Source organism: Massilia sp. Se16.2.3, assembly GCF_014171595.1.
Taxonomy (GTDB): domain Bacteria; phylum Pseudomonadota; class Gammaproteobacteria; order Burkholderiales; family Burkholderiaceae_D; genus Telluria.
On the sequence record NZ_CP050451.1, the window covers coordinates 675,941 to 789,442 of the forward strand.

The following is a 113,502-nucleotide window of genomic DNA, read 5'->3' on the forward strand; positions in this document are numbered from 1 at the left end:
CCATTCGGACACCGAGACCATCGTCCACGCATGGGAACAGTGGGGAGAAGACTGCGTCCAGCACCTGCGCGGCATGTTCGCCTTCGCCATCTGGGACCGCAACCAGAAGATCTTCTTCGTCGCGCGCGACCACATCGGCATCAAGCCGCTGCACTACGCCTTCCTGCCGGACGGCACCTTCGTGTTCGGCTCGGAACTCAAATCCCTGCTGTCCTTCCCCGAACTGCCGCGCGTGATCGAACCGCGCGCCGTCGAGGAATACTTCGCCTACGGCTACGTGCCCGAGCCGCGTACCATCTTCAAGGATGCCTTCAAGCTGGCGCCCGGCTACTCGCTGACGCTCAAAGTGGGTGCGAACGCGGCCAATGCGAAACCGCGCCGCTGGTGGGACGTGCCGTTCAAGCCGCATGGCGCGATGACGGAAAAACAGATGGAAGAAGAGCTGGTGGTGCGCCTGCGCGAAGCGGTCGAGAGCCAGATGGAAGCCGAAGTGCCGCTGGGCGCCTTCCTCTCGGGCGGCGTTGACTCCAGCGCCATCGTCGCCATGATGGCCGGCCTGTCGAAGGAGCCGGTGAATACCTGCTCGATCGCCTTCAACGATGCCGCGTTCGACGAGTCGCAGTGGGCGCGCCAGGTGGCCGAACAGTACAAGACGAATCACCAGTGCGAAACCGTCGACAAGGACGATTACGGCCTGGTCGACCTGCTGGCCGGCCTGTACGACGAGCCCTATGCCGACAGCTCGGCCATCCCGACCTACCGCGTCTGCGAGCTGGCTCGCAAACGCGTTACCGTTGCCCTGTCCGGCGATGGCGGCGACGAGAATTTTGCCGGCTACCGCCGCCACCGCATGGCGATGGGCGAGCAGCAGGTGCGTTCGATGCTGCCGCTGGCGCTGCGCAAGCCCGTGTTCGGCTTCCTGGGTAAAGCCTATCCGAAGGCCGACTGGGCGCCGCGCATCTTCCGCGCCAAGACGACTTTCGAGGCGCTGGCGCGCGACCTGACCGAGGGTTACTTCCACGGCGTGTCGATCCTGGTCGACCGCGTGCGCGACCAGCTGTTCTCGGATGGCTTCCGCAGCCAGCTGCAGGGTTACCGCGCGGTCGAGGTGATGCGCGGCCACGCCGCCAAGGCGCCGACCGAGGATCCGCTGTCGATCATCCAGTACATCGACATGAAGACTTACCTGCCGGGCGACATTCTTACCAAGGTCGACCGCGCCAGCATGGCGCACGCGCTGGAAGTGCGCGTGCCGCTGCTGGACCACAAGTTCGTCGAGTGGGTCTCGGGCCTGCCGTCGAATTCGAAACTGCGCAACGGCGAGGGCAAGCACATCTTCAAGAAGGCGCTGCAGCCCTACCTGTCCGACGACATCCTGTACCGCAAAAAAATGGGCTTCTCGATTCCGCTGGCGTCCTGGCTGCGCGGCCCGCTGCGCGAATCGATGAAGGCGGCGGTGCTGAACCCGATGTTGCTGGACACCGGCATCTTCAACCGCAACTACCTGCAGCGGATGGTCGACGAACACCTGGCCGGCACCAAGGACCACAGCACTGCGCTGTGGGCCGTGCTGATGTTCGAAGCTTTCCTGCGCAAGAACGGCGCCGACAGCGCCGGCGCCGCCGTCCAGATGGACAGCCCGCTGATCGCCACCGCCGCATAACGACATACTGAAGTTTGGAGCAAGACCCATGCGTGTCCTTCACGTCCTCGACCATTCGATCCCGCTGCACAGCGGCTATACCTTCCGCACCGCTTCGATCCTGCGCGAACAGCGCGCGCTCGGCTGGGAGACCTTCCACGTCACCGGGTCCAAGCACCAGGGCGGCAACAACCTGCTCGAGGAGACCGCCGACGGCCTGCACTTCTACCGCACCCCGAAGTCGCAGGGCGCAATGGCGAAGCTGCCGATCCTGAACCAGCTGGAAGTCATCCAGGGCCTGGAAAAGCGCCTTGTTGAGATCATCCCGACGATCAAACCCGACGTGCTGCACGCCCACTCGCCCTGCCTGAACGCGATCGCCGCCCTGCGCGCCGGCCGCAGGTTCGGCATTCCCGTGGTCTATGAAGTGCGCGCCTTCTGGGAAGACGCCGCCGTCGACCATGGCACCAGCACCGAGAACGGCCTGCGCTACAAACTCACGCGCGGCCTGGAAACCTATGCCTTGAGGCGCGCCGACGCGGTCACCACGATCTGCGAAGGCCTGCGCGGCGACATCGTTGCGCGCGGCATCCCGGCCTCGAAAGTCACGGTGATCCCGAACGCGGTCGACATCGACAAGTTCGCCGTCGGCGGCGTTGCCGACATGGACCTGAAACGTAAACTCGGCTTCGAGCACAACCGCCTGATCGGCTTCATCGGCTCGTTCTACGCCTACGAGGGCCTGGACATCCTGCTGCGCGCGGTGCCGGCGCTGGCCGCGCGCCACCCGGACCTGCGCGTGCTGCTGGTCGGTGGCGGCCCGCAGGATGGCCGCCTGCGCCAGATGGCGCAGGAATTGAACATCGCCGACAAAGTCGTGTTCACCGGCCGCGTGCCGCACGACCCGGTGCAGAAATACTACGACCTGCTCGACGTGCTGGTGTACCCGCGCCTGTCGATGCGCCTGACCGACCTGGTCACCCCCTTGAAACCGCTGGAAGCGATGGCGCAGGGCCGCATCCTGGCCGCGTCCAGCGTGGGCGGGCACCGCGAGCTGATCGTCGACGGCAAGACCGGCGTGCTGTTCGCCCCGGACGATCCGGCAGCGCTGGCTGAGAAGGTCGGCGACCTGCTGGAAGCACAAGCCAAGTGGCCGGCGCTGCGCGTGGCGGGCCGTGAATACGTCGAGACCGAGCGCAACTGGCCGGTCAGCGTGGCACGCTACAAGAACATCTATGGCCGCTTGACGGGACTGCAGGCCGCATGAAGATCCTGACTTTCAGTACCCTGTTCCCGAACGCCGAAAAACCGGGACACGGCATTTTCGTGGAAACGCGGCTGCGCCACCTGGTCGCCAGCGGCCAGGTCGAGGCGCGCGTGGTCGCGCCGATTCCGTGGTTCCCGTCGACCAATCCGCGCTTCGGCAACTATGCGCGCTTCGCCAAGGCGCCGCGCCACGAAACCCGCCACGGCATATCGGTGGCGCACCCGCGCTTTCCGGTGATCCCGAAAGTCGGCATGAGCATCTCGCCATTGCTGCTGGCGCAGGCCGTGAAACCGGCGATCGGGCGCATGATCGACGAGGGCTACGACTTCGACCTGATCGACGCCCATTATTTTTATCCCGACGGCGTCGCCGCCGCCATGCTGGCGCGTGCCTTCAACAAGCCTCTGGTGATCACCGCGCGCGGCTCCGACATCACGCTGTTCCCGCAGTACGCGCTGCCGCGCCGCCAGATCCTGTGGGCCGCGCAGCGCGCCGACGGCATCATCACGGTGTGTAACGCGCTGCGCGACGAGATCGTCGCGATGGGCATCGACGCCGACCGCGTGGTGTCGCTGCGTAACGGCGTCGACCTGCAGCTGTTCCACGAGCCGGCCGCACGCCGTCCGGATGCCATGTTCACGCTGCTGGCGGTCGGCCACCCGGTGCCGGTCAAGGCGCAGGACCTGATCATCGGCGCGCTGCCATTGCTGCCGGGCGTGCGCCACGGTGCTGGCGGGCGACGGCCCCGACCGCGCCAAGCTGGAAAACCTCGCGCGCGAACTGAAGGTGACGGACCGGGTGACTTTCACGGGCGCGGTGCCGCAAGCGCAGCTGCCGGCCCATTATGGCGCCGCCGACGCGCTGGTGCTGTCCTCGAGCCGCGAGGGCTGGGCGAATGTCCTGCTCGAGTCGATGGCCTGTGGCACCCCGGTCGTGGCCAGTCGCGTGTACGGCACCCCGGAAGTGGTGGCGGCACCGGAAGCGGGCGTCCTGATGCGCGAACGCAGCTACCGGGGCGTGGCCGACGCGGTCAACGCCCTGCGCGCGAACTACCCCGACCGTGGCGCGACGCGCCGCTACGCCGAACGATTCAGCTGGGACGACACGACCGAAGGCCAGCTGCGCCTGTTCGACGAAGTCCTCGCGCGCCGTGCCGGCGAGCTGGCGCTGGCGCAAACCTGACTTGGATGGACTGAACGATGGAATCTATTCTGTGGGCGCTGGACCTGTGCGTCGTGGTGTATTTCTGCCTGTGGGCTTTGAAGACCGACAAGCGCCTGACAAAAGAGGCGGAGCAGGCGCAGAAAGAGGCTGCCCAGACGGCGGCCGCGGCACCGGAGGAGGGCAAGCATGCGTGACCTGTTCCTGCTGGCGATCCTGCCGATCATGCTGTACGCGATGGTGCAGCGCCCCTTCATCGCCGTCGGCATGTGGGTCTGGACCGCGCTGTTCTTCCCCAACGGCTGGGTCTACGGCATGGCCTCGCACATCCGCTACAACCTGCTGTTTACCGCGGTGGCGATCCTCGGCTACCTCGCCTGGAAACACAAGCCGAGGGTCCAGCTGGGCATGATCGGCAGCTTCGTGCTGCTGTTTTTCCTGTGGACGGTGGGCAGTACCTTCACCTCGCTGTCGCCTCAGGAAGTCTCCATCGAATACCTGATCCGCTTCTTCAAGGTGGTGATGCTGTTCGTGTTCGTCGCGCTCACCATCAAGGACAAGCTGCACGTCGACTTCGTGCTGTGGTGTATCGTCCTCTCGGTGGGCTTCTATGCCGACCTCGAGGCCCTGAAATTCCTGGCCAGCGGCGGCCACCACAACATCGCCGGCATGCCCGGCCACGTGCTGGGCGACCGCAACGAGCTCTCGCTGGCCTTCGTGATGACGCTGCCGGTGTGCTACTACCTGCTGGGCGAATACGGCAAGCAGTCCCGCCTGCTGCGCCTCGGCCTGCTCGGCACGATGGCCTTGCTGGTGATCGGCGTGATCGGCACCATGTCGCGCGGCGGCTTCGTGGCGATGGCCGCACTGGGCGCCTACATGTACATCAAGAGCGACCGCAAGGTGCTGCTCACGGTGCTGATCGTCGTCCTCGTGATCGCCGTCATGCCTTTCATCACGGCCGACTACACGAACCGCATCGACACGATTCAAGCGGCCGACGAGGATGCCTCCTTCATGGGCCGCGTCGTGGCCTGGAAGCTGTCGTTCATCATGGCGACCAAGCACCCGTTCTTCGGCGGCGGTTTCAAGTCGCTGGAATACTTCCCGGTCTGGAGCAGCCTGTCGCGCGAGTTCTTCTCCTTCCCCTGGTTCTATACCGGCAGCGCGCTGCCCAACACCACGGTCGGCCGCGCCGCGCACAGTGTGTATTTCCAGGTGCTGGGCGAACAGGGCTTCGTCGGCCTGGGCCTGTATCTGGGCGGCCTGGCGAGCGCCTTCTTCACGGCCGGCAACGTCGCGCGCCAGGCCAAGCGCGCCGGCGCGCCCCACTGGCTGCGTACCCTGGCGACCATGCTGCAATTGAGCGTCTTCTCCTTTGCCCTCGGCGGCGCCGCGCTCAGCTTCGCCTACGTCGACCTGATCTTCTGCATGTTCGGGCTGGTGCTGGTGGTGCAGAAGCGCCTGTTGCCGGCGACGCTGCGCGAGATGGCTGCCGGCCGGACCGGCGCCGCCGCGCCGGCGATGCCGCCCGCACCTGGCGCCAGCCTGCCCGCCCGGCCGCTGCCGGGTGCGCCTCTGCTTGCGAAGACCACGTTTTCCGCACCTTTTGCCACCGGCGAGCGGCCGCGCCGGGGCTGATACACGAATAACAAACGCGGATTCTTCACCCTTGATGAACGACCACCTGATCCGATCCACCGGCAATGCCATCGCCCGCCTCACGCGCGGCAATGGCCGCGTCGCGATCGTCAATTACCACCGGGTGCTGGCCGCGCCCAGCCCCCTACCTGGCGTCCGAGCCCAGCATCGACGTCTTCACCGGCAGATGGAATTGCTGGCGCGCTGCTTCAATGTCCTGCCGCTGCGCGATGCGCTGGCGGCGATCGACGCCGGCACCGTACCGCCGCGCGCGGTCTGCATCACCTTCGACGACGGCTACCGTTCGGTGCACGACCTGGCGCTGCCGGTGCTGCGCCGCCTGAAGCTGCCGGCCACGGTGTTCGTCAGCAGCGGCTACGTCAACGGCCACACGATGTGGAACGACAGCATCGTCGAAGCCGTCGAGACCCTGCCGGAGCAGGAGCTCGACCTGGCCGAATTCGGCCTTGGCGTGTACTCGCTGCGCAGCATGCCCGAGCGCGCGGCCACGCTGGGCCGCCTGACCGAGGCCTCGAAATACCTGCCGCCGCAGGAACGCAGCCGCCTCGTCGGGCGTTTGCAGACCCCGGTGGGCGAGCGCGCTGCCGAGGGACTGATGCTGACCCCGGAAATGGTCGTCAATCTCGACCGCCACGGCATCGAGATCGGCGCCCACACGGTGACCCATCCGATCCTGACCAGCCTCGACGAAGCGGCCGCGCAGCAGGAAATCAGCGACAGCAAGCGCGAGCTCGAAGCGATCGTCGGCAAGGAGGTAGCGCTGTTCGCCTACCCGAACGGCAAGGTCGGCAAGGACTTCGACGCGCGCCATGTGGCGATGGTGCGCGCGGCCGGTTTCCAGGCCGCTTTCACCACGGCAGTCGGCGCCATCACGCGCCGCCACGACCGCTACCAGCTGCCGCGCAGCCGGCCTTGGGACGACACCCCGTTCCGCTTCGCACTGCGCCTCCTGCAATGGCTGGCGCGCGGCTAGCCGATGAAACAACACGTACCCATGAACAAACGCGCATTACTCATTGCTTTCCATTTCCCGCCGCAGGCGGGCAGCAGCGGCATCCAGCGGACGCTGAGCTTTTCGAAACTCCTCGGCCGCCATGGCTGGGAACCGATGGTGCTGTCGGCCCACCCGCGCGCTTATGATGTGCAGAACCCCACGCAGCTGGCCGCGATCTCGCCCGACCTGGTCGTGCGCCGCCCGTTCGCGCTCGATACCAAACGCCACCTTGGCTTCAAGGGGCGCTACCTGCAGGCGATGGCGATGCCCGACCGTTTCGTCTCGTGGTGGTTTGGCGCCATGCCGACCGGGCTGTCGATGATCCGCCGCTACAAGCCGCAGGTGATCTGGTCGACCTTCCCGGTCGCCACCGCGCACCTGATCGCGCTCGGCCTGCACCGCCTGACCGGGCTGCCCGGATCGCCGACTTCCGCGACCCGATGCTGCAGCCCTCGCACCCGACCTCGAAGCACCAGCGCGCCATCTATGGCTGGATCGAGCGCCAGACCATCATGCGCTGCCGCTTCGCCGTGTTCACCACGCAAAGCGCCCTGCGTTCCTACCGCGAGCGTTTTCCCGACATCGAGCCGGGCAAATTCCTCGTGATCGAGAACGGCTATGACGAGGAGGAGTTCGGACGGCTGCTGGAAGCGGCAGCGGCCACTCCGGCGGTGGCCGCCAGTGGCCCCGCGGCCGCGCCGCGCCGCATCACCCTGCTGCACAGCGGCGTCCTGTACGATGCCGGCCGCAACCCGGAATCCTTCCCGGCGGCGCTGGCCGCACTGAAGAGCGCGGGGAAGGTCGACGCCGCCGGCTTGCGGGTGATACTGCGCGCACCGGGCAGTGTCGGTGGAACCCAGGCCAAGGTCGACCGCCACGGCGTCGGCGACATCGTCGAGGTGCTGCCGCCGGTGCCCTACCGCGACGCACTCAACGAAATGCTGGCGGCCGATGGCCTGCTGCTGTTCCAGGGCACGCCCTTCAACAGCCAGATTCCGGCCAAGATCTACGAATACTTCCGCACCCGCAAACCGATCCTCGGCCTGGTCGATCCGGCCGGCGAAACCGCGGGGGTGCTGCGCGATGCCGGCTTCACCCTCAGCGCGCAGGTGACCGACGCCGCTGAAATAGCTGCGGCGCTGGAGCGCTTCCTGCCTGGCCTGCGCGACGGCAGCGCCTACATCGCCAGCGACACCGTGATCGCGCAGGCGTCGCGTACCCACAAGGCGGCGCAGCTGGCGCAACTGTTCGACAAGGCCGTGTCATGAGCTTGAAACCCGTTTCCGAGATCGACGCGAAGATCGCCAAGGGCGCGGTCTGGATGGTCGCCTTCAAATTCCTCGACCGCGGCATTGGCCTGATCAGCACCCTGATCCTGGCGCGCATGCTGGTGCCGGCCGACTTCGGCCTGGTGGCGATGTCGATGATCCTGATCGCGGCCATGCAGCTGCTGGTGTCGTTCAGCTTCGATGTGCAGCTGGTGCAGAACCCGAAGGCCGGCCCCGAGCACTTCAACACGGCCTGGACCTTCAACGTCATCTTCGCCACCGTCTGCGGCATCGCGCTGGCGGGGCTCGCCATCCCGGCGGCGCAGTACTACAACGAAGCACGCCTGGAAAACATCCTGTACGTGCTGGCGCTGAGCTTTGCGATCCAGGGCTTTTCGAACATCGGCACCGTCAAGTTCCAGCGCGAGATGCGCTTCGACAAGGAGTTCCGCTTCCTGCTCAGCAAACGCCTGGCGACGCTGGTGGTGACGATTCCGCTGGCCTTCATCATGCGCAATTACTGGGCGCTGGTGCTGGGCCAGCTGGCAGGCACCGTGCTGTCGGTGGTCCAGTCGTATGTGGTGTCGACCTACCGCCCGCGCCTGTCGTTCGCCGCGCGCGCCGAGATGTTCCATGCGTCGAAGTGGCTGGTGGTGAACAATGTGATCCAGTTCGTCAACAACCGCGCGGCCCAGTTCATCATCGCCCACCACACCACGCCGGCCGCACTCGGCACGCACTCGATCGCGACCGAGATCGCGACCTTGCCGACTACCGAACTGGTGGCACCGATCAACCGCGCCGCCTTCCCCGGCTACGCCAAGGCGGCGCACGATCTCGACCTGCTGCGCGACAGCTTCCTGAAGGTGATCTCGTCGATCGCCCTGTTCTCGATTCCCGCGGGGGTCGGCATCTTCGCCGTGGCCGATCTGCTGGTGCCGGCGGCGCTGGGCTGGCAGTGGCTGACGGCGATCCCGCTGATCCAGATCCTGGCGATCCACGGCGTGATCAAGGCGGTGCAGACCAACATCACCTATGTCTACCTGGCCCTGAACCGTCCGCGCCTGATCACCATCGTGTGGGCGGTGCAGGCCGTATTCATGGTGGCGGTGCTGATTCCGGCGGTGGCGAATTATGGCGTGATCGGCGCCTCCTGGTCCTATCTGGCGACTGGCATCGTGATGATCCCGGTGAACCAGGGCATGGTGGCGCGCTGCCTGAACCTGGGCTGGAGCACCTTCTGCCGGCAGCTGGTGCGGCCGTTCATCGCTTCGCTGGTGATGGCGGCCGTGGTGCTGCTGGTGAAGAGCCAGCTGGTGCTGCACCACGGCGCCACCTTCGAGTACGTGCTGGCGCTGCTGCTGTGCGGTGCAATCGGCGCGCTGACCTACGCGGCCACCCTGTACCTGCTGTGGCGCCTGGCGAAGATGCCGCACGGGCTGGAGCGCTACGGTTTCGGCCGCGTCGAAACGGTGCTGGGCAAGGCGGGGATCCGGGTCAAGCTGGTGGGGTAAGGCCTTCGCCACTACCTGAGCTGGGGTCAGGTCTGACATTCGGACACGGCCTCGGCCATACGACTGTCGCCAACATCTTGACGGCTCAGTTCGTGTCCATTTGTCAGACCTGACCCCAGGTGTGCTGGTTAGCATGTCTCCGGTTCACGCCTGATAAAAAAAACGCGCCTCGGCGCGTTTTTTTCGGTCGCGGTCGTCGGGCGCCGTCAATGCGTCGCGCGGCCCGTCAACCTGCGCAGCAGTTCCAGCACCCCGCTCATCTCCGCCTCGAATTCGATCATCGACACGTCGCCGCCGTCGAGAAAGCGCGGCAGCAGGTAGCGCGTGTCGGGCTTGTCCAGGCGGACCAGGCCAGGCAGGCAGGTAGTGGCGGTGGCCACGCCGGCCGCGCGCATCACTTGCGGCGCCTGGGCGTCGAAGGCGCCGCTGGGGTAGCAGTAATGGGTGGGACGCGGCAGGCCGGCGGCCTCGATCTTCTCGCGGCACTTCTCGATGTTGGCGCGGTTGCGTTCCGGTTCTCCCGGTACGTATTCGTGCAGGTGGCCGTGCAGTTCGATCGCGCAGCCGCCGGCGGCGGCGGCCCGCAATTCGTCGGCCGTCATATAGCTGAAGCGGCGCGAAGCCAGATCCGGGCGGAAGCCGGCACGCCGAGCGCCGCGGCGAAGCGCTCCAGGCTCGGTGCCACCTCCTGCGCTGCCTGCGCCAGCAGCCAGCTTTCGGCCAGCGCGCACAGGCGGTGGTGCTGTTGTTCGCGCTCGGCCAGGCGCCACTGGCCATCCATGCCGGCGCCGAAGCCGGCCAGCGTGGCCTCGACCGGACCGGCCTTCCACAGGATGTAGCGCACGCTCACCGGGATGATGGGCGCGCCCGCCTCATACGCTTCCGTATGCAGGTAGAGTACCGGGCGGTAGCCGTATTCGGCCATCGCCGGCAGCAGGTCGTGCCAGGACGAGTACCAGCCGTCGTCGAGCGTGATCGCGACCGGGATGCCGTTCTTTGGCGCGGCACCGGGCGTGACGACTTCGTCGAGCGTGGCCGGGACAAAACCGGTGCGGCGCAGCCAGTCGAGGCGTTCGGTCAGCTGCTCGCGGGTGCAGAACAGCTTCGGGTTGTAGCGGCGCTCGTCGCCCAGGTTGCCCCCGTGGTAACACAGGATGCGCGGCTGCCTCCGGGTGGCGGCGCGCACCGGGCGAAGATGCCGGCGAATTTCGCGGCACGCAGTACGGCTTGTTTGATCGTCATATCAGTCTTGATGGTCCTTGCCGTGGCGGCGCGCCCGGGCGATCTGCGCGGCGCGCGGCCAGACCAGCGCCCAGGACGCTGGACGGTATTGGCCGGCTGCGTGCAGCGCGCGCCGCTTTTCCGAGGTGGCGGTGGCATTCCTGGCCGCCTGCTCGTCGTGCGAGACGAATAGTGCGCGCGCCCCGCCCTCTTCGGGCACGGTGCGCAGGTAGGCCAGGTGCGGACTGATGATCTCGACCACGGGATCGTAGAACCAGCTGCCGGCGATCATGCCCAGGGCTTCGGGGTGCAGTTCGTAGAGGTCGGCGCAGCAGCGGTAGCACTCGTTGCGGCCCTCTTCGTTGAATTCGTCCTGATACAGGCGGTTCACGTGGATCTCGAAATACGGCTTGAAGCCGCCGGCACGGGCGAACAGCAAGGCGCGTCCGGGCAGTCCCAGCCAGCCGCCCTTCCACAGCATCGAGCGCCCCATGCCGGAGCGCGGGTCGATCACGCTCGAGGCGCCGGCATACAGGCGCAGCGTGGCCAGCCCGAACTCCTTCAGAAAGACGTCGCCGTCGAGCCGGCAGAACGGGAGAAAAGCTTCGTCATGGCTGGCGATGCGGCCCAGCTGGCGCAGCTGGTGCGCGCGTACCCGTGGCGGCAACTGCGCCAAGCGCGGGCCGGCCAGGGTGTCGCGTACGGCCAGCAGCATGGCGGCCAGCAGCAGGCGCGCGGCGGCCTGCTCGCCATGCTCGGCCAGCACCGCCCCGTACAGGGCGCGCGCCGCGGCCGGAATCGCCTTGAAGCCGCCCGTGGCCGGTGGGTCGGCGAAGGGCGTGAGAAAAGCACGCACGCGCTGAGGCGCGTCAGGCAGGTGCACGGCGCACAGCGCGAGCGCGCGTTGCAGCTGGTCCGACAGGCGGGAGGCGAAAGAAGGATGTTGTTGCGCTAGCATGGTGTTTACATTGGGTGGCCGCAGCCGGTTGCGTTCCGGAGGGCGCAGGCGGGGCGCAAAATGCATCATCGCGCCGGCAACCGCCACGGGTGCAGTGTGTTCCTTTGTTTATTTTCCTGCAACATTTAATTTAACGCAAATTTCGCCGGCTCCCTCGCACGATTGGCGAGGATGCGCACACGCGCCTGCTCAGACGAGTACTTCGGGCGCGTCCGGGTGACTGAGAAAACCCTGCGGGCTGGCCGAACGGCCATAGGCACCGGATTGGAACACGACCACCAGGTCGCCCACCTGCGCCGGCGGCAAGTCCATGCGCTCGGCCAGCAGGTCGAGCGGGGTGCACAGGGGTCCCACCACCGACACCGTTTCCCGGTCGACGGGCGCGCGCATGCGGTTGCCGATCGCGACCGGGTAATTCTTGCGGATCACCTGGCCGAAGTTGCCGGAAGCGGCCAGGTGGTGGTGCAGGCCGCCGTCGGTGACGAGGAAGACCTGGCCGCGCGAGACCTTGCGGTCGACCACGCGCGCGACATACACGCCGGCTTCGCCGACCAGGTAGCGACCGAGTTCGATCGACACCTGCGCCTGCGGCAGCGCGGCATGCACGCGCGGCAGCGCTTGCGCGAGCGCGTCGCCGATCGGCGCCAGGTCGAGCGCGCTCTCGCCCGGAAAATAGGGAATGCCGAAGCCGCCGCCGATGTTCAGGATGCGCACCGGATCGCGCGCCTCCCCCGCCAGGCGTTCGGCCAGCAGGAAGGTCTGGGCTTGCGCCTCGACGATGGCTTCGGCCTTTAAACTTTGCGAACCGCTGAAGATGTGGAAACCCAGCACGGTCAGTCCCGGGCTGGCGGCCAGCGCCAGCATGCGCGGGACTTCTTCGGCATCGATGCCGAACTGCTTGGCGCCGCCCCCCATGCGCATGCCCGACCCCTTCAGTTCAAAGTCGGGATTGATGCGCAGGACCAGCAGCGGCGCGATGCCCAGTTGCTCGCCGATGGCGGCCAGCGCGCGGATCTCGCGTTCCGATTCGGCGTGCACGACGGCGCCGGCGGCGACCGCGCGCGTGAGCTCCGCATCCGACTTGCCGGGGCCGGCAAAGCTGATGCGCACGGGGTCGATACCGGTGTCGAGCGCCACTTTCAGTTCGCCGCTTGATGCGACATCGATGCCGTCGACCAGGCCGGCCATGTGCTGCACCAGCGCCGGCATCGGATTGGCCTTCATCGAAAAATGCAGTTCGACGGCCGGCGGCAGGTGCGCGCGCACGTGGGCCACGCGCTCGCTCAGCAGGCGGCGATCATAGGCATAGAAGGGCGTGCTGCCGACGCGCTGCGCCAGCCGGGTCAAGGGCATGCCGCCCACCTGCAGGCAGTCGTCGACGACCGGGAACAGGGTCTGGGCGGCGTGGACCGGTTTGGCGTTCATGGCTTACTTTCCAACTTGTTCGAACAGGGTGATAAAGGGCTGGCGCAGCAGCTTGCGGTCGATCTTGCCGTTCGGGTTGCGCGGCAGGACGCCATCCTCTACGGCAATGTGGGCCGGCACCATCCAGGCCGGCAAGCGGCGCTGGCATTCCTTCAGCAGGGCCGGCGTGCCCAGGCCCGCTTCCTTCGGCACGGCCAGCAGCACGATGGCCTGGCCCAGCTGCGGATGCGGCACGCCAAAGGCCACCGCTTCGCTCACCAGCCCGGTCGCATGCACGACCTCTTCGACTTCGAGCGGGCTGACGCGATAGCCGGAAACCTTGATCATGTCGTCGTTGCGGCCGATGAAATACAGGTAGCCCTCTTCGTCCATGCGCACCGTGTCGCCGGACCAGACGGCCATCTCGGTCAGCGGCAGCGCCGGATCCTGGCCGGGGGCTGGCTTGAAGCGCTCGGCCGTCTTGGCCGGGTCGTTCCAGTAGCCGAGGGCGACCAGCGCGCCGCGGTGCACGAGTTCTCCCGGTTCGTTCGGCGCGCAGGGCGTGCCGTCGGGACGCACGACCATCACTTGCGCGTTCGGGATGGCGCGGACCCATCGAATCCGGACGGCGGTCCAGTTCGGACGGCGGCAGGTAAGTGGAGCGGAAGGCCTCCGTTAAACCATACATCAGGAACAGCTCGGCGCGCGGCAACACAGCGCGCAGGGCGGCTACCGTACTGGTGGGCATCGCACCGCCGGAATTGGTCAGATAGCGCAGCGAGCAGTCGGCCGGCCAGGGCAGGCTTGCCAGCTGCAGCCACAGGGGCGGTACCGCGGCCAGGCCGGTGATGCGCTCGTCGGCCACCGCTTTGACGATGTCCTTCGCGAACAGGTGGTTGATCAGCACCGCGGTGGCGCCCGCCAGGAAGGCGCAGGTGAGCTGGCTCAGGCCGTAATCGAAACTGAGCGGCAGCACCGCCAGGATGCGCTCCCGCGCCGTGATGCCGAGGTAACTGGACACGCTGTTCGCGCCCGCCACCATGTTCCGGTGCGACAGCACCACGCCTTTCGGCTTGCCGGTGCTGCCCGAGGTGTACAAGATCGCGGCCATGTCGGCGTCGATCGGGCGCCGCGCGCGCAGCTCGCCATCCATCAGCGTGCGCTGGGCCGCTTCCCGGCGCGCGCCCCGTTGATGTCCGCGCCGCCGGTGACGAATACGCTGCGCAGGTCCGGGCAGGCGTCCAGGGCGGCGCCCAGCTGCGCCAGGCGCTCCGGGGAAGTGAGCAGCACGCGCACATTGCAGTCGGCCAGGATATGGGCGACCTGCTCGGGTTTCAGCTGCGGATTGACGGGCACGAACACGGCGCCGGCGGCGGCCGCGCCGAACATGGCGGCGACATTCTCGACGCGCTTTTTCGGGGAACACGGCAACGCTCGCGCGCGCGGCTGCACACCGGCGTCGACCAGGGCCCCGGCGGCCTGCATCACCGCGCCGGCGAGCGCCGCATAGTCGAGGCGCTGGGCGCCATGCACCAGCGCCTCGGCGGCTGGCGTGCGGCGTGCGGAATCGAAGAGGAAGTCGTGGATCAGGTCAGCCATAGTCAAGTCGTTCACGGTAGCGGCGGAGCGTAGCCAGAATCGGCGCCACGCAGCCCGCAATCTTAACAGCTTGCAGCATCCTGGCGCGCTGCAGCACGGTCACGAACATTTGGTTTTCGACATGTCTCGTGGCAAATTATTCAACGCCGGGTTTATACTGGTTCCATGCTTGCGAATCCGCTTCCCGTACGGCCCGTCATTCCCCTGGCACCCATCCTCTCCGCGTCCTCGTTCCGGCGCGCTGGCGGTGCGCGGGCAGCGACCGTGCTCGATGCGGGAGAATACCGCCTGGTGACGAGCGGGCGGGTGGCGATCGGCCTGGCCCTGCGCGAAATCGGCGTCAAGGAAGGCGAGACCGTGCTGGTGCCCGCCTACCACAGCCCCTCGATGATCCCGCCCGTGCTCTGGCGCGGCGCCCAGCCCGTGTTCTACCGGGTGGGCGCGGACGGCGCAGCCGACCTGGCCGACCTGGCGGCGAAGATCACGGCGAATACGCGCGCGCTGATGGTCACCCATTACTTCGGGTTCCCCCGGAGATGGCGCCGATCCGCGCGCTCTGCGACGCGCGCGGCATCGCCCTGATCGAGGACTGCGCCCACTGCTTCATCGGCGAAGCGGGCGGCCGTCCGGTCGGCGCCTGGGGCGATTATGCGATTGCCAGCAGCATGAAATTCCTGCCGATCTATGAGGGCGGCGCCCCGGTATCGGCGCACCATCGCCTCGACGGCGTCGCGCTGCGCTCGGCCGGTGCCGGCTTTGAAGCGAAAGTCGCGCTCACCTCGCTCGAAAAAGGGTTTTGCGTATGGCCGCCTGCCGGCCGTGCGCGCGCGGTCCTGTGGCTGCCGCTGCGCGCCAAAGGCGCTCTCTGGAGCCTCGTGAAACGCCGCCGCGGGACGGCAGCTGCGCCCGCGCTGGCGCCCGACTCGTCGGATAGCAGCTTCAATTTCGACCCGCGCTGGCTCGACAAGCGCTCCTCGCTGTTTGCGCGCGCCATGCTGCGGCTGGCGTCCCCCACGCGCATCCGCGCACTGCGCCGCCGCCATTACGCACAGCTCGACGACGCGGTGCGCGGCCTGCCTGGCGTGCGGCCCCTGCACCCGCGCCTGCCCGAGGGTGCCTGCCCTTGGGTGTTCCCGCTGCTGGTTGACGACCCGGAAGCCCTGTTCGCGCGCCTGAAGGCGCTGGGCGTGCCGCTGACCCGCTTTGGCCAGCCGCAGTGGGCCGGCGTGGACGCCACTACCTGCGCCAACAGCGCGATGCTGGCGCGCCGGTGCTGGCGCTGCCCTGCCACCGGGAGCTGCGCCCCGGTGAAATCGACTGGCTGGCGGCGCGCCTGCGCGAGGCGGTCCTCGCATGAGCTGGACCCTGTACCCGGCGCGCGACTTCCCACGCCATATCGAGACCTGGACGGGTCTGCACGCCACCCTCGGCCCGCGCCACGCGACGGTGCTGCTGTCGGCGCCATTCGTCGCGCCCTTGGTCGCCCAGTTCGGGCGCGAAGGCGACCTGCTGGCCTGCTGGCGCCAGGGCGGCACGGTTCGGGCGATGGCGATCGTGCGCCCTGGCCGGCGCGGCGCCTGGGCCACCTTCCAGCCGGCGCAGGCGCCCATCGGCCTGTGGCTGCAACAGGAGGGGCTCGATACCGAACGGCTGGCGCGCGCCCTGCTTGGCGCCCTGCCCGGCTTTCCGCTGATCCCGGCGCTGACGCAAATGGACCCGTATCTCGCGCCGCGGCCCGCCGATGGCCCCTGCACCCGCACGCTCGACTACATCGACACCGCGCGCGTGACTGTACGGGGCAGCTTCGACGATTACTGGAATGCGCGTGGCAAGAACCTGCGCGGCAACCTGAAGAAGCAGCGCGCACGGCTGGAACGCGAAGGCGTCGCCACCCGCATGGAGGTCGAGCGCCAGCCGGGCGCCATGGCGCAGATGGTAGCGGACTACGCGCGCCTGGAAAGCGCCGGCTGGAAAGGCGCCGAAGGCACGGCGGTGCGGGCCGACAATGCGCAGGGGCGCTACTATCACGCCATGCTGGAAAACCTGGCCGCCCAGGGCAAGGCCGGCGTCTACCGCTATTATTTCGACGAGCAGCTGGTGGCCATGGATTTGTGCGTCGAGGATGGCGAAAGCATCGTCGTGCTCAAGACGGCCTACGACGAGAGCGTGCCCTCGAACCTGTCGCCGACCCTGCTCATGCGCGAGGAAGCGACGCGCGCCCTGTTTAACGAAGGGCGCCTCGAGCGCATCGAGTTCTACGGCCGCGTGATGGAATGGCATACGCGCTGGACGGAGGAGGTACGTACTATGTACCATGTCAATTATTACCGCTGGCCGGGGCTGGGCCGTCTGCACACCCTGCTCGATGCGCGCAACCGCCCGGCCCAACAACCGACGACGAGCCTATGAAGTACCTTGAAGAAGTCAAGAATATCCTGATCGACGTGCTGAACCTGGGCGAATCAAGCCAGGCGCTCGACGCCGATTCGCCGCTGCTGGGCAGCCTGCCCGAACTCGATTCGATGGCCGTGGTCACCCTGATCGGCGCACTGGAAGAGCATTTCGGCATCGCCGTCGACGACGACGACATCAGCGCCAGCACCTTCGCCACCCTCGGCAGCCTGGCCGCGTTCGTTGCCGAGCGCGCCGACTAGGTGAACCAGCCCGTGAACGAGCCCGCCCGCGCGCCTGCCGACGCTTTTTTCCTCGACACGCAGGGCGGCCGGCGCTTCTGCCTGTACCACGCGCCCATCGGCGAATGCCGCGGCGCGCTGGTGTACGTGCATCCGTTCGCCGAGGAGATGAACCGGTCGCGGCGCATGGCGGCATTGCAGGCGCGCGCCCTGGCCGCACGCGGCATCGGCGTCCTGCAGCTCGACCTGCACGGCTGCGGCGACAGCGTTGGTGACTTCGGCGACGCCACCGGGATGGCTGGCTGCGCGACATCGCATTCGCGCGCGCCTGGATCGAAGAAAAGCTGGGCCGCACGGCTGGCCTGTGGGGACTGCGCCTGGGCGCTCTGCTGGCGGTTTGCCACGCCCAGCGCGCGGCCGTTCCGCCGGAACGTTTGCTGCTGTGGCAACCGGTGACGAACGGCTCGGGCTACCTGAACCAGTTCCTGCGCCTGCGCCTGGCGGGCGAACTGCTGCAGGGCGGCAGCGACAGCGGCGGCACCGAAGCCCTGCGCGAAGCGCTGGCCGCCGGCGAGTCGATCGAGATCGCCGGCTACCTGCTCCATCCCGACCTGGCACGCGGCATCGACGCGGCCGATGCGCGCGCGCTCGGCCCACGCTGCCCCATCCAGTGGTTCGAAGTCGTGGCAAGCGAAGGCCGTGCGCTGCCGCCGGCGGTGCAGCGCGTGGCCGACACCGGCGCCTGCAAGGCAGCCGGGTCGAGGTCGGCCAGGTGGCGGGGCCGCAGTTCTGGGCCGCGCCGGAAACCGTCGACTGCCCCGCCCTGCTGGCAGCGACCAGCCTCTGTTTCGAAAGCCGTGCCGATGCCTGACGAACGTGCCCTCGTTTTCCCCTGCCGCGGCGCCTGGTTGTACGGCGTCCTGAGCCTGCCCGCGCAGCCGGCGGCCGCGCCCGCGCGCGCGGCGTGCTGGTCGTCGTCGGCGGCCCGCAGTACCGCGCCGGCAGCCATCGCCAGTTCACCCTGCTCGCGCGCGACCTGGCCGATGCCGGCATTCCGGCGCTGCGCTTCGACTACCGCGGCATGGGCGACAGCGAGGGCGACTTGCAAACCTTCGAGCACGTCGAAGACGACCTGCGCGCGGCGATCGACCGCTTCTTCCTCGAAGTGCCCGGGATGCGCGAAGTGGTGCTGTGGGGCCTGTGCGATGGCGCCTCGGCGGCGGCCATGTACGCACCACAGGATGCGCGCGTGTCGGGCCTCGTGCTGCTGAACCCCGGGTACGCACCGAGGCGGGCGCCGCGCGCGCCACCATCAAGCATTACTACCGGGCGCGCCTGTTCGACGCGCGGCTGTGGAAAAAGATCGCCAGCGGCGGCTTCGATGCGAAAGCCTCGCTGCGCGGGCTGTGGCAGGACGCGCGCAAGGCCTTGACGGCAAAGCCTGCCACCGATGCTGCGGCCCCGGGGCCGACGCACCGCTGCCGGCGCGCATGGAAGCGGCACTGACCCGCTTCGGCGGACGGGTACTCGTCGTGCTGAGCGGCGCCGACCTGACAGCGCAGGAATTCGCCGACCTCTCGAACCGTTTCGGGTCCTGGCAGCGCCTGATGGCGGCGCCGCGCATCACGCGCCAGAAGATCGACAAGGCCGACCACACCTTCTCGCGCCGGCCCTGGCAGGACCAGGTGTCTGGCTGGACGCGCGACTGGCTGCGCTCCTGGTAAGCCAGCTTCGTACGCCACCACATGATGTCCGACTGCCACGAAGAAGACGAGAGCGACTACCTGGACGACAAATTCGGCTACGTCTGCACCCAGGCTTGCGGCCGGGCCGGCGTGCCGCGCCGCCTCGATGCGTTCTACCCGTGCTGGCGGGCCGCCATTCACTGCACACCAACGGACTGGAGCACCACATGAAACGCGTCACCGGCATCGGCGGTATCTTCTTCCACGCGCAAGACCCGGCTGCCCTGCGCGCCGGGTATGCGCGCCACCTCGGCATCGAGGTCCTGGCCTGGGGCGGCGCCGCCCTTCCACCCAGCGCCGGCCATACGATCTGGTCGATCAATGCCGCCGAGGATGGCGGCTTCGCACCAGGCCGCGCGTCCTTCATGATCAACTACCGCGTCGACGACCTCGACGCGCTGCTGGCGGCGCTGCGCAGCGAAGGCTGCCAGGTGCTCGACGAGACCAGCGACTCGGAATACGGCAAGTTCGGCTGGGTCATCGATCCCGAAGGCAACAAGGTCGAACTCTGGGAGCCGCCGGCGGGGCAGTAAGCAGCGAAGGCCCCTTCACCGCGCTCGAATGAACCCGGTTCCTGCCAGTTGGCGGCCGCACGCCGCCAACTGGCGCAGACCACGCCAACCAGAACATCCGCCCCTTGGGGTGAGCCTTATTCGGCGCGCAGGCAGGCGCGGAAATCGTCGAAGGCGCCATGGCTTGCCTCTGCGCCGCGCAGGCCGCCGCACAGGTCGGTGCTGCCTGGCGCCGCCGCACGGCGCGGCGCACCGGCGTGCCAGCGCAGGTCGAGCCGGCCTGGCGCGAAGAACAGATCGCGCTGCGGGTGGCGCCCGACGTACAGCCAGGCGATCGCGCTAGCGAGGTTGTCGCCAGGGTGGACGCTGCCGCCGTCGTCGCTGCGGATCGGACCGTCGACCAGGTTGCCATCGACGGTGGCGCTGCTGGTCGGGAAGCGCACCTGCACCCCGGCCGTGTCGAGCAGGGTGTTGTCCACTATCCGCGTGTTCGCTGCGCTGTTGAGGTAGATGCCGACATCGGAACAGCCGGCCACCAGGTTGGCGCGCAGGGTGCCGCCGTCATGCTCGGTGATGCAGCGCCCGTCGCGGCAATAGCGCTTGCCGGTGCCGCCGCCGCCAAACGAGATGCCGACCCGCTGCCCCGGCTGGCCGGCCAGGCGCGCTTCGCACAGCACCACGTTGCGCTCGATGAGGGTGCGTTCGGCGCCGCCCTTGGCGAACACGCCATAGCTGATGCGGTCGCCGCCGGCCTTGACAAAGTCCCTGGACCAGGTTGGCGCGGATGACCCAGTCGCTGGCCGCGACCAGGTCGATCGGCGTGACGGGACCACCGGTGCGCCGCGGTGCCGCATTGGTCAGCGTGTTCGCTTCGATCAGGCCGAAGTCGGGGAACTGGCCGCGCAGGCCGTTGATTTTAATGTGGGCGTGGAAGTCGCGCAGCGTGTTGTTGCGGGCGACAAAATGCTGGGCGGCGCCGACCACGTGGAAGGCATGCTGGCAGCTGTCGCGGCGGCAGGCGCCGCGGATGTCCAGGTTTTCGAATTGCCAGTGCGGTGCCGTGACGACAAACCCTTCGGCGGCATCGAACGCGATGCGTACCGTGCCCGGACTCTCCGCGCGCACCACGATCGGAGCGGCAGCGCTGCCGGCACGGCTGGCGTACAGGTTGCCGCGCACAGCATAGTCGCCGGGCAGGAAGGTGATGACGTCGCCCGGTGCGGCTGTGGCGAAAGCGCGCCGCGCTTCTTCGCTGGAAGCCACCTCGCGTATGGCACCTGCGGGAGCGGGGCTGCTTGCCGGCTGCGCGCCCAGCACCAGCGGCGGCGGCGTGAACGGCGCAATGTTGCCGCGGTCGAGCCGCAGCAGGGTTGCGGCGGCGGCGCGGCCCGCGCCTTCGATGAAAGGGTTGTGGCCACCAGTGCGCTTGAGAAGATAAGGGGCCAGCGCGCGCGGCGTGGCCCCTTCGGACTGCAGGTAGACCAGGGCACCACCGCCAGCCGCCGCCAGCAGCAGCGGCAGGGCCAGCAGGCGCGCCAGCTTCATGCAGCGGTCTTGATGTTGTGACGGCTCATCAGGTCGTACATGGTCGGGCGGCTGATGCCGAGGATTTCGGAGGCCTTGACGATGTTGCCGTCGACGCGAGCCAGCGCTTTCACGATGGCCTTGTACTCGGCCTCGTCGCGCACCTGCCGCAGGTTGATCGGCTCTTCTTCCAGGCCCTCGCCCGGCAGGCCGAGGTCGTCGGCGACGATGGTGTTCCCGTCGGCCATGATCACCGCGCGCTTGATGTAGTTTTCCATCTCGCGCACATTGCCCGGCCAGTTGTAGGCTTCGATGGCGGCGATCGCGTCCGGCGCGAAGTGCAGCGAACCGCGCGACTCCTGGGCGCAGAATTTATTCTTGAAGTGATGCGCCAGCAGGGCGGCGTCGCCTTCGCGCTCGCGCAGCGGCGGAATGGTCACCACGATTTCGGACAGGCGGTAATACAAGTCTTCGCGGAAGCGCCCTTGGGCGCACAGCTCCTTGAGTTTCTGGTGGGTCGCGCAGACGATGCGCACGTCCACCGGAATCTCTTCGTGGCCGCCGATGCGCTCAATCACGCGCTCCTGCAGGAAGCGCAGCAACTTGGCTTGCAGCGGCATCGGCAAATCTCCTACTTCGTCGAGGAAGAAGGTGCCGCCATGGGCCAGTTCGACCTTGCCCTTGGTCTGCTTGGCCGCGCCGGTAAAGGCGCCCTTCTCGTAGCCGAACAATTCGCTCTCGAGCAGGTTTTCCGGAATGGCCGCGCAGTTGATCGCCATGAAGCGCTCTTTCGCCCGCGGCGAGAGGGCGTGGACGGCGCGCGCCAGCACTTCTTTACCCGTACCCGATTCGCCCAGCAGCATGACGGAAGCGGAGGTCGGCGCGACCTTTTCCACGTTGCGGCAGATCTTCAGCATCGAGGGCGCGCGCGAGATCACGCCCGACATCGGCGAGTCGGCCTGCTGCTGTTGCATGCGGCGGTTTTCCTGCTGCAGTTCGTGCAGGAAGAAGGCGCGCTGGATCACCAGGTTCAGCACTTCCGGGTCGCAGGGCTTCTGGTGGAAGTCGTAGGCACCGAGGCCGATCGCCTTGACGGCGTTGGCATGGTCCTGGTTGCCGGTCAGGACGATCACGCGCGTGTCCGGCGCCAGGGCCAGGATCTGCTGCAGGGTCGCCAGGCCCTCGGTCGAGCCGTCCGGGTCGGGCGGCAGGCCCAGGTCCATCGTCACCACCGCCGGCTCATGGCGGCGGATCTGCGCCAGCGCCGCTTCGCGATCGCCGGCGACGACGACTTCATAGGCGTCCAGGCTCCACTTCAGCTGCTTTTGCAGGCCGGGGTCGTCTTCGATGATCAGGAGTTTCTGCTTGTTCTGTGTCACGGTAATCCTCGGGTCAAGCTGCCCGTTCGGCGAGCAGCGCATCCTGCTGGTACAGCGGCAGGATGACTTTGAAAGTGGTGCCGAGCGTCGGCTGGCTGGATACTTCCAGGCGGCCGCCCAGCTCATGAATGTATTCGCGGCTCTCGAAGACGCCGATGCCCATGCCGGCCGACTTGGTCGACTCGAAGGGCTTGAAGAGGCGCTCGCGGATGAATTCCTCGCTCATGCCTTCGCCGGTGTCGGTGATCTCGATCTGCACGGCTTCGCCCACGCGCGTGAGCGCAATGCGCACGCTGCCTTCCTTCGGCGTGGCCTCGATCGCGTTCTGGATCAGGTGGCCGACGACGCGCTCCAAACGCTCGCGGTCGGCCAGCACGCGCAGGCCCGTGTCGAGGACGTCGAGCGTCGGGCGCGGCTCGAAGGCCGCCTTTTGCGCCATCGCCTGGCGCACCACCTGGTCGACGTTCAGCGGCACGGGCTTTTCCTGGATATCGATGCGGGAGAGTTTCTGCAGCATCAGCCGCATCTTCTGCACCGACAGCGACACCGTTTCCAGCATGTCGGCCTGGAACTCGGGATTGTGCTTGTGCTTCTCGGCGTTGGCGTTCATCAGCGACAGCTGCGAGACCAGGTTCTTCAGGTCGTGGACGACGAAGGTCGACATGCGGTTGAAGGACTCGAACTGGCGTGCCACCATCAGTTCGTTGGCGGCATCCTGCTGCGCCAGGTAGCTGGCCGCCTGGCTGCCGGCGATGTCGAGCAGGTCGATCACTTCCCAGTTCAGTTTCACGGGGCTGCGCGCGGTCTGCAGCACGACAAAGCCGAACAGCCGGGTGCCCAGCATCAGCGGCACCACCAGCCAGCCGCGCGGATAGCTGCGCAGCCAGTCGGGCAAGGTCAGGCCCTCGTATTTTTCCGGCTCCTCGGCATACTCGTTCAGGTCGATCACCCACTGGGTCGATTCGAGGAAGCGGCACAGCGAGGAATCAAAAGGTTCGATGGCGTCGATGGCCGGCACCTGCCAGTGCGCCAGCGGCTCGCAGGCGCCCGACTCGCGCCGCTGCCACAGGCCGCCGCCCGGGCTTTCGACGAGCGCCGCCACGGCCTGCACGGCGCGCTCGCCCAGGTTCGGCCCCGCTTCCGACAGGGTGCGCGTAAAACGCATCCATTCTTCGCGGTAGTCGTAGCCGTAGCTGTAGAAATGCTTGGAAATGAAGACCTTCAGCCAGGCGCGGAAGGTACCCGAAAACAGGATCCCCGCCAGCAGCAGCAGCGCGCCGAACAGGAAAGTCACCTGCATGACGGTCCCCCAGCTGCCGCCGAAATAGCGCAGGTAGTAGCCGGCCGAACCCATCGCCAGCAGATAGATCGCGGAGCCGAACAGCGCCGCCGAGTGGAACATCACGCGGCGCGACACCGCCAGCGGCGAGCGCCAGGATTTGGCACGGCCCATCGAGATGGCCAGCAGCGGCACGGTGAGCGCGTTGATGACGCCACGCGCGGCCCAGATATCGGGATCGACCTCGCGGAACAGCATCGCGTGGCTGTACAAATAAAAATCGTAGGCGAACATGCCGCCGATGCCGAGACAGGCGAACTTGATGGCCCAGCGTTCCTGGACATTCTTGTTGCGGTAGGTCTGCTCCACCAGCAGCATGCCGCCGACCGCCTCCATCACGCGCGCCATCACCGGCAGCACGCTGTTGACCAGGGCCAGGTTCCAGTAGCCGAACACCGCCGCGACCAGCGCCAGCAGGTAGCACACCGCCGCCACGAACAGGGTCGGCCGCATCCCCAGCGGCAAGCGGCTCCCCGGCTTGCGCCAGTCTCCCAGCAGCACCACGAGGAACAGCGACCAGGCGGCATTCCTCGCCACCTCGAAGCCATCGGACAAGGCCGTCCACATCATGAGGTCCGTCGCCGCCCAGGCCAGCGACCCCGCCCAGAACGCCGACGCCAGCACCGCCGCCACCAGCACCGGCCCATACGCCCGCCCGCGCCACCCCGTCAGGAGCGGCACGCCCAGGCCAACGAAGCCAATGGCGGCAAGGCCATAGCTGTAGGCGGCGATACTGGTGAGGGAGACACTATCCATGGTACGGGCGGAAGGCGATTCGGTTTAAAGCGGTTTTCCGAGCGACCTGCGACGCCACGTAAGGCTTGAGAAACCGTAGCGAGCGGAAGCCGTGTTGGCCGAGAAGCGCAGCTGTACAAGCGTACAGCGAGCATCGCAGGCCGACACGGCGACGCGCAGTAGGTTTATCAAGCCTTACTTCAGCGGCCGCTGCGGAAGAGGACTACTTTCAGGGTGTTGATCAGGACCAGGAAGTCCAGGAACAGGCTGTTGTTCTTCACATAATACAGGTCGTACTGCAGCTTTTGCAGCGCGTCCTCGGCCGAGGAACCGTAGCCGTAACGCACCTGCGCCCAGCCGGTGATGCCTGGCTTGATGCTGTGACGCACGTTGTAGTATGGCACGACTTCGATCAGCTGTTCAACGAAGTAAGGACGCTCCGGGCGCGGGCCGACGAAGGACATCTCGCCCTTGAACACGTTCAAGATCTGCGGCAGTTCGTCGATGCGGGTCTTGCGCATGAAGTTGCCGACGCGGGTCACGCGCGGATCGTTCTTGGCCGCCCACTGCGGCGTGCCGCCGCGCTCGGCATCGGCGCGCATGCTGCGGAATTTATGGACGAAGAAGCTCTTGCCGTCGCGGCCGACGCGCTCCTGCGAATAGAACACCGGACCGCGGTCTTCCAGCCAGACGGCAAACGCCGCCGCCAGCATCAAGGGGAAGGTCAGGACCAGGATCAGGGTGCTGCAGACCAGGTCGAAGGTGCGCTTCATGAACAGGCGTACGAAGCTCTGGTCGAAGCCGCCGCCGAACACGAGCCAGCTCGGCTGGATCGAATCGACCCGGATCTGGCAGGTTTCGCGCTCAAAAAAGGTGGCGGCGTCGGTGACTTTCAGGCCAGCCAGTTTGCAGTCGAGCAGTTCCTTGATCGGGAAGCCGCCGCGGCGGTTCTGCACCGACACCACGATTTCCGACACGTTGTATTGGCGCGCCAGCTTCACCAGCGAATCGCCGTCGCGCACTTTCAGCAGGTTATTTTGCGGCACGCACAGTTCTTCCCCGGCGCCCGGGATGAAACCGGCGATGTCGTAGCGGTGGTAGCGGTTGGCGCGCTGGGCCAGGTCGCTGCATTCCCTGGCCAGCGGACCGCCACCCAGGAACATGATGCGCGACTGCAGGAAGCGTGCTTCCGAGGTCTTGAGGAAGATCATGCGCGCGGTGAAAATGCCGATGGCCGAGAGCGCGAATACCAGCAGCATGACGCTGCGGCCGAACGACAGCTCCGGCGCCACGTAAAACACCAGGGTCAGGATCAGGAAACCCATCGCGAACGAGGGCATCAGCTTCATCAGGAACGGGTGGCGCAAGCCTTCCTCGAAATCGAGCTGGTACATGCCCATGGCGCTCATGCTGAACACGACGGCCAGCGCGAAAGCGACGGCGGAGGTAAAGAAATGGTCGAGTGAGGGCACGCTCATCGGGCCGCCAATGTCCATGTAGCGCAATGCGGCACCCGCATAGGCGGCGCCAAGCAGCACCATCACTTCCACGACCAGCAGCACCGAAACGATCTTCGATACGTAGTGGTTTGAAATCCTGAACACGTGAGCCTCCTTCTTTCTTACTTCTTCTTACTTACTCGATAGTGCGGGCGAATCCTGCTTCTGCAGGTCGCGGACGTACCAATCCATGGCCTGTTGCAGGCCTTCGCCGATCCGGTGCGTGGGCGCATAGCCCAGCAGCGTCGCGGCCTTGCCGATATCGGCCTGCGAATGACGCACGTCGCCGCGGCGGAAATCGACATACTGCGGCTGGTGCGCGTCCACGTGCGGGAAGCGCGGGCGCAGCAGGTCGCGCATCATCGCGTACAGCTGGTTCAGGCTGGTGCGCTCGTTGAGCGCGACGTTGTAGACCTGGTTGACCGCCTCGGTGCCGGCAGTCGCCGCCAGCAGGTTCGCCTGGACGACGTTGTCGATGTAGCAAAAGTCACGACTGGTCTCGCCATCGCCGTTGATGCGCAGCGGCGTGTTGCGGATCAGCGCGGCCACCCATTGAGGAATCACGGCGGCGTAAGCGCCATGTGGGTCCTGGCGCGGGCCAAAAACGTTGAAATATCGCAAACCAATCGTTTCCATGCCGTAAGTTCGGCCGAACACGTTCGCATACAGTTCGTTCACATACTTTGTCACAGCGTAAGGCGAGAGCGGATTTCCGATCACGTCTTCCACTTTCGGCAGCCCCGGATGGTCGCCATAGGTCGAGCTCGAGGCGGCGTACACGAAACGGCGCACTTTCGCATCGCGGGCGGCGATCAGCATGTTCAGGAAACCGGTGACATTCGTCTCGTTCGTTGCCGCCGGATCGTCGATCGAGCGCGATACGGAGCCGAGCGCCGCCTGGTGCAGCACGAAGTCGACGCCGGTACAGGCACGGGCACAGTCGGCCGGTACGCGGATATCGCCTTCGATGAAATTAAATTTCTTCCACGCATCCTCTGTGACAGATTCTTTCACCTGCTCCAGGTTGTGGCGGTGCCCGGTGGCGAAATTGTCGAGTCCGACTACTTGCTGGCCGAGCTTGAGCAGCGCTTCCACCAGGTTCGAGCCGATGAAGCCGGCGGCGCCGGTCACCAGCCAGCGGTGGCTTTGCTGGCCCAGCTGCTGCCTAACGTCTTGAATCTTATTCACAGTATTCCGAACACTTTCTCGATAACGCGGGGTAAATCGTTCGCGCCCGGACAAGCCGGGGGCAGGCGGCAGGCACATGCGCCGCCGCCCGGAGGACTACCTGTTACAGGCGCCAGACGCAGAAACCTGCTTCGCGCAGCGCTTGCTCGTCGAATTGCGACTTGACGTCGATGAAGCAGCCGCCGGTATTGAGCTTGGCTTCGAAGTCGGTCAGCGACAGGGCCAGCACTTCCTTGTGCGGCACGGCGGCGATCAGGGCGTCGGCCTTCGGCAGGGCGTCCCAGCTCTTTTCGAGCGTGATGCCATACTCGTGATGGGCTTCGTCGGCTTCGGCCAGCGGATCCCAGACGTGGACGTCGACGCCGTAGCTTTCCAGTTCGTGGACGATGTCGGCCACTTTCGAGTTGCGCAGGTCAGGGCAGTTTTCCTTGAAAGTCAGGCCCATGACATTGACTTTCGCACCCTTGACCTGGAAGCCCGACGAGATCATCGATTTGACGGTCTTTTCGGCCACGAACTTGGCCATGCCGTCGTTGATGCGGCGGCCTGCCAGGATCACCTGCGGGTGGTAGCCGACCATCTCGGCCTTGTGGGTCAGGTAGTAGGGATCGACGCCGATGCAGTGGCCGCCGACCAGGCCCGGGCGGAACGGCAGGAAGTTCCACTTGGTACCGGCCGCCTTCAGCACTTCCAGCGTATCGATACCGATCTTGTCGAAAATGATCGCCAGTTCGTTCATCAGGGCGATGTTCAGGTCGCGCTGGGTGTTCTCGATGACTTTCGCCGCTTCGGCCACCTTGATGCTGGAAGCGCGGTGCACGCCGGCGGTAATCACCGATTCATACAGCTGGGCGATGCTTTCCAGCGATTCGGCGTCGTCGCCGGAAACGACCTTCAGGATCGTCGTCAGCGTGTGTTCCTTGTCGCCCGGATTGATGCGCTCCGGCGAGAAGCCGACGTGGAAATCCTGCATCCACTTCATGCCCGAATGCTTTTCCAGCAGCGGGATGCAGACTTCCTCGGTGGCACCCGGGTAGACGGTCGACTCGAAGATGACGATGGCGTCCTTCTTCATGTGCTTGCCGACGGTGGTGCTGGCGCCGATCAGCGGCGTGAAGTCGGGGTTGTGGGCGATGTCGACCGGGGTCGGCACGGCCACGATGACGTAATCGGCCTGGGCCAGCATGGCCGGGTCGGTCGTCACTTCCAGGAGGCGGGAAGCCTGCAGTTGTTCGGTCGAGACTTCGCCGGTGGGGTCAATGTGCTTCTTGTAGTTCTCGATTTTTGCGGTCGACAGGTCGAAACCAATCGTCCGTACTTTCTTGCCGAATTCCACTGCCAGCGGCAGCCCGACGTAACCGAGACCTACTACCGCGACGACCTGATCTGCTTTCATTATCAGCTTCCGTTATCGAATAAAGTTTTGCTATTATGCTAATTTAATATAGCATGGGAACAGGACGCGCCTCAACCTCGTCACCCGCTTTGTACAACGCCCGCAACAGCCTACGATCTGCTGCGTTGTATTTACAGCTTCTGCTTCCGTTGTGTCCGGTTTCATGCATGGTAACTAGGTTGCCCAGGGCGACCATCGTGTCTGACGTGCCATCTCCTGCGATCCGCCGAGAAATATCGGTGTCTCATCAGTAGCACCATGCAATATTAGCATTTTCTGTCTGACAAGTTCCGCAAGAAAATGAATCGTGCGCGGCCTACACATTTGCCAACCGGTGCGCGAACCGGTGTTGTCAATCATTTACAATACGGCGCAAATATTATTGCATTGGTGAAAACACCGATGTTGACCGCTGGAGCCGCGTGTGAACCACCTCGAATTTGCTTACCTGAGTAACGATGCCCCCGACAACACGGCGCTGGACGCCTTCGTCCGCGCCCGGCCGGACGGCAGCGCCTATCACCGGCGGCATGGCGCCGCGCCGTCACCGGCGCCTATCGTTATCCCTCGCAAGTACTGGTGGCGCGGCGCGGCGGCGAGATCGTCGGCATGCTGCCGCTGTGTTCGATAGCGCGGCCGTTCGGCAAGGCGCGCTGGGTGTCGCTCCCCTTCTGCGACCTCGGCGGTCCGCTGGCAGTCGACGCCGAGGTCGCCGAGGCCCTGGCGGCGCGCGCGCGGCTCGGCCTGAAGGAAGCCGGTGCGGCCGGGCTTGCCCTGCGCTGTTCGCTGCCGGCGGGGAGCGACGAAGCCGGGCTGGAAGGCCGCAAGGTGCGCATGCTGCTGGGCCTGCCCGACAGCGCGGCGGCCCTGATGCAGTCGTATCCGCCGAAACTGCGCAGCCAGGTGCGCAAGGCGGAAAAGAATGGCCTGACGTCGGAAGTGGCGGACGGCGCGGCGGCGGTCGCCGATTTTTACGATGTGTATAGCCGCAACATGCGGCGCCTTGGCAGCCCGCCGCACAGCCGCGCCTGGTTCGACGCGATCTACCGCCACTACAGCGCCGCCGGCGACATGTTCATCGTGATCGTGCGCCATGAAGGCAAGGCCGTCGGTGCCGGCTGGGTATTGACCTGCGGCGACAAGGCCGTCATCCCCTGGGCCTCGACCCTGGCCGACTACAACCCGCTGGCGCCGAACATGCTGCTGTACTGGGCAATTCAATCGCGCCTGTGCGAGATTGGTGTACGCCAGTTCGACTTCGGCCGCTCGACCTTCGGCGAGGGGACCTATAAATTCAAGAAGCAATGGGGTGCAGTGCCGGCCGCGCTCGACTGGCGCGAATGGGATGCACAGGGCGTGGCGCACCCTGCGCCTCCGATTACGGCGCCTGGTGCCAAGGGTGGCGCGGTGTCGAACCTGCGTCCGCTGGTGGAAAGTACCTGGCAGAAGTTGCCGCTGGCGGTGACGAACAGCCTGGGGCCGAGGTTGCGGCGCTATATCACGCTGTGATGCGAACGCTGTAGTGCGCACGCTGTGCTGCGCACTTTATCGTGCCAGCTTGTCATGGCGACAAACGGCGTGACGCAATGCCAGGCCGGGTAGCACGCCGGCAGCATCTTGCATTACAAAGGGAAGGTGAAGCAGGAGGGGTGTCAGGTGGTGCGGCTGGCTGGGATCGAACCAGCGACCCTTGGCTTCGGAGGCCAATACTCTATCCACTGAGCTACAGCCGCACGGGAAACTCCTGAGCGATGCGAAGGATACGCGAGAGCAGTCTGAGAGCAGTGAGAGCAGTGAGAGCACCCGGTTTAACGACGGCGACTTAGGAGAAGTCGCATGGCTGGTATCTGGCAGTACAGGGGCAAATGGAAGTGCCAAGTTCGCAAAGAAGGCTTTCCTTCGCAAAGCAAGACCTTCGAGACCAAGGCCGAAGCCGTTGCATGGGGTATCGAGGTCGAGTCCAAGATGAACCGAGGTACTTTCGTCGGGAAGACCACGAAGCAATCGACATCCATCGGTCAGATGCTTGCCCGGTATCTTGCAGAAGAGTCACCAAACAAGGCGTACTCAGCTGCGGACCTTTCCCGGTCGAAGCCGTTGATTGCGGCACTCGGGGCGTATCACGTCCACAACCTCACGCATACGGACCTCGCAAAGTACAAGCGTGAACGGCTTGCCCTGAGGTCGCCACAGACAGTAACGCATGAGTTAAACCTCTTGCATCGCGCCTACGTGGTCGCCAGTACCGAATGGGGAATCATTCTTCCCAATGGCGTTCCGAAGACCTCACGGCCTACACTGCCCCGTGGTCGCGGCGCTCGCATTCGACCTAACCAGATTGATCTGATTGTGCAAGCTACGGAGTCCGAACAGTTGAAACACATTGTCCCGTTGGCGGTCGAGACAGCAATGCGCCGATCCGAGCTACTGAGCATCCAATGGGAACACATCGATTTTGACCGTTGTTCGATCTATCTGGAGAAGACCAAGAACGGATTATCGCGTACTGTGCCGCTGTCCCCTCGTGCCCTCCAGGTGCTTCAGTGCATGCAGCAGGGCAAAACAGGGCCAGTGTTCACGCTTGCCGCCTCATCTGTCAGCCAAGCGTTCCAGAGGGCCGTAGAACGCGCAGGATTGGACCATGTACGTTTCCATGATCTTAGACATGAGGCTACGTCCAGACTGTTTGAACGCGGTCTGAACGTGATCGAGGTTGCACGGATAACAGGCCATATAACTTTGGCCATGCTGGATCGCTACACCCATCTTGATGTGCAGGGATTGGTACAGAAGCTCAGTTAGACGCAACAAATCCGCTTCAATAGCCTTGAGTTACCTTGTAAAGGATTCAAGGCATACCGATCAGCAAGACCGTATACGCAGCCGTAGTAAGGTCAGTGAATGGGGATGGCTTATCAGTCCCCCTAAGGATACCCATAGATATCTTAGCTCACTAGCTTACCTGTATCGCATACTAAACAGAAAAGATAAGGGTACCTAGCATTCCTTAGGTCGATGTGAGCAAGGCTGTCCCGCTGGCTTTGTGTAATGTGATTCATACTCAACCTGAGACCTCCTCTAGCTTAACAACTCCGTCGATCCCCGTATTCTCCTTGAAGACCTCAAGCATTACCGCTGTAGCTTGCTCTTGGTGGTCCCTAGCTACGATAACAGCGTCATGAACCGGCAGCGCAATGATGCCTTGCTTTAATAGGCGGGTAAGCACTTCCACTAGAATCTTACTTTCATCGTACAGCAACCGCATACCGATCCCCTGATAAAAAAGATCAGCAATCGGCATATGACGGATTGTAATACTGGAGGTAATTTCCCTGATACTTAAGTGCATAGGAAACAACTCTGCCGCTCCCCTCGGCTTTTTCTTCATCGGTTTGGTTCTGTGCAGCATTGAATTGAACACGACCTTTACACCATCACGGTATTGCTCAAGCCTAGGGATTGTATAGGCGTCTTCTCCATCGTAGTCTTTGCCAGCGAGTCCATAAAGTATCCGCGGGTTCATTTGTCCGAAGTCTAATGTTACTGTTGAGTCGCCCTCGATAACGATGCCTCGGCGCTCACGCTTGGACATGCTCTGCCAAAACCCTCCGAACAAACGTCCTCCCTGTTCAAACGACCCGTTATTGAAATACCGACGCAAGCGACGATCAGTCGCGTCTACCATCTGCTCGTATTTGGCGCACGGCATGTAATTCATATCGGCATCTGCAAGAGACTCATTGATGAAGCCCATATCAGCCCTATATGTGTTCGTCTGGGCAGTATCAGTGTATTGAAGCCATGCGCCGGAATCATTGTGGTCTTCCTTGGCACCCTTAAGGATGATTGTTTCCTGAATCTTGTCTAACTTGAAATCGTCGCAAGTCAGGCGGTACTCGATGATGCGATCCCTAAGCCGTTCGCCTGCGCGGATCGTCGATAACATACAATGGCTACGGTCAGAAGGCATCCATATCCCTTTGCGTTGTTCTGCGTATCCCATTTCAGGAGCGGTCATGTAGTCCAGCACGTTCTTGATAGTCTTGCTGATTGCTTTTGATTTGTATCGGTCATGTGACCCTAAAGCGGTGTTCGCCAACGAGATGGCAAGCCAGCCGCCAGGACACGTTAATTCCCTGTGGATCAAGTCGCAGATTAACGCTTGCACTTGATTGGTAAAGGTCTCGGAATCATCCGCCTTGCGCTTACGCTTGCGTGGGGCACGGTAATCTTCGTATGAAAGCAGCAGATGCGCCGCTTCGGAAACAACTAATGCAGCCTTTTCGGTTGCTGTGATTCTGAACCCGTTAAATGGACGATCAATTGGCTCAACCGGCTCTACATAGAGGGGTATTGCGAGGAAAGAGGATGCGAGGTTAGGTGTGGCATTCATTTTGAAATGCTTATTCGGAATTGGAGCGTCGCGACCCACCTGTGGCAACAGGCAGGTCTCAAGCCGCTCAGAAAGAAGTTGTGGCGTCAGCCGCATTGGCAGTATCAACAGCAGTCTTCGTGATCGCATCGAGTCGGGCGCAGACGTCTTGCACGCTCTTGTACGTCCAGTAGTGCCTCCTCGGCGTCCGATAGCCCCTCTCGTTGAGTTCGTGTGCCATTTGATGCGGCGTGAGTTCGGAAGCCTTAAGTTCCTCGATCTGCGCTTGCAAGGACAGCGCAAACTTGTCAGCCCTAGCGATCTTGATTGCGTTCATCGCTGCAAAGTGTGCGAGTTTTGGTGTAATTTCTTTGGTCATTTGTGGGTCTTGTCGTTTGAAAGTGGGGTTGGTTCACAGCGAGTTCGCCAAGCGCCCTCAGGACGGCTTGGTATAGCTTAGGTGTGGGTTTTAGGAATTCCCCTCAGAGCCACCCTAATCCCTTCTCAAAACGAATCGAACAAGACCCTGTATGGGGAGTCAGACAAGACGAAAAAAGGCCCCTATGAGGCTATACGTCAGCCGTAGGGGCATTGTAATTCTGTCAATGATCGTAGTTCCAGTTGTGTTCGGGCGCTCCCCTTCTCTTAAAGAAAGAGCGTTTTTGTCCACCCTATATTTGCATATTTTTTAAGCAGGGAAATGTAGGGGCATAGGGCTAGGTGCGCTGGAGCGCCTGAATCATGCCTTTAACATCCGGTACACACTCGCTACACCGATACCCAGCTTATCCGCTACAGCATCCTTGGTAAGCCCCTGAGCGACCAGCGACAACACCTCCGCCTTCTTAGCCTGTGCAGTAGGTTTCCGACCCTTGTACTTTCCCTCGGCCTTTGCTTTGGCTACGCCTTCCTTTTGACGTTCCAGCATGATTTCCCGTTCAAACTGACCAACGGCACCGAGCATGGTGAGCATAAGTTTCCCTGTGGGCGTAGAGGTATCCAGTCCGAGGTTCAAGACCTTGAGAGAGACACCCTTGGCTTCCAGACGCTGAACAATCTCCAACAGGTGCTGGGTATTACGAGCAAGGCGATCGAGCTTGGTGACAACGAACACATCACCTGACCGAGCAAAGCCAATGGCTTCCTCAAGCTCCCTCCGTTCGGCCACCGAAGAAACCTGTTCCTGGAAGACCCGTTCACACCCCTCAGCTTTCAGCGCCGACAACTGAGCATCGAACCCTGCTACCTGTTCCACAGTGGAAGTACGCGCATAGCCAATCAACATGGTGTTTCCCTATCAATGAACCCTTAGATGCAGTGATAATACCCTATCGAAAGCAAAAACACAATCCTATTGATAGACTTTTGGGATAGGTTCTCAGACTCTCACTAGGGCAGGGTTCATTGGTAGATCAACATGACGGCTAATGCCATTGAAGGATGCCCAGGATTTCCCATGGCGAAAGCGGGTAGATGGATAGGGCAGGGAACACCACCAAATAGAACAGCATCAGCAACGATGACCCTTGGTCGCCCCTTTGAAAAAACAGATCAGGCCAGAACAACGCCCCCCAGGGTCACCTTTTCGGGCAACTTCAAAAAGTCGGGTTTAGGCGAACATTGGTTGTTGATGTTGAGAAATCAACGAGTGAGGGGGTTTTTCCATACCCAAATACGGCCCCCCGGCCCTATGTCTCTTAGGTAGCTACAGGACCGCCCCGGCCTTGTGTCCCAGGAAAGCCCCTTAGTATGGGCTGGCGCTAAAACATATCTTATGAACCCTCAGGAAACATTCTATGGCACGTATAACTGGCCGGAACCTAAGATATAACGACTGTCACAGATACCTAGCCTTGCTTCGTCCATCGTGCGACGGCGAGCAATCGACAACCTCAATTGATAGTTTACTAACAGGTTACCGTTGATACATACTATGCTGATTGCTGCGCTAAAATTAATAGGAAACTCATGAATGACCGAACTGTAGAGACTGATTCATCCGAAGATGCTTGGGGTAACAGAACGAAGGCCGGGATGAAGCGAATCAAAAAGGCTTGGAAGCGCCTACAGCCGCAGACCCGCAGGCTTTTCATTGAAGATGGTTTTGACGATCATGGGGGCCGTCTAGTCCCCCCGGAAAGCTGGGATGAGACAGGCCATCTTGTCTATGCAATCGGTTTGTTTGAGGAAGCTGCAAGGGCAACCATACCAGCGAAGAGTGGCGACCCCATCCCCGGATGTTACAACGGGGACGAACTTCTCCATGAAGCTGCAAACTTGGTCTTGAATCGACAATACTGCGATCCAGAATTTACCGGCGTTGCACTACATGCATGCATGAAACAACAAGCTAGTAGTGCCGTCGTTAGCTTCTATTACAACGGCGGTGATCGCACGAAGACGAAGAGTGTTCTAGGCAAAGCGATAGCAGGTATAACCCTAAGTGTTGTGGTCGCGGCTTCCATTGGCAATGGGCTAGTAGAAGCCTTCAACCATGACGTAGGGTCCGCATCTATATGGGCATTCATTGCCATGTTCTGCTATGGAACCCTTAAGAACATGAACAAGGCGGACGAAGCGTCAAAGTGGGAAGTATCGTACACAAATTGGTCAGCGTTGATCTTTAGAGACTTCCATATCGGTACGGGCCAAGGTGTCGAACAGCAGCTACAACAATTTTTACGGCAAGGAATCCATGTGCATTCGGTACTGTTCGACCTTTGCGCTACACTTCAACAGGGTACAGACTTGAGCCGACGAGTTCACATAACGACTACAAGGGATCGACTTGAAGATCACTGACTATCTTGCAATCTACGCAGCAGCTTTGTCAACACTCGTCTTTCTTTGGAATTTGCGTCAAGCTCGACCGCGAATCAAGGTCACTATTCTTCCCGGACTAACGGACAAAGGGGAGACGCCACGCTTTGGCGCGTTTATCATCGTTAAAAACATGTCTCCCCTTGAGGTCCATCTTTCGGCGTCCCGCTTGCTTTACAGGCACAAGAAGCCAAGCCTTAAGGAAAAGCTAATGCACATATTGAAGTATCGGCAGATACCTAGGAACATCGGATGGGTCCAGTCTAGGTTTTCATACTACGATGTTGATGATGAATTTCCATTAAGCCTCGGGGCACGAAAGGCGCATAGGATTTTCATTCCCGAGTCAGCATTAGAAAAAATAGCCATTGAAAGCGGTGACCGAACAATAAGATGTAATATTCAAGACGAACTAGGGAACAATGTTCTGTCCAAAAAATTCACTTGGAACAAGCCGCGTTGAATTTTGTTTTTGCTGCCCCAAGCATAGGTACAACGGCAAGAAACGGCATACCCTCGTTTTTAGTGTCAGGGACATACCAGCAGCGCATTCAGGGGGGGGCAAAAGTCGATTCCTGATGGTGTTGCTAGACTTTCAACGGGTGCGTGCGTTCTTCTTTCAACAATGCACATATACCCTATGGTAGGGTAGATTTAGCATGTGCTGCTGGGAGACATACCCTAGATTTGGGGTATGTTTTGACTGCTGAGGGGGCGACTTATACCCTATATCTGGGGTAGTTCCTGAGCTAGGTGCTAGGCAACACAAGTAAGACAGGAGCGACGAAGAAACGAAAGTGTCCCTTCGCTGAGACAGTTCAGGCTTAGATACGGACCCGAGAGCAGCTTGAGAGCAGTGATCCGATATAATTACAAGTCGTCAAGGTGCAAGCCGTCCACCGACGACCCGGTAACTCATTGATTTCTCTAAGAAGGTGGTGCGGCTGGCTGGGATCGAACCAGCGACCCTTGGCTTCGGAGGCCAATACTCTATCCACTGAGCTACAGCCGCACGGGAAACTCCTGAGCGATGCGAAGGATACAGTCTTTCACGGCTGCCGTCCATGGAAAGTCTCCGGGAACGCCGCACGCCACCGCGGCCGTCCCCTCTCCCACCCTGCCGCACGCATCGAAGACGCACCCCGCCGCGACAGTTTTGTCGGCACCGCCACGTTCGCTCGCACGGCATGTGCCATAGGCAATCTTTTGAGACTATAATCGCCTGTTGGCGGCCTTTGCAAAAAGTCATGCAGGAAGCACAAGCCGGGTAGCAGGTTTTTTTAATCGTATTAAGGAAATCATGAGCGACGCACACAATGAACAATCGTTTATCCGGACGCCAAAGCAGCTGATCGCCGTCGTCGCAGGATTTTTCCTGGTAATCGTCATCGGCATCATTCTGCTCGTTGCGTTCGTCACGAACGACAAGCTCGAAGGCGCAGGCACGAACAGCCTGGGCCCGGAAGCCGTCGCTGCACGCCTGCGTCCGGTGGCCGAACAGGGTTTCACACTGGTCGACGCCAATGCACCGAAAGTCCTGCAATCGGGTAATGCCGTGTACACCGCCGTCTGCGCGGCCTGCCACGGCACCGGTGCCGCCGGCGCGCCGAAGATCGGCGTGGCCGCCGACTGGGGCCCGCGCCTGGCGCAGGGCTACGACACGCTGATCAAGCACGCCATCGAAGGCATCCGCACGATGCCGGCCAAGGGCGGTAACCCGGACCTGGACAATGTCGAAGTAGAACGCGCAGTGGTCTACATGGCCAACCAGAGCGGCGCCAAGTTCAAGGAACCGGCCGCTCCTGCCGTCCAGGCTGCCGCACCGGCTGCGACCCGGGACGGAAGTGGCCGCCGCGCCAGCCGCGCAGAATGCAGCGACCGCCTCGCCGATCGCCGGTACCCCGGCCACGGCCCAGGTCGCCGCCGCGGCTGCCGCACCAGCGGCCGCACCAGCCGCCGCACCCGCCGTCGCCAGCGCCAACGGCAAAACCCTTTATAACAGCGCCTGCGTCGCCTGCCATGGCGCCGGCATTGCCGGCGCACCGAAGGTTGCCGACAAGGCCGCCTGGGCGCCGCGTATCCAGCAAGGCACTGCCGTGCTGTATGAACACGCACTAAAAGGTTTTCAGGGCAAGGCCGGCGTGATGCCAGCAAAAGGCGGCTCGAGCGCGCCGGATGCCGATGTCAAGGCTGCCGTAGACTTCATGGTGGCTTCTTCGCGTTGAGCGATATCAGGAATAAAGGCAATCGTTGCTGAAAGACCGCCTGAGGGCGGTCTTTTTTTATTGCGTCTCTTTCGAAAAAGACACGATAAATACAGCAAAATTCGCTTTCAAAGCGAATAATATTCGTAAAATAATCGACAACGTTATGTTGTATTTGGGCGAAATACGGAACAGAGGTAGTGATTTTACTGTTCCTTAGTTTTGCTTTGGCGTAATCTTTGGAAATTCCTTGGAGCAATAATTTATGCTCCTCAGTAACTCCTCGATGACGTCATGACACTCCCACTCCAACACTTTGCAATACGAATTGCCGCAATCGCGGTATTCGGAACCACGCTCGTGGCCTGCGGCGGCGGCGGCGGCGGTTCGACTTCCACCCCGGCGGCGACGGCTTCCTCGCCTACGGTCCCAGCGACCGTGACGACCTCCAACCCGGTTACCCTGCCGACCGGCGCGATCATCGCACCCGGCGCCTCCGGTACGCCTGGCGCAACCGCCGGCGACCCGCTCGCAGCCGGAGCACCGAACGGTACGGCCGCCACGGCGGTGGTAGCGCCCTCAAACACGACCGCGGCACTGACGACCTACAGCATCCTTGGCACCGTCACCGACGTGCGCTTCCAGAATACCGCTGGCGTGGCCCAGGAAAACGTACCGGTGACCTTCGGCCAGGTGTTTGCCGTCGGCCATATGCAGCCGACCGACTCGCTCGTCGGCCAGTTCGAGAACGGCCAGAGCGTCGCGTTGCAGCTCGACGTCAAGGCGACGCACCCGGATGGTTCGGTGCGTCACGCGGTTGTCTCGGGCATCGTCCCGAGCCTGGCCACCGGCGAAACCCGCACCATGTCGCTGATGCGATCGAACGCCCCGCAAGCGGCCGGCCTCGGCCCGAAGACCCTCCTGCTGAACGGCTTCAGCGCCTCCGTGCACGCCAGCATCGGCGGTACGGCCTACAGCGTCTCGGCCGACGACCTGATCAAGAGCGGCGCGGCTGTCCAGACCTGGCTGTCCGGCACCGTCGCCAACGAATGGCAAGTCTCGGCGCCCTTGAAGACCGCCGACGGCGTCGCGCATCCGCACCTGTCGGCACGCTTCGCCATCCGCTGGTACGACGCAATCAAGAAGGCGCGCGTCGACGTCACCATCGAGAACGACTGGGCCTACGAGCCGAGCCCGCAGAATTTTACCTATGATGCCGAGATCATGGTGCGCGGCGCCGTCGTGTATTCGAAGCCGGCGCTCACCCACCTGCACCACAGCCGCTGGCGCAAGGTGTTCTGGTGGGGCGGCGACGCTTCGCAGGTGCATGTCAAGCACAACACGGCCTACCTGATCGACAGCCGCGCGCTGCCGAACTTCGACCGCAGCGTCGTCACCCCGGAATCGACCTATACCGCCCTGATGGCGAAATGGACCGGCACCGCCATCGAACCGATGGGCGTGGGCCTGGCCAATCCCTACATGCCGAGCACCGGCGGACGCAACGACATCGGCCTGCTGCCGGGTTGGGCTGCGACCTACCTGCTGAGCATGGATGCACGCGCCAAGCAGGTCACCCTCGGCACCGCCGACCTGGCCGGCAGCTGGTCGGCGCACTACCGCGACAAGAACACGGGTCGTCCGGTCAGCCTGATGGATTATCCGTACATGACGATCCTGGGTACCCCGACCGACACCAAGAATCCGGCGACCAAGCTGCAGGAAGCGTTCCCGAAATGCGTGACCAGCGCGGCCTGCGAGACGCCGAACAAGCATGACGCCTCGCACCAGCCGGCGTTTGCCTACCTGCCTTACCTGGTGACGGGCGACTACTATTACCTGGAAGAGCTGCAGTTCTGGACGATGTACAACGTGTTCCAGTCGAACCCGGGCTACCGCAAGAACATCCAGGGCCTGCTGTTCAACGACCAGGTGCGCGGACAGGCATGGAGCCTGCGTTCGCTGGCCGAAGCGGCCTACATCACGCCGGACGACGACCGCCTGAAATCGCATTTCGCCCGCATCCTGCAGAGCAACCTGGACTGGTATAACAATCAGTACACGAACAACGCGTATGCCAACATCTTCGGTGTCATCGATACCGCCAGCGCCGTGATCTACGAGAGCAAGCGTGGCATTGCGCCGTGGCAGGACGACTTCTTTACCTCGGCCGTCGGCCACGCGGCGGAACTCGGCTTCGACGGCGCCCGCACCCTGCTGGGCTGGAAAGCCAAGGCACCGGTGCTGCGCATGACCGAGCTGTGCTGGATCGACGCCTCGCTGTATTCGATGAACATCCGCGATACGGCCACCAGCCCGTACTACAAGACGGTGGCCGAGGCGGCAGCGGCGACGCAGACGCCGGAGTTCCTGGCACTGGCCTGCAACAGCCCGGCAATGGCGGCCTACCTGAAGCTGAAGGTCGGCGAGATGACCGGCTATGCATCGTCGGTGCAGGGCTACCCGGCCAACATGCAGCCGGCCCTGGCTTATGCCACCGATGCCCGCCTGCCGAACAGTGCCCAGGCCTGGACCACCTTTGCGGCCCGCCCCGTCAAGCCGAACTACGGCAGCAGCCCGCAGTTCGCGATCGTGCCGCGTTAAACCGTCGACGTCGACGTAAAAAAGCCCCGGCCGCCGCAAGGTGGCCGGGGCTTTTCTTTGCTGCCAGCCCTTTACTCGGCCTTGGCCAGCACCGCGCCAGGCGGCACGCGGGCCGCGGTGGGCGGCGCCTTGGCACCGATCACGAAGCTGAAGAGACGCGGCATCAATCGCATCGCCAGCAGGTACACCAGCACCAGCGATGCCGTCGTCAGCACCGGCGCCAGCACCCAGTAGACCGGATACGGCACGTGGGCCGCGAACGGTTTATAGACGATCGTCGTCGCCAGCAGCACCGGGGCGTGGGCGACGAAAATGAAGAAGCTGTACTTGCTCATGCGTCCCAGCCAGCGGCCGAAGGCGGTCGGCTGCAGCAGCGCGGCGGCGGGCCAGATCAAGAGCGGCGCCACCAGCCGCAGGTTGTTGGTGTTGGCGACGCGGAACCAGATCACGTAAGCGCACAGCCCCAGGAACAAGGCCAGGCACAGGGGCGCGTAGCGGTCGAGCGCACGCAGGTTCCAGCCGCGCACGGCCACGAGGCCGCCGACATAAAACACGGGCCACATCACGTTGCGCAGCACGAACGGGCCGTCCAGGTTGAACTGGTAGACCAGGGCGACGATCGCCAGGCCGACCCAGGGCAGCTTGCGCAGGAACCAGCCCAGCAGCGGCGCCACGATCATCAGCGCCACCAGGTCGCGCAGGAAGTTCAAGGGGTAATTGATGGGCGAGCCCGTCAGGCCGAAGGCGGCGTTCAGCCAGCCCTTCCCGTCCTTTGGAATCATGTCGTTCGACAGCGTGATGCCCAGGCCATGGTAGAGCCCGAGGGCCGCGGCCAGCAAGCCGAGGTTGAAGACGAGGAAAGGCAGGACGATGGTGCGGAATTTTTTGCTGGCCAGCTTGCCCGGTGTCTGGTCGAGCCCTGACTTGAACAGCAAATAGCCGGAGATGCAGGTCAGCACCGGCACCGTCGTGCGGAACACGGCGTGCTGGAAGAAAGCCTTGAACAGGTCGAACGGGTTGTTCGCCACTTCCGCGATCGGCACATACGGCGGCGCGTGCAGCAGCACGATACCGAAAATCATCAGGAAGCGCAGCAGGGCAATGCGCTGGCTTACGGAAGCGTCGTCATTCATGAACATCCTTAAATTATGCACAGCGGGCACGGCTGTATTTCCAGAATGATAACGCATCGACGCCTGCCGGACGCTTGCATGCATGCTGGGCTGTCTTGTCGCCACCACAAGGCAGCCATCGCTGGCATAAAAAAACACCGCCGGGCACGGGGCCGGGCGGTGTTCTCGCGAAGTCCGGGCGGACTTCAGCGGGTACTTACCAGATGATCACGCGATCCTTCGGCGCCAGGTACATCTTGTCGCCTTGCTTGACCTTAAAGGCTTCATAGAAGCCTGGCTGGTTCTTCAGGGTGCCGTTGGCGCGGAACTGGCCCGGCGAGTGCGGGTCGGTTTTCACCTGGGCGATCTGCGCCGGCTCGCGCATCTTGCTGCGCCAGACTTGCGCCCAGCCCATGTACAGGCGCTGTTCGCCGGTCAGGCCGTTGATCACCGGTGCCTTCTTGCCTTTCAGCGAGATCTTGTAGGCTTTCGCCGCGATCGCCAGGCCCGAGTTGTCGGCGATGTTCTCGCCCAGGGTCAGTTCGCCGTTGACGTTGTAGCCAGGCAGCGGGCTGTAGCCGTTGTACTGCTCGACCAGCATCTTGGTCTTGGCCTTGAAGTTCTTGTGGTCCGACGGGGACCACCAGTCGCGCAGGTTGCCGTCGCCGTCGTACTGGGCGCCCTGGTCGTCGAAGCCGTGGCTGATCTCGTGGCCGATCACGGCGCCGATGCCGCCGTAGTTCACGGCATCGTCCGCATTCGCGTCGAAGAACGGCGGCTGCAGGATCGAGGCCGGGAACACGATCTCGTTCAGCTCCGGGTTGTAGTAGGCGTTCACGGTCTGCGGCGACATGCCCCACTCTTCGCGGTCGATCGGTTTGCCCAGCTTGTTGATCTCGCGGTCCGCTTCGACGATGCGCGAACGCATCACGTTGCCGACCAGGTCGTCACGCTTGACGACCAGCGCCGAGTAATCCTTCCACTTGTTCGGGTAGCCGATCTTCGGGGTGAACTTGGCCAGCTTGGCTTGCGCTTCCTTCTTGGTTGCCGGGCTCATCCACGTGAGGGTGTTGATCGATTCCTTGTAGGCGGCCAGCAGGTTCTTCACCAGTGCTTCCATGCGCGCCTTGCGCTCGGCCGGGAAGTACTCGGCAACATACAGCTTGCCCAGTGCTTCGCCCTGCGAACGCTCGACCGCGCCGACGCCACGCTTCCAGCGCGGTTCGTTTTCCTTGGCGCCCGACAGGGTCTTGCCGTAGAAGTCGAAACGCTCGTCGACGAAATTCTTCGACAGCATGCTGCCGTAGGATTCGATCAGGTGCAGCGACAGGTAGGCCTTCCAGGTGTCGAGCGAGGTCTTGTTCGACACGTCCATGAACGACTTCAGGTAAGTCGGCTGGCTGACGATGACGTAGCTGGCCTTGCCGGACAGGCCGGTGGCATCGAGCCAGGCTTTCCAGTCGAAGCCCGGTGCGACCTTGTCCAGGTCGGCCAGGTTGACCTTGTTGTAGGCCTTGATCGGATCGCGCAGTTCGACCTTGGTCCACTGCACCCTGGCGATCTCGGTCTCGAAATCGACGATGGCTTTCGCGTTGGCGGCGGCGTTCTTGTCGCCCGCCATGGCCAGCATCTTCTCGACGTGCTGCTGGTACTTGGCGCGGGTCTCCGCCAGTTTGGCGTCGTCCATTTTCAGGTAGTAGTCGCGGTCAGGCATGCCCAGGCCACCCTGGTAGATGTCGGCGACGTACTTGGTCGAATCCTTGTTGTCCTGGTGGATGCCGAAGTCGAACGGCACGCCGACGCCGATCTTGCCCAGGCGCGCCAGCAGCGCCGGCAGCTCGGACTTGTCCTTCAGGGCGGCGATCTTCGCCAGTTCGCCCTGCAGAGGCGTGATGCCCAGGGTTTCCAGGCGGGCTTCGTCCATGAAGCTGGCGTAGAAGTCGCCGATGCGCTGGGCGTCGGTGCCGGCGGCCGGGTTGCTCGCGGCAGCCTTCTCGATGATGCCGCGCAGCTGCGGCAGGGTGTCGTCGCGCAACGGCGAACGAGCCCCAGCTCGATTTGTCGGCCGGGATCTCGGTGTTCTTCAGCCACTTGCCGTTCAGGTATTCGAAGAAGTCGTCCTGCGGGCGCACGCTCTCTTCGATGTATTCGGTGGCGATGCCGGCCGACAGGACCGGTGCCTTGGCGCTCTTGGCGGTGGCGCCGGCGCCGGCGGCGGCCGGTGCCGATGCGTTTTCAGCGTTGACCACGCTGGCGACCAGCGCCAGGGTCAAGGCGCTCAGAAGATGTTTTTTCATGTGTCTCTCTTTTTTATCTCGGTGATGGATGGATACCAGATCAGGTGAACCGGCGCTCGTGACGGCGGTCCCGGTACTGCACTGGCCGGGCATATGCATGGCATGCATATATACCAGTGCATGCGCTGCACAACCCGGCCAACAGGTGACTTTACCAGATCGACACGCGATCCTTCGGTGCCAGGTACATCTTGTCGCCTTCCTTGACACCGAAAGCTTCATAGAAGGCGGGGTGGTTCATCACGGTGCCGTTGGCGCGGAACTGGCCGGGCGAGTGCGGGTCGGTCTTCACTTGCACGATCTGCTGCGCTTCGCGCATCTTCGCGCGCCATACCTGGCCGAAGCCCATGAAGAAGCGCTGGTCGCCGGTGAGGCCGTCGATGACCGGCGCCGGTTTGCCGCCCAGCGAAATCTTGTAGGCTTTATAGGCAATCGCGAGACCGGAGTTGTCGCCGATGTTTTCGCCCAGGGTCAGTTCGCCGTTGACGTTGTAGCCGGGGATCGGGCTGTAGCCGTTGTACTGTTTCACGAGCATGTCGGCGCGTGCCTGGAAGGCGGCGCGGTCTTCCCTGGTCCACCAGTCGCGCAGGTTGCCGTCGCCGTCGGACTGGCTGCCCTTGTCGTCGAAGCCGTGGCCGATCTCGTGGCCGATCACGGCGCCGATGGCACCGTAGTTGACGGCGTCGTCGGCGCGCATGTCGAAGAACGGCGGCTGCAGGATCGCGGCCGGGAACACGATCTCGTTCATCGAGCTGCTGTAGTAGGCGTTCACCGTCTGCGGCGTCATGCCCCACTCTTCGCGGTCGATCGGCTGGCCGAGTTTACTGATGTTGCGGTTATAGGCGAATTCGGAAGCGCGCTTGACGTTGCCCACCAGGTCATCCTTGCGGATGCTGAGCTTGGCGTAGTCGCGCCACTTGTTCGGGTAGCCGATCTTCGGGACGAACTTGGCCAGTTTCGCCTGCGCTTCGACCTTGGTGGCGGGGGTCATCCAGTCGAGGCCGTCGATGCTGTCCTTGTAGGCGGCCAGCAGGTTCTTCACCAGCTCTTCCATGCGCGCCTTGCGCTCGGCCGGGAAGTACCTGGCCACATACTGGCGGCCGGCCGCTTCGCCCAGCGCGCCTTCGACGACCGACACGCCGATCTTCCAGCGCGGACGGTTTTCGCTCACGCCGGTCAGCGTGGTGCCGTAGAAGGCGAAGTTGGCGTCAACAAAAGCTTTCGACAGGAAAGGCGAATATTCGCGCAGCAGCTGCCATTCGAAATAGGACTTCAGCGTGGCCAGGTCGGTCTTTTCCAGCACCTGGTTAAAGCCCGTCAGGTAGCTCGGCTGGGCGACGATCACGTATTCCAGCTTGTTGCCGACGCCGGCTGCGGCGAGCGCCGCATTCCAGTCGTAGCCCGGGGTCAGCGCGCCCAGCTCGGCCACGCTCATCTTGTTGTAGCGCTTGACCGGGTCGCGGTTCTCGACCTTGGTCCACTGTACCTTGGCCAGTTCGGTCTCGAACTCGACGATGGCTTTCGCCTGGGCACCGGCGTCCTTCACGCCAGCCAGGCCCAGGATCTGCGCCACGTGCGCCTCATACTTGGCGCGGGTCTCCGCCATGCGCTTGTCGTCGAGCTTCAGGTAATAATCGCGGTCGGGCATGCCCAGGCCGCCCTGGCCGATGTAGGTGGCGTATTTGGTGGAAGCGCGCGCATCCTGGCCGACGCGGATGCCATAGGGCGCCGACACGCCGATCTTCGACAGGTGCGCTACCAGGTCGGGCACGCCCTTCTTGTCCTTCAGGGTGCGGATGCGCTGCAGTTCGCTGGCCAGGGGCTTGACGCCCAGGGTCTCGAGGCGCGCTTCGTCCATGAAGCTGGCGTACAGGTCGCCGATCTTCTGGACGTCGGTACCGGCTTTCTTGTGCGGATCCTTCTGGGCGGCCTCGATGATGCCGCGCAGGTGCGCCTGGGCGTCGTCGCGCAGCAGCATGAAGGTACCCAGGCTGGACTTGTCGGCCGGGATCTCGGTGTTTTTCAGCCACTTGCCGTTCAGGTAGGTGAAGAAGTCATCCTGCGGGCGCACCGAGGTGTCGATGTACTGGGTGTCGATCCCCGAAATGGGGGCGGCTGCCACCGCGGCCGCCGGCTTGGCGGCATGAGGCGCGGTGTCGGCCGCATGGGCAAGGGTCGCCAGCACGGACAGGGTCAGGGTGCTCAGAAGGGTACGTTTCAAGGGAAGTCCTCGTTTTGCCGATAAAAAACGCGCAGGGGGCGATGCGGCCGCCCGGATGCGCCAACAGGTTGTCATGCCTCCCTGGAAGCAGGTAAACACATGTCTTTACAAGTACTTAGGTGTTTCCCCGACGAGCAGGCATCTTGCAAGAATGCCCGATCCAGACCCATCCGTCGAGAGGGGATGTTGCATATTTTGATCGGTAGTTGTCGTGCAAGCACGTATGCATATGTCCTGTCAGTACAGGGCATACGGGTGCCGGCGAAGCTGCTGGCGGGACAAAAAAATGCCCACGGGGAGGGGGGTCCGTGGGCGAAATCCACTGTGTGAGAAGTGGAAAGAGAGAAAACCTGGAATCGACTATAGGGCGCGTCGATTCGGCCTGCGCCGACTCTTACAAATATTTACTGGAATCACAATTGCCTTTACACATTTCGCTGTAGCCTGGCGGCGCCCGCGTGCATCGGCCACAGGTTTGCGCCAGCACCCCGGCAGCATGAGCGCATTCAGGTTTATACTGGCCGTACGCTACCTCATGCGTGCCAGGGCAAGCCCATCGCCCTTATCCGCCGCCCACGACCTATGCGCTCCACTCTCAAGAATACCGGCCTGCTCGCCGTCGGCCTCGTTGCCGGTGCCGCCGCCACGATGCAGTTTTCCGCGCTCGCCTACAAACCGGTCGAGCCGAGCATGCCGCTCGACCAGCTGCAGCAGCTCTCGCGCGTGGTCGACCTCATCCGGTCGGACTATGTCGAACCGGTCGACAGTGGCAAGCTGCTCACCGACGCCATCAGCGGCATGGTCGACTCGCTCGATCCGCACTCGGCCTACCTCGACGCCTCGGCCTACCGCGAACTGCGCGAAGGCACCGAAGGTAAATTCGTCGGCCTGGGTATCGAGATCAGCCAGAGCGACGGCGGCTATATCGAAATCGTCACGCCGATGGAGGATTCGCCCGCCGAGCGTGCCGGCATCCGCGCCGGCGACCTGATCACCCGCATCGAAGGCGTCGACGTACGTAGCCTGGCGCTGGACGAGGCGGTCAAGCGCATGCGCGGCACGCCCGGCACCCGCGTCAGGCTCACGATCGCGCGCGCCACGGCCCCGCAGCCGCTGGTGCTGACCGTCGAGCGCCAGGAAATCGTCCAGAAAAGCGTCAAGGCAAAAATCGTCGAGCCCGGCTACGGCTGGCTGCGCATCGCCCAGTTCCAGGAACCGACGGTCGACGACATGGCCGCCAAACTGGCCGAGCTGGCGCGCAAGGAACCGCAGCTGAAAGGCCTCGTGCTCGACCTGCGCAACGATCCGGGCGGCCTGCTGCAGGGTGCGATCGGCGTGGCTGCCGCCTTCCTGCCCGAAGGCGCCGAGATCGTCTCGACGAATGGCCAGCTGGTGGAAATGCGCCAGCGTTACTATGGCCGGCCGCAGGACTACATGCTGCGCAGCGGACGCGATCCGCTCTCCGCGGTGCCGGCCAGCTTCAAGTCGCTGCCGCTGGTGGTGCTGGTCAATACCGGATCGGCCTCGGCCTCCGAAATCGTCGCCGGCGCACTGCAGGACCACAAGCGCGCCACCATCGTCGGCACCCCGACCTTCGGCAAGGGCTCGGTGCAGACCATTCGTCCGGTCGGGCGCGAGGCCGCCGTCAAACTGACCACGGCGCGCTATTTCACGCCGAACGGGCGCTCGATCCAGGCACGCGGCATCGTGCCCGACCTTGCCGTCGACGAGAACGCCGACAACGACGGCCTGAATGCGCTGCGCCTGCGCGAAGCCGACCTGCAGCACCATCTGTCGGGCGACGGCGCCGAGCAAAAGACCCGCCCCGACGACATCGAGGAGCAGATGGCGCTGCTCGACGCGGCGCGCGACCGCAAGCCGCTCGCTTATGGCGGCAGCGACGATTTCCAGCTGGCGCAGGCGGTGAAGCACCTGAAGGGGCAGCCGATGCAGTTGTCGAAGCGGCAGGCGCAGACCAAGCTGGCGGGGCACAAGCCCTAGGGCGGGCACCCTGTGCCCACGCCGAAAGACGCGTCAAGTTAGCCTGCTCCGTGCCAATGTTGGCATAGACACCGTCTCCCGCCGGCTCCGCCCATCCCGACGCGTGGTCGCCCAGACAATTCCCAGCGCTACCCTGATTGTGTAGAATCGCCGTCATTCCCTGCGGAATCCCGCATATCTCCTTTGAAAGTCCCGATCATGAAATCTGTCGTCATCAGCGGCACCGGCCTGTTTACGCCTCCGTATTCCATCTCGAACGACGAGCTGGTGACGGCCTTCAATGCCTATGTCGAGCTCCATAACGCCGAACACGCCGACGCCATCGCCGCAGGCACTGTGACCGCCCTCGAGCCCTCCTCCAGCGGCTTCATCGAAAAAGCTTCCGGCATCAAGTCGCGCTACGTGATGGAAAAGGAAGGCATCCTCGACCCGGCGCACATGACCTCGCGCATTCCCGAGCGCGCCGACGAGGAGCTGTCGCTGCAGGCGGAGATGTGCGTCGCCGCGGCGAAGGACGCGCTGGCACGTGCCGGCCGCACCGCTGCCGACATCGACATGGTGCTGGTGGCCGCATCGAACATGCAGCGCGCCTACCCGGCGATGGCGGTCGAGGTGCAGGACGCGCTGGGCATCGAGGGCTTCGGTTTCGACATGAACGTGGCCTGCTCCTCGGCCACCTTCGGCATCCAGACCGCGATGGGCGCGGTCCAGACCGGCCAGGCGCGCGCGGTCCTCGTGCTGAATCCGGAAATCACCAGCGGCCACCTGAACTTCCGCGACCGCGACAGCCACTTCATTTTCGGTGATGCCTGCACCGCCATGATCATCGAAGCCGCCGACACGGCCGTGAGCGAACACCAGTTCGAGATCCTCGAATCGAAACTGAAGACGAAATTCTCGAACAACATCCGCAACAACTTCGGCTTCATGAACCGTTTCGACGTGTCGACCGTCGCCAAGGAAGACAAGCTGTTCCGCCAGCAGGGCCGCAAGGTGTTCAAGGAAGTGTGCCCGATGGCCGCCGAGATGATCAAGGACACCGTGGAAGCGGCCGGCCTCTCGATCCCGCAGGTGTCGCGCTACTGGCTGCACCAGGCCAACCTGAACATGAATTTGCTGATCGCCCGCACCCTGTTAGGGCGCGACGCCGAGCCGAGCGAGGCGCCGGTCATCCTCGACACCTACGCCAACACCTCGTCGGCCGGTTCGATCATCGCCTTCCACAAGCACCAGGACGACCTGCCACAGGGCGCGCATGGCGTGATCTGCTCGTTCGGCGCCGGCTACTCGATCGGCTGCGTGGTCGTGCGCAAGAAGTAATCCCCGCAGTCTCCGGGCACGCCAGCCGCGTGCCCGGCTCCTCCTCCTTCCCCGCCTTTTTCTTCCCCCGCTTTTCGCGCTGCAGCGCAGCATCGAAACCTGCGCACGGTTGAGCTGAACATTAAAATAATATAAATAGTTTCTGATAATATTTGCCGATCCGCACTTCCTTCTGCAGTCCAACAACAATCATTGGGAGAAGTCGTCATGGGCAAGATCATCGAAACACCGGTACTGCAAACGGAGTCGCGTCAGCTCATCGTCGGCACGGCGGACCTGCACGGCCTCCACCGCAAGCTGGTCGGGCTGGCGCTGCTGCTGTTATTGGCCCATTGCGGCGCCATGGCACTGAAATACTACGGCGGCAATGACATGGCCTTTGGCCTGGTGCCGCTGTTCGACTTCTACGAAGAGCACAACGCGCCCACCTATTTCTCGTCGCTGAACCTGCTCATTACCTCGGCCCTGCTGTTCGCGATCTCGCGCCTGACCGATGGCGGCGGCGCGGCGCAGGCCAAAAAGCACGGACACGCCTGGCGCATTCTGGCGGCCGGTTTCCTGTTCATGTCGGTGGACGAATTCGCCGACCTGCGCATGATCCTGTCGAAGGCGACGAAGGCGGTGGCAGGCATCAATGTCGAGGCGGTGCCGCTGCTGTCGGTGGCGTGGACGGTGCCGGTGGCGGCCGTGGTGGCGCTGCTGGCCGTGTATTTCATTCCCTTCCTGCTGCGCCTGAAGAAGGTTTATACGATCAATTTCGCCCTGGCCGGCGCCGCCTTCGTGTTCGCGGCGATCGGCTTCGAAACCATCGAGGGCTACCACGTCGCCCAGACCCATGGCGTGCGCGACGTGACCTTCATGCTGATGGTGACGTTAGAAGAGACGATGGAAATCTTCTCGATCCTCTACTTCCAGTACTTCCTGCTCCGCTACATCAACGAATACCACCGCAGTGTCTATCTGCGCCTGAATTATTGAGGCGGCAGGAGACCACCGCCACGGTAAGTAGGGTGGAGGTGGCCGGCGAGGCTCCTGACTCCACGCGGTACGGTGTCCGCCTCGCCGCACGGCATGCGCGATACCTGCCGCCGGCATCGCCTACAAGCGCGCTCCCAGCTCCGCCCCCTCGCGAATGGCGCGCTTGGCATCGAGTTCGGCCGCCAGCACGGCGCCGCCGATCTTGTGGAAGGCCGTGGCGGGCGTGACCTCGCCCGCCGTCAGCTCGTCCAGGCTTTCCTGGCCGGCGCAAATGACGACATTGTCCACTTCCAGCAGGCGCTGCTCGCCGCCCACCGTGATGTGCAGGCCGGCGTCGTCGATGCGGTCGTACTGCACCCCCGCCAGCATCTGCACGCCGCCGCGTACCAGCGTGGCACGGTGCACCCAGCCCGAGGTTTTACCGAGACCGGCACCCGGACGCGTGGTCTTCCTCTGCAACAGGTGGATCTGGCGGTAGGGGCTGGGCCGGCGCCGGCTTCACCAGGCCGCCTTCGACTGTCGCGTCCAGGTCGACGCCCCACTCCGCCGTCCAGGTCGACACCGGCAACGGCAGCGCGTGCGCCGGGTCGTGCAGCAGGAATTCGCCGGTATCGAAGCCGATGCCGCCGGCACCGATGATCGCCACCCGCTTGCCGACCGGTTTTTTATCGCGCAGGACGTCCAGGTAGGACAGCACTTTCGGGTGGTCGATGCCGGGAATCGCGGGCATGCGCATGCGCACGCCGGTAGCGACGATGACGTCGTCGAAGCCGGCCGCCAGCAACTCCTCGCGCGTGACGCGCCGGTTCAACTGGACGTCGACGCCCGTCAATTCCAGCTTACGGCCGAAATAGCGGATGGTTTCGGCAAATTCCTCCTTGCCGGGGATCTGCATGGCGACCTTGAACTGGCCGCCGATGCTGTTCGACGCGTCGAACAGGGTCACGGCGTGGCCACGCTCGGCCGCCACCGTCGCCGCCGACAAGCCGGCCGGTCCCGCGCCGACCACGGCGATCTTGCGTGGCTTACCCGTTTTCGCGTACACGAGTTCCGTTTCGTGGCAGGCGCGCGGATTGACCAGGCAGCTGGCGCGCTTGTTCGAGAAGGTGTGGTCCAGGCAGGCCTGGTTGCAGCCGATGCAGGTGTTGATTTCGTCGGTACGGCCGCTGGCGGCCTTGATGACGAAGGCCGGATCGGCCAGGAAGGGACGCGCCATCGACACCATGTCGGCGTCGCCGCGCGCGATGATGTCTTCCGCCTCGCCCGGCATGTTGATGCGGTTCGAAGCCACCACCGGGATGCCGACCTCGCGCTTCAGGCGCCCGGCCACGCTGGCAAAGGCGGCGCGCGGCACCGAGGTGACGATGGTCGGCACGCGTGCTTCGTGCCAGCCGTAACCCGTGTTCAGGATCGTGACGCCAGCCGCTTCCAGCGCCCGCGCCACCGTCGCTACTTCTTCCCAGGTATTGCCGCCTTCGACCAAGTCGAGCACCGAGTGGCGGTACATGATGATGAAGTCGCGCCCGACGGCGGCGCGGATGCGGCGCACGACCTCGACGGCCAGGCGCATGCGGTTCTCGATCGGCCCGCCCCAGCGGTCCTGGCGTTGATTGACGCGCGCGCACAGGAACTGGTTCAACAGGTAGCCTTCACTGCCCATCACCTCGATGCCGTCGTAGCCGGCCGTTTTCGCCAGTTTCGCGCAGCGCACATAGGCACGGATGGTGGCCTCGATGCCGCGCTCGTCGAGTTCGCGCGGCTTGAATTTCGAGATCGGCGACTTCACCGGCGAGGCCGAGACCACGAAAGGCTGGTAGCCATAACGGCCGGCGTGCAGGATCTGCATCAGGATCTTGCCGCCCTCTTCGTGCACGGCGCGGGTGACGCGGCGGTGGTTCGGCACGTCGCCCAGCATGTTCAGGGTGCCGCCGAAGGGCAACAGCCAGCCTTGCCGGTTCGGAGAAATGCCGCCGGTGACGATCAGGCCGACGCCGCCGGCCGCGCGCTCGCGGTAAAAGGCGGCCAGCTTGCCGTAGTTATAAAACCGGTCTTCGAGGCCGGTGTGCATCGAACCCATGATGACGCGGTTCTTCAGCGTCGTGAAACCGAGGTCGAGGGGCTGGAGCAGGTGGGGGTAGGCAGTGTTTTTCATCACGGCATTAAACCGTGAATCTGTGGAGTCGGGGTTCTAAACGTAGAGTGGGGCCACGGTATGTGCGGGTGAATATGCGCTATCACCGCGTGGGCTCGAGAGCCTCGCCGGCCGCGCCCACCCTACGAAAAGCGCATCGCATGGGTGTTGTAGGGTGGGCTCTTGAGCCCACGCGGTCGTGCCTCTACAGATCCGCGAAGCAGGTCGACAAAGGCGTCAGACGAGATGACTCTCCGGCGCCCGCAGTTCCGCATACTGCTCGATGCTGCCGATCCGTACCGTGACCGGATTCAGGCTGGCGTTCGGCGACATCGAGCGCCAGGCGAACTGCCATTCCTGCTCGCGCGCCTGCGCCGCGCTCTTGGTGAACGCCGCGCCCAGCGGCGAGCGCCTGCCGTATTCGATGGCACCGTCGATGCCGGCCCAGTTGGGCAGCGTGCGCTGCACCGCGCGGTGCAGGCGTTCGCCGAATTCCTCGGTGTTGTGGATCACCAGGCAGCAGTCGGCCGGCGCCAGAACGTCGAACAGGGTCTTGTTCCAGGCGCTCGAAAACGACAGGGTCAGGAAACCGCCGGCGGGCACCAGGCGGAACTGGCCGGCCTTGAGGGCTTCTTCCAGTTCGTCGCGCATGCCGTAGCGGTGCAGGGTGGGTGGGCGCTGGTAGTCGTGCATGTGGTACTCGATTCTGTGGTTAGGTGCGGCGCGAGCCGGGCGCAAGGCTGGCGTCGTGCATGATGCGCATGAAGCGCGAGGCGATGAAAATCTCGCGCAGGAAGAACATGAAGCTGCTGATCAGGGCGATCATCGCCAGCACGAACGAGGCCGCGATGTATTTATCGAGACTGATGTTGGTCGAGTCGCCCAGGAACAGCATCGCAATCACGACGCAGACCAGGAAGCCGCAACTGGTGCTGGAGGTGATCGCGTAGTTGATCAGGTGCGAGCGGGTGTACAGCACTTCGAGTTCGTCGGTGTACTCGTCGTTGGCGGCAATGCGCAGGCGGTCTTCCAGCACCCGGGTGCGGTCGATGATGCGCGCCAGGCGGTTGGTCAGCACCGTCAGCTTGGTCGCCACCCCGGTCAGCAGGAACACGGGCGCGATCGCCAGCTGGATCATGTGGCCGATGTCGCTAATCTGGATATTCATGGGAACACGTGGCGTTGTTGTGTATGTGTCAGGGCTAGTGTAACAGCCGCCTGTGGGTGCGAACAGGCACCCCGGGATTATTCGAAGCGGCCCTGGCGCTTGAACTGCTCGGTCGCCGCCACCAGGGCGCGCGCGATGCCCATCTCGAGCGCGCCATGGCCCGCGTCCGGCACCATGCGCAGTTTCGCCCCCGCCCAGGCCTTGTGCAAACGGTGTGCCGACAGCGGCGGGCAGATCACGTCGTAGCGGCCCTGGACGATCACGGCCGGCAGGTGGGCGATACGGCCGATATCGCGAATCAGCTGGTCTTCCTCGAGGAAGGCGCCATGCGCCATGTAGTGCGACTCGAGCCGGCCGACACCAAGGTCGAGCGTGTCGGACGGCTGCTCTTCCTCTTGCGGCAGCAGGAACACGCGGCGCCCCTCGAAGCGGCTCCAGGCGCGCGCCGCCGGCCAGTACTCGGCCGGGTCGTCGGACAGCAAGCGGCGCGTATAGGCCTGCAGCAGGTCGCCACGCTCGGCGGGTGGGATCGGCGCAATGAAATCCTCGTACAGCTCGGGATAGAACCACTCGATGCCATGCAGGAACCAGTCGACCTCGGCGCGGGTGCACAGGAAAATCCCGCGCAGCACGAAACCAAGGCAGCGCTGGGGATGGGCCTGGCCATACGCCAGCGCCAGCGTCGAGCCCCAGGAGCCGCCGAACACCAGCCAGCGGTCGATGCCGAACATGACGCGCAGGCGTTCGATGTCCTCGATCAGCAATTGGGTCGTGTTGTTGCGCCACTCGCCCAGCGGCGTCGACTTGCCGGCGCCACGCTGGTCGAACAGGATGATGCGGTAAGCGTGCGGATCGAAGAAGCGGCGATGCTGGGGCGACAGCCCGGCGCCCGGGCCGCCGTGCAGGAACACCACCGGAATGCCGTTCGGGTTGCCCACCTCTTCCCAGTAGATCGTATGCAGTTCGTCGACGGCCAGCATGCCGTGGCGCAGGGGTTGGATCGGCGGGAACAGCGAGGGCGGGGTGGCGGGCATGGCGGCTCTCTTGAAGGTCGAACAACGATTGTAGCCTACCGCCCCGCCCTTTCAGAAGAAGGTATTGAACGCCGCGCGCACCCCGTAATCGTCGTCCACGCCCAGCAGCAGCGGCCACTTGTCGAAGGTGGTGCAGGGGTGGGAGATGCCACAACCGACCAGGTCGCCGACCGCCAGTTCGCTGCACAGCGGATGGCCCTCAGGCAGGCGCAGGTAGGCGTGCTGGTCGTTCAGCTTGACGATGGCACAGCCGGGCGGCAGCGCGTGGGGCGTGCCGGGACCGGGGCGGTGGTGCACCAGCGGGCGCGGCAGATCGGCGTCGTAGGACGCGTCGCGCTTGCCCATGGTCAGAATCGCAAGCGTGGGCTCGGGGCGCGACTGCACCATGGACCACACTTCCAAGGCCGGACGCAGGCCGTCGCCCTCTTCTTCGCGCACGTTGAGTTCCTCCAGCATGTGTTCATAGGTGCCGTGGTCGCTGGTCAGATAGCAGCCGCTGCGCAGCACGATGCGTAGCGGCCGCGACAGGGCCGGGGCACGGGCCAGGCCGCGCGCGACCAGGTCGAAATACGCGGAACCACCGGCCGACAGCAGGATTTCCCCGCCCATGAACAGGCCCTCATCATCGGCAGTGGCGACCAGCGCCACCAGCTGCGCCGGGGAACGCGTCCACCGCGCGCAGGTCGGCGGTGCGGTCGTCGGTGACGAGTAAACCTTCGTAGCCCTCGAAGCCGGCGAGCAGCAGGCCGGGCGCACCGGCGATCGCGCGCGCCACCGTCAGCGCCGCGTCAAGCGTGCGGCAGCCGGCGCGCTTGCCTGATAAACCGAGTTCGACCAGCACCGGCAATGGACTTGCCAGCCCGGCAGCGGCCACCGCCTCGGCCAGGCGGACCACGCCCGCCAGCGAATCGGACAGCACGATGCATTCGAAGTGCGGATCGCGCTTCAATAGTGCGAGTACCGCCTTGATGTCGGCGGGCGCGACCAGCTGGTTCGCCAGCAGCACCCGGCGCACGCCGCGCTGCGCGACCTGCACCTGCGGGACGGTCGCGAGGGTGATGCCCCAGGCGCCGTTGCCAAGCTGGGCGGCGAACAGCTGCGGGCTCATGGTGGTCTTGCCGTGCGGCGCGAGCGTCACGCCGTGGCGCTCGCAGAAGCGCCGCATCCAGTCGAGGTTATGGCGCAGGCTCGACATTTTCAGCAGCGCCACCGGGAAGCTGGTGTCGGCGTTCAGCACATTCCAGCCCTGCACGCCAATTGCGCCCTGGCGCAGCGGTTCAAGGATCGGCAAGCCCTTGGTGCCGGGCTGCAGCAAGTGTTCTTCGAGGGAGGCCAGGGCCAGGCCATCGTGCGGGAGGGTGTGCATGGCGTGTGCGTCAGGTGAAAGGATCGGGTCGGTGGGCCAGGCGGGCCTGCAGTTCGGCGCGCAGCTGCGCATGCGAGGGCGTGAGGCCGTATTCGTCGGGCGTATAGGTAATGCCCGGCAGCACGCCATCGCTTTCCAGCTGGGGCAGCAGTTCATCGAGCAGTTCGCTCAGGGCAAAGGCTTGCGGCACATACCCCGTCCATTCGAGCACGGCGCACTGCTGGGCCAGCTCGTTCGAGGGCCACAGGGGGAACACGAGGGCGCCATCGTCGGTCTTGCCGATGGCCCAGCCGTCGCGATACAGGCCCCAGACTTCGCCGGTGGCGGCGACCCGGCGCACGAAATGCTCGTAGCGCAGCTGCTTGGGAAGCGTGATGACGGAAGAGGTGTCGCTGGCATCCATGGTCGTCGGCGGGAAGTGGGTTCCCGTTCAGGATACAAAAATTGCGGCCGGGTGGCCGCGCTCTTGGACCCTGGCCGGCGCCGCGGGCAAAAAAAAGCACCGCCAGGCAAGCTGCCGGAGCGGTGCTGGTGTGCGGCAGCCCTGCGATCAGGACATGTGCTGGCCGCCGTTGATGGCGATGTTCGCGCCGGTGACGAATGCCGCTTCATCCGACGACAGGTAAGCGACCAAGCCGGCTACTTCTTCCGGTTTGCCCAGGCGGCCCATCGGAATTTGCGGAATGATCTTGCTTTCCAGGACTTCGCTCGGGATGTCCATCACCATCTTGGTGCCGATGTAGCCTGGCGAAATGGTGTTGACGGTCACGCCCTTGCGCGCCACTTCCAGCGCCAGCGCCTTGGTGAAACCGTGCATGCCGGCTTTCGCGGCCGAGTAGTTGGTCTGGCCGAAGGCGCCCTTCTGGCCGTTCACCGACGAGATGTTGATGATGCGGCCCCAGCCGCGTTCCACCATGCCGTCGCAGACGGGTTTCGTCATGTTGAACACGGAATCGAGGTTGGTCTTGATAACCGCGTCCCAGTTCACCTTGTCCATTTTCTTGAACGTCATGTCGCGCGTGATACCGGCGTTATTCACCAGCACGTCGACCGGGCCGACTTCGCTCTGCACCCGGGCCACGCAGGCCTGGGCCGAATCGTAGTCGGCGACATCGCAAGGGTAGGCCTTGAAATTGAAGCCTTGTTCGCGCATCGATGCCAGCCAGCTTTCTGCCTTGTTGTTGCCCGGCGAGTGGGTGGTGACGACGGTATAGCCCAGCGCGGCCAGCTTGATGCACACTGCTTCGCCCAGACCACCCATGCCGCCCGTTACTAATGCTACTCGTGCCATTGTCTTCTCCTTGTGGTGGGGGCTTGATAAACCTACTGCGCGTCGGACTGTCGGCCTGCGCCGCCAAGGCGATAGCTCGCTATACGTGAGTACAGCGAGCATCATCGCCTTGGCGGCTCGGCCAACATTCCTTCCGCTCGCTACGGTTTCTCAAGCCCCCCTTTACGCACTAAACAGTGCTCTTTTTTTGAGATCGCTACGTTTAACAATAAATCTTGTCGCGCTTAATCGCGTTCGACCGCCAGCGCCACGCCCATGCCGCCGCCGATGCACAGGCTTGCCAGGCCGCGCTTGGCGTCGCGGCGGACCATTTCGTGCAGCAGGGTCACCAGCACGCGGGCGCCGGAGGCGCCGATCGGGTGACCCAGCGCGATGGCGCCGCCGTTGACGTTGATCTTCGACGTGTCCCAGCCCATCTCCTTGTTGACGGCGACGGCCTGGGCGGCGAAGGCTTCGTTGATCTCCATCAGGTCGAGCTGGTCGTGGGTCCAGCCGGCCTTTTGCAGGCACAGGCGCGAGGCCGAGACCGGGCCCATGCCCATGATGGTGGGGTCCAGGCCCGAGGACGAATAGGCCTTGATGCGTGCCAGCGGGGTCAGGCCCAGCTCGCGCGCCTTGGCACCGCTCATCATGATGACGGCGGCGGCGCCATCGTTCAGGCCGGACGCGTTGCCGGCCGTGACACTACCTTCTTTGTTGAATGCGGGGCGCAGGCTAGACAGGGCCTCGATCGTGCTGCCGTGCTTCGGGTACTCGTCGCTGTCGAAGACGACCGCACCCTTTTTCGACGGAATCTCGATCGGGATGATTTCGTCCTTGAATTTGCCGGCCTTTTGCGCCGCCTCGGCTTTCAATTGCGAGTTCAGGGCGAACTCGTCCTGCTCGGCGCGCGAAATGTCGTACTTGCGCGCGACATTCTCGGCGGTGACGCCCATGTGGTACTGGTTGTAGACGTCCCACAGGCCGTCGACGATCATGGTGTCGACCAGTTTGGTATCGCCCATGCGGAAGCCGTCGCGCGAATTCGGCAGCACGTGCGGCGAGGCGCTCATGTTTTCCTGGCCGCCGGCGATGACGATGTTCGCGTCGCCGCAGCGGATTGCCTGGGTGGCGAGGTGGGTGGCCTTCAGGCCGCTGCCGCAGACCTTGTTGATGGTGTAGGCGGGCACCATGTCGGGCAGGCCGCTCTTGATGGCCGCCTGGCGTGCCGGATTCTGGCCGGCACCGGCCGTCAGCACCTGGCCCATGATCACTTCGCTGACCGTGGCCGGATCGATCCCGGTCTGCGCCAGCAGCTGGCGGATCACCTGCGCGCCCAGCTCGGCGGCGGGGATCTTGGCGAGCGACCCGCCGAATTTGCCGACCGCGGTGCGGCCTGCGGCTACGATGACGACGTCTTCCATTGTTCTCTCCGGTATGTGGCTGGGGCGGGACAAGAGGGCACAAAGCCGCCGTGGACCCCGGCAGAAACCACGGATGTTAAATTCGGGCCCGCGTTCGCGTTTGAGCGAAGTCAATCTTATCAGCTTATCCACGGAAGACAACCAGTAAAACCACTAGGGAGACAGGCGGTAGTCGAGGCCGACTATCCTCCAAAATACGGAACGTTTCGGTACGTCCAATTGCCTATGGGAATGATGGGGAAATGCTGTCCTTTTCAGCAAATTTCACAGTAGAATGCACGGGCTAATCCAACCTGAACCGTTTATGTCGAAAAGCCCGTCCCCTCTTCCCATCGAAATCAAGATCTCCACGGTCGTCGCCATCTCGGCGATCCTGCACGCGAGCGACCCGATTGCGATCGATGCGGCACTGAAGCAGATGACCGGCGGCGTGTCGGATTTTTTCGAGGACGAGTTCGCGGTGATCGACGTCGGCGCCATCGCTGCCGGCAACCCGTACATTGACTGGCGCGCGCTGGTCGACCTGCTCAAGCAATACCGCCTGAACGCGGTGGCCGTGCGCGGCGCCACGCCGGAGATGGCCGACGCGATCCGCGCGCGCGGCCTGGCGCTGGACGACGGCGCGGGCGCAGAGCGGGCGCGCGAGGATGTGGCGGCGGCGGCCGCCGCGGTGACGATCGCGCCGGTAGCCCCGGCACCCGCGCCTGCGCCGGCACCGGCTGCCCCCGCACCGGCACCGACCGCGCTGCCGGCCATGATCGTCGACACCCCGGTGCGCGCCGGCCAGCGTGTGTATGCGCGCGGCTGCGACCTGATCATCACGGCGGTCGTGAACAATGGCGCCGAGATCATTGCCGACGGCAGCATCCACGTGTACGCGCCGATGCACGGCCGCGCGCTGGCGGGCGCTTCCGGTAACGCCCAGTCACGCATCTTCGGGCTGTCGCTGCAACCGGAACTGGTGTCGATCGCCGGCGTGTACCGCACTTTCGACGAGGGATTCCCGGCCGAGCTGGCACGCCAGCCGGCACAAATTCGCCTGGTGGGCGACCGGATCGATATATCATCTCTGACTTCGCATCGCTGACTCCGGTGTCAAACCGCGCGTAATCAGATACTGACCAGATACTGTAAAGGACATTTTTGTGGCACGAATTATTGTTGTGACGTCCGGCAAGGGCGGCGTGGGCAAAACCACTTCCAGCGCGAGTTTTTCGACCGGCCTGGCCCTGCGCGGCCACAAGACCGCCGTGCTCGACTTCGACGTCGGCCTGCGTAACCTCGACCTGATCATGGGCTGCGAACGCCGCGTGGTCTACGACCTGGTCAACGTGGTCAATGGCGAAGCGACGCTGAACCAGGCCCTGATCAAGGACAAGCACTGCGAGAACCTGTTCATCCTGCCGGCCTCGCAGACCCGCGACAAGGACGCGCTGACCGAAGACGGCATCGAGCGCGTACTCAACGAGCTGATCCAGATGGGCTTCGAGTTCATCATCTGCGATTCGCCGGCCGGCATCGAACACGGCGCCCTGATGGCGCTGACCTTCGCCGACGAGGCCCTGATCGTCACCAACCCGGAAGTATCCTCGGTGCGCGATTCCGACCGCATCCTCGGCATCATCCAGGCCAAGTCGCGCCGCGCCCAGACCGGCGGCGAACCGGTGAAGGAGCACCTGCTCATCACCCGTTACTCGCCGAAGCGCGTCGAAAACGACGAAATGCTGTCGTACCAGGACGTGCAGGAAATCCTGCGCATCCCGCTGATCGGCATCATTCCGGAATCGGAATCGGTGCTGCACGCCTCGAACCAGGGCAATCCGGCGATTCACTTCAAGGGTACCGACGTGGCCGACGCCTATGAGGACGTGGTCGCCCGCTTCCTCGGCGAAGAGCGCCCGCTGCGTTTCACGACCTACGAAAAGCCCGGCCTGCTGCAACGCATCTTCGGGACCAAGTGACATGGCACTGCTCTCATTCCTGTTCCCTGAAAAGAAGAAGAGCGCGAACGCGGCCAAGGAACGGCTGCAGATCATCATCGCGCGCGAGCGCACCAACCGCACCGGTCCGGACTTCCTGCCGGCGCTGCACCGCGAACTGATCGAAGTAATCTCGAAGTACACCAAGGTCAACGCGGACGACATCAAGATCTCGCTCGACCGCCAGGGCAACCTGGAAGTGCTCGACGTCAACGTGGTGCTGCCGGACGCCTGATCCGGCAATCGCCACCCGCCCATCGCCCTATGGCGACAAATGGCAGCGCTGATGCGCTGCCATTTTATTTTGTGCCCTTCTCCTCCTCCCGCCGCGCTGTCCTGGCGCAAGCATGCCGAGGGCCACAGCATCACCTTTGGCGCATGCCTGTTCACCAATCGACCAAAATTTCACACTTAACCGAACGGTAACTGCAACTTTGTGAAAATCTGTTGTATATTTGCCGCTCCTGTTGCGTTTCCGCTGCAATCGCATGAGGCAATGTCCTACTTCGTAAACTATCGAAATTGAGCATTGCCAGAGGGTGGAACAGGGGGTACATGCCTGGCATGCGCTTTTATCCAGCCAGTCGATCAAAAATGGATATTTACAAGTAGCATTATTTTGTCAAAGTCTGCTATAGTCGGTTTAACGTTGTAGGAGTGATCCTACAGTTTGATTTTGACAACAGTGTGCCAACATGAAGATAGCCGTCCTCGATAACGACCGTAGTCAGGCAGAACTCGTCTGCCAGGTGCTCAGTGCGGCTGGGCATACTTGCCAATTCTTTGATAATGGCAAGGAGCTGTTGTCGCAACTGCGCAAGGACAACACCGACTTGCTGCTGATGGACTGGCCTGCCGGCGACCCCGAAGCGGCCGACATCGTGCGCCGCGCCAAGGAAAAAATGTCGCCGGATGCGCCGGTGCTGTTCCTGGTCGGCAGCAGTGCCGAGGACGACATCGTGGCCGGCATGGCCGCCGGTGCCGACGACTACGTCGTCAAGCCGCTGCGCCGCGGCGAACTGGTGGCGCGCGTGTCGGCCCTGCTGCGCCGTGCCTACCCGTCGCAGACCGGCACCGAGCAGCTGCAATTCGGTCCCTATGTCTTCGAGACGCGTCCGGGCCGCCTGTTGAAGGACGGCAGCGTCATCGACGTCACCCAGAAAGAGTTTTATCTGGCCCTGCTGTTCTTCCGCAATATCGGCCGCCCGCTGTCGCGCGCCTATATCCACGAAGCGGTGTGGGTACGCGAAACGGCCGTGCCTTCGCGCACCATGGACACCCACGTCTCGCGCGTGCGCAACAAGCTCAGCCTGCGCCCGGAGAACGGTTTCCGCCTGGTGCCGGTGTACAGCTACGGTTATCGGCTGGAAAAGCTCGGCGCGCAGGCGTAAGCCGGGCAGCTACGCTGCTCGGTGGCGATTGTTGCCCGCTGCAGGATGCACAGGCGATCTGGCCCGGGTGAACAGCCGCGGGGCGTGGCCCCTGCCGCCATGAAACCCTGCGCGCATGAGGGTATAATGGCCGCTACCGTCCCCCTCCTTTTTGCCCCAAGAATGCAACTGCTTGCCGTCGGCCTGAACCACAACACCGCGCCGCTCGCGCTGCGCGAGCAGCTGGCGCTCGGCCCCGAGCAGCTCGGCCGCGCGGTGCAGTCGGCGCGCGAATGGTTCGGCCGCTTCGGCGGCGCCGGCGACCAGCGCGGGGGCGACGAGGCGGCCATCCTCTCCACCTGCAACCGCACCGAACTGTATGCCGCCAGCGGCGTGCCGCAGCCGCTCGACGCCTCGGCCCAGTTCCTCGCCCACTACCACGCCCTGAATTTCGCCGAACTGCGCCCGCACCTGTACATGCTGCCGCAGCACGACGCCGTGCGCCACGCCTTCCGCGTCGCCTCCGGGCTCGATTCGATGGTGCTGGGCGAGCCGCAGATCCTTGGCCAGATGAAGGACGCGGTGCGCACCGCCGAAGAAGCGGGCGGCCTCGGCACCTACCTGCACCAGCTGTTCCAGCGCAGTTTTGCGGTCGCCAAGGAAGTGCGCACCAGCACGGAAATCGGCGCGCACAGCGTGTCGATGGCGGCGGCCTGCGTGCGCCTGTCGCAGCGCATTTTTGACCGTATCTCCGACCAGCACGTGCTCTTCATCGGCGCCGGCGAAATGATCGAACTGTGCGCGGCCCACTTCGCGGCGCAGAACCCGAAATCGATCACGATCGCGAACCGCAGCATGGAGCGCGGCGAATCGCTCGCCACGCGCCTGAACGGCCGCGCGATCCGCCTGGCCGACCTGCCGCAGCAGTTGCACCAGTTCGACATCGTCGTCTCCTGCACCGCCTCGACCCTGCCGCTGATCGGCCTCGGCCTGGTCGAGCGCGCCATCAAGGCACGCCGCCACCGCCCGATCTTCATGGCCGATCTCGCCGTGCCGCGCGATATCGAAGCGGAAGTCGCGCGCCTCGACGACGTCTTCCTCTACACCGTCGACGACCTGGCGCAGGTGGTGCAAACCGGCATGGAAAGCCGGCAAGCCGCCGTGGCCCAGGCCGAAGCCATCATCGAAACCCGTGTCGAATCCTTCATGCACTGGATCGGCGACCGCGCCGTGGTACCCGTCATCCAGGAACTGCACGAGTCGAGCGAGGCGCTGCGCCTGGCCGAACTCGAGCGCGCCCGCCGGCTGCTGGCCAGGGGAGAAGACGTCGATGCCGTGCTCGAGGCCCTGTCGAAGGGCCTGACGGCGAAATTCCTGCACGGCCCGCAGCAGGCGCTGCATCGCGCCCAGGGCGATGAACGCGCACGCCTGGCGAACCTGCTGCCCCAGCTGTTTCGCGGCCGCCGTTAGCGCTTTTATTCTCTTCCCGTTGCGTCCGCGGTGCCGCCACCCGGGCGCGTCCAGGTATCCGTTCACCACTCCGTTACCGAATCTGCCCAGAATAAAACTATGAAACCATCGATGCTGGCCAAGCTGGACCAACTTGCCAACCGCCTGGTCGAACTCGACGAATTGCTGACCCATGAAGGCGCCACCGCCAACATGGACAATTATCGGAAGATGACGAAGGAGCATGCCGAGATCGGCCCGCTGGTCGCCCTCTACCGGCAATACCAGGAAGCCAACGGCGACATCGCCGCCGCCCAGGAGATGCTGGCCGACCCGGAGATGAAGGAATTCGCCCAGGAAGAAATCGAAGCGGCGAAGGCCCGCCTGGCCGCGCTCGACCTTGACCTTCAAAAAATGCTGCTGCCGAAGGATGCGAACGACGAGCGCAATATTTTCCTGGAGATCCGCGCCGGCACCGGCGGCGACGAATCGGCCCTGTTCGCGGGCGACCTGCTGCGCATGTACACCCGCTTTGCCGAACGCAACCGCTGGCAGGTGGAAATGGTGTCGGAGTCGCCCTCGGACCTGGGCGGTTACCGCGAAGTCATCGTGCGCGTAATCGGCAATGGCGTGTATTCGAAACTGAAATTCGAGTCGGGCGGCCACCGCGTGCAGCGGGTGCCGGCTACCGAAACCCAGGGCCGCATCCATACCTCGGCCTGCACGGTGGCGGTGATGCCGGAGGCGGACGAGGTCGAGGACGTCAACATCAACCCGGCCGACCTGCGCATCGACACCTACCGCGCTTCCGGCGCCGGCGGGCAGCACATCAATAAAACCGATTCGGCCGTGCGCCTGACCCACTTGCCGACCGGGATCGTGGTCGAATGCCAGGACGACCGCAGCCAGCACAAGAACAAGGCGCAGGCAATGAAAGTGCTGGCCGCGCGCATCAAGGACGTGCAGCTGCGCGAACAGCAATCGAAAGAGGCGGCCACCCGCAAGAGCCTGATCGGTTCGGGCGACCGCAGCGAACGCATCCGCACTTATAACTTCCCGCAGGGGCGCCTGACGGACCACCGCATCAACCTGACCTTATATAAACTCGACTTCATCATGGATGGCGACCTGGCGGAGCTGACCAATGCCCTGTCGGCAGAGCACCAGGCGGAGTTGCTGGCGGCACTGGGCGATTAAGAACATACTAAGTTGCCAATGTGAAAATGGGACCCGGCGCTTCGCGCTTCATGCGAGAATCGCCCGTCCCTTTTTCTTGTCTGCCCTACGAGAGCCGCACGCATGCCATCTTCCCGCACCGTCCTCCTGATCATTGCCGCGATCAGCTTCGCCCTGATCGGCGCCGCCCTGTACCTGCAGCATGCGCATGACATGCTGCCCTGCCCGCTGTGCGTGCTCCAGCGCTACGCCTTCCTCGGGATCGGCATCGCCGCCCTGGTGGGCGCGCTGAGCAATAAAATCCGCGCGGGCGCCGTGGTGGCGCTGCTGGCGGCGGCCGGCGGGTTCTGGGCAGTCGGCAAGCACCTGTACGTGCTGGCCAATCCCGGCTTCTCCTGCGGCATCGATCCGATGGAAACGATGCTGAACAAGATTCCGACGGCGACCCTGCTGCCCTGGCTGTTCCAGGCGGACGGCCTGTGCGAAAACGCCACCGACGGCGTGCTCGGCCTGTCGATCCCGCAATGGTCGGCCCTCTGGTTCGTACTGCTGACGCTGGCGCTGGTCTGGGTGCTGGTGAAGCAGCGGCGCGCGCGATGAACATCCGTGCTGGCGTCACGGTCGGTGCGCTGCAGGCCGGCCTGCCGCTCGATCCGCTGGAAAACCGCATCCTGCTGTGCCACGCGTTGAACCTGACGCGCATCGGGCTGATCACCCAGTCCGAACGCCAGCTCGACGCGCTCGAGGCGGCTCGGCTGGCCGAGCTGGTGCGGCGCCGCCTGGACGGCGAGCCGATTGCCTACATCGTCGGCCAGCGCGAATTCTTCGGCCTGCCCTTCCAGGTCACGCCCGCGGTACTGATTCCCCGTCCCGACACCGAACTGATCGTTGAACTCGCACTGGATCGCCTGTCGCCGCGCGCGCGCCTGCTCGACATGGGCACCGGCAGTGGCGCCATCGCGGTGGCCGTCGCCCATACCCGGCCGGATGTGCAGGTGACGGCGCTCGACGTCAGCGACGGGGCTCTCGAGGTAGCGCGTGCGAACGCCGCCGCGAATGGCGCCGCCGTGCGTTTCCTGCGCAGCGACTGGTTCACAGCACTCGGCGAGGAGCAGTTCGATGTCGTGGCATCGAATCCGCCCTATATCGCCTCCGGCGACGCCCACCGGCACAAGGCGACCTGCGCTTCGAGCCGGTCGATGCGCTGACCGACCACGCCGATGGCCTGTCCGACCTGCGCACCATCGTCGCCGGCGCCGGCGCGCACCGGTGGCAGGCGGCTGGCTGCTGCTCGAGCATGGCTACGACCAGGCCGAGGCCGTGCGCGCCCTGCTGGCCGCGGCAGGCTATGCCGAAGTGCAGAGCTGGCGCGACCTGGGTGGCATCGAGCGCGTGAGTGGTGGCCGGCGCGCCTAGGATCCGGGGTTGGTAGGGTGGGCGCGGCCGGCGAGGCTCTCGAGCCCACGCGGTATAGGACCGTCGAACATCACAGTCCTGTGCATAGGCGCAGCCCGAAACTCGCCTGATCCCGTAACATCCCCAAGGCCTCCTGGTCGGATAGCCGTACCGCGTGGGCTCAAGAGCCCACCCTACGAACTGCACAGAAAACCCGGTGCGCGGTACGCGGGAGCGCATTGCTACAATGCTTCCTCCCCCACCTCCTCTCGCCCATGCGCCGCTTATTCTCCCTCCTCGTCCTGCTCACCGCCCTGTTCCACGGCCTCGCCCAGGGTGCGCCGGGACAGGCGGCGGCCTTGTTCGAGCGCGACTGGGAATGGCGCCTGCAAACCTTCCCTGAATACGCCACCAGCATCGGCGAGCGGCGCTACAACGACCGCCTGTTTGATACCTCGCCCGCCGCGGCCCGTGCCCGCCGCGAACACATCAAGGCGATGCTCGACGAAGCGCGTGCCATCGAGCGCACCGGCCTGTCGGCGCAGGAACGGCTGTCGCTCGACCTGTTCGTGTTCGACAAGGAGCGCCAGCTGGGCCGCCTGGCCTTCTATCCCTACGACCCGCAGCCGATCACCGCCTGGGACGGCCTGCACGTGCGCCTGCCGCGGCTGGTGGCGCAGATGCCGTTCACAAGCGAAGAGGACTACCGCAACTACATCGCGCGCCTGAACGCGCTGCCGGCGCACGTCGATGGCCTGATCGAGCAGCTGCGCGAAGGGATGCGTAGCGGCTGGACCGCGCCGCAGGCGAGCCTGCAGGCCCTGCCCGAGCTGCTGCGCACGCTGCGCGAGGAGCTGGCCGAGGGTCCCGTGGGCGCGCCGCTGCGGCGCATGCCGGCCGCGATCGACGCCGGCGTGCGCGCCGAACTGCTCGCCGCCGGCAACGCCGCCCTGCGTGACGCTGCCGCGCCGGCGCTGCGCAAACTCGAAGACTTTGTTCGACGCGAGTACGTGCCGGCCGCGCGCACCACGCTGGGCGCATCGAGCCTGCCGGGCGGCGCCGGCTATTACGCCTTGCTGGCGCGCCAGGCGGGCGGCACCGACCTCACCCCGTCCGAGCTGCATGCGCTGGGCCTGAAGGAAGTAGCCCGCATCCGTGCGGCGATGATGGAGGCCATGCGGCGCACCGGCTTTCGCGGCACGCTGGCGCAATTCTCGGTCTTTGCGCGGGGCGACCGGCGCCTGTTCGCGCCCCACGCCGAGGCCCTGCTGGCGCGCTACCGCCGCAGCATCGACCGCAGCCGCGAGCGCCTGCCGCAGCTGTTCGGCACCCTCCCGCGCGAGGAGATCGGCGTCAAGCCGCTCGGCGTGGAAGGCGCCGGCCAGGTCGCCGCCTATTACGAAGCCGGCACGCTGGACCGCAGCGCCGCGCTGGTGGTCAACACGGCGCGTCCCGGCAGTCATCCGCTGTGGGAAGTCGAGACCCCGGCGCTGCACGAAGCGCTGCCCGGCCACCACCTGCAGGTGGCGCGCGCCCACGCCCTGCGCGAGCTGCCGGCCTTCCGCCGCCATGCACGGGACGACGCCTTCGGCGAAGGCTGGGCCACCTATGCCGAGAGCCTGGGCCCGGAACTGGGCCTGCTGCGCGATCCGTTCTCCTGGTTCGGCTACCTGAACGACGACATGCTGCGCGCCGCCCGGCTGGTGATCGATACCGGCATCCACGCGTTCGGCTGGTCGCGCCGCCAGGCCATCGATTACCTGAACGGAAACACGGCCAATGCGCTCCTCGACAACGAGGTCGAGGTCGACCGCTACATCGCCCAGCCGGCCCAGGCGCTGAGCTACAAGAGCGGCCAGCTGCGCATCCGCGCGCTGCGCGAAAAGGCTGCGGCGGCACTGGGACCGCGTTTCGACCTGCGCCGTTTCCACGACGCGCTGCTGGACAAGGGCGCGTTACCGCTGCCGCTGCTGGAACGCGAGATGGATGCGTGGCTGGCCGGGGAGTTGGCGCCTGCGCCTGCCACCCAGCCGGCCGAAACGGACAAGCCAGCCGCGGCACCGGCTACCGCGTCGGCTACCGCCCCGGTTACCGCGCCCGCCGCGGCACCGGCGAAAGCGCCAGCCACCGCGCCGCGCTCCGTCACTCCCCCTTCCCGCTCCAGCAGCCCCGCCGCAGCCCGATTGAGGCGCCTCGGAACGTCCAGGTTCGGCCCGGATGAGGCCGGGCGGAAATCGACCGGCCGCCGACGCGTACGTCGGATTTCGGTTAATCTCTGCACCACGCTATTGGCAGGAAAAGAAAGGAAACACCCGTGTCGAACCAACTGACCCGCCGCCTGGCCCTGCTGGAAGACGATGCCCACCGCGGCCTGCTCGGCCAGGGTCTGCGCGGCATCGAACGCGAGACGCTGCGCATCGACCCGCAAGGCCAACTGGCGCGCACGCCTCATCCGGTCCAGCTCGGCGCGGCATTGACCCACCCGCAGATCACCACCGACTACGCCGAGGCGCTGCTCGAATTCATCACCCCGGCCGAGCACGACATCGGCCTGGCCCTGCACCGACTCGATGCGGTCCACCGTTTCGCCTACGCCAAGCTGGGCGACGAAATGCTGTGGAGCTCGTCGATGCCGGGCGAATTGCCGCTTGACGAAGAGATCGAGATCGCCTGGTACGGCAAGTCGAACATCGGCATGCTGAAACACGTCTACCGCCGCGGCCTGGCGCTGCGCTACGGCAAGGCAATGCAGTGCATCGCCGGCATCCACTACAATTATTCGCTACCGGAAAAGCTGTGGGAAATCATCCGCGCCAACGACGGCGTGACCGAAGAGCGGCGCAATGCGCTGCGCGATTTCCAGTCCGAGAGCTACATCGCCACGATCCGTAACTTCCGCCGCTATGCCTGGCTGCTGATGTACCTGTTCGGCGCTTCGCCGGCGCTGACGACCAGTTTCCTGCGCGGCCGTCCGCACACGCTCGAGACCCTGTCGGAAGACACCCTGTACCTGCCCTATGCCACCAGCCTGCGCATGAGCGACCTGGGTTACCAGAACGATGCCCAGTCCGGCCTGCGTCCGCACGAGAACAGCCTGGAAAGCTATGTGACGAGCCTGATGGATGCCGTCAACCGTCCTTACGAACCCTACCAGGCGCTCGGCACCAAGCGCGATGGCGAGTGGATCCAGCTGTCGACCAACGTGCTGCAGATCGAGAACGAATACTATTCGACCATCCGCCCGAAGCGCGTGATCCGCACCGGCGAGCGCCCGGTGCAGGCGCTGTGCAACCGCGGCGTGCAGTACATCGAAGTGCGCTGCCTCGACGTCGACCCGTTCGAGCCGATCGGCATCGGCATCGAGACGGGCCGCTTCCTCGACGCCTTTTTACTGTTCTGCGCGCTCGAAGAGAGCCCGCTGCTCAGCGCCGCCGAAGGCCAGATCCATGCGCGCAATTTCGCCCGCACCGTGAAGGAAGGCCGCAAGCCGGGCCTGACCCTGACGCGCGACGGCCTCGAGGTCCCGCTGCGCGAATGGGCGGATGAACTGATCGAACGCATCCGCCCGGTCGCACGCCTGCTCGACGAGGAGCACAACGAAGCGGGCGTGCACGAGGCGTCGCTGGCGCAGCAGAAGGCGAAGATCGCCGATCCCGATAAAACGCCGTCGGCCCGTGTGCTGGCCGAAGTGCGCGCCCTCGGCTCGGCCGCCGCCTTCGGCCTGCGCCAGAGCCGGCTGCATGCGGCCTATTTCCGCGAAAGCCCCTTGATGCCGGCCGAGGAAGCGGTGTTCGCCGAGATGGCCGCAGCCTCGCTGGCCGAGCAGGCCATCGTCGAGCAGCAGGATACCGGCAGCTTCGACGATTTCGTCGCCGCGTACAACAGCAGTACCTTGTGCGGCGACCACTAAGAACCTGTCCCAGTAGGGAGGGGGAAGTTGATGACGATGCATGGCAAGCAGAGGCAAGGCGCGAGAAGGCCGCATGGCGAGCCATGCAACGACGAGCAACGCAGCATCTGCTTGTCAGGCGCGTCAGCAACGACTCATCCCCTACTGGGATAGGTTCTTAGGACATCGCCCGCCGCGGGGAAGCCTTGCTCACCTTTTATAACGAACACCATGCCCAGCACGGGGCGCGGCAGGTCTTCCTCGGCGGCGAGCTGGTGCCAGGTGGCGAGCAGCCCGAGCGGGTCGCGCTGGTGCTGCGCGAACTGCAGCGGCGCGGCCTGGGCGACATCGTTACCCCGCATCGCGCGCCGCTGGTCTCGCTCGAGCGCATCCACACGCCGCGCTACCTGCATTTCCTGCGCAGCGCACGGAACGAATGGTGCGCGCGCGGCGCTGGCCATGCGGGCCGCGCCGCCTTCGCCGCATGCCTGCCGGCGCGCATGCGCTCCGACATCGAGCCGGAAGACTTCAACGCACGCCTCGGCCTGTATTCGACCGATACCTTGAGCCCGCTGACCGCCGGCACTGGAATGCCGCCAAGACCGGCGCCGACTGCGCCATCAATGCGGCGCACGCGCTGCGTCTGGGCGAGCGCGGCAGCTTCGCGCTGACCCGTCCGCCCGGCCACCACGCCGGCGCCGACTTTTGCGGCGGTGCCTGCTACCTGAACAACGCGGCGCTGGCCGCCCAGCACCTGCTCGACGATGGCCTCAAACGCGTCGCCATCCTCGACCTCGACCAGCACCACGGCAGTGGCACGCAAAGTATCTTCTATGGCCGCAACGACGTGCTGTTCGTCTCGCTCCACGCCGACCCAGGCCATGCCTACCCGTTCTACCTGGGTCATGCCGACGAAACCGGCAGCGGCGACGGCAGCGGCTACAACATGAACCTGCCCTTGCCGCCCGGCGCTTCCAGCGCGCAGTGGTTCGCCGCGCTGGAAACGGCCTGCATCAAGCTCGGCATGTTCGCACCGGAAGCGCTGGTCGTCTCGCTCGGCGTCGGCACGATGGCCCATGGCCTGCCGTCGGCCCCGTCGGGTGACAATGCGAACGCGACCGTGACCGCGAACGCGGGCGCGAACGCGAACGCGGCCATCGCCCTGCAGGGCAGCGACTATCTGCGCATCGGCGAACGGCTCTCCTGGCTCGGCCTGCCGACCGTCTTCGTCTTTGAAGGCGGCACGGCCAACGCTGAACTGGGCATCAACACGGTCAACGTGCTCGAAGGTTTCGAGACGGCGGCCTGACTCTACTCATCATGAAAAAAACACCTTCGATCGAATGGCAGTGGTGCAGCTTCGCCGACCTCTCCGGCGCGCAGCTGTATGAAGTGCTGGCCCAGCGCCAGCAAGTGTTCATCCTCGAACAGCAATGCCTGTACCCGGACATCGACGGCTACGACCTCGATGCGCACCACCTGCTGGGCTGGCGCGACATCGGCGGACGGCGCGTGCTGGTCGCCTACCTGCGCTGCCTGGCGCCGGGCGCGAAATACACGGAAATGTCGCTGGGACGGGTGCTGACGACGAACGACGCGCGCGGCAGCGGCGCCGGACGCGAACTGCTGGCGCACGGCATCCAGTACGCCGAGCAGCTGCATCCGGGCCACCGCATCCGCATCGGCGCCCAGCAGTACCTGGAAGCGTTTTACCAGAGCTTCGGCTTCGAGACCGTCTCTGCGCCCTACGACGAAGACGGCATCATGCATATCGATATGCTGCGTTGACGCTTATTTCAGCAGCCCCGCCTTGGTCGGGTCCGGCATCTTCCAGGCGACGACGAAGGCGAGCGCGCACATGATGCTCACGTACCAGTAAAAGTCGGTCTCCATGCCGCCCTGCTTGAACCATAGTGCCACGTATTCGGCCGAGCCGCCGAACACCGCGTTGGCCACCGCATAGGACAGGCCGACGCCGAGGGCGCGCACTTCGACCGGGAACATCTCGGCCTTGATCAGGCCGCCGATCGAGCTGTACAGGCTGACGATGGTCAGCGCGCACACGATCATGACCCCGGCCATGAAAGGGCTGTCGACGCGCGCCAGCGCGCTCATGATCGGTACCGTGAAAATCGCGGCCAGCGCGCCGAACCACATCATCGAGGTACGGCGGCCGATGCGGTCGGACAGCGCGCCGAACACCGGCTGCAGCGCCATGTAGACGAGCAGCGCGCCCGTCATCACGGCGCTGGCCGTCTTGGCGCTCATGCCGGCCGTGTTGACCAGGTATTTCTGCATGTAGGTGGTGAAGGTATAAAAGATCAATGAGCCGCCGGCAGTAAAGCCGAGCACGGTGATGAAGGCGCGCCGATGGTGCTTCAACAGCGCCGCGACGCTGCCCGCTTCCTTGCTCTGGCGCTCGGCCGCGTTGGTCGTCTCGGCCAGCGAGCGGCGCAGGTAGAGCGAGACCAGCGCCGCGCAGGCGCCGAGCACGAAGGGAATGCGCCAGCCCCAGGCCTTCAGTTCCGCTTCCGTGAACAGCTGCTGCAGGATCACCAGCACCAGCAGGGCCAGCAGCTGGCCGCCGATCAGGGTGACGTACTGGAACGAGGCGAAGAAGCCGCGCCGGCCGGGTTCCGCCACCTCGCTCATGTAGGTGGCGCTGGTGCCATATTCTCCGCCCACCGACAGGCCCTGGAACAGGCGCGCCAGCAGCAGCAGGGCCGGCGCCGCCGTACCGATCTGCGCATAGGTCGGCAGCACCGCGATCATCAACGAGCCGCCGCACATCATGAGCACCGAGATCATCATCGCGTTGCGGCGGCCATAACGGTCGGCGACGCGCCCGAACAGCCAGCCGCCGACCGGCCGCATCAGGAAGCCGGCTGCGAAGATGCCGGCCGTGTTCAGCAACTGGGTCGTCGGGTTACCGGATGGGAAGAAAGCCGAGGAAAAGTACAGGGCGCAAAACGAATAGATATAAAAATCGAACCACTCGACCAGGTTGCCTGAGGAGGCGCCGACGATCGCATAGATACGCTGGCGCGGGGTCAGTTGCTGGATGTCGTTCGGGGTAAGGTGTTCCGCCATGCTGGTGCTCCATTCTTACTCGATTGGGCAACCCGTGGCGGTCGCCCCTTGTGCCATCCTACACAAGGGACGTACAGGGCCGCGCGCCCTAGGGTTTGACAAACGACAATGCCGCGTTGCCGGTAGCGGTGCCGCGCCAGCAGCAAGGGCGCCAGGCCGGCCAGCCAGAGCGCGGCCGGAGCCGGTTCCGGCACCGCCGGGATCGGATCGAGGCGCACCGCGCGGCAATCACCCATTTCGGTACAGGCATAGGCGGCGATCTGGCCGGCGTCGTTGATGCCGACGGCATCGAGCACGCTCCACAGGCCGGGGCGCTCGACGATGCTGTTCAGGTCGATCATGAAGCCGTCCCGGTAGAGGAAGGCGCTGGAGAAATCGAGGCCGGGAATGTCGCCCGCATAGGTGGAGTAGCCCACCACCATGTCGGCCGCGTTCAGGGCACGCGCCTCGGTGAGCTCGCCGCCGAGCGAACCGATGTCGCGCATGAAACCGTCGCGGTAAAGAAAAGCATGCTGGACGTCGTCGTCGATGAAACTGGTGCCGGCGATGTGGCCGACGTCGTTGATGGCGGCCGCCGCGCTGGAAGGGCCGCCCAGCGTGCCGAGGTCGCGCATGGCGCCGCCTTCGTAGAGAAAAAGCGCGGTAGGCGCTGAAACCGGCGAGGAAGGACGAGCCGACCACGGCGCCGGCATTGTTGATGCCGGTGGCACGCGCGGAATTCGCGCCCGGGTTGCCGATATCGCGCGCGACGCCCCCGCTGTAGAGGAAAGCATGGTTTTCGCCGTCGGCATCGACCCGGTGCCGGCTACCTGTCCGGACCCGTTGACGCCGGCGCCATAGCTGCCGACGCCGAGCTGGCCGATGTCGCTCAGTAGACCGTCACGGTACAGGAAAGCCGCGCTGCTGCCGTCGGCGCGGTCGGCGGCGCCGGTGACGAGCCCATTGACGGCAATGCCCGGGGCCGTGCTGGATGGACCGCCCAGGGTACCGAGGTCAAGCACCGAGGTGCCGTCCCAGACGATGGCACGGCCATTTGACTGGCCGGCAATGCGGCCGGCGGCATCGATGCCCGCGGGCGCCGAATTGTCGGGACCGAACACGATGGTGTAGCCCTGCGCGCACACGGCGGCGGGCATGCAGGCCAGCAGCAGGAACAGACACTGCTTCAGCAACTGCGATACACGGCGCGCCGCGGAGTGTGAAAAGGTCGTAAACGGCGCCAGCACGCGTGAATGGTTGCGCAGCGACATGATGCCCCCGGGAGCGTTGACGGAATCCCAAGGATGTCGGAAACGCCACGGCCTCCCTCTGCGCCAGCGCAGGCGTGCGCCAGATGGCGCCGCTGCGCTTGCTCGACCTTGCTTACTCGACCTTCGTCAGTTCGACGTCGAACACGAGGCCGCTATTTGGTGGAATCGGGCCGCGGCCGCCGCTGCCGTAGGCAAGGCTGGCCGGGATCAACAGGGTGCGCTTGCCGCCGACGCGCATGCCTGGCAAACCCTGCTCCCAACCGGCGATGACTTGCCCCTGGCCCAGCGTGAAAGCAAAGCTGCTGCTCTCGAACTGGGTTCCCTTATGGTCGGCCGCGGTGGCGCTGTAGAGCCAGCCGGTGTAGTTGACGGTGACCCTGCGGCCGCTGGCGGCAGTGGCACCGGTGCCGGTGACGGTATCGGTCATGCTCAGCGCGGCCGGGCTGCTGACCGCCACGGGCGGCGCGCTGGTGTCACCGCCGCCACCGCCGCAGGCGGTAAGGGTCAGTGCGGCGGCGCAGGCGAGCGCGGTCAAGGAAGAGGTAAAGCGCATTGCGAAGCTCCTGGCTAAGTGGAGTGTCTAAAGGAAACACTTTACCTTAGCGGAGTCCCAGCTGGCCATCTGTCCGTTTTTTGTAGCCGATTTGTATCAGATTTCGACTTGGGTGCCGAGTTCGATGACGCGGTTGGTCGGGATCTGGTAGTAGTCGGCCGCGCCGCGCGCGTTGCGCGACATGGTCACGAACAGGTGCTCGCGCCAGGGTGCCATGCCCCGGCCCGGCGTCGAGATCACGGTCTGGCGGGCGATGAAGAACGAGGTTTCCATCATCTCGAAGGGCAGGCCCAGGGTTGCGCATTGCGCCATGATGCCCGGGATATGGGGCTCGTCCTTGAAACCATAGTGCACGTTCAACTGGTAGCAGTTATGGCCCAGCTCGACGACCTGCACTTGCTCGGCCGGCAGTACCCAGGGTTCTTCCCGGATGTGCACGGTGAGAAAAACGACGCGTTCGTGCAGCACCTTGTTGTGCGACAGGTTGTGCAGCAGTGCATGCGGCACGCCATCGCTTTCACCGCGCAGGAAAATGGCGGTGCCCGGCACCCGCGTCGGCGGTGCCACGAACAGCGACTGCAGGAAGGCGTCGAGCGGGATCGCATGCTTTTCCAGGTTCTCGAACACGAGTTCGCGGCCGCGCTTCCAGGTCAGCATGCCAGTCAGCAAGATTGCACCGAGCAATAAAGGGAACCAGCCGCCGTGGAACAGCTTCAGCGTGCTGGCCGAGAACAGGGCGATATCCATCAACATGAAAAAGCCGGTGGCGCCCAGGCACACGACCAGCGGCAGCTTCCAGCGGTAGCGCGTGACGAAGAAGGTCAGCAAAGTGGTAGCGAACATGGTAGCGGTGACGGCGATACCGTAGGCGCCCGCCAGACTTTCCGAATTGCCGAAGCCGATCACGGCGATCAATACCACGATCAATTGCAGCCAGTTCACGGCCGGGATATAGATCTGGCCGATCTCGCTTTCCGAGGTGTGCAGGATGCGCATGCGCGGCAGCAGGCCAAGCATGATCGCCTGTTTCGTCATCGAATAGGTGCCGGAAATCGTCGCCTGCGACGCGATCACGGCCGCCATGGTCGACAGCACGACCAGTGGATACACGCTCCAGGTCCCCAGCTGGTGGAAGAAGGGGTTATCGATCGCGCTCGGGTCGGTGATCAGGAGACTGCCCTGGCCCAGGTAGTTCAGCGCCAGGGCCGGAAACACGATCAGGAACCAGGCGAAGCGGATCGGTTTCTTGCCGAAGTGGCCCATGTCGGCATACAGCGCTTCGGCCCCGGTCAGGGCCAGCACGACGGCGCCCAGCGCGACAAAGGCGATGAACTGGTTTTCCGCAACGAAGCGCGCCGCGTGCAGCGGATTGAGGGCGCCAAGGATCTCGGGTGCCTTGGCAATATTGATCACACCCATGATCGCCAGCGTCGCGAACCACAGGATCATGACCGGACCGAACCAGCGTCCAATACCCGCCGTGCCGTGGCGCTGCAGGCTGTACAGGCCGACCAGCACGATCACCGCCAGCGGCACGACATAGTGCGACAACGCCGGGGTCGCCACCTCCAGGCCTTCGATCGCGCTCAGGACCGAAATGGCCGGGGTAATCACGCTGTCGCCATAGAACATGGTGGCGCCGAACACGCCGACCACCATCAGCGGATAGTACCAGCGCGACGCGCGGGTCACGGAATTGAGGGCCAGCGCCATCAGCGCCATGATGCCGCCCTCGCCGCGGTTATCGGCGCGCAGCACCAGCGTGACGTATTTCAGCGAAACGATCAGGGTCAGTCCCCAGAAGATCAGGGAAATGATGCCGAGCAGGTTGGAGGTGGTGAGCGCGAGGCCGTGGGTCGGGTCGAAGATGGTCTTGAGGGTGTACAGCGGACTGGTACCGATATCGCCGTAGACGATGCCAACGGCAGCCAGCGTCAATGCCGCCAGGCTGCTTTTGTTATTTTGCGACGTCAAGATTGCACCATATTGTTGTTCTGGTGCGGCGCACCATAAAATAACGACAAGAAAATTGCAAGCAGTATTCTAAGGTGTGGAAGGGGGCGGGGGAGAATGTTGCGAGTTTGCCCGAACAGGGCTCGGCCGGTCGCGCGTTAGCGCCCGCTGCGGCCAAAACAGGGGGTGTCCGGCAAGGCAGGGCCAATTCGATGATAATGATCGGCTAGCAACCCGTCCTCTCCTCTTCCATGCGTACCGGCATCGTTTCCGCCGCCCTGGCCTTCCTGTGCTGGGGTTTGTTTCCCGTTTATTTCCACGCCATCGGCGAAGTGCCGCCGTTGCAGATCCTCGCGCACCGCATGCTGTGGTCGCTGATCTTCCTGATGATCGTACTGGCCGTGCGGCGCCAGTGGCGTTGGCTCGAGCAGGTGCGCCAGCCGCGCGTGTTCTGGAGTTTCGTCGCGTCCGCCTTGCTGCTCAGCATTAACTGGCTGATCTATATCTGGGCGGTCAACAATGGCCACGTGATCGAAGCCAGCCTCGGCTACTTCATCAATCCGCTGGTCAACATCATGCTGGGCTATCTGATCCTGAAGGAACGCCTGCGCCCGGTGCAGTGGATGGCGATCACCATCGCCGCGCTTGGCGTTGCCTGGCTGACCTGGCAAACCGGCAGCGTGCCCTGGATCGCGCTATTCCTGGCGGCTTCCTTCGGCGGCTATGGCTTGCTGCGCAAGACGGCGGCGCTCGGCGCCCTGGAAGGCCTGTCGTTCGAGACGATGGTGCTGTTCCCGATCGCCGCGGCCTATGTCGTCTGGCTGACTTACCAGGGCGACAACGCGTTCCTGAATACGCCTTCCGACACGACCCGCCTGCTGCTGGTCGCCGCCGGCCCGATCACGGCGATCCCGCTGCTGCTGTTCGCCAGCGGCGCGCGCCAGATTCCGCTGTCGATCCTCGGCCTGCTGCAATACCTGTCGCCGACCATCCAGTTCCTGCTGGGCGTGATGCTGTTCAAGGAGGCCTTCACGGCCGACCGCCTGGTGGGTTTCGTGCTGATCTGGGCGGCACTGCTGTTGTTTGCTGGCGAGGGCTTGTGGCGCAGCCGGCAAGCGCCGGCCTCCGCACCTGCCCCGAAAGTTTCATGATTTCATAGTCAATAAAGGGGTGCCCGCGGGCGCCCTTCTATCGTATCCTGTGCACCTTGATTTTCTACTGACACCATAATGGCCAATTACGTCTATACCATGAATCGCGTGGGCAAAATCGTCCCGCCGAAACGCCAGATCCTGAAGGATATTTCGCTGTCGTTCTTCCCGGGAGCGAAGATCGGCGTGCTGGGCCTGAACGGCTCCGGCAAGTCGACCCTGCTCAAAATCATGGCCGGCATCGACACCGACATCCAGGGCGAAGCGCGCCCGATGCCGGGCCTGAACATCGGCTACCTGCCGCAGGAACCGCAGCTCGACCCGGAAAAGACGGTCCGCCAGGAAGTCGAATCGGGCCTGGGCGAAGCCTTCGAGGCGCAGGCGAAGCTGGAAGCCGTCTACGCCGCGTATGCGGAAGAAGACGCCGACTTCGATGCACTGGCGAAGGAACAGGAACGCCTGGAAGCGATCATTTCGTCCTCCGACGGCGGCAACCTGAACCTGCAACTGGAAATGGCCGCCGACGCCCTGCGCCTGCCACCCTGGGACGCGAAGATCGCCGTGCTGTCCGGTGGCGAAAAGCGCCGTGTGGCGCTGTGCAAATTGCTGCTGTCGAAACCCGACATGCTGCTGCTCGACGAACCCACTAACCACCTGGACGCCGAATCGGTCGAGTGGCTGGAGCAGTTCCTGCTGCGCTTCCCGGGCACCGTGGTCGGCATCACCCACGACCGCTACTTCCTCGACAATGCCGCCGAGTGGATCCTGGAACTGGACCGCGGTTCAGGCATTCCATGGAAGGGTAATTACTCTTCCTGGCTGGACCAGAAGCAGGCACGTTTAAAACAGGAAGAAGCGACCGAATCGGCACGCCAGAAAGCGCTGCAGAAGGAACTCGAATGGTCACGCCAGAATCCGAAGGCACGGCAAGCCAAGTCGAAGGCCCGCCTGGCGCGCTTCAACGAACTGTCCGAATACGAATACCAGAAGCGCAACGAGACGCAAGAGATCTTCATTCCCGTGTCCGAGCGCCTGGGCAACGAAGTCATCGAGTTCAAGAACGTCTCGAAAGCCTTCGGCGACCGCCTCTTGATCGACAACCTGTCGTTCACGGTGCCGCCAGGCGCGATCGTTGGCATCATCGGCCCGAACGGTGCCGGTAAATCGACCCTGTTCAAGATGATTGCCGGTAAAGAGCAGCCGGACAGCGGCGAAGTCGTGATCGGCAAGACTGCGAAGGTCTCGCTGGTCGACCAGCACCGCGACGAACTGGCCAACAACAAGACCGTGTTCGAAGACGTCACCGGCGGTGCCGACATGCTGTCGGTCGGCCGTTTCGAAATGCCGTCGCGCGCTTATCTCGGCCGCTTCAACTTCAAGGGTTCGGACCAGCAAAAGGTCGTCGGCAACCTGTCCGGTGGCGAACGCGGCCGCCTGCACCTCGCGAAGACCCTGCTGCAAGGCGGCAACGTCCTGCTGCTGGACGAACCGTCGAACGACCTCGACGTGGAAACCCTGCGCGCGCTGGAAGACGCCCTGCTGGAATTTGCCGGCAGCGTGATGGTGATCTCGCACGATCGCTGGTTCCTCGACCGTATCGCCACCCACATCCTGGCCTTCGAAGGCAACTCGCAAGTGACCTTCTTCGATGGTAATTACCAGGAATACGAAGCGGACAAGAAGAAGCGCCTCGGTGAAGAAGGTGCCAAGCCGAAGCGGATTCGCTACAAGCCACTGACGACCTGATCGTCTTGCTGCCGGAAACCGGCATCATCCCTGCATAAAGCCCGGCATTGCCGGGCTTTTTCGCTTTTTTACTGGCGGCAATGGAACGCGGGCTTGTCGAGGTGGTGTGTAAAATCGATCACTGATGAGGCTAATAGTTCCCGCCTCCCATTTGCGCCAATCGGCATGGCGACCATCATCGATTGGCACACTTTACCCATGACAGACTACCGCGACAACCGGGTCCCCGGCGGGACCTTTTTCTTCACGGTTCGCCTGCTGGACCGTGGCAGCACCCTGTTGACCGACCATATCTCCGCCTTCGGCGAGGCGATCCGCCAGGCGCGTGTCCGCAAACCTTTCCATGTCGATGGCTGGGTGGTATTGCCCGACCATGCCCATGCGATGTGGACACTGCCCCCGGGCGACCATGATTGCTCGAGCCGCTGGCGCGCCGTGAAAATCGCGTTCTCGAAGGCACTGCGCAAATCGCTGGTGGCGGCCACGCCGGATGGCGCGATCTGGGCACGCCAGTACCAGGAATTCCGGGTCAGCGACGACGCCGAATATGCGGCACTGATCGACTACATGCACAGCAATCCCGTGCGCCACGGCCTGTGCCCGCGTGCCTGCGACTGGCCGTGGTCGTCGGTGCACCGCTTCATTTCGGCAGGATTGAGCGTGGCGAGGGAAGACAGCGCGCTGGTGCTGCCGCCGTGGGCGCGGGTGCGGCCGGGTGGAATGGGTGCCGCGCCGGCGCTTTGAGCGCAACTATCGCGAACTTGCCTCTCCGTGCGGCTGGCTTGAGAGGCGCCGTCTCGATAACGCTGCCGATCCTGGGTCACCAAGCTGCAAAAGAAAAAGGGCCCGCAGGCCCTTTTTCGTTACGTGATCGAGGAATTGATCAGAAGCTGTATTTCGCGCCGATGGTCAGGACGTCAGGCTTGGCACCGAAGTCCTTCTTCTTGCCATAGCGCTCGTACTCGGCGAGGAGCGACACCTGCTGGTTCAGGTTGTACTGCACGCCAACGCCGGCATACACGCCGTTATCGCTTTCGCTGCCCGACAGGCCCAGGCTGTTCTCGCGCAGCTTGGCCTTGGTGTGGGTTACGCCCAGCTTGCCATAGACCGAAGCCTGTTCGTTGATCGGCATGGTGGCCTTGCCGGCCAGGTAGGTGCCGTAGCCTTCAGACTCGACGGTGCCGCCCACGCCGTTCACACTGTAGTTGGCATGCGATTTGCGGAAGTCGGTGTAGCCGGCTTCGACGCCGAAGGTCTGGTTCAGCTCGACGCCGCCGAACAGTTTTCCCGATGCCTTGTAGCCATCGCTGTCGACATCGACGCCGGAAATACGGTAGTCGTGGTCAGCGCTGGCCACGCCGACACCAACGTAAGCACGTGGGGAAGTGGTGCTCTGGGCCTGGGCGGCGGTCATGACGGCGGTACTTGCGATCAGTGCAAAGATGAGCTTTTTCATGCGAAATCCTTTTCAACGTTTATTGACTGGCTCGCCATTCCTTGTGAATCGCGATGGGTTCACGATAGCACTGTCAAAACGCCAACGGCAGTCCGGATTTCGTAAGAACCGTAAGCAAATGTAACATAAATGACTTACGGTTCAGTTATTTTGCATACATATGCATGCATGAAGCCGGCTAATTACACGATGTAGCGAAAGGTTAGATTGACCCGCTCTCCCATGGGGCGAGTCGACTTGTGGATGCCATGGACCCAGTGCTGCTGGGTTTGGCCACGCATGAGCAGGAGGCTGCCGTCGTGCAGATCGAGCGGAAGCGAGCGTTTGTTGCGTTTATGCCGCAGTATGAAGCGGCGTGAAGCGCCGAAACTCAGGGAAGCGATGATGGGGTCCGGACCCAGCTCCGGCTCGTCGTCGCTGTGCATGCCCATGCTGTCGCGCTCGTTACGATAGCGGTTCAGCAGCACGCTGTTGAAGCGGTGGCCGCACACGTCCTGCACCGCGTCGCGGATCGTCGCCAGCAAGGGCGTCCATGGCAAGGGCTCCAGGCGCAGGCCGGAATAGGTGTAACTGGCGTCCCCATACCAGGCCACCAGGCGCGGCTGCAAGTGCTGCTTGCCGTAGACGAACACCGACTCGGCGCGCCAGGGCGTCTCGGCGATCAGGCGCGCCAGCACTTCGGCGTTGGTGTACGGCAGCGGCAGCTGCGCCAGCCAGGCCAGTTCGCCGTCTTCGATCGGAATCGGCGTCAAGCTATCAGGAGAAGCAAACAGGTCCATGGAGGAAGAGAAGGTTTATCATGGGGGCAATCCGCGAAGAGGAATTGTCGCATGAAGAAACGAGCCTTCCGGGCGCCGCACTGGCCGCCTCCGCCCTGCCCGTCGGCCTGCCCGCCGCTGCCGCCGTGACACGCAGCGCCGGCCCCGCCCTGTTGACGATCACCGGCGCCATCACGCGGCCGAACCGGGGCGCGCTCGATCCGGCGCTGGACCAGATGATGGCCAAGCACAAGCTGGCGTTTACCAGCGCCCATGCGCTCGACTTTGCCAGCCTGCTGCGCCTGCCTGCGCACAGCATCCATCCGACCCTCGAATACGACGGCAAAGCGCACGCTTTGCGCGGGCCGCTGCTGCTGGACGTGCTGGCACTGGCCGGTGCCACAATGAAAAGCACGACGCGTCTGACCCTGCGTGCGGTGGATGGCTATGCGGCGGCTATTGGCGCCGAGGAAGCCCATGCGTGGCGCTTCATCGTTGCTACCCACCTCGATGGGCAGCCGATGGCGCTGGGAGGATTGGGGCCGCTATGGGCGGTGTTCGATGCCGGCCACGTGCCGGAAACAGCGTCACTGCCGCTGGCACAGCGATTCGGCTCCTGTCCCTGGGCGCTGTATCACATCGACGTACAGAACTGAACGGCGTCTTCGCGCATGTGCGTGGCACAGGACACACCCTGGCCAGGCCGATGCCAGCCTGCCCTGCGGCAGGCCAGCGCTCGCTTATTCAGGCGTAGGCTTCCGCCATGCTCATCACGCGTGGCGTGACGGCAATGTCGAGGCTGCCGAACAGGCCGTCGATCGCGGCCAGGTTGGCGCTGCATTCCTCGGCCTTCCACCCCTTGAAGATGTCGGTGCCGTCTTTTTCGAAATGCAGGTCGAGCACGCGGCCGCGGTCGCTGTGCGTATAGTTTTTCTGATACGTGCCCTTGAAACCCAGCTCGGCCAGCGCGGCCAGCACCGACTGCGGTGGATTGTCCGGATCAGTGGCGAGATACACGCCAAAGGTTTTGCCGGGCGGCTTGGCCGCGACATCGACTTCATAAATGCCCGGGGCCTTGGTCACCGCGGTGCTCTTCAAAAACAGCATGCTGCCTCCCACATCGAAACCGGCCGGGCGCGACGCGCACCAGTCACCGGCGTGATGTATCCGAGAAGCAAGCTTATTTCCCTTCGGGAACTTTGTCGATTGCTGGATGCAGTAAACTAGCTCTAATGCATCAATAAACCAACGACAGTGCCGCAAATAAGCAACGCACTTGCCACCATGCCAAGCACAAAACCGGTTTCGCGGCGCGCCGGGTCGCGGTAATAGCCCAGCGCATACAGTACGCGGCCGAGGCACCACAGCAGTCCACCGGCGGCTGCCCACAGGTCGCCCAGGTACCAGGCGCACAGCCACAGGGGTACTAAGACCAGGGGCAACTGCTCCAGGGTATTTGCCTGTACCCGCTGCGCGCTCTGGAAAGGCAGCGGCCCGTCCATCGATGGCGCCAATACCTTGTGGCGCACGCGCGCCAGGCCGGCCATCACGCCGGTCCAGAAATACACGCCAAGGGCGGCCAGGCTGGCCCACGCTGTCCAAACCATTTCAACTCCAGGAAAAAAAGAAAACGGATAAAGCCGGTGGGCGCGCCTCAGGCCTCGCCACGGCGCTTGCGTGCGGCCAGCAGGGTCGTGGCGTCAACCAGGGCATCGTAGAGCTGCGCGGTTGGGGCATCCCAGGCGGCCAGCGCTTCGTGCTGGCGCGCCACGGTGGCAAAGTCGCCACGCGCCACCGGACCGCTCAGCGCCGCGGCCGGCCCCGTGCGCAGTACATTGGCCGGGGTTTCGCTCGCCAGCGGTCGTGCCAGTTCGCGTGCCACCTCCTCGGGAATACCCGCTGCGGCATAGGCGCGCAGGGCCGCGTCGAGCACCGTGACCAGGTAGTTCGACGCGAATACCGACGCCGCGTGGTACACGGTCTTGGCAGCGGCATCGATGCCGACGGGGCGCGCGCCGATCGCCTCGAAGGCCGGCCGCAGCAGGTTCAATGCCGCGGCATCGCCCCGATCGATGCCGCACCAGTCCCGGTAAAATCGGCGGCGACCGCAAAGGGGTCGGCGAAACTGCGGATCGGATGCACGCTGGCAACGACGGCACCGGCTGCGCGGGCCGGGGCCAGCTCGGCGGACGACTTGGCGCCGCTGCAGTGGAATACCGTGGCCCCTTGCAGCAATCCGGCCGCGGCCAGTTCGGCGCACAGCGGCGCGATGGCGTCGTCGTTTACTGCCAGCATCCACACCGCTGCCGGACGCAGCTCAGCGCTTCGGGCCGGCACGCGGCCGGCGCCGATGAAGCGCACCGCCTCCTCGGCACTGGTCTGGGAGCGCGTCAGCACGTCCTGGACGGCGAACACGCCGGCATCGGCAAACAGGCGGCCAAGCACGCGGCCGACGTGACCGGCGCCGACGATATTGAGCGCTACCGCCATCAGAACCCGGCGCCGGGCTGGCCCGGTACTGCAGCTCGTCCGGCGTGGAGGCGCGGCCGAGGATGGGATTACGGTGCGGGAAGCGGCCGAAGCGGGCGATCACGCCGCGGTGGCGGTGCGCGTAGTCGAGCATCTCGACAAACCCTTCGTGCTCGCGCGCCAGCTGGCCGAACAGCTCGACCGCGCACTCCTGCATGCGCGCGTCTTCGGCGTGCTCGAAAGGCATGTAGGCAAAGGCGCGGGCCTGTGGCTCGAGCTGGCGATCGGCGCCGCTGTCGACCAGCTGGCGCGCGGCCGCCAGCGCCAGCGTGTCGCCGGCAAAGGCCAGCGGCGTGTCGCGGTGGGCGTTGCGGGTGAACTGGTCGAGCACCGGGATGCGCGCCAGCCTGCCTTCCGGCCCTTCCAGGTCCCATTCGCGCAGGCCGCCGGCGACCGCCTGGGCGATCAGGGCGCCGAAACGCCCGGCCACAACTGCGTCGAAGGCGGGATCCTTGCGAAACCATTCAGGGCGCGCCTTGCCGTAGCCCGGATCGGAGCGCGGCAGGAACCAGAAATCGAGTACGTCCTGAGCCAGCATGGTGGTCTTTCCTCTTGTTGTATGGAGATCGGTAGGTCAGTTACGGGCATGCGAGAGCTGGAAGCCCTCGACGCCTTCGGAGGCCGCCAGCTCGGCCGCCAGTTCGGTCAGCGTGGCGCGGTTGTGGCGCGACATGGCGACGGCGACGAAACGCCACTCCCCGGCGTCCGTTGGCGCTGGAAATCGTCAGCGAGCTGCCGGCGATCTGGTAGCCGCGCTCGAGCGCGGCCTCGCGCAGCGCATCCTCGCGCGGCAGGAAGGCTTCGCGAAAGCGCAGCGTGACGGCCACCGCGCGGCGCGAGGGCAGGAAAGCCTCGACCTTGTTCAGGTAAATCATGATCATGGCCGAGAAGAAGGCCAGGCCCATCGCGGCCAGATAAAAGCCGACGCCGACCAGGATGCCGATCACCGACGAACTCCAGATCGAGGCGGCCGTCGTCAGGCCGCTGATATTGAAGCCTTCGCGCATGATGACGCCGGCACCGAGAAAGCCGATGCCGGTCACCACGCCCTGCATCACGCGGGTCGGGTCGACCGTGCCGATGGCACCCATCTGGCCGCCGAACCAGGCTTCCGGATAGCCGCTGACGATGGTCAGCGCGCACGAGGCCATGCACACCAGGCCATAGGTGCGCATGCCGGCCGCGCGGCCGTGGTACGAGCGCTCGTAGCCGACCATCAGGCCGAGCAGCAGGGCGCCCGCCAGGTGCAGCAGGATCACCGCATTGGTGGCGATCTCGGTCGGCGACCAGTACGGGGACAGGAAATCGACGTTCGACATGATCGGTTTTTAATGGTCGGTCGTGGACTGGCTGGGCGCTGCCGCTCAGGGCTTCTTGCGCACCAGCTGCTTTTCGAACGCGACATCATGCTTGCTGACGCGTTTGACCTCCTGCGGCCCGAGACCGTTCACGAAGGCGACGAATTCGTCCAGTTCCAGCGGTGCGCACAGCGGCGGCGCGCCCGGTGTCTCGGACAGGAAGAACAGCCCTTCGCTGGTGCGTGCCATCGCATAGCCGGTGTGGCCGGTGCGGCGTTTCAGGCGATCGACGGCGGAGCTGGCGCGGGTGGAGCGGGGGGAGCGGCCGGTTGCCATCAGATCGCCTCCGTCCGCAGCAGCAGCCAGTCGCGCGCAGCGCCGCTCACGTGCGGCAGCAGGCGCGCGCGCACCTGCGCGTGGTAATCGTTCAGCCAGCGCACTTCATGCGGGTGCAGCAGGTCCAGGTCGAGGCAGCGCGTATCGATCGGGCACAGGGTCAGTGTCTCGAAGCGCAGGAACTCGCCGAACTCGCCATTGCCATCGGGCGAAGTGGCGGGCACGTTCAGCACCAGGTTCTCGATGCGAATGCCCCAGCGCCCCGGTTTGTAGATGCCCGGCTCGATCGAGGTGATCATGCCCGGCTCCATCGCCGTGTGCGGATCAGGTGCCGCGCTCGGCGAAATCACCTGCGGGCCTTCGTGCACGTTCATGAAGTAACCGACACCGTGGCCGGTACCGTGGCCATAGTCGACATTGGCAGCCCAGATCGGCGCACGCGCGATCGCGTCGAGCAGCGGCGAACGGGTGCCACGCGGGAAGGTGGTGCCGGACAAGGCCATCATCCCTTTGAGCACCAGCGTGAAATCGCGCCGGTGCGCGGGCGTGATGGATCCCACCGGGACGACGCGCGTGATGTCGGTGGTGCCGCCCAGGTACTGGCCGCCCGAATCGATCAGCAGCAAGCCGTCGCCTTCGATGACAGCGTGTGCTTCCTTGCTTGCGCGGTAATGCATGATCGCGCCGTTGGCATTGAAGCCGGCGATCGTGCCGAAGCTCGGGCTGACGAAACCGGGACGGCGCGCACGTGCGGCCGTGATCTGCTCGTCGATGGTGAGTTCGGTGAGCGGGGCGCGCTGCGGGTCGGCCAGCGTGCCCTCCAGCCAGGCGAAGAATTCGCACAGGGCGGCGCCGTCCTGCTCCATGGTGGCGCGCACGTGCGCCGCCTCAAGCTCCGTCTTCTTCGACTTGGCAAAGGTGGTCGGGTTGATCGCCTCGATCACGCGCACGCCTTCCGGCACGGCGGCGCGCATGCCGGCCGTGATGCGGCGCGGGTCGACCAGCAGGCTGCTGCCGGCGGGCAGCGCGCCCAGCGCATCGGCGGCCGCGGCATACGGCGCCAGGCGCACGCCGTCCTGCAACAGTTGCGCACGCAGTTCAGGGGATGCCTTGCCTTCGGCGACGAACAGGGTCGCGCCCTCGGGTTCGAGCAGTGCGTGGGCGACAAACACGGGATTGAAACTGACGTCGGAACCGCGCAGGTTGAACAGATAGGCGATGTCGTCGAGCGTGGAAATGAAATGGCGTTCGGCTTTCAATTGCGCCATGGCGGCGCGGGTGGCGGCGAGTTTATCGGCGCGTGCCAGCGTCGCATGCGGCGCTTCGTGCTGGAACAAGGGGTCTTGCGGCAGGCCGGGACGCTCGCTCCAGATCTCATCCAACAAATCGAGGTCGGTGCGCAGCGTGACACCGCGTGCCGACAGCGCGTCCTGCAGCAGGCGCGCGACGGCCAGGCCGAGGACGCGCGCGTCCACCGCCACCGTCTGGCCGGGCTGCAGGTTGGCGGCCAGCCAGTCGATGTGCAGCAGGCTGGCGCCGGACGGAATCTTCATCAGCGCGATGTGCGATCCGGCCAGCTCGGTCTCGGCCTGGGTCCAGTAGCGGCCGTCGGTCCAGACCCCGGCGAAGTCCTTCGTCGCGATGAAGGTACCGACCGAGCCGGTAAAGCCGGAAATCCACTCGCGCCCCTGCCAGCGGCGCGGCAGGTATTCGGACAGGTGCGGATCGCTCGAGGGGATGACGCAGGCGTCGACGCCGTGACGCGCCATGGCGGCGCGCAGCTGTTCCAGGCGCGCGGCGCGCTGGACCGAAGAGGTGATGGGCATGGCTGCTGCTTCGATGTTATTCAAGTCACGTATGATACGCCGCAAACCAAGACAATGGCGCAGGCGAATCTTGCGCTGGAACATCGACCGATCCGGAAAGGGATTGTGCCGGTGTGAAGCAACGGGACAGGTGTTTGTGGTGAAGTTGCCGCATAATCGCGCTGGAGACACTCTTAATACAAACGACCATGCCAGAATTCCACCACGCCCGCGCTCGCGCGCTGCTGGCCAATGCGCGCCAGATCGTTACTCCCGAAGAGGTACAAGCCGCCGTGCGGCATGTCGCTGATGTCCTCAATGCGCGCTTCGGTGCCGAGCAAAGCACTGCTTTCCCGCTGGTGCTGGGGGTGATGGGCGGTGCCGTCGTGTTCACCGGCACCCTGCTGCCGCAACTGGACTTCCCGCTCGAATTCGACTACATCCACGTCAGCCGCTATGGCGACGACGACCGGGGTGGCGAAGTCGGGTGGAAGGTGATTCCGCGCCAGAACGTGGCCGGACGCACGATCGTCGTGCTCGACGATATCCTCGACGCGGGAGAAACCCTGGCCCACGTGAAACAGCGCCTGCTCGACATGGGGGCCTCCGAGGTGATCGTCGCCGTGTTTGCGGACAAGGATCTCAAGCGGAGCAAGCCGATCGAGGCCGACATCACGGGGCTGACGCTGCCGAACGAGTTCGTCGTCGGCTTCGGCATGGATGTGTATGGTTACTGGCGTAATTTACCCGGGCTCTGGTCGATCAACCCAGCCGACCTCACGCCGAGCGACCCGGAACCGGATCATCCGATTCCGGATGCAAAAGCCTCCTGAATCGTAGGGCAGTCGGCGAGGCGGGTCGCATCGCAGGGTAGGCGGGTCTCGCGCCTGCGCGTTCAACCAGCAGCCGAAACCCCGCGCCCATCCTTTGTACGTCGGTGCATGCGCCGTTGAACGCGTAGGCGGCACCAGGGCCGCGTCGATGCGCCGGACTCGATCGAGCCGCCTACCCTACGATTTAACGCAGTTCAACCAGCGTCTGAAACCTTGCGCCTGTCGTGCATGCGTGCACCGTTTGAACGCGTAGGCGGCGCCACGGCCGCGTCGATGCATCGGACGGGATGTAGCCGCCTACCCTACCGCATTCCGCAGGGTGGACGGCTGTGCCGTCCACGCGTTCAAGCGGCCGTCAGTCATCCGCGAACGATCGAACACATGTTGACGCGTGGACGGGAAAGCCATCTCGTCAGCCACGTCCACCCAACGAATTAACGCAGCGCCAGGCGCGCACGCGCGGCGGCGTATTCGTCCTTCAGGCGCGCCACCATCTCGGCCACGGTCGGCACGTCGTCCATCAGGCCCACGCCCTGGCCGGCGCCCCAGATATCGCGCCAGGCTTTGGCGGTGCCGTCGCCAAAGCTCATCTTGCTCTTGTCCGATTCCGGCAGCGCGTCCGGATCGAGGCCGGCGTTGACGATCGACTTCTTCAGGTAGTTGCCGTGCACGCCAGTAAACAGGTTCGTGTAGACGATGTCGGCCGCGCTCGATTCGACGATCGCCTTGCGGTAGTCTTCGCTGACGTTCGATTCCTTTGTTGCCAGCCAGCGCGAGCCGATATAGGCGAAATCGGCGCCCATCGCCTGCGCCGCGAGGATGGCGTCGCCGGTGGCGATCGAGCCGGACAGCGCGAGCGGACCACTGAAGAATTTACGTACTTCACCCACCAGCGCGAACGGCGACAGGGCGCCCGCATGGCCGCCGGCACCGGCCGCCACCAGGATCAGCCCATCGACGCCCGCTTCCAGCGCCTTTTCGGCATGGCGGATCGAGACCACGTCGTGCAGCACGATGCCACCGTAGCTGTGCACGGCGTCGAGCATCTCCTTCGGCGGCGCGCGCAGCGACGAGATGATGATCGGCACCTGGTGCTTGACGCAAACCTCGACGTCGTGTTCCAGGCGCGTATTCGATGCGTGCACGATCTGGTTCACCGCGATCGGCCCCACCTTGGCACCGGGGTTGGCGGCTTGGTAGGCGCGCAGTTCGGCTTGCAGCTCGGTCAGCCAGGTGTCGAGCAGCTCGGCCGGACGCGCGTTCAGGGCCGGGAAGGAACCGACGATGCCGGCCTTGCACTGTGCCGCAACGAGTGCCGGACCACTGGCGATGAACATCGGCGAAGCGATCACGGGTAAGGACAGGTCTTGCAGGACTGGAGGCAGCGTCATGGGAGCGGCTTTCAACGGGGTTGATCGGAGCACTTGATTATAGCGTTAAAAAAAGCACGATCGTGCTAGGGTTGAGGCTCTAATCTCGGCGCCCGCCTTCTGGCCTCAGGCATCGAACAGGAAAGAACCATCGATGCGGGCGGCGCGGGCGCGTAGCAGTGAGGAGACGGCCCAGTCGGCGAGCTTTGTATAGCGCATGTCGATCGAGGCCGTATCCGTGTGTTGTGGCGTAGCGCGATGGGGACTGGGGTTGGGCGCGTGGAAGGCGGAGCCGTCCACCCTACCGGCAGGTGCTGAGTCCGTAGGGTGGACGGGTTGCCCGTCCACGCGTTCAGGCAGCCGCCGATCGTCCACAAAAAATTCCTCACCCATCAAGCGAAGTGCGCTACCGAGCACCGGGATCGACGCAAACAGCCCCGGCAATGCATCCAGCGCAATCCGCCCCCGCTCGAGCAACAGGAACTTCAGCAGCACCTTGACCGCATTTTCCGCGTTACGCTTCGGGTCGCCCGCCAGGTAATCGAGCCGGGAACGGGCCCGCGCCAGTGCCCCGGCCACGTCCTCGAACATCGCCCCATGCCCCGGAATCACCAGCCGTGCATCGAAGCTGTCGATCAACGCGAGCGTGGTCGCGACTTCCTCGAAGCCGGGCTCGCCCGCCAGTTCCGGAAAGACGACCCCGAAACCGTTTTCCCACAGCGCGTCGCCGGAAACCAGGATCCCTTCGTCCGGGCAGAACAGCAGCAGCGCATGCGGATCGTGCCCGGGCGCGGCCGCTACCTGCCAGCGCAGGTCGCCCAGGATGAGTTCGTCGCCCGGATTCAACACGGCATCGAAACCGAAGCGCGGACATTGCTGGCCGGTTGCGCGGTAGCTCAGGGCATCCTCGTCCCAGCGCGCCACCTTGTCCGCTTCCAGTGCGGGAATGGCAGTGTGGCAGCCGTAGGCAGCCTGCAGCGCCGCGTTGCCGCCGCAGTGGTCGGAGTGCAGGTGGGTGTTGAGCAAGCGCTCGAGCGGGCGTTCGCCGAGCGCATGGCGCACCAGCGCCAGCGTTTGCGGCGCGTGCGTGACATAGCCGCTGTCGACCAGCGCCGTTGTCGCACCTGTAAACAAGATGTTGTTGGCAGACAGCCAGCCGCGCTCGAACACCTGCATGCTGGTCGGCAGGCGCATGCTAGCCGAAGTCGATGTCAGACTCGCGCCGACGAATTTCCGCCCAGATGGCGCGCTTGGCGTCGTCGCTCGCGCGCCCCCAGGCGACGATCTCGTCGATCGTGCGCAGGCAGCCGCGGCACAGGCCGCTCCCCTTGTCCATCTCGCAGACATTGATGCAAGGAGATGGCACCGGCGTTTGCAGTTCGGGGTGCGACAGGATGCTCATGCGGCACCTCCCGCATGCGCCGCGGCCTTGCGTTCCACGCGGCCATTGAAACGGGCGGTATCGATGACGACACGCTCGTGCGTGCCTTCGCAGATGCGCTCGACGTCATCCCAGGCCTGGACCCGGAAGCGCACGCGCGTGCCCTCCACTTCCAGCACTTCCCCCTCGATGCGCAGGGTCATGCCCGGCGGCGTCGGCGCCAGGTGGCGGAACTCGACCATCGTGCCCAGGCTTTGTTCGCGCGGCCAGTCGAGGTAAGGCAGCATGCCGTTCAGGCAAGCCAGCTCCATCATGCCGACCATGTAGCCGGTGGCGAGCACCTCGGGCATGTCGCGGCAGAACGGGGTGTCGTGATACAGCTGCGGCACAGTGGCGCGCGGCGGAACGGTGTAGTGCCATGCGAAGCGCAGGCCGGGTTGCAGTTCTGGGTTCATGGCGCAACAGATTACCCGATTCAATCGAATGTCGCTTGACCGGCAGGATGAGACGCGTAGACTGGCCTACAAAGAAAACCATCCCCATGGATGGTACGGAGATGGTTTGAAAGGATGGCGTAAGTATGCGAAGCGAGATTAGTCACTTGAATGAGCCGAAGCAAAAGCTGGCGGAGTCGGAAAAAATCACGATCAACCTGGGCATGATCGACCTTGGGCAGATCGATTTGCTGGTCAGCGAGGGGTTTTACAGCAACCGCACCGACTTGATCCGTACGGCCATCCGCAACCAGCTCAACGCGCACGCCGATGTCGTGCGCCAGACCGTCGCCCGCCGCAGCCTCGTGCTTGGCATGCACCATTATTCGCGCGCCGACCTCGAAGCGGCGCAGCAGGCCGGCATCCGCCTGCAGATCCAGGTGCTGGGCATGGCCAGCATTGCCAGCGACGTCACGGTCGAACTGGCGCTGGCCACCATTGAATCGATTTCGGTACTTGGGGCGCTGCATGCAAGCAACGCCGTGAAGGCCGCCTTGGCAGAGCGCATTCGTTAAGAGAAGCGCGAGAAACCGTAGCGAGCGGAAGGAGATTTGGTAGAGAAGCGCAGCTGTACAAGAGTACAGCGAGCATCGCAGACCAAATATCCGACGCGCAGTAGGTTTATCGCGCTTCGTACATAGAGAGAAGCCAAATGAAACTGAATAACAAGCTGTTCGCGCAGATGCGTGCCGCCACCCGCAACCTGATGCACAAGAGCCCGGTGGACACGAACCAGGTGATCCAGGACGCCCTGAAAAACGCCTCCGTCTATACCGAGGCGGCGCAGCAGCACATGCGCGGCATGGGGCAGATGCCGACGGGGTCCAGCCCGCAGCAGGGAACGCCCGCTGTCGACGTACAGGGCATGCTGGCTGAACTGAGCCGCAATTTCAGCCAGGGCATTGGCCAGGGCACCGGCTACCGCGCGGCCAACGAACCGGCCGAGGTCCTGCCCGGCAGTTTCAGCGAAGGCAGCCACACCAATGCCGCCGGCACCCGCAGTTATAAACTATATGTCCCGAGCGGCTACAGGGGCGAACCGGTTCCCCTGGTGGTGATGCTGCACGGCTGCACCCAGGACCCCGACGATTTCGCCACCGGCACCAAGATGAATGCACTGGCGGAAGAAATGAATTGCCTGGTCGTGTACCCGGCCCAGTCGCGCCAGGCAAATGCTTCGCGCTGCTGGAACTGGTTCAACAACGTCGACCAGCGCCGCGACCAGGGGGAGCCGTCGATCATTGCCGGCATCACGCGCGACATCATGGCCAGGTACACGATCGACAAGGCGAAGGTGTACGTGGCCGGACTATCGGCTGGCGGCGCCATGGCCGCCATCATGGGCACGCTCTACCCGGACCTGTACGCGGCCGTCGGCGTGCACTCGGGCCTGCCGTTCGCGGCGGCGCACGATTTGCCCTCGGCGCTGGCGGCGATGAAGGGCGACTTCCGGCGCGGACACCAGCCGAACAAAGCGATTCCGATCATCGTCTTCCACGGCGACCAGGACACAACGGTGCACCCGACCAATGGCGACGCGATCATGGTACCGGCACGCGACGCCGCCGACGCCATGGCCATCGAGCCGGGCCGCGTGCCCAATGGCCATGCGTTCACGCGTACGGTGCACAAGCGCGCCGACGGCAAGCCCCGGGGCGAGCACTGGGTCATCCACGGCGCGGGCCATGCATGGTCGGGCGGCAGCGCACGCGGCAGCTACACGGATGGCAAGGGCCCGGATGCCAGCCGCGAGATGATGCGCTTCTTTGCCACGCAGCAGTGAGCGTACGTGGCAGCAACGAGCGCGGCAGATGCAGAAACCGATGCGTGCCGGCCGCTTCCTGCGGCCCGGCGCCGGCGCCCACGCCGCGCCCGTTCTGATCAAGCTCCCGTCCGTTTCCGACCTGTGCATGATGCGCCGGTAGCGCAGGCCGGGCACGCTTGCCGCTCAATCGTCGCGCTGGAACTTTATCTCGGTAGCGGGATCGGCAGCGGCGGCAATGTGCGCACGCAGGCAAGCCGGGCACCAGCAGCCGGCTCCCGCGCCCGGCACCGGCACGACCGGGGGCAAGGTGGTGCACCAGCACGGCCCCTCGCCGCCATCGGCGGGCGCGCAGCCGAAAGCAGCGCCGCAACGGCTGCAGGTGCTCATGGACCACCCTCGCGACAGGTTTCGTTTGTCATGTGTAATATCGTCAAAGCAGTCTTCAAGGGCATCCGGTATCGGCCATCTGACCTGTTCAGGCCATAAAATACAACAAGACGGCCATAGAATGCCTACAACGGCGGCCTTGTTGCCTGTAAAATCTCCGCCACCTTCATTTCGGACTCACCATGAACGCTCAGCTGACCAGCCTGAACACCGGGGATCAACCAAGCGACCTGACTGCGGTTTCGCCGCAGATCAAGGCGCAGATCCTGGCCGAGGCGCTTCCTTACATCCGCAATTTCCACGGCAAGACCATCGTCATCAAATACGGCGGCAATGCCATGACCGACGAACGCCTGAAGCACGGCTTCGCGCGCGATGTCATCCTCCTGAAACTGGTGGGCATGAATCCGGTGGTGGTGCACGGCGGCGGTCCGCAGATCGACAACGCCCTGAAAAAAATCGGCAAGCAGGGCACCTTCGTCCAGGGCATGCGCATCACCGATGAAGAAACCATGGAAGTGGTCGAGTGGGTGCTGGGCGGCGAAGTGCAGCAGGACATCGTCATGCTGATCAACCATTACGGCGGCCAGGCAGTCGGCCTGACCGGCAAGGACGGCGGCCTGATCCGTGCGCGCAAGATGAGCATGCCGGACAAGGACAAGCCTGGCGAGTTCCTCGACATCGGCTTTGTGGGCGAAATCGACGCCATCAATCCGGCGGTCGTGAAAGCGCTGCAGGACGATGCCTTCATCCCGATCATCTCGCCGATCGGTTTCGGCCAGGACGGCCAGGCCTACAACATCAATGCCGACGTCGTCGCCGGCAAGATCGCGGAAATCCTGAAGGCTGAAAAGCTGATCATGATGACGAATATCGCCGGCGTGCAGGACAAGGCCGGCAACCTGGTGACCGACCTGTCGGCCCGCGAGATCGACGAGATGTTCGCGGACGGCACGATCTCGGGCGGCATGCTGCCGAAGATCTCGTCGGCACTGGACGCAGCCAAGTCGGGCGTGAACACGGTGCACATCATCGACGGCCGCATCGAGCACTCTTTATTGCTGGAAGTCTTGACCGAACAGGCATTTGGCACTATGATCCGCTCGCACTAAACATTTGTGCAAGCAATGGCGGCGTCCATGCCGCCATTGACATGTCTACCCGCCCTTGTAGCTCAGTGGTAGAGCACTCCCTTGGTAAGGGAGAGGCCACGTGTTCAATCCACGTCAAGGGCACCATCTTCCGCACCACCCTCCCCCGCACCAGCTCAGTACACGCGCTCGACCCGCATGCCGCGCCGACGCAGCAATTCCGGCACGCCGCCTTTTCCCAGCAAGTGCAATAAACCCACCGCCGCCACCACATTGTTTTCGCGCGCCAGCAGCGCAGCAAGCTTGTCGGCCATCGGACCATTGCGTTCGCCCAGCAGCAGCTCGCGCATGAGCTTGGCTTCCAGGCTGTCGTCCGTTTCGATGCGATTCAGTAATGCGTCCTGCGCCCCCTGGTCGGCCTGCTCGTAGGCCGCGAACATCTCGCGCGCCTCGCGCAGCTGGCGGCCGGACGCCATGTGCTCCAGCGTTTCTTCCAGCAGCCGCCACTGCATTTCCAGGGGGAGGCGGTCGAGCAGGGAAGCCTGGTAGCCTACCGTCTCCAGCTCGACGATGGGGCGCTTGCCGCGCACCAGTTGCGCCAGGTGCTGGTCGACACCCAGGGCCGGGTCGTAGCCGAGCTTGGCCATGTCCATCATCGCCAGCATCGTCGTCAGCATCCAGGGCTTCACGTGTGCCACGGCGGCCGGATCGACACCTTGCCGCTTCAGGGCGGTGTCGATGCGCTGGCGCCGCTCGGGTGCCAGGCCGGCATAGCCCGGGCTGTCGGCCGGGAACAGACCATGCTGCTGGAAGGCGGCCGCCGCCGCGGCGGGGTCGCGCATGGCATCGATTTCCAGCGCCAGCACCGGCGCCTGCTCCACCGCAGTGCGCATGCGCGGCTCGAGCGGATAATACTCCGGCTTGCCGGCGTGGATGGTGCCGTACAGGTAGAGCACATGGTCCCCCCGCGTGACCTTGAACAGGGCGCCGCGCTCGCCGGCAAACGCCTGGAGCGCCATCAGGAACAGGCCCAGGAACACTACTATAATCGGACGTCGCATTCATTCTCCGTGTCAGAAACCGTGTCGAATCATAAACTCCTCCCTCGCGTCTGGCTATTCGATCTGGACAACACCCTGCACGACGCCTCGCACGCGATTTTTCCGGCGATCAGCGCCAACATGAACACCTATATCGCGCGCCTGCTGCATGACGGCGTCAACGAGGTGACGCAGGCCCGCATCGATGCCGCCCGCCTCGGCTACTGGAAGCGCTATGGCGCCACCCTGCTCGGCCTGATGCGCCACCACGGCGTCGATGCGCGCGACTTCCTGCACCGGACCCACGACCTGGGCGACCTGCGCCGCCTGATGCGCTCGGAGACAGGCCTCGGGCGCCTGCTGCTGCGCCTGCCGGGCCGGAAGATCCTCTTGACCAACGCGCCCACCGCCTATTCGATGCGCGTGATGCGCCACCTGAACCTGGGCCGCCACTTCGCCCACCATATCGCCATCGAGCAGATGCACGTCCACCGCCAGCTGCGTCCGAAGCCGTCGAAGCTGATGCTCACGCGCCTGCTGCGCCGCCATGGCGTGGCCGCGCGCGACTGCGTGCTGGTCGAAGACACGCTGGCCAACCTGAAAAGCGCCAAGCAGCTCGGCCTGCGCACCGTGTGGGTGACCCAGTACCTGCGCCATGGCGAACGCAGCACGCTGGCCGCGGCGCGCCCACGGCGCCTTATTTCCCCAAAGTATGTCGATGTCAAAGTAAAATCCGTGCGCCAGCTGCCGAAACGGCTGAGCAGACTCCGCTAACTCCTCACTCATTCGACACTCCATGGCAAGCACCAAGCCAGGCCAGCGCAAGCTGCAAATCCTCCAGGCCCTGGCCGCAATGCTCGAGCAGCCCAAAGGCGAGAAGATCACCACCGCCGCGCTGGCGGCCCGCCTTGAGGTCTCGGAGGCGGCGCTGTACCGCCACTTCGCCAGCAAGGCGCAGATGTACGAAGGCCTGATCGACTTCATCGAGGCCAGCGTGTTCGGCGTGATCAACCAGATCGCCGAGAAGGAAGAGCGCGGCATCGACCAGGCCTACGCCATCCTCACCATGCTGCTCGGCTTTGCCGCCAACAATCCGGGCATGACGCGGGTGCTGATCGGCGACGCCCTGGTCGGCGAGGACGAGCGCCTGCAGCTGCGCATGAACGCCTTTTACGACCGGGTTGAACTGGCCTGCAAGGGCGCGCTGCGCCTGGCCGTGAGCCAGGGCCATGGAAAAGAGGACGACGTGGCCGAGCGCGCCAGCCTGCTGGTGAGCTATATCACCGGCCGCTGGCACCGCTATGCCAAGAGCGGCTTCCGCCAGAACCCGCAGGATACGACGGGCGTACAATTATCCCTGCTGCTGGCGGCCTGAATTCCATGGAAACGGTTTTTGCATTGCTCGACGATGCGAGCGCGGAAGGTCACGCTCGGGCCGCATCGCGCCTGTACACGGGCCACGCCGGCACCTTGAGCTGCCGCGACGCCTCAGGCTGGAGCACCGTGCTGGCCGAGCTGGAAGCGGCGCTGGCGCGCGGCCTGTACGCCGTGCCTCTGCTCACCTATGAACTGGGCGCGCACCTGCTCGGCATCCGCAGCGTCCCCAGCGGCCCGCCGCTGGCGCAAGTGCTGCTGTTCGCGCGCTGCGAACACCTGACGGCGGAGCAGGCCGGCGCCTGGATCGCGGCCCGCGTGCCGCCCGAGGGCGATGCCGGCGCAGTCCCGGCGGGCATCGCCGCCGTCGAAGCGAACGTCAATGAGGCGCGCTTTGTCGACGCCATCGGCCGCATCCGCAACTACATCGCCGCCGGCGACACCTACCAGGTCAACTACACCTACCGCCTGCGTTTCGACGCCTTCGGTTCGGTCTTCGCACTGTACCAGCGCCTGCGCGCGCGCCAGCCGGTGCCGTATGGCGCCCCTGGTCGGCCTGCCCGACGGCGGCGCCCTGCTGTCGTTTTCCCCTGAACTGTTCGTGCGCCACAGCGGCGGCACGCTGCTGGCGCGCCCGATGAAGGGCACGGCCCCGGCAAGCAATGACGAAGCCGTCAACGCCGAACGCGCCGCGGCGCTGGCGGCGGACCCGAAGAACCGCGCCGAAAACCTGATGATCGTCGACCTGCTGCGCAACGACCTCGGACGGGTGGCGCAGACCGGCAGCGTGGCGGTACCCAAACTGTTCGAAGTCACCCGCTTCGGCGCCGTGCTGCAGATGACGTCCACGGTTGAGGCGCGCTTGCGGCTTGATACCACCCTCGCCGAGCTGTTCGCCGCGCTGTATCCCTGCGGCTCGATCACCGGCGCGCCCAAGCGGCGCACGATGGAAATCATCGACGAACTGGAACCGGCGCCGCGCGGCATCTATACCGGCGCGATCGGCTGGTTCGACCCGCCGCCCGCCGGCCGCCCGTATGGCGACTTCTGCCTGTCGGTGCCGATCCGTACCCCGGCGCTCGGGCCCGGAGACGGGCTGCGGCGCGGTGAACTGGGTGTCGGTGCCGGCATCGTCCACGACAGCGACGCGCAGGACGAATTCGCCGAGTGCCGCCTGAAAGCGCGCTTTCTCACCGGGCTGGCGAACGCGTTCGATATCTTCGAGACGATCAAGGCGTCCTGGCAGGACGGCCCGCGCCATCTCGAGCAGCACCGGCGCGCATGGCCGCTTCCTGCGCCTACTTCGTGCGCGCCTTCGACACTGTCGCGGCGCGCACGCTGGTACAGAATGCCTGCCTCGGCCTGCCCGAGGACGCCAGCCTGCACCGCCTGCGCCTGGCGGTCGATGCCGACGGCGTCCTGACGGTGACGAACGCGCCGCTGGTGCCGCTGCACGAGCCGGTGCGCGTGATCCTGGCCGATACGACTACCCGCTCCGGCGACGTCTTCCTGCAGCATAAGACCTCGGTGCGCAGCCGCTACGACGCCGCCTGGCGCGCCGCCGAGGCGCAGGGGCTTTCGATGCGCTGTTCTTCAACGAGCGTGGGGAATTGACGGAAGGGGGGCGCAGCAATGTGTTCGTGCGCCTGGACGGCAAATGGACCACGCCGCCGCTGTCCTGCGGCCTGCTGCCGGGGGTGATGCGCCGGGTGATGCTCGATGCCCCCGCCTGGCAGGCGGAGGAGCGCGTCATCACGCGTGCGATGCTGGAAAGGGCCGAGGGCATCGTTGTCTGCAATGCCCTGCGCGGCCCGCTGATCGCCTACCTCGACTGACTGGAACGCCTACAGCGCCGCCTCGATCTTCCCGACCAGCTGCGGATCTTCCGGCGTTACCTTGCTCGGGAAGTACTCGATCACCTTGCCGTCGCGTCCGATCAGGTATTTACCGAAATTCCACTTCGGCGCCTGGCCGGTCTGCCTGGCCAGCGCCGCATGCAGCGGATTGGCGTTCGCGCCGGTGACGGCGGTCTTGGCGAACATCGGGAATTTCACGCCGTAGGTGTTGTAGCAGAGATCGGCGATTTCCTTGGCGCTTTCCGCTTCCTGTTTGAAGTCGTTCGACGGGAAGCCGAGCACCACCAGGCCGCGCGCACCGTATTTCGCATACAGCCTTTCCAGCCCCTCGTACTGCCTGGTGTAGCCGCAGTAGCTGGCCGTGTTCACGACCAGCACGACTTTGCCGGCGTACTGGCACAGATCCTGCGGCGCCTCGTCCTGCAGGCGCGCGAAGCGCTGGTTCAGCAGTGCCGGGCAGGCTGCCGGCGCGCCCGCCACGACGGCGGGCCGGTGCGGGACGACGGCGGTCGGCTGGGCACCGGCGCTGGCAGCGGCCAGCAAGGCAGTGGCAAGGGTGGCGTATTTCAGCATGGGAAGGTCCTTCTGGTCAGGCGTTGAGCTTGCGGTGTTCGATTTTCAGGCAGTGGTTCATCACCACGTCGAGGCCGGCGGCGCGTGCCAGGTCGGCGGCGGCCTGGTTCTCGATCTCGAGCTGCATCCACAGGCAGCCGGCGCGGATCGCGATGGCGTCGCGCGCCAGCGGCGGGATGTCCTCGGACTTGCGGAAGCAGTCGACGATGTCGACGCGCTGGCCGCTCGGCGCGAGTGCGTCGGCCGCTTCCTGCAAGCTGGCGTGGACCGGTTCGCCGAGGATTTCCTGGCCGGCGTAGGCCGGATTCACGGGCAGGACGCGGTAGCCTTGCTGTTGCAGGTATTCGGCCACGCCGTAGCTGGCGCGCTCAGGCTTGCTGGACAGGCCGACGATGGCAATGGTCTTGCTGTCCTGGAGGATTTGGGCAATGGTTCTCATGGGCGGCTCATGGGTTCAGGGGTCGCCATAAGCTTAACAGGTTTGCATCGCGCCGTTACGGGATGAAATGGTGTCGTGCGTCGCACGCGTGCGCGTTCGCAGCGCCTGCGGGAATGCCGGTCCGCAGGCGCCACGTTTTTCCTACAGCCGCCGCGCCTTGATCTGCTGGCCGTTCTGGTGCAGTACCAGGTAGCTCGAATCGGCGCCGTCGAAGCGCACTTCGGCCTCGATGGCGCGTGAGAAGAACACGTTCTCGTCCTGGGCGAAGATTTCCAGTTTCGGCTGGCCGGTGGCCTGGGCATACAGGCGCTCGCCTTCGCGCGACAGCGTCAGCACGAAGCCCGGGGCCAGTTCGTAGCGCCCGGCACGACTGTCGAAGGCGGTGCCGGCGATTTTCACGGCCGGGCGCTCGGGAGGCAGGTCGCCGATCCGCGCCTGGCGCAGTTCGGCGCCATCGTGGAACTGCGTCACATGGCTCACGGCGCCCTTGGCATCGAGGCCGAATTCGAAATAGTCGAGCGAATCGGGCAGGAAGAAGCCGGTCGGCGAATACGCCTTGAGCGGCATCGGCGGACGGCCGCTGCGCTGCATGACGAGCGTGTTGCCTTCGCGGCGGAAGCTGCGCGTGACCTTCGGCTCGACCTCGTAGACGCCGGTGAAACGGTCGAGTGCTGCGGGCGCGAGCGCGATCTCCTTGAATTCCCGCAGCGGCTTGCCGATGGCGCTTGCCGCCGCCTTCGTGACCACCAGCGCCGGGCTGATCACGCCGCCGTCGGCATTGCTCAGCACCGCCACGTACACCTTCTGTTCGGGCAGGCGCAGCGCATAGGTGGCAAAACCGTTGATGGCGCCGCCATGCGCGATCGTCGGCACGCCTTGCAGCTTGCCCATCTCCCAGCCATAGCCGTAGCCGGTGGACTTGCCCGAGGCAAGCCGGTAGGACGTAAAGGCGCGCTGCCAGCTGGCCGGTTTCAAGAGCTTGCCGGCGCTGACGCGGCGTCCCAGCGCGCCAGGTCATCGACGGTCGACACCAGCGCGCCGGCCGCGTAGGGCTGCGTCATGCTCAGTGGCGCGGCCGGTGCGAAGCCCTTGTCGGCCGGCGTGTGGCCGACGGCGCGCGCCGCCTTGCCGCGCTCGTGGCCTTCATAGGCGGTGTCCTTCATCCCCAGGGGCGTGAAAATGCGCTGCTCGAGGAAGGTGGCGTAGGGCTGTCCGGACACTTTCTCGATGATGGCGCCCAGCAGGAAGTAGCCGGAATTGTTGTAGCGGTAGTCGGCGCCCGGCTCGAAATTGAGCGGATCGTTCTTGAAGCCGTCGATCATGGCGGCGACGCTCATGTCCTGCGTCATGCCGGCGACATAGCCGGGTTTACCGGTATAGCTCTGGATGCCGGAAGTATGCGTCAGCAGGTGCTCGACCGTGATCTTCTTGCCGTGGGTCGGATAGTCGGGGAAGAAGCGCGTGATGTCGTCCTCGAGCGAGAGCTTGCCCTCCTCGGCCAGCAGCAGGATCGCCGTCGCGGTGAACTGCTTGGTGATCGAGCCCAGGCGCATGACGGTGTCCGGCGTCAGCGCCTTCTTGCCGGCGGCGTCGGCCATGCCGTAGGCCTTGCGCAGGATCGTCTTGCCGTCCTTGACGACGATGACGGTGGCACCCGGTTCGCCGGCCTTGTAGTACGGCGTCACCGGGGCGTCGATGCTGGCGGCGAGCGCCGCCTGCGACTGCGCGGCCGGGGTGCCTGGTGCGGCGCTGGCGGGTGCGCCGACCAGGGCGGCGACGGCGAGGCAGACTGCGGACAGTTTCAGCATGGTCGGATATCCCTTCGTTGGTTGGTATTTCCCGACTATACGAGTCCCTGCCGGACCGATCAACGCACAACGGATGAACTGCCGAAATCATGGATTGAACGGCACTGCTGAGGGAGCCAGTTCCGACTGACGGTTTGTTGCGCCACCGTCCATGCGCAGGAAGAATCCCATCCGGCTCGCAGTTCGGCCGAATTCAACGGGAGTTTCGAGGCGGCCATCAAGCAGCTGCAGCAGCGCGACTTCGGCGACGACCTGTCCGGCCCGACGCTCGGCTCGGCCTCGTCCGATGCCTGCCAGCGCGCCATCAAGGCCATCACCGGCACCTGGAACACGCTGGCCACCACGCCCGGCACGAAGGACGAAACCTACGACATCATCCTGCAGGCCGGCCACTACAAGCGCATCAAGGGCAAGGTGGGCACGTCGGGGAAGCTGGTGGGCGAACAGCAATTGGCCGCCTACCTGGTGCGGCGCATTGCCGAAACCCTGGCGCAACAGGGCAAGCTGAAGGTGCTGACCCTGTCGGCGGACGAGTATGCGCCGAAATTGAAAGGCAAACTGTTCCTGGCGATCCACGCCGACGGCAGCGAAAAACCCTGTTCGACCGGTCCCAGTCTGTCCTACCAGAAGAACAATTCGACACTGGCGATGCACGCTGTGGGCTGGGCCCTGAGCCAGGCACTCGGCTACCAGTACGACCAGTTCCGCAAGGATGGCTTCACGGCCGATGCCGCGCACTACTACATGTTCGGGCATGTCGATGCGCCGGTCATGAAAGGTCTGCTGGAGGTGGGCGAATTGACCTGCGCCGAGATGGAGCAGCGCCTGGTAGCCGGTGCCGACGCCATCGCCTCGAATGTGGCGAAAGCATTGATGTTCGTGCACGAGGCGCACGCCGGCGCGACGGCGGCGGCAACGCGCTGAGCGCGCGCTTTGGCACTGTTAAGAGGGTGTAGACAACATCGAAGACCTAGCTATCGCATGCTGCCCTGATATGGGAGGGGCATGCCATGGCAACGAAGGAGCGATCCGATTCTCAGCCGCCGGCGAATCGCGGCGGTAGACCGTCAGCGTTGAACGCAGAGCATATCGCAGCTTTGCACGAAATCGTGTCAGAGCATGCGCAGGCGAGTTTGGCAGAAATTGCCACCGAGCTGGAGCGCCGCTGCAGCGTACACGTATGTGAAGCGACGATCCGGCGTACATTGCGTGCCGAAGGAATCGTACGGCTCAAGGTGAAGCGACAGGTGTACCCGACGGCCGACAAGGGACCAAAGCGCTACGGTTATACGCCAGCGCATCGGCGCGAGGACGTTCCTTCTTACAGTACCAACCTGACCGACGCCGAATGGGACTTGGTAGCTGACTTGTTTGAACGAGCGCCAGGCCAGCGAGGTACGCCGGCGCATTACAGCCGGCGGGAGCTGGTCAACGCCTGCTCCTATGTTTTGTGTACAGGCTGCGCCTGGCGACTATTGCCCACCACGTTCCCGCCCTGGCAGGCTGTCTACAAAAGAGGAGCAAAACCACATTCGTGTTGAAGTCGTACGGCGTCCTGGAAACGGCACGACAGGCAGCTTGCACGAGGCTGAACAGGCAATCGCAGCGGCCGCAGCATTAGTCCAGGCTTTGTAACCTTGCCCAAGCGCTGGGTCGTTGAGCGAACACATGCGTGGACTGAACGCTGGCGCCGTACGGTAATGCATCACGATCGAAAACTGGCCATTTCAGCCGCCTGTGTCTGGCTGGCTGAGGCCAGAATGCTACTCAACAGGCTCACTTATAAGAGTTGATTTCGTCCACACCCTCTTAGAGACTGTTTGAAAACTCGATACGGCCGAGATATTCTTGCGCGCTTTCAGGCAGGTGCGCAATCTGCTTCCAGCTTCTTCGACACGCCAGCATGCAATTGCGCTGACGCGTGTTACCATGGAGTTATCAAACCGTCTCTTAGAGCGCCTAACAAAACCTTCAGGACAAGGCGCGTCGTCGAAGACAGTACGAGCGTACGGCAAGACGATGCAACGCTGGACTGGAGGTTTTGTCAGGGGCTCTTATTCGTCGTATCGCTTTGTGCTTCGTTGTCCTTCCTGCCTGTCGGGATCGTATTCGGTGGCCAAGGATGATCCATACCCCGATACCTAAACAGGTTTTTGAGAGCCGTAAGTCGACGATTTACGGCTTTTCGTTTATCAGCACAAGATGCGCAAAAAAGCCTTTTTGTTAGCGGTGTTTTTCTCTCTCGAGGTGCAAGCCCAAACAGAAAAGCCCGCCCCGGTGCAGCAGGTCCTGGTCAACGCAGACCAGTCCGGCATCGATGCCAGCCGCGATTTCATTGCCGGTAAAATTATCGTCGGCAAGCAGCGTATCGCTGAAAGCGGGGTGCAAAACGTCGGCGAACTGCTCAAGCGCGAGCCGGCGATCAGTGTGGGCCGTGATGGCCGCCTGGGTTTGCTCGGCATGCCCGGCTATACCCAGGTGCTGGTGGACGGCATGCCGTACTCCGGCGATCCTTTTTCACTCGACCTCGTCCATATCGAAAAAATCGAGATCATCAAGACGAGCACGGCGACGTCGGGACCGGTCGGCATCGCCGGTACCATTAACATCATTCGAAAAAAGACGGAACCCCGCGCTTCCCAGAACCTGCGTACCGGCGCTTCCGCGATGGCGGGCCGCATGGGCGCGAACATGGCGTGGTCAAGCAACCAGGCCGTGCCGGACAGCCCCTTGAGCTATAACCTGAGCTTGTCGGCCACGCGCAAGCCGACCCGCAGCGATGCGCAGGAGGTGGAGACGCGGCTGGCGGGCGACGCTGCGCCCGCGCCCGTCTTCGAGGGCGGCCGTTCGACGCGCGGCGCATTGCAATCGCTGGTAGCGGCGACCGAATTGTCGTGGGCAGTCAATCCCGATCACAAGCTCAGCTTCAGCCCGGATGCGGCACGCATTCAAACTGCGAATGAGGGTGTGGCGTTTCGTGCCTGGACGGACGGACGCGGGTTGTCAAGCGAGTCGCGCAACAAGGAGACCATGACCGGGTATTCCCTGCCCCTGGCCTGGCGTTGGCAGGTCGATCCGGTGAGCAGTCTGAGCATCAAGTTCAACCGGAATCATTCGCGCCTGGATATCGATGCTCGGGCCAGCGAAAGCTGGCTCGACGGGCTTGTTCGCCAGCGCAGGGACGCTCAGCGGCATGAGCAGGCGGACAGTTTGCTGCATGCGGAGTTGATCAAGGAATTCGACAGCGGCCACGAAATCACGGCCGGCGCCAAGCTCGTCCGCAACGACCTGGACATCGCGTACGTCAACACGCTCGACGGACGGCCGGACCCGAGCCTGGCGGTGTTCGGGAACCGTAGCGCGAGCCGTATCGACAGCGGCCAGCTCTTCGTCCAGGACGCGTGGCGCATCGACCGTACGCTTGCCGTCAATCTCGGCATCTCTGCCGAGCAACGCCGTTATGCATTGGACGAAGGCCCGTCGCACAGCCGGATGCGCTTTACCATGTGGTCGCCGTCGGCGCACGTGTCGAAGAAAATCGGCGGCAACAGCAAGCGGCAAGTCCGATTCTCGGTGGCGCGCAGCTTCCAGCCGCCCAGCATTCTTCAAATGCAACTGCATCCCATGCTTAATTCGTTTGCGCCATGCACTACCGGTGCCGTGTGCGATGGGAATAGCATCGATACCGCTGACAGCAGTGGCTACCCCTACCTGCGACCAGAGCGCGCGCTCGGCCTGAACCTCTCGTACACCCATGGCCTGGGCAAGGGAAGCGAACTGGTACTCGAGTTCTTTTCACGTGAGCTGCGCAACAAGATCGGTTCGCAAATTGGTCTCGAGACCGTGCCCTGGGCGAGCGCGCCGCGTTACGTCTATCGCCCGGCGAACCTGGGCGGGGCGTCGGTGCGCGGTATTAACCTCGAAGGCCGGGTGGCCGGCAAGGACCTCTGGACGGACGCGCCAGCGGTGGAAATGCGCGGCAGCCTGGGGTGGGCGCGCTCAAAGCTGGACGACGTACCGGGGCCGGACAACCGGCTTGACGGCCAAAGCCCGTTTCGCGCCAAGCTCGGCGCCAGTTACACCATGCAAGCGTTTCCAGTCAAATTCGGCATGGACGGCAGCTATCTGCCGGGCGACTGGGTGCGCAGCAACCTGAGCGAGCGTGTCTATCAGTCGCGCAAGACCACCTTGGGAGCGAACGCCAACTGGACCTTCGCTTCGAAGGCGCGGCTGTCGGTGGCGCTCGACGACCTGGTGAGCCATACGAGCGAAGGCGTTCATGAATACATCGGATCGGATCAACTGCTGCAGCAGCACACCAGCAACAGGACTCGCACGCGCTTGAGCTTGCGCTTCGAAACCAAATTATGAAGGCAGTGGAATGACGCGCATGGCGCCAGGAATACTGGCTGGCGAATCGGGCGTCTCCGGCTCGGCCCCTGCCTTGCGAGCTGTTTGAACAACCGATGAAGGGTGAGCGATTTATGAAACAGAAGTTGGCTTTTTGTGTTTTGCTGGGACTGTTCTCGATGAGCGCAATGGCGCAGATGGTACCGACATCGCGGCAGGAATGCACCAGGCGCTGTGTCACCGCGGATTTTCCTGACAATCCAAGGGCAGTCCGCCATCAGGAAAAGATCAAGGAAATACAGGCGAGGAAAAAGGCAGAGGCCGATCCAGAGAAACGGAAAGGAATCGACAGGGAAGAAGCGGACGAAGTCGAAAAGCTTGCAGACTATATGGACAAAATCTGCACGCACATCTGCAAAGACAACCCTGAGCAATAAGAAGCGCCGCTGCGAATCATTCTCGGCAAATAAAAAAGGCAGAGCCGCAGCTCTGCCTTTTTTTGCCACCAAACGAAAAGCTTAACGGCCCTTCGAACGCAGCCTCTGGATCGCTGCCAGCTGCGCAATTGCCGCGGCCAGTTCCGACTGCGCTTTCGCGTAGTCGATCGTCGAATCCTGGTTCTGCATCAGCTCTTCGGCCTGGCGCTTGGCTTCCTGTGCTTTCGCTTCGTCCAGGTCGGCGCCGCGGATCGCGGTGTCGGCCAGGACGGTCACGCCGTTCGGCTGCACCTCGAGGATACCGCCGGCGACGAAGACGAACTCCTCGCCACCGCCGGCCACCTCGATGCGCACGGCACCCGGGCGGATGCGCGTGATAAGCGGTGTGTGCTTCGGGTAGATACCCAGCTCGCCCGCTTCACCCGGCAACGCGACGAAAGTTGCCTCACCGGAGAAGATCTGCTCCTCGGCCGAGACCACGTCAACGTGAATTGTGTTTGCCATATGTGTCCTTCAGGTGAAGAGCCGATTTAGGCAGCCAGTTTCTTGGCTTTTTCGATCGCTTCTTCGATGGTGCCGACCATGTAGAACGCCTGTTCCGGCAGGTGGTCCAGTTCGCCCGACGCGATCATCTTGAAGCCCTTGATCGTGTCTTTCAGCGAAACGTACTTGCCTGGCGAACCGGTGAACACTTCAGCGACGTGGAAAGGCTGCGACAGGAAACGCTGCATTTTACGAGCGCGTGCCACGACCAGCTTGTCTTCCGGTGCCAGTTCGTCCATGCCCAGAATCGCGATGATGTCGCGCAGTTCCTTGTAGCGCTGCAGGGTACCCTGGACAGCGCGGGCCGTCTCGTAGTGTTCCTGGCCGACGACGAGCGGGTCCAGCTGGCGCGAGGTCGAGTCGAGCGGGTCGACCGCAGGGTAGATACCCAGCGAAGCGATGTCACGCGACAGAACGACGGTCGAATCCAGGTGGGCGAAGGTGGTGGCCGGCGACGGGTCGGTCAGGTCATCCGCAGGGACGTAGACGGCCTGGATCGAGGTGATCGAACCGGTCTTGGTCGAGGTGATGCGCTCTTGCAGGCGGCCCATCTCTTCGGCCAGGGTAGGCTGATAACCCACCGCCGACGGCATACGGCCCAGCAGTGCCGAGACTTCGGTACCGGCCAGGGTGTAGCGGTAGATGTTGTCGACGAAGAACAGAACGTCCTTGCCTTCATCGCGGAAGGCTTCGGCCATGGTCAGGCCGGTCAGCGCGACGCGCAGACGGTTGCCTGGTGGTTCGTTCATCTGGCCGTAGACCATCGCGACCTTCGAGTTGGTCGGGTTTTCCAGGTCGACGACTTTTGCATCGGCCATCTCGTGGTAGAAGTCGTTACCTTCACGGGTACGCTCGCCCACGCCGGCGAACACGGACAGACCCGAGTGTGCCTTGGCGATGTTGTTGATCAGTTCCATCATGTTGACGGTTTTACCCACGCCGGCGCCGCCGAACAGGCCGACTTTACCGCCTTTGGCGAACGGGCAGACCAGGTCGATGACCTTGATGCCGGTTTCCAGCAGGTCGGTCGATGGCGACAGTTCGTCGTACACAGGTGCCGAGCGGTGGATCGAAGCGGTGCGCTCGGCGCTGACCGGGCCGCATTCGTCGATCGGGTTGCCCAGCACGTCCATGATACGGCCCAGGGTGGCGACGCCAACCGGGACCATGATCGGTGCACCGGTGTTCTGGATGACCATGCCGCGACGCAGGCCTTCCGAGCTGCCCAGCGCAATGGTACGGACGATGCCGTCACCCAGCTGTTGCTGCACTTCCAGGGTCAGTGCGGAGCCTTCCATTTTCAGTGCGTCGTACACTTTCGGCATGGCGTTACGTGGGAATTCCACGTCAACCACTGCGCCGATACACTGAACGATTTTGCCATCAGCCATGTTCGTTCCTTCAGATATAGTTAAATTCTTTATTTAGACCGCTGCCGCACCGGCGACGATCTCGGAGAGTTCTTTGGTAATCGCAGCCTGGCGGGTCTTGTTGTAGACCAGCTTCAGTTCGCCGATGACACTGCCTGCGTTGTCGCTTGCCGCCTTCATCGCCACCATGCGTGCCGATTGCTCGGACGCCAGGTTTTCAGCGACAGCCTGGTACACCAGGGCCTCGACATAACGCACCAGCAGCTCGTCGATGACGACTTGCGCTTCCGGCTCGTAGATGTAATCCCACGAGATCGCGCCTTTTTCCGCTTCCAGGTGCTTGGCCGGCAGCGGCAGCAGCTGCTCGACGACCGGTTCCTGTTTCATCGTGTTGATGAACTTGGTGTAGCACAGGTAGACGGCGTCCAGTTGGCCATCCTGGTATGCGTCGAGCATGACCTTGATCGGGCCGATCAGCTTTTCCAGGTGCGGGGTGTCGCCGATCTGGGTGGCCGAGGACACCAGCTTGACGCCGACACGGTTCAGGAAGCCGAGACCCTTGTTACCGATGGCAACAGCCTCGATGCGGTTGCCCGCCGCTTCCAGCTCGCGCGATTTCTGCGTTACCTGACGCAGGATGTTGGTGTTCATGCCGCCGCACAGACCTTTATCGGTCGTGACGACGATGAAGCCGACAGCCTTCGCCTGCACGTGCTTGGCTTGCGCCATGAACACGTGCGTGTACTCCGGATTGGCGCCCGCCAGGTTGGCGGTGATGTTCCGAACCTTTTCACTGTAGGGACGGGCGGCGCGCATCCGCTCCTGCGCTTTGCGCATTTTGGATGCGGCGACCATTTCCATCGCCTTGGTGATCTTCTTCGTATTCTCTACGCTCTTGATCTTGCCACGAATCTCTTTGCCTACTGCCATGAGTCCTTACTCCTTCCGGTCACCGGCGCCGCGTTCAACACAGGGCGCCGGGGTATCCATTTCTATTAAAATGCGCCGGATTTTTTGAAATCAGCAATGGCGGCGGCGAGTGCTGCTTCGCTGTCCTTGTCCAGTTGCTTGGTTTCTTCGATCTTCGACAGGAGCGCAGCCTGCTTGGTCTTCAGGTAGCCATGCAGACCGTTCTCGAAAGCCAGCACTTGCTTGACTTCGATGTCGTCGAAATAGCCCTTGTTGACGGCGAACAGCGATGCGGCCATCAGCGAGATCGGCAGCGGCGAGTACTGTGGCTGCTTCAGCAGTTCGGTCACGCGTGCACCGCGGTCGAGCTGCTTGCGGGTCGATTCGTCCAGGTCCGATGCGAACTGCGCGAACGCGGCCAGTTCACGGTACTGCGCCAGGTCGGTACGGATACCGCCGGACAGGCCCTTGATGACCTTCGTCTGGGCCGCACCACCGACGCGCGACACCGAGATACCGGCGTTGATCGCAGGACGGATACCGGCGTTGAACAGCGAGGTCTCGAGGAAGATCTGGCCGTCGGTAATCGAAATCACGTTGGTCGGCACGAAGGCCGAGACGTCGCCCGCTTGCGTTTCGATGATCGGCAGTGCGGTCAGCGAACCGGTCTTGCCGGTGACGGCGCCGTTGGTGAAGGCCGAGACGTAGTCGGCGTTCACGCGTGCTGCGCGCTCGAGCAGGCGGCTGTGCAGGTAGAACACGTCGCCTGGGTAGGCTTCGCGGCCTGGTGGGCGGCGCAGCAGCAGGGAAATCTGGCGGTAGGCAACGGCCTGCTTCGACAGGTCGTCGTACACGATCAGCGCGTCTTCGCCGCGGTCGCGGAAGTATTCGCCCATCGCGCAGCCCGAGTAGGCCGAGATGTATTGCATCGCTGCCGATTCCGAAGCGGAAGCGGCGACGACAATGGTGTACTCCATCGCGCCGTGCGTTTCCAGCGAGCGCACGATGTTCTTGATGGTCGATGCCTTCTGGCCGATTGCAACGTACACGCAGGTGACGTTCTGGCCTTTCTGGTTGATGATCGCATCGACTGCCACGGCCGATTTACCGGTCTGGCGGTCGCCGATGATCAGCTCGCGCTGGCCACGGCCGATCGGCACCATCGCGTCGATCGACTTGATGCCGGTCTGCATAGGCTGCGACACGGATTCACGGGCGATGACGCCCGGGGCGATCTTTTCGATCGGGGCGGTCAGGGTGGTGGCGATCGGACCCTTGCCGTCGATCGGCTGGCCCAGTGCGTTGACGACGCGGCCGCGCAGTTCAGGACCGATCGGCACTTCCAGGATGCGGCCGGTGGTCTTGACGGTGTCGCCTTCGGAGATGTGCTCGTACGAACCCAGGATGACCGAGCCGACCGAGTCACGCTCGAGGTTCATCGCCAGACCGAAGGTATTGCCCGGGAATTCCAGCATCTCGCCTTGCATCACGTCCGACAGACCATGGATGCGGCAGATACCGTCGGCGACGGAGATCACCGTGCCTTGATTGCGAACGTCAGCGGACGCTTCGAGGCCCTGGATCCGGCTCTTGATCAGTTCGCTGATTTCAGATGAATTAAGTTGCATGAGTGCTAACTCCTAATAGTTTCTTGATGCGTAAGGCGGAGAGTGGATGCCGGCCAGACGTGCGACGTTCGGTGCAAGGTTCGGCTGCGAAGCGGGCTGTTGAGGCCGGCTTCAGGCCACCAGCGCAGCGTGCATCTGCTGCAGCTTGGCGCGAACCGAGGTATCGAGCACTTCATCGCCAACCAGCACGCGCACGCCGCCGATCAGCGACGGGTCCACCGTGACCGTTGGGTTGAGCTTGCGGCCGAATTTCTTTTCCAGGCCGGCCACCAGCTGGGCCACCTGGGCATCGGTCAGCGCGAACGCACTGGCGATGTCCGCATCGGCGGCGCCAGCCTGGGCGTTCTTGAGGACCTGGAACTGCGCGCCGATTTCCGGCAGCAGCGCGACGCGGCCATTTTCGGCCAGCATCTGCAGGAAGTTCGTGGCCTCCGGGGTCACCGGCGACTTGAGCAGCGAACGCAGGGTCGTGACCAGATCGGTGGCGGAGACATTCGGGTTGGCGGCAAACGCCTGCACATCAGGGTGGGCGCCGATTTGGGCCAGTTCGGACACCAGTTCGGACCAGGCTGCCATGTCGCCGCCCTGGGCGACACGGAACAGCGCTTCGGCGTAGGGACGGGCGACGGTTGCGAGTTCTGCCATGATTACAGCTCGGTCGACAGTTGTGCCAGCAGGGCGGCGTGCGCTTCTGCGTTCACTTCGCGCTTGAGGATCTGCTCGGCGCCTTGCACGGCCAGTGCGGCCACCTGGCCACGCAGTTCTTCGCGCACGCGCGTCACTTGCTGCTCGGCGTCGGCGCGGGCAGCGGCAACGATACGGGCGGCTTCTTCGTTAGCGGTCTTCTTGGCTTCATCGATGATCAGCTGGGCACGCTTTTCGGCGTCGGCGATGCGCGCCTGGCCTTGGTCGCGTGCGCTAGCCAGTTCGGCTTGCACGCGCTTTTCGGCGGCGGCCAGGTCGGCCTTGCCGCGGTCGGCAGCGGCCAGGCCGTTGGCGATCCGGTCGGCGCGCTCGTCGAGCGCTTTCATCAGCGGCGGCCACACGAATTTCATCGTGAAGAACGCGAGGACGAGGAAGACGGCGAGCTGTGCAAACAGAGTTGCGTTAAGGTTCACGGTATTTTCCTTCTCACAAAAACGGATGCCGAACCGCGATGGTTCGGCCCTTCAAAACCTGAGCTGCGCGTCGCTTAGCCGGCAAACGGGTTCGTGTATGCGAACAGCATGGCGATACCAACACCGATCAGGAATGCCGCGTCGATCAGGCCGGCCAGCAGGAACATCTTGGTCTGCAGGGTGTTCATCAGTTCTGGCTGACGTGCCGAGGCTTCCAGGTATTTACCGCCCATGAGTGCGATACCGATACATGCGCCGATAGCGCCGAGGCCGATGATTAAACCGCAAGCCAGTGCAACAAATGATGCGTCAGTCATGATTACTCCAAAAAGTTAAAATTAAAACTAGATTAAAAACTACAACTTCGTTACAACCACTATCTATTCGATGCTTGCGGCGCCGATCAGTGGCCTTCGTGTGCCTGACCGAGGTAGACCAGCGTCAGCATCATGAAAATGAATGCCTGCAGGAACACGATCAGGATGTGGAAGATCGCCCAGATCGAGCCGGCAATCACATGGCCGACAAAGCCGAAAACGGTAGCGGTCGAGCCAAGCAAAGCGATCAAGAGGAACAGCAGCTCACCGGCAA

107 protein-coding genes, 3 tRNA genes and 12 pseudogenes (2 of these 122 only partly in view) are annotated in these 113,502 nt (G+C 64.1%); 58 read left to right on the forward strand and 64 right to left on the reverse strand.

Translation table 11 applies throughout. From position 1 onward, the window contains the following. From G4G31_RS03190 to G4G31_RS03225, 9 genes and pseudogenes are all read left to right on the forward strand, one after another. On the forward strand, positions 1-1,663 hold the 3' portion of the coding sequence (locus tag G4G31_RS03190) for an XrtA/PEP-CTERM system amidotransferase (protein WP_182990262.1). 290 nt of this gene lie to the left of the window's left edge; 1,663 of the gene's 1,953 nt are visible here — the last part of the coding sequence; its start codon lies off the left edge, out of view; the stop codon is at positions 1,661-1,663. A 28-nt stretch (positions 1,664-1,691) separates the two neighbouring features. Beyond that, the gene (locus G4G31_RS03195; protein WP_182990263.1) at positions 1,692-2,909 is read left to right on the forward strand and encodes a TIGR04063 family PEP-CTERM/XrtA system glycosyltransferase; all 1,218 of its coding nucleotides are present in this window, start codon (positions 1,692-1,694) and stop codon (positions 2,907-2,909) included. Next, positions 2,906-3,445 (forward strand): annotated as a pseudogene (locus tag G4G31_RS28015) (glycosyltransferase); the annotation flags it as partial. The gene G4G31_RS03195 and the pseudogene G4G31_RS28015, both read left to right, overlap by 4 nt. A 190-nt stretch (positions 3,446-3,635) precedes the next feature. Further along, positions 3,636-4,091 (forward strand): glycosyltransferase, encoded by a 456-nt coding sequence (locus G4G31_RS28020; RefSeq protein WP_308622072.1) that lies wholly within the window; start codon positions 3,636-3,638, stop codon positions 4,089-4,091. Between the two features lie 17 nt (positions 4,092-4,108). Beyond that, entirely contained in the window at positions 4,109-4,267 is a 159-nt protein-coding gene (locus tag G4G31_RS03205; RefSeq protein WP_182990264.1) for a hypothetical protein, read from the forward strand. Next, positions 4,260-5,711: a putative O-glycosylation ligase, exosortase A system-associated gene (locus G4G31_RS03210; protein WP_182990265.1), complete on the forward strand. Its 1,452-nt coding sequence runs from the start codon at positions 4,260-4,262 to the stop codon at positions 5,709-5,711. The genes G4G31_RS03205 and G4G31_RS03210 overlap by 8 nt, the downstream gene beginning before the upstream one ends. A 34-nt stretch (positions 5,712-5,745) precedes the next feature. Continuing rightward, entirely contained in the window at positions 5,746-6,705 is a 960-nt protein-coding gene (locus G4G31_RS03215; protein ID WP_229425317.1) for a polysaccharide deacetylase family protein, read from the forward strand. Positions 6,706-7,166: 461 nt separating this feature from the next. Next, a complete protein-coding gene (locus G4G31_RS03220) occupies positions 7,167-7,994 on the forward strand; it encodes a hypothetical protein (RefSeq protein ID WP_229425318.1) in 828 nt (275 codons plus the stop codon). After that, entirely contained in the window at positions 7,991-9,508 is a 1,518-nt protein-coding gene (locus tag G4G31_RS03225) for a lipopolysaccharide biosynthesis protein (RefSeq protein ID WP_182990266.1), read from the forward strand. Before G4G31_RS03220 ends, G4G31_RS03225 begins: the two co-directional genes overlap by 4 nt. 206 nt (positions 9,509-9,714) lie before the next feature. On the opposite strand, the gene G4G31_RS03230 is transcribed toward G4G31_RS03225, so the two are convergent. The 7 genes and pseudogenes from G4G31_RS03230 to G4G31_RS27390 all read right to left on the reverse strand — a co-directional run bounded on the left by G4G31_RS03230 (position 9,715) and on the right by G4G31_RS27390 (position 14,705). Beyond that, complete coding sequence (locus tag G4G31_RS03230) at positions 9,715-10,110, reverse strand: polysaccharide deacetylase family protein (protein WP_182990267.1); 396 nt, start codon at positions 10,108-10,110, stop codon at positions 9,715-9,717. Next, positions 10,107-10,694, reverse strand: a complete 588-nt coding sequence (locus tag G4G31_RS03235; protein ID WP_182990268.1) for a hypothetical protein — start codon at positions 10,692-10,694, stop codon at positions 10,107-10,109. Before G4G31_RS03235 ends, G4G31_RS03230 begins: the two co-directional genes overlap by 4 nt. A 57-nt stretch (positions 10,695-10,751) precedes the next feature. Beyond that, positions 10,752-11,687 (reverse strand): hypothetical protein, encoded by a 936-nt coding sequence (locus G4G31_RS03240; protein WP_182990269.1) that lies wholly within the window; start codon positions 11,685-11,687, stop codon positions 10,752-10,754. Positions 11,688-11,876: 189 nt separating this feature from the next. Beyond that, a complete protein-coding gene (locus tag G4G31_RS03245; protein ID WP_182990270.1) occupies positions 11,877-13,112 on the reverse strand; it encodes a pyridoxal-dependent decarboxylase, exosortase A system-associated in 1,236 nt (411 codons plus the stop codon). A gap of 3 nt (positions 13,113-13,115) precedes the next feature. Continuing rightward, the gene (locus G4G31_RS25045; RefSeq protein ID WP_229425319.1) at positions 13,116-13,676 is read right to left on the reverse strand and encodes an AMP-binding protein; all 561 of its coding nucleotides are present in this window, start codon (positions 13,674-13,676) and stop codon (positions 13,116-13,118) included. Between the two features lie 79 nt (positions 13,677-13,755). After that, positions 13,756-14,244, reverse strand: a pseudogene (locus G4G31_RS27385) (AMP-binding protein); the annotation flags it as partial. Next, complete coding sequence (locus G4G31_RS27390; RefSeq protein WP_267873646.1) at positions 14,244-14,705, reverse strand: AMP-binding protein; 462 nt, start codon at positions 14,703-14,705, stop codon at positions 14,244-14,246. The gene G4G31_RS27390 and the pseudogene G4G31_RS27385, both read right to left, overlap by 1 nt. 150 nt (positions 14,706-14,855) lie before the next feature. Between G4G31_RS27390 and G4G31_RS25055 the strand changes: the two genes are divergently transcribed. The 11 genes and pseudogenes from G4G31_RS25055 to G4G31_RS03290 all read left to right on the forward strand — a co-directional run bounded on the left by G4G31_RS25055 (position 14,856) and on the right by G4G31_RS03290 (position 19,601). Then, positions 14,856-15,272, forward strand: coding sequence for a DegT/DnrJ/EryC1/StrS family aminotransferase (locus G4G31_RS25055; protein WP_267873647.1), 417 nt, complete (start codon positions 14,856-14,858; stop codon positions 15,270-15,272). Next, positions 15,227-15,355: pseudogene (locus G4G31_RS27395) on the forward strand (DegT/DnrJ/EryC1/StrS family aminotransferase); the annotation flags it as partial. The gene G4G31_RS25055 and the pseudogene G4G31_RS27395, both read left to right, overlap by 46 nt. A gap of 551 nt (positions 15,356-15,906) precedes the next feature. Then, positions 15,907-16,047, forward strand: coding sequence for a hypothetical protein (locus tag G4G31_RS25060; RefSeq protein WP_229425320.1), 141 nt, complete (start codon positions 15,907-15,909; stop codon positions 16,045-16,047). After that, positions 16,044-17,099 carry a GNAT family N-acetyltransferase gene (locus G4G31_RS03260; protein WP_182990271.1) on the forward strand — a complete coding sequence of 352 codons (1,056 nt, stop codon included), beginning with the start codon at positions 16,044-16,046 and terminating at the stop codon, positions 17,097-17,099. The genes G4G31_RS25060 and G4G31_RS03260 overlap by 4 nt, the downstream gene beginning before the upstream one ends. Next, positions 17,096-17,344, forward strand: a complete 249-nt coding sequence (locus G4G31_RS03265; protein WP_182990272.1) for an acyl carrier protein — start codon at positions 17,096-17,098, stop codon at positions 17,342-17,344. Before G4G31_RS03260 ends, G4G31_RS03265 begins: the two co-directional genes overlap by 4 nt. A gap of 12 nt (positions 17,345-17,356) precedes the next feature. After that, positions 17,357-17,779, forward strand: a complete 423-nt coding sequence (locus tag G4G31_RS25065) for a hypothetical protein (protein WP_229425321.1) — start codon at positions 17,357-17,359, stop codon at positions 17,777-17,779. A gap of 214 nt (positions 17,780-17,993) precedes the next feature. Next, on the forward strand, positions 17,994-18,194 hold the full coding sequence (locus G4G31_RS25070; RefSeq protein ID WP_229425322.1) for a hypothetical protein: 201 nt from the start codon (positions 17,994-17,996) through the stop codon (positions 18,192-18,194). Positions 18,195-18,287: 93 nt separating this feature from the next. Next, positions 18,288-18,755: a hydrolase 1, exosortase A system-associated gene (locus G4G31_RS25075; protein ID WP_229425323.1), complete on the forward strand. Its 468-nt coding sequence runs from the start codon at positions 18,288-18,290 to the stop codon at positions 18,753-18,755. A gap of 58 nt (positions 18,756-18,813) precedes the next feature. Beyond that, positions 18,814-19,047, forward strand: a complete 234-nt coding sequence (locus tag G4G31_RS25080; RefSeq protein ID WP_182990273.1) for a hypothetical protein — start codon at positions 18,814-18,816, stop codon at positions 19,045-19,047. Between the two features lie 24 nt (positions 19,048-19,071). Then, positions 19,072-19,239 carry a hypothetical protein gene (locus tag G4G31_RS03285; protein ID WP_182990274.1) on the forward strand — a complete coding sequence of 56 codons (168 nt, stop codon included), beginning with the start codon at positions 19,072-19,074 and terminating at the stop codon, positions 19,237-19,239. Further along, the gene (locus G4G31_RS03290; protein WP_182990275.1) at positions 19,236-19,601 is read left to right on the forward strand and encodes a VOC family protein; all 366 of its coding nucleotides are present in this window, start codon (positions 19,236-19,238) and stop codon (positions 19,599-19,601) included. The genes G4G31_RS03285 and G4G31_RS03290 overlap by 4 nt, the downstream gene beginning before the upstream one ends. A 116-nt stretch (positions 19,602-19,717) precedes the next feature. On the opposite strand, the gene G4G31_RS25085 is transcribed toward G4G31_RS03290, so the two are convergent. The 7 genes from G4G31_RS25085 to G4G31_RS03320 form a co-directional block, all read right to left on the reverse strand. Beyond that, positions 19,718-20,257 carry a right-handed parallel beta-helix repeat-containing protein gene (locus G4G31_RS25085; RefSeq protein WP_229425324.1) on the reverse strand — a complete coding sequence of 180 codons (540 nt, stop codon included), beginning with the start codon at positions 20,255-20,257 and terminating at the stop codon, positions 19,718-19,720. Further along, complete coding sequence (locus G4G31_RS03295) at positions 20,142-21,125, reverse strand: hypothetical protein (protein WP_229425325.1); 984 nt, start codon at positions 21,123-21,125, stop codon at positions 20,142-20,144. Before G4G31_RS03295 ends, G4G31_RS25085 begins: the two co-directional genes overlap by 116 nt. Further along, positions 21,122-22,483, reverse strand: coding sequence for a PEP-CTERM-box response regulator transcription factor (prsR, locus tag G4G31_RS03300; RefSeq protein WP_182990276.1), 1,362 nt, complete (start codon positions 22,481-22,483; stop codon positions 21,122-21,124). Before prsR ends, G4G31_RS03295 begins: the two co-directional genes overlap by 4 nt. A 13-nt stretch (positions 22,484-22,496) precedes the next feature. Continuing rightward, a complete protein-coding gene (gene prsK, locus G4G31_RS03305) occupies positions 22,497-24,578 on the reverse strand; it encodes an XrtA/PEP-CTERM system histidine kinase PrsK (protein WP_182990277.1) in 2,082 nt (693 codons plus the stop codon). Between the two features lie 179 nt (positions 24,579-24,757). Next, positions 24,758-26,161: a TIGR03013 family XrtA/PEP-CTERM system glycosyltransferase gene (locus G4G31_RS03310; protein WP_182990278.1), complete on the reverse strand. Its 1,404-nt coding sequence runs from the start codon at positions 26,159-26,161 to the stop codon at positions 24,758-24,760. A gap of 27 nt (positions 26,162-26,188) precedes the next feature. Continuing rightward, positions 26,189-27,244, reverse strand: a complete 1,056-nt coding sequence (locus G4G31_RS03315; RefSeq protein WP_182991664.1) for an SDR family oxidoreductase — start codon at positions 27,242-27,244, stop codon at positions 26,189-26,191. A 103-nt stretch (positions 27,245-27,347) separates the two neighbouring features. Beyond that, positions 27,348-28,640, reverse strand: coding sequence for a nucleotide sugar dehydrogenase (locus G4G31_RS03320; RefSeq protein ID WP_182990279.1), 1,293 nt, complete (start codon positions 28,638-28,640; stop codon positions 27,348-27,350). A 579-nt stretch (positions 28,641-29,219) separates the two neighbouring features. Here G4G31_RS03320 and G4G31_RS03325 point away from each other — a divergent pair. Continuing rightward, the gene (locus tag G4G31_RS03325; RefSeq protein WP_182990280.1) at positions 29,220-30,149 is read left to right on the forward strand and encodes a GNAT family N-acetyltransferase; all 930 of its coding nucleotides are present in this window, start codon (positions 29,220-29,222) and stop codon (positions 30,147-30,149) included. A 148-nt stretch (positions 30,150-30,297) separates the two neighbouring features. Here the strand turns inward: G4G31_RS03325 and G4G31_RS03330 are convergent. Continuing rightward, a tRNA-Arg gene (locus tag G4G31_RS03330) sits at positions 30,298-30,373 on the reverse strand. 103 nt (positions 30,374-30,476) lie between these two features. On the opposite strand from G4G31_RS03330, the gene G4G31_RS03335 reads away from it, so the two are divergent. After that, complete coding sequence (locus G4G31_RS03335) at positions 30,477-31,442, forward strand: site-specific integrase (RefSeq protein ID WP_182990281.1); 966 nt, start codon at positions 30,477-30,479, stop codon at positions 31,440-31,442. A gap of 259 nt (positions 31,443-31,701) precedes the next feature. On the opposite strand, the gene G4G31_RS03340 is transcribed toward G4G31_RS03335, so the two are convergent. The 3 genes from G4G31_RS03340 to G4G31_RS03350 form a co-directional block, all read right to left on the reverse strand. Further along, on the reverse strand, positions 31,702-33,033 hold the full coding sequence (locus tag G4G31_RS03340; protein WP_182990282.1) for a hypothetical protein: 1,332 nt from the start codon (positions 33,031-33,033) through the stop codon (positions 31,702-31,704). A gap of 67 nt (positions 33,034-33,100) precedes the next feature. Beyond that, the gene (locus G4G31_RS03345; RefSeq protein ID WP_182990283.1) at positions 33,101-33,391 is read right to left on the reverse strand and encodes a hypothetical protein; all 291 of its coding nucleotides are present in this window, start codon (positions 33,389-33,391) and stop codon (positions 33,101-33,103) included. 360 nt (positions 33,392-33,751) lie between these two features. After that, positions 33,752-34,297: a recombinase family protein gene (locus tag G4G31_RS03350; protein ID WP_182990284.1), complete on the reverse strand. Its 546-nt coding sequence runs from the start codon at positions 34,295-34,297 to the stop codon at positions 33,752-33,754. A 749-nt stretch (positions 34,298-35,046) separates the two neighbouring features. Between G4G31_RS03350 and G4G31_RS03355 the strand changes: the two genes are divergently transcribed. Next, positions 35,047-35,814: a hypothetical protein gene (locus G4G31_RS03355; protein ID WP_182990285.1), complete on the forward strand. Its 768-nt coding sequence runs from the start codon at positions 35,047-35,049 to the stop codon at positions 35,812-35,814. Continuing rightward, complete coding sequence (locus G4G31_RS03360; protein WP_182990286.1) at positions 35,801-36,295, forward strand: hypothetical protein; 495 nt, start codon at positions 35,801-35,803, stop codon at positions 36,293-36,295. Before G4G31_RS03355 ends, G4G31_RS03360 begins: the two co-directional genes overlap by 14 nt. 473 nt (positions 36,296-36,768) lie before the next feature. On the opposite strand, the gene G4G31_RS03365 is transcribed toward G4G31_RS03360, so the two are convergent. After that, a tRNA-Arg gene (locus G4G31_RS03365) sits at positions 36,769-36,844 on the reverse strand. A gap of 288 nt (positions 36,845-37,132) precedes the next feature. On the opposite strand from G4G31_RS03365, the pseudogene G4G31_RS03370 reads away from it, so the two are divergent. Together G4G31_RS03370 and G4G31_RS03375 are read left to right on the forward strand one after the other, a co-directional pair. Beyond that, positions 37,133-38,057, forward strand: a pseudogene (locus tag G4G31_RS03370) (cytochrome c5 family protein). Positions 38,058-38,474: 417 nt separating this feature from the next. Further along, positions 38,475-40,640, forward strand: coding sequence for a hypothetical protein (locus G4G31_RS03375; protein ID WP_229425326.1), 2,166 nt, complete (start codon positions 38,475-38,477; stop codon positions 40,638-40,640). A gap of 71 nt (positions 40,641-40,711) precedes the next feature. On the opposite strand, the gene G4G31_RS03380 is transcribed toward G4G31_RS03375, so the two are convergent. Further along, on the reverse strand, positions 40,712-41,773 hold the full coding sequence (locus G4G31_RS03380; RefSeq protein ID WP_182990288.1) for an acyltransferase: 1,062 nt from the start codon (positions 41,771-41,773) through the stop codon (positions 40,712-40,714). 196 nt (positions 41,774-41,969) lie between these two features. Beyond that, positions 41,970-43,923, reverse strand: a pseudogene (locus tag G4G31_RS03385) (M13 family metallopeptidase). Between G4G31_RS03385 and G4G31_RS25090 the strand changes: the two are divergent. Then, positions 43,829-44,074 carry a hypothetical protein gene (locus G4G31_RS25090; RefSeq protein ID WP_229425707.1) on the forward strand — a complete coding sequence of 82 codons (246 nt, stop codon included), beginning with the start codon at positions 43,829-43,831 and terminating at the stop codon, positions 44,072-44,074. The pseudogene G4G31_RS03385 and the gene G4G31_RS25090 overlap by 95 nt on opposite strands. Positions 44,075-44,200: 126 nt before the next feature. Here the strand turns inward: G4G31_RS25090 and G4G31_RS03390 are convergent, their stop codons facing one another. Further along, positions 44,201-46,270, reverse strand: coding sequence for a M13 family metallopeptidase (locus G4G31_RS03390; protein ID WP_229425327.1), 2,070 nt, complete (start codon positions 46,268-46,270; stop codon positions 44,201-44,203). Between the two features lie 582 nt (positions 46,271-46,852). Between G4G31_RS03390 and G4G31_RS03395 the strand changes: the two genes are divergently transcribed. The 3 genes from G4G31_RS03395 to G4G31_RS03405 all read left to right on the forward strand — a co-directional run bounded on the left by G4G31_RS03395 (position 46,853) and on the right by G4G31_RS03405 (position 50,569). Continuing rightward, a complete protein-coding gene (locus G4G31_RS03395) occupies positions 46,853-48,271 on the forward strand; it encodes a S41 family peptidase (RefSeq protein ID WP_182990290.1) in 1,419 nt (472 codons plus the stop codon). A gap of 198 nt (positions 48,272-48,469) precedes the next feature. Then, on the forward strand, positions 48,470-49,591 hold the full coding sequence (locus G4G31_RS03400) for a beta-ketoacyl-ACP synthase III (protein ID WP_182990291.1): 1,122 nt from the start codon (positions 48,470-48,472) through the stop codon (positions 49,589-49,591). 207 nt (positions 49,592-49,798) lie between these two features. Next, positions 49,799-50,569 (forward strand): hypothetical protein, encoded by a 771-nt coding sequence (locus G4G31_RS03405; protein ID WP_182990292.1) that lies wholly within the window; start codon positions 49,799-49,801, stop codon positions 50,567-50,569. A gap of 120 nt (positions 50,570-50,689) precedes the next feature. Here the strand turns inward: G4G31_RS03405 and G4G31_RS03410 are convergent. The 9 genes and pseudogenes from G4G31_RS03410 to G4G31_RS03445 form a co-directional block, all read right to left on the reverse strand. Continuing rightward, positions 50,690-52,721, reverse strand: a pseudogene (locus G4G31_RS03410) (FAD-dependent oxidoreductase). Between the two features lie 216 nt (positions 52,722-52,937). Further along, on the reverse strand, positions 52,938-53,393 hold the full coding sequence (locus G4G31_RS03415) for a hypothetical protein (protein ID WP_182990293.1): 456 nt from the start codon (positions 53,391-53,393) through the stop codon (positions 52,938-52,940). A gap of 19 nt (positions 53,394-53,412) precedes the next feature. Further along, positions 53,413-53,868 (reverse strand): DUF2721 domain-containing protein, encoded by a 456-nt coding sequence (locus G4G31_RS03420; RefSeq protein ID WP_182990294.1) that lies wholly within the window; start codon positions 53,866-53,868, stop codon positions 53,413-53,415. A gap of 77 nt (positions 53,869-53,945) precedes the next feature. Then, on the reverse strand, positions 53,946-54,902 hold the full coding sequence (gene pip, locus G4G31_RS03425) for a prolyl aminopeptidase (RefSeq protein WP_182990295.1): 957 nt from the start codon (positions 54,900-54,902) through the stop codon (positions 53,946-53,948). A 51-nt stretch (positions 54,903-54,953) separates the two neighbouring features. Beyond that, positions 54,954-55,550, reverse strand: coding sequence for a hypothetical protein (locus tag G4G31_RS25095; RefSeq protein ID WP_229425328.1), 597 nt, complete (start codon positions 55,548-55,550; stop codon positions 54,954-54,956). Beyond that, positions 55,525-56,268 carry an alanine racemase gene (locus G4G31_RS25100; protein WP_229425329.1) on the reverse strand — a complete coding sequence of 248 codons (744 nt, stop codon included), beginning with the start codon at positions 56,266-56,268 and terminating at the stop codon, positions 55,525-55,527. The genes G4G31_RS25095 and G4G31_RS25100 overlap by 26 nt, the downstream gene beginning before the upstream one ends. 10 nt (positions 56,269-56,278) lie before the next feature. Then, a complete protein-coding gene (locus G4G31_RS03435; RefSeq protein WP_182990296.1) occupies positions 56,279-56,671 on the reverse strand; it encodes a DUF2750 domain-containing protein in 393 nt (130 codons plus the stop codon). A gap of 147 nt (positions 56,672-56,818) precedes the next feature. Beyond that, positions 56,819-57,559, reverse strand: a complete 741-nt coding sequence (gene phbB, locus G4G31_RS03440; protein WP_182990297.1) for an acetoacetyl-CoA reductase — start codon at positions 57,557-57,559, stop codon at positions 56,819-56,821. Positions 57,560-57,783: 224 nt separating this feature from the next. Beyond that, complete coding sequence (locus G4G31_RS03445; protein WP_182990298.1) at positions 57,784-58,962, reverse strand: acetyl-CoA C-acetyltransferase; 1,179 nt, start codon at positions 58,960-58,962, stop codon at positions 57,784-57,786. Positions 58,963-59,266: 304 nt separating this feature from the next. Between G4G31_RS03445 and minC the strand changes: the two genes are divergently transcribed. From minC to G4G31_RS03505, 12 genes and pseudogenes are all read left to right on the forward strand, one after another. Then, positions 59,267-60,049, forward strand: a complete 783-nt coding sequence (minC, locus tag G4G31_RS03450; protein WP_182990299.1) for a septum site-determining protein MinC — start codon at positions 59,267-59,269, stop codon at positions 60,047-60,049. A gap of 58 nt (positions 60,050-60,107) precedes the next feature. Then, complete coding sequence (gene minD / locus G4G31_RS03455; protein WP_182990300.1) at positions 60,108-60,923, forward strand: septum site-determining protein MinD; 816 nt, start codon at positions 60,108-60,110, stop codon at positions 60,921-60,923. Position 60,924: 1 nt separating this feature from the next. Further along, positions 60,925-61,176, forward strand: coding sequence for a cell division topological specificity factor MinE (gene minE, locus G4G31_RS03460; RefSeq protein ID WP_056340553.1), 252 nt, complete (start codon positions 60,925-60,927; stop codon positions 61,174-61,176). A gap of 460 nt (positions 61,177-61,636) precedes the next feature. Continuing rightward, on the forward strand, positions 61,637-62,332 hold the full coding sequence (locus tag G4G31_RS03465; RefSeq protein ID WP_182990301.1) for a response regulator transcription factor: 696 nt from the start codon (positions 61,637-61,639) through the stop codon (positions 62,330-62,332). A 162-nt stretch (positions 62,333-62,494) separates the two neighbouring features. Beyond that, the gene (gene hemA / locus G4G31_RS03470; RefSeq protein ID WP_182990302.1) at positions 62,495-63,781 is read left to right on the forward strand and encodes a glutamyl-tRNA reductase; all 1,287 of its coding nucleotides are present in this window, start codon (positions 62,495-62,497) and stop codon (positions 63,779-63,781) included. Between the two features lie 99 nt (positions 63,782-63,880). Next, positions 63,881-64,957, forward strand: a complete 1,077-nt coding sequence (gene prfA / locus G4G31_RS03475; RefSeq protein WP_182990303.1) for a peptide chain release factor 1 — start codon at positions 63,881-63,883, stop codon at positions 64,955-64,957. Between the two features lie 102 nt (positions 64,958-65,059). Further along, on the forward strand, positions 65,060-65,536 hold the full coding sequence (locus tag G4G31_RS03480; protein ID WP_182990304.1) for a disulfide bond formation protein B: 477 nt from the start codon (positions 65,060-65,062) through the stop codon (positions 65,534-65,536). Then, positions 65,533-66,352: pseudogene (prmC, locus tag G4G31_RS03485) on the forward strand (peptide chain release factor N(5)-glutamine methyltransferase). The gene G4G31_RS03480 and the pseudogene prmC overlap by 4 nt, the downstream one beginning before the upstream one ends. 254 nt (positions 66,353-66,606) lie before the next feature. Next, positions 66,607-68,661, forward strand: coding sequence for a DUF885 family protein (locus tag G4G31_RS03490; RefSeq protein WP_182990305.1), 2,055 nt, complete (start codon positions 66,607-66,609; stop codon positions 68,659-68,661). Then, positions 68,646-70,241 (forward strand): glutamate--cysteine ligase, encoded by a 1,596-nt coding sequence (gene gshA, locus G4G31_RS03495; RefSeq protein WP_182990306.1) that lies wholly within the window; start codon positions 68,646-68,648, stop codon positions 70,239-70,241. Before G4G31_RS03490 ends, gshA begins: the two co-directional genes overlap by 16 nt. A 185-nt stretch (positions 70,242-70,426) precedes the next feature. Then, positions 70,427-71,529 (forward strand): annotated as a pseudogene (locus G4G31_RS03500) (histone deacetylase family protein). A gap of 11 nt (positions 71,530-71,540) precedes the next feature. Further along, positions 71,541-72,008 (forward strand): GNAT family N-acetyltransferase, encoded by a 468-nt coding sequence (locus G4G31_RS03505; RefSeq protein WP_182990307.1) that lies wholly within the window; start codon positions 71,541-71,543, stop codon positions 72,006-72,008. Between the two features lie 3 nt (positions 72,009-72,011). Here the strand turns inward: G4G31_RS03505 and G4G31_RS03510 are convergent, their stop codons facing one another. From G4G31_RS03510 to G4G31_RS03525, 4 genes are all read right to left on the reverse strand, one after another. After that, entirely contained in the window at positions 72,012-73,310 is a 1,299-nt protein-coding gene (locus G4G31_RS03510) for an MFS family transporter (protein WP_182990308.1), read from the reverse strand. Beyond that, complete coding sequence (locus tag G4G31_RS03515; protein WP_182990309.1) at positions 73,271-74,560, reverse strand: hypothetical protein; 1,290 nt, start codon at positions 74,558-74,560, stop codon at positions 73,271-73,273. The genes G4G31_RS03510 and G4G31_RS03515 overlap by 40 nt, the downstream gene beginning before the upstream one ends. Positions 74,561-74,672: 112 nt before the next feature. Continuing rightward, on the reverse strand, positions 74,673-75,113 hold the full coding sequence (locus tag G4G31_RS03520; protein WP_182990310.1) for an FKBP-type peptidyl-prolyl cis-trans isomerase: 441 nt from the start codon (positions 75,111-75,113) through the stop codon (positions 74,673-74,675). A gap of 96 nt (positions 75,114-75,209) precedes the next feature. Further along, the gene (locus tag G4G31_RS03525; protein WP_182990311.1) at positions 75,210-77,087 is read right to left on the reverse strand and encodes a potassium transporter Kup; all 1,878 of its coding nucleotides are present in this window, start codon (positions 77,085-77,087) and stop codon (positions 75,210-75,212) included. 230 nt (positions 77,088-77,317) lie between these two features. On the opposite strand from G4G31_RS03525, the gene rarD reads away from it, so the two are divergent. From rarD to G4G31_RS03540, 3 genes are all read left to right on the forward strand, one after another. Further along, positions 77,318-78,217, forward strand: a complete 900-nt coding sequence (gene rarD / locus G4G31_RS03530; protein ID WP_182990312.1) for an EamA family transporter RarD — start codon at positions 77,318-77,320, stop codon at positions 78,215-78,217. A gap of 78 nt (positions 78,218-78,295) precedes the next feature. Beyond that, positions 78,296-79,963, forward strand: coding sequence for an energy-dependent translational throttle protein EttA (ettA, locus tag G4G31_RS03535; RefSeq protein WP_182990313.1), 1,668 nt, complete (start codon positions 78,296-78,298; stop codon positions 79,961-79,963). A gap of 198 nt (positions 79,964-80,161) precedes the next feature. Beyond that, positions 80,162-80,707: a transposase gene (locus tag G4G31_RS03540; RefSeq protein WP_182990314.1), complete on the forward strand. Its 546-nt coding sequence runs from the start codon at positions 80,162-80,164 to the stop codon at positions 80,705-80,707. 139 nt (positions 80,708-80,846) lie between these two features. Here G4G31_RS03540 and G4G31_RS03545 read toward each other — a convergent pair whose 3' ends face one another. Continuing rightward, positions 80,847-81,419: a porin family protein gene (locus G4G31_RS03545; protein WP_182990315.1), complete on the reverse strand. Its 573-nt coding sequence runs from the start codon at positions 81,417-81,419 to the stop codon at positions 80,847-80,849. A gap of 182 nt (positions 81,420-81,601) precedes the next feature. Beyond that, entirely contained in the window at positions 81,602-82,171 is a 570-nt protein-coding gene (locus G4G31_RS03550) for an alpha-ketoglutarate-dependent dioxygenase AlkB (protein WP_308622086.1), read from the reverse strand. 47 nt (positions 82,172-82,218) lie between these two features. On the opposite strand from G4G31_RS03550, the gene G4G31_RS03555 reads away from it, so the two are divergent. Continuing rightward, entirely contained in the window at positions 82,219-82,833 is a 615-nt protein-coding gene (locus G4G31_RS03555) for a molybdopterin-dependent oxidoreductase (protein WP_182990317.1), read from the forward strand. Positions 82,834-82,921: 88 nt separating this feature from the next. Here the strand turns inward: G4G31_RS03555 and G4G31_RS03560 are convergent, their stop codons facing one another. From G4G31_RS03560 to G4G31_RS03590, 8 genes and pseudogenes are all read right to left on the reverse strand, one after another. Next, positions 82,922-83,284 (reverse strand): hypothetical protein, encoded by a 363-nt coding sequence (locus G4G31_RS03560; RefSeq protein ID WP_182990318.1) that lies wholly within the window; start codon positions 83,282-83,284, stop codon positions 82,922-82,924. A 122-nt stretch (positions 83,285-83,406) separates the two neighbouring features. Continuing rightward, positions 83,407-83,784: an MAPEG family protein gene (locus G4G31_RS03565; RefSeq protein WP_182990319.1), complete on the reverse strand. Its 378-nt coding sequence runs from the start codon at positions 83,782-83,784 to the stop codon at positions 83,407-83,409. A 47-nt stretch (positions 83,785-83,831) separates the two neighbouring features. Next, positions 83,832-84,227 carry a DUF2520 domain-containing protein gene (locus G4G31_RS28030; RefSeq protein ID WP_308622088.1) on the reverse strand — a complete coding sequence of 132 codons (396 nt, stop codon included), beginning with the start codon at positions 84,225-84,227 and terminating at the stop codon, positions 83,832-83,834. Beyond that, positions 84,224-84,610, reverse strand: coding sequence for a hypothetical protein (locus tag G4G31_RS28035; protein WP_308622192.1), 387 nt, complete (start codon positions 84,608-84,610; stop codon positions 84,224-84,226). The genes G4G31_RS28030 and G4G31_RS28035 overlap by 4 nt, the downstream gene beginning before the upstream one ends. Further along, the gene (locus G4G31_RS03575) at positions 84,495-85,244 is read right to left on the reverse strand and encodes a DUF924 family protein (protein ID WP_308622090.1); all 750 of its coding nucleotides are present in this window, start codon (positions 85,242-85,244) and stop codon (positions 84,495-84,497) included. Before G4G31_RS03575 ends, G4G31_RS28035 begins: the two co-directional genes overlap by 116 nt. A 36-nt stretch (positions 85,245-85,280) precedes the next feature. Further along, a pseudogene (locus G4G31_RS03580) lies at positions 85,281-86,025 on the reverse strand (MgtC/SapB family protein). A 45-nt stretch (positions 86,026-86,070) separates the two neighbouring features. Continuing rightward, on the reverse strand, positions 86,071-86,340 hold the full coding sequence (locus G4G31_RS03585; protein WP_182990320.1) for a hypothetical protein: 270 nt from the start codon (positions 86,338-86,340) through the stop codon (positions 86,071-86,073). Further along, positions 86,340-88,166 (reverse strand): aminopeptidase P family protein, encoded by a 1,827-nt coding sequence (locus tag G4G31_RS03590; protein WP_182990321.1) that lies wholly within the window; start codon positions 88,164-88,166, stop codon positions 86,340-86,342. Before G4G31_RS03590 ends, G4G31_RS03585 begins: the two co-directional genes overlap by 1 nt. A gap of 188 nt (positions 88,167-88,354) precedes the next feature. Here G4G31_RS03590 and G4G31_RS03595 point away from each other — a divergent pair, with 188 nt between their 5' ends. Beyond that, positions 88,355-88,978 carry a hypoxanthine-guanine phosphoribosyltransferase gene (locus tag G4G31_RS03595; protein WP_182990322.1) on the forward strand — a complete coding sequence of 208 codons (624 nt, stop codon included), beginning with the start codon at positions 88,355-88,357 and terminating at the stop codon, positions 88,976-88,978. Between the two features lie 434 nt (positions 88,979-89,412). Here the strand turns inward: G4G31_RS03595 and G4G31_RS03600 are convergent, their stop codons facing one another. The 4 genes and pseudogenes from G4G31_RS03600 to G4G31_RS03615 form a co-directional block, all read right to left on the reverse strand. Beyond that, complete coding sequence (locus tag G4G31_RS03600; protein ID WP_182990323.1) at positions 89,413-90,369, reverse strand: nitronate monooxygenase family protein; 957 nt, start codon at positions 90,367-90,369, stop codon at positions 89,413-89,415. 390 nt (positions 90,370-90,759) lie between these two features. Further along, positions 90,760-91,542, reverse strand: a pseudogene (locus tag G4G31_RS03605) (MBL fold metallo-hydrolase); the annotation flags it as partial. A gap of 1 nt (position 91,543) precedes the next feature. After that, complete coding sequence (locus G4G31_RS03610; protein ID WP_182990324.1) at positions 91,544-91,750, reverse strand: DUF1289 domain-containing protein; 207 nt, start codon at positions 91,748-91,750, stop codon at positions 91,544-91,546. Beyond that, the gene (locus G4G31_RS03615; protein WP_182990325.1) at positions 91,747-92,184 is read right to left on the reverse strand and encodes a thioesterase family protein; all 438 of its coding nucleotides are present in this window, start codon (positions 92,182-92,184) and stop codon (positions 91,747-91,749) included. Before G4G31_RS03615 ends, G4G31_RS03610 begins: the two co-directional genes overlap by 4 nt. Positions 92,185-92,387: 203 nt before the next feature. Between G4G31_RS03615 and G4G31_RS03620 the strand changes: the two genes are divergently transcribed. After that, complete coding sequence (locus G4G31_RS03620) at positions 92,388-92,738, forward strand: CopG family transcriptional regulator (protein WP_374011341.1); 351 nt, start codon at positions 92,388-92,390, stop codon at positions 92,736-92,738. Between the two features lie 137 nt (positions 92,739-92,875). Continuing rightward, positions 92,876-94,006, forward strand: coding sequence for a PHB depolymerase family esterase (locus G4G31_RS03625; RefSeq protein WP_182990327.1), 1,131 nt, complete (start codon positions 92,876-92,878; stop codon positions 94,004-94,006). Positions 94,007-94,171: 165 nt separating this feature from the next. Here the strand turns inward: G4G31_RS03625 and G4G31_RS03630 are convergent, their stop codons facing one another. Then, positions 94,172-94,375 (reverse strand): cysteine-rich CWC family protein, encoded by a 204-nt coding sequence (locus tag G4G31_RS03630; protein WP_182990328.1) that lies wholly within the window; start codon positions 94,373-94,375, stop codon positions 94,172-94,174. A gap of 182 nt (positions 94,376-94,557) precedes the next feature. Here G4G31_RS03630 and argB point away from each other — a divergent pair, with 182 nt between their 5' ends. Beyond that, positions 94,558-95,487: an acetylglutamate kinase gene (argB, locus tag G4G31_RS03635; protein ID WP_182990329.1), complete on the forward strand. Its 930-nt coding sequence runs from the start codon at positions 94,558-94,560 to the stop codon at positions 95,485-95,487. A gap of 51 nt (positions 95,488-95,538) precedes the next feature. Beyond that, positions 95,539-95,613 (forward strand) — tRNA-Thr (locus G4G31_RS03640). A gap of 29 nt (positions 95,614-95,642) precedes the next feature. Here the strand turns inward: G4G31_RS03640 and G4G31_RS03645 are convergent. Next, the gene (locus tag G4G31_RS03645; RefSeq protein ID WP_229425331.1) at positions 95,643-96,527 is read right to left on the reverse strand and encodes a TraB/GumN family protein; all 885 of its coding nucleotides are present in this window, start codon (positions 96,525-96,527) and stop codon (positions 95,643-95,645) included. A gap of 21 nt (positions 96,528-96,548) precedes the next feature. Between G4G31_RS03645 and G4G31_RS03650 the strand changes: the two genes are divergently transcribed. From G4G31_RS03650 to G4G31_RS03660, 3 genes and pseudogenes are all read left to right on the forward strand, one after another. Next, the gene (locus tag G4G31_RS03650; protein ID WP_229425332.1) at positions 96,549-97,280 is read left to right on the forward strand and encodes a pyrimidine 5'-nucleotidase; all 732 of its coding nucleotides are present in this window, start codon (positions 96,549-96,551) and stop codon (positions 97,278-97,280) included. Positions 97,281-97,302: 22 nt separating this feature from the next. Continuing rightward, complete coding sequence (gene slmA / locus G4G31_RS03655) at positions 97,303-97,881, forward strand: nucleoid occlusion factor SlmA (protein ID WP_182990332.1); 579 nt, start codon at positions 97,303-97,305, stop codon at positions 97,879-97,881. A 5-nt stretch (positions 97,882-97,886) separates the two neighbouring features. Continuing rightward, positions 97,887-99,715: pseudogene (locus G4G31_RS03660) on the forward strand (chorismate-binding protein). 9 nt (positions 99,716-99,724) lie between these two features. Here G4G31_RS03660 and G4G31_RS03665 read toward each other — a convergent pair. The 5 genes from G4G31_RS03665 to G4G31_RS25105 all read right to left on the reverse strand — a co-directional run bounded on the left by G4G31_RS03665 (position 99,725) and on the right by G4G31_RS25105 (position 103,006). Further along, on the reverse strand, positions 99,725-100,309 hold the full coding sequence (locus tag G4G31_RS03665; RefSeq protein ID WP_182990333.1) for a glutathione peroxidase: 585 nt from the start codon (positions 100,307-100,309) through the stop codon (positions 99,725-99,727). Between the two features lie 16 nt (positions 100,310-100,325). Further along, positions 100,326-100,748, reverse strand: coding sequence for a CoA-binding protein (locus tag G4G31_RS03670; protein ID WP_182990334.1), 423 nt, complete (start codon positions 100,746-100,748; stop codon positions 100,326-100,328). A gap of 141 nt (positions 100,749-100,889) precedes the next feature. Beyond that, positions 100,890-101,723, reverse strand: coding sequence for a serine hydrolase (locus tag G4G31_RS27400; RefSeq protein WP_267873648.1), 834 nt, complete (start codon positions 101,721-101,723; stop codon positions 100,890-100,892). Beyond that, positions 101,720-102,556 carry a serine hydrolase gene (locus G4G31_RS27405; RefSeq protein WP_267873649.1) on the reverse strand — a complete coding sequence of 279 codons (837 nt, stop codon included), beginning with the start codon at positions 102,554-102,556 and terminating at the stop codon, positions 101,720-101,722. Before G4G31_RS27405 ends, G4G31_RS27400 begins: the two co-directional genes overlap by 4 nt. An 87-nt stretch (positions 102,557-102,643) precedes the next feature. Continuing rightward, a complete protein-coding gene (locus G4G31_RS25105; protein ID WP_229425708.1) occupies positions 102,644-103,006 on the reverse strand; it encodes a hypothetical protein in 363 nt (120 codons plus the stop codon). On the opposite strand from G4G31_RS25105, the gene G4G31_RS25110 reads away from it, so the two are divergent. The 4 genes and pseudogenes from G4G31_RS25110 (at position 102,971) to G4G31_RS03695 (ending at position 107,343) form a co-directional block, all read left to right on the forward strand. Further along, positions 102,971-103,480 carry an N-acetylmuramoyl-L-alanine amidase gene (locus G4G31_RS25110; protein ID WP_229425333.1) on the forward strand — a complete coding sequence of 170 codons (510 nt, stop codon included), beginning with the start codon at positions 102,971-102,973 and terminating at the stop codon, positions 103,478-103,480. The genes G4G31_RS25105 and G4G31_RS25110 overlap by 36 nt on opposite strands. An 86-nt stretch (positions 103,481-103,566) precedes the next feature. Next, positions 103,567-104,349 (forward strand): annotated as a pseudogene (locus G4G31_RS28830) (transposase). A 409-nt stretch (positions 104,350-104,758) separates the two neighbouring features. Next, positions 104,759-106,927, forward strand: a complete 2,169-nt coding sequence (locus G4G31_RS03690; RefSeq protein WP_182990335.1) for a TonB-dependent siderophore receptor — start codon at positions 104,759-104,761, stop codon at positions 106,925-106,927. 113 nt (positions 106,928-107,040) lie between these two features. Beyond that, positions 107,041-107,343 (forward strand): hypothetical protein, encoded by a 303-nt coding sequence (locus tag G4G31_RS03695; RefSeq protein ID WP_182990336.1) that lies wholly within the window; start codon positions 107,041-107,043, stop codon positions 107,341-107,343. Positions 107,344-107,424: 81 nt separating this feature from the next. On the opposite strand, the gene G4G31_RS03700 is transcribed toward G4G31_RS03695, so the two are convergent. The 8 genes from G4G31_RS03700 to atpB form a co-directional block, all read right to left on the reverse strand. Continuing rightward, positions 107,425-107,847, reverse strand: a complete 423-nt coding sequence (locus G4G31_RS03700; protein ID WP_182990337.1) for a F0F1 ATP synthase subunit epsilon — start codon at positions 107,845-107,847, stop codon at positions 107,425-107,427. A gap of 26 nt (positions 107,848-107,873) precedes the next feature. Continuing rightward, positions 107,874-109,277, reverse strand: a complete 1,404-nt coding sequence (atpD, locus tag G4G31_RS03705) for a F0F1 ATP synthase subunit beta (RefSeq protein WP_182990338.1) — start codon at positions 109,275-109,277, stop codon at positions 107,874-107,876. A 33-nt stretch (positions 109,278-109,310) separates the two neighbouring features. Then, positions 109,311-110,186 (reverse strand): F0F1 ATP synthase subunit gamma, encoded by an 876-nt coding sequence (gene atpG / locus G4G31_RS03710; RefSeq protein ID WP_182990339.1) that lies wholly within the window; start codon positions 110,184-110,186, stop codon positions 109,311-109,313. 65 nt (positions 110,187-110,251) lie between these two features. Then, the gene (gene atpA / locus G4G31_RS03715) at positions 110,252-111,793 is read right to left on the reverse strand and encodes a F0F1 ATP synthase subunit alpha (protein ID WP_182990340.1); all 1,542 of its coding nucleotides are present in this window, start codon (positions 111,791-111,793) and stop codon (positions 110,252-110,254) included. 111 nt (positions 111,794-111,904) lie between these two features. Beyond that, positions 111,905-112,438, reverse strand: coding sequence for a F0F1 ATP synthase subunit delta (locus G4G31_RS03720; RefSeq protein WP_182990341.1), 534 nt, complete (start codon positions 112,436-112,438; stop codon positions 111,905-111,907). Positions 112,439-112,440: 2 nt separating this feature from the next. Further along, positions 112,441-112,911: a F0F1 ATP synthase subunit B gene (locus G4G31_RS03725; RefSeq protein ID WP_182990342.1), complete on the reverse strand. Its 471-nt coding sequence runs from the start codon at positions 112,909-112,911 to the stop codon at positions 112,441-112,443. 74 nt (positions 112,912-112,985) lie between these two features. After that, positions 112,986-113,228 carry a F0F1 ATP synthase subunit C gene (gene atpE, locus G4G31_RS03730; protein ID WP_182990343.1) on the reverse strand — a complete coding sequence of 81 codons (243 nt, stop codon included), beginning with the start codon at positions 113,226-113,228 and terminating at the stop codon, positions 112,986-112,988. Between the two features lie 86 nt (positions 113,229-113,314). After that, positions 113,315-113,502: the final stretch of a F0F1 ATP synthase subunit A gene (atpB, locus tag G4G31_RS03735; protein WP_182990344.1), read on the reverse strand. The gene runs 649 nt beyond the window's last position; 188 of the gene's 837 nt are visible here — the last part of the coding sequence; its start codon lies beyond the right edge, outside the window — the gene reads right to left on this strand; the stop codon is at positions 113,315-113,317.

Coding starts and splice junctions, on each gene's coding strand:
- G4G31_RS25100 (WP_229425329.1), bottom strand. CDS start 56,268: ATGCACACCCTCCCGCACGATGGCCTGGCCCTGGCCTCCCTCGAAGAA.
- G4G31_RS03420 (WP_182990294.1), bottom strand. CDS start 53,868: ATGAATATCCAGATTAGCGACATCGGCCACATGATCCAGCTGGCGATC.
- G4G31_RS03350 (WP_182990284.1), bottom strand. CDS start 34,297: ATGTTGATTGGCTATGCGCGTACTTCCACTGTGGAACAGGTAGCAGGG.
- G4G31_RS03560 (WP_182990318.1), bottom strand. CDS start 83,284: ATGCTGTTTTTGAAGAGCACCGCGGTGACCAAGGCCCCGGGCATTTAT.
- G4G31_RS03630 (WP_182990328.1), bottom strand. CDS start 94,375: ATGAGCACCTGCAGCCGTTGCGGCGCTGCTTTCGGCTGCGCGCCCGCC.
- G4G31_RS03295 (WP_229425325.1), bottom strand. CDS start 21,125: ATGAAGCTGGCGCGCCTGCTGGCCCTGCCGCTGCTGCTGGCGGCGGCT.
- G4G31_RS03520 (WP_182990310.1), bottom strand. CDS start 75,113: ATGCGCTTTACCTCTTCCTTGACCGCGCTCGCCTGCGCCGCCGCACTG.
- G4G31_RS03340 (WP_182990282.1), bottom strand. CDS start 33,033: ATGAATGCCACACCTAACCTCGCATCCTCTTTCCTCGCAATACCCCTC.
- G4G31_RS03415 (WP_182990293.1), bottom strand. CDS start 53,393: ATGCACGACTACCAGCGCCCACCCACCCTGCACCGCTACGGCATGCGC.
- G4G31_RS03575 (WP_308622090.1), bottom strand. CDS start 85,244: ATGCTGGCTCAGGACGTACTCGATTTCTGGTTCCTGCCGCGCTCCGAT.
- atpE (WP_182990343.1), bottom strand. CDS start 113,228: ATGACTGACGCATCATTTGTTGCACTGGCTTGCGGTTTAATCATCGGC.
- G4G31_RS03220 (WP_229425318.1), top strand. CDS start 7,167: ATGCTGCAGCCCTCGCACCCGACCTCGAAGCACCAGCGCGCCATCTAT.
- prsK (WP_182990277.1), bottom strand. CDS start 24,578: ATGGATAGTGTCTCCCTCACCAGTATCGCCGCCTACAGCTATGGCCTT.
- G4G31_RS03445 (WP_182990298.1), bottom strand. CDS start 58,962: ATGGAAGACGTCGTCATCGTAGCCGCAGGCCGCACCGCGGTCGGCAAA.
- G4G31_RS03545 (WP_182990315.1), bottom strand. CDS start 81,419: ATGAAAAAGCTCATCTTTGCACTGATCGCAAGTACCGCCGTCATGACC.
- slmA (WP_182990332.1), top strand. CDS start 97,303: ATGGCAAGCACCAAGCCAGGCCAGCGCAAGCTGCAAATCCTCCAGGCC.
- atpD (WP_182990338.1), bottom strand. CDS start 109,277: ATGGCTGATGGCAAAATCGTTCAGTGTATCGGCGCAGTGGTTGACGTG.
- G4G31_RS03465 (WP_182990301.1), top strand. CDS start 61,637: ATGAAGATAGCCGTCCTCGATAACGACCGTAGTCAGGCAGAACTCGTC.
- G4G31_RS03720 (WP_182990341.1), bottom strand. CDS start 112,438: ATGGCAGAACTCGCAACCGTCGCCCGTCCCTACGCCGAAGCGCTGTTC.
- G4G31_RS03195 (WP_182990263.1), top strand. CDS start 1,692: ATGCGTGTCCTTCACGTCCTCGACCATTCGATCCCGCTGCACAGCGGC.
- G4G31_RS03610 (WP_182990324.1), bottom strand. CDS start 91,750: ATGAGCATCCTGTCGCACCCCGAACTGCAAACGCCGGTGCCATCTCCT.
- G4G31_RS03555 (WP_182990317.1), top strand. CDS start 82,219: ATGGGGGCAATCCGCGAAGAGGAATTGTCGCATGAAGAAACGAGCCTT.
- G4G31_RS25055 (WP_267873647.1), top strand. CDS start 14,856: ATGCTTGCGAATCCGCTTCCCGTACGGCCCGTCATTCCCCTGGCACCC.
- G4G31_RS27405 (WP_267873649.1), bottom strand. CDS start 102,556: ATGCTGAAACTGTCCGCAGTCTGCCTCGCCGTCGCCGCCCTGGTCGGC.
- G4G31_RS03405 (WP_182990292.1), top strand. CDS start 49,799: ATGGGCAAGATCATCGAAACACCGGTACTGCAAACGGAGTCGCGTCAG.
- G4G31_RS03595 (WP_182990322.1), top strand. CDS start 88,355: ATGCCAGAATTCCACCACGCCCGCGCTCGCGCGCTGCTGGCCAATGCG.
- G4G31_RS03615 (WP_182990325.1), bottom strand. CDS start 92,184: ATGAACCCAGAACTGCAACCCGGCCTGCGCTTCGCATGGCACTACACC.
- G4G31_RS03265 (WP_182990272.1), top strand. CDS start 17,096: ATGAAGTACCTTGAAGAAGTCAAGAATATCCTGATCGACGTGCTGAAC.
- G4G31_RS03540 (WP_182990314.1), top strand. CDS start 80,162: ATGACAGACTACCGCGACAACCGGGTCCCCGGCGGGACCTTTTTCTTC.
- G4G31_RS03230 (WP_182990267.1), bottom strand. CDS start 10,110: ATGACGGCCGACGAATTGCGGGCCGCCGCCGCCGGCGGCTGCGCGATC.
- G4G31_RS03355 (WP_182990285.1), top strand. CDS start 35,047: ATGAAGCGAATCAAAAAGGCTTGGAAGCGCCTACAGCCGCAGACCCGC.
- G4G31_RS03225 (WP_182990266.1), top strand. CDS start 7,991: ATGAGCTTGAAACCCGTTTCCGAGATCGACGCGAAGATCGCCAAGGGC.
- G4G31_RS03215 (WP_229425317.1), top strand. CDS start 5,746: ATGAACGACCACCTGATCCGATCCACCGGCAATGCCATCGCCCGCCTC.
- G4G31_RS03620 (WP_374011341.1), top strand. CDS start 92,388: ATGATCGACCTTGGGCAGATCGATTTGCTGGTCAGCGAGGGGTTTTAC.
- hemA (WP_182990302.1), top strand. CDS start 62,495: ATGCAACTGCTTGCCGTCGGCCTGAACCACAACACCGCGCCGCTCGCG.
- G4G31_RS03695 (WP_182990336.1), top strand. CDS start 107,041: ATGAAACAGAAGTTGGCTTTTTGTGTTTTGCTGGGACTGTTCTCGATG.
- rarD (WP_182990312.1), top strand. CDS start 77,318: ATGCGTACCGGCATCGTTTCCGCCGCCCTGGCCTTCCTGTGCTGGGGT.
- ettA (WP_182990313.1), top strand. CDS start 78,296: ATGGCCAATTACGTCTATACCATGAATCGCGTGGGCAAAATCGTCCCG.
- G4G31_RS03625 (WP_182990327.1), top strand. CDS start 92,876: ATGAAACTGAATAACAAGCTGTTCGCGCAGATGCGTGCCGCCACCCGC.
- G4G31_RS03205 (WP_182990264.1), top strand. CDS start 4,109: ATGGAATCTATTCTGTGGGCGCTGGACCTGTGCGTCGTGGTGTATTTC.
- G4G31_RS03600 (WP_182990323.1), bottom strand. CDS start 90,369: ATGACGCTGCCTCCAGTCCTGCAAGACCTGTCCTTACCCGTGATCGCT.
- G4G31_RS03565 (WP_182990319.1), bottom strand. CDS start 83,784: ATGGTTTGGACAGCGTGGGCCAGCCTGGCCGCCCTTGGCGTGTATTTC.
- G4G31_RS03240 (WP_182990269.1), bottom strand. CDS start 11,687: ATGCTAGCGCAACAACATCCTTCTTTCGCCTCCCGCCTGTCGGACCAG.
- G4G31_RS03490 (WP_182990305.1), top strand. CDS start 66,607: ATGCGCCGCTTATTCTCCCTCCTCGTCCTGCTCACCGCCCTGTTCCAC.
- G4G31_RS03260 (WP_182990271.1), top strand. CDS start 16,044: ATGAGCTGGACCCTGTACCCGGCGCGCGACTTCCCACGCCATATCGAG.
- G4G31_RS03665 (WP_182990333.1), bottom strand. CDS start 100,309: ATGCTGAAATACGCCACCCTTGCCACTGCCTTGCTGGCCGCTGCCAGC.
- atpA (WP_182990340.1), bottom strand. CDS start 111,793: ATGCAACTTAATTCATCTGAAATCAGCGAACTGATCAAGAGCCGGATC.
- phbB (WP_182990297.1), bottom strand. CDS start 57,559: ATGGCACGAGTAGCATTAGTAACGGGCGGCATGGGTGGTCTGGGCGAA.
- G4G31_RS25045 (WP_229425319.1), bottom strand. CDS start 13,676: ATGGTCGTGCGTCCCGACGGCACGCCCTGCGCGCCGAACGAACCGGGA.
- minC (WP_182990299.1), top strand. CDS start 59,267: ATGTCGAAAAGCCCGTCCCCTCTTCCCATCGAAATCAAGATCTCCACG.
- G4G31_RS03435 (WP_182990296.1), bottom strand. CDS start 56,671: ATGGATGCCAGCGACACCTCTTCCGTCATCACGCTTCCCAAGCAGCTG.
- G4G31_RS03690 (WP_182990335.1), top strand. CDS start 104,759: ATGCGCAAAAAAGCCTTTTTGTTAGCGGTGTTTTTCTCTCTCGAGGTG.
- pip (WP_182990295.1), bottom strand. CDS start 54,902: ATGCCCGCCACCCCGCCCTCGCTGTTCCCGCCGATCCAACCCCTGCGC.
- argB (WP_182990329.1), top strand. CDS start 94,558: ATGAACGCTCAGCTGACCAGCCTGAACACCGGGGATCAACCAAGCGAC.
- G4G31_RS25080 (WP_182990273.1), top strand. CDS start 18,814: ATGGAAGCGGCACTGACCCGCTTCGGCGGACGGGTACTCGTCGTGCTG.
- G4G31_RS03400 (WP_182990291.1), top strand. CDS start 48,470: ATGAAATCTGTCGTCATCAGCGGCACCGGCCTGTTTACGCCTCCGTAT.
- G4G31_RS03510 (WP_182990308.1), bottom strand. CDS start 73,310: ATGGCGGAACACCTTACCCCGAACGACATCCAGCAACTGACCCCGCGC.
- G4G31_RS03480 (WP_182990304.1), top strand. CDS start 65,060: ATGCCATCTTCCCGCACCGTCCTCCTGATCATTGCCGCGATCAGCTTC.
- G4G31_RS03645 (WP_229425331.1), bottom strand. CDS start 96,527: ATGCGACGTCCGATTATAGTAGTGTTCCTGGGCCTGTTCCTGATGGCG.
- minE (WP_056340553.1), top strand. CDS start 60,925: ATGGCACTGCTCTCATTCCTGTTCCCTGAAAAGAAGAAGAGCGCGAAC.
- G4G31_RS03515 (WP_182990309.1), bottom strand. CDS start 74,560: ATGTCGCTGCGCAACCATTCACGCGTGCTGGCGCCGTTTACGACCTTT.
- G4G31_RS03245 (WP_182990270.1), bottom strand. CDS start 13,112: ATGAACGCCAAACCGGTCCACGCCGCCCAGACCCTGTTCCCGGTCGTC.
- G4G31_RS03285 (WP_182990274.1), top strand. CDS start 19,072: ATGTCCGACTGCCACGAAGAAGACGAGAGCGACTACCTGGACGACAAA.
- G4G31_RS03505 (WP_182990307.1), top strand. CDS start 71,541: ATGAAAAAAACACCTTCGATCGAATGGCAGTGGTGCAGCTTCGCCGAC.
- G4G31_RS03585 (WP_182990320.1), bottom strand. CDS start 86,340: ATGGCAACCGGCCGCTCCCCCCGCTCCACCCGCGCCAGCTCCGCCGTC.
- G4G31_RS03320 (WP_182990279.1), bottom strand. CDS start 28,640: ATGAAAGCAGATCAGGTCGTCGCGGTAGTAGGTCTCGGTTACGTCGGG.
- G4G31_RS03290 (WP_182990275.1), top strand. CDS start 19,236: ATGAAACGCGTCACCGGCATCGGCGGTATCTTCTTCCACGCGCAAGAC.
- G4G31_RS03670 (WP_182990334.1), bottom strand. CDS start 100,748: ATGAGAACCATTGCCCAAATCCTCCAGGACAGCAAGACCATTGCCATC.
- G4G31_RS03590 (WP_182990321.1), bottom strand. CDS start 88,166: ATGCCCATCACCTCTTCGGTCCAGCGCGCCGCGCGCCTGGAACAGCTG.
- atpG (WP_182990339.1), bottom strand. CDS start 110,186: ATGGCAGTAGGCAAAGAGATTCGTGGCAAGATCAAGAGCGTAGAGAAT.
- G4G31_RS03210 (WP_182990265.1), top strand. CDS start 4,260: ATGCGTGACCTGTTCCTGCTGGCGATCCTGCCGATCATGCTGTACGCG.
- G4G31_RS03700 (WP_182990337.1), bottom strand. CDS start 107,847: ATGGCAAACACAATTCACGTTGACGTGGTCTCGGCCGAGGAGCAGATC.
- G4G31_RS03380 (WP_182990288.1), bottom strand. CDS start 41,773: ATGAATGACGACGCTTCCGTAAGCCAGCGCATTGCCCTGCTGCGCTTC.
- prfA (WP_182990303.1), top strand. CDS start 63,881: ATGAAACCATCGATGCTGGCCAAGCTGGACCAACTTGCCAACCGCCTG.
- G4G31_RS03345 (WP_182990283.1), bottom strand. CDS start 33,391: ATGACCAAAGAAATTACACCAAAACTCGCACACTTTGCAGCGATGAAC.
- G4G31_RS03395 (WP_182990290.1), top strand. CDS start 46,853: ATGCGCTCCACTCTCAAGAATACCGGCCTGCTCGCCGTCGGCCTCGTT.
- G4G31_RS03335 (WP_182990281.1), top strand. CDS start 30,477: ATGGCTGGTATCTGGCAGTACAGGGGCAAATGGAAGTGCCAAGTTCGC.